The organism is Vibrio sp. RC2502 (assembly GCF_054850435.1).
This window is the reverse complement of record NZ_CM141453.1, coordinates 1,557,131-1,672,473: the sequence shown is the minus strand read 5'-3', so window position 1 is coordinate 1,672,473 and position 115,343 is coordinate 1,557,131. Positions and strand designations below refer to the sequence as shown.

The 115,343-nt window shown below is 44.4% G+C and carries 105 protein-coding genes and 2 pseudogenes (2 of these 107 running past the window's edge); 65 read left to right on the top strand and 42 right to left on the bottom strand.

What is annotated here, in order from left to right:
* Positions 1-809 carry the 5' portion of a TolC family outer membrane protein gene (locus ACYJZR_RS07925; protein WP_005464216.1) on the bottom strand. 502 nt of this gene lie to the left of the window's left edge, so 809 of the gene's 1,311 nt are visible here — the first part of the coding sequence; the start codon lies at positions 807-809; its stop codon lies off the left edge, out of view.
* 400 nt (positions 810-1,209) lie between these two features.
* Between ACYJZR_RS07925 and ACYJZR_RS07920 the strand changes: the two genes are divergently transcribed.
* On the top strand, positions 1,210-12,054 hold the full coding sequence (locus tag ACYJZR_RS07920) for a tandem-95 repeat protein (protein ID WP_458309605.1): 10,845 nt from the start codon (positions 1,210-1,212) through the stop codon (positions 12,052-12,054).
* 65 nt (positions 12,055-12,119) lie between these two features.
* Here the strand turns inward: ACYJZR_RS07920 and ACYJZR_RS07915 are convergent, their stop codons facing one another.
* Both ACYJZR_RS07915 and ACYJZR_RS07910 read right to left on the bottom strand, forming a co-directional pair.
* Positions 12,120-12,737: an OmpA family protein gene (locus ACYJZR_RS07915; protein WP_274061698.1), complete on the bottom strand. Its 618-nt coding sequence runs from the start codon at positions 12,735-12,737 to the stop codon at positions 12,120-12,122.
* 2 nt (positions 12,738-12,739) lie between these two features.
* On the bottom strand, positions 12,740-14,056 hold the full coding sequence (locus ACYJZR_RS07910; RefSeq protein WP_024103885.1) for a TolC family outer membrane protein: 1,317 nt from the start codon (positions 14,054-14,056) through the stop codon (positions 12,740-12,742).
* Positions 14,057-14,458: 402 nt separating this feature from the next.
* Between ACYJZR_RS07910 and ACYJZR_RS07905 the strand changes: the two genes are divergently transcribed.
* The gene (locus tag ACYJZR_RS07905; RefSeq protein ID WP_461715868.1) at positions 14,459-21,127 is read left to right on the top strand and encodes a calcium-binding protein; all 6,669 of its coding nucleotides are present in this window, start codon (positions 14,459-14,461) and stop codon (positions 21,125-21,127) included.
* Positions 21,128-21,184: 57 nt separating this feature from the next.
* Here ACYJZR_RS07905 and ACYJZR_RS07900 read toward each other — a convergent pair whose 3' ends face one another.
* Together ACYJZR_RS07900 and ACYJZR_RS07895 are read right to left on the bottom strand one after the other, a co-directional pair.
* Positions 21,185-22,378 carry a class I SAM-dependent methyltransferase gene (locus ACYJZR_RS07900; RefSeq protein WP_017448569.1) on the bottom strand — a complete coding sequence of 398 codons (1,194 nt, stop codon included), beginning with the start codon at positions 22,376-22,378 and terminating at the stop codon, positions 21,185-21,187.
* Between the two features lie 183 nt (positions 22,379-22,561).
* Positions 22,562-23,965 carry a methyl-accepting chemotaxis protein gene (locus ACYJZR_RS07895; protein WP_025526782.1) on the bottom strand — a complete coding sequence of 468 codons (1,404 nt, stop codon included), beginning with the start codon at positions 23,963-23,965 and terminating at the stop codon, positions 22,562-22,564.
* 91 nt (positions 23,966-24,056) lie between these two features.
* Here ACYJZR_RS07895 and yccX point away from each other — a divergent pair, with 91 nt between their 5' ends.
* Positions 24,057-24,329 (top strand): acylphosphatase, encoded by a 273-nt coding sequence (yccX, locus tag ACYJZR_RS07890; protein WP_005486991.1) that lies wholly within the window; start codon positions 24,057-24,059, stop codon positions 24,327-24,329.
* Between the two features lie 2 nt (positions 24,330-24,331).
* On the opposite strand, the gene ACYJZR_RS07885 is transcribed toward yccX, so the two are convergent.
* Positions 24,332-24,661, bottom strand: coding sequence for a TusE/DsrC/DsvC family sulfur relay protein (locus ACYJZR_RS07885; protein ID WP_031816391.1), 330 nt, complete (start codon positions 24,659-24,661; stop codon positions 24,332-24,334).
* A 408-nt stretch (positions 24,662-25,069) separates the two neighbouring features.
* Between ACYJZR_RS07885 and ACYJZR_RS07880 the strand changes: the two genes are divergently transcribed.
* Positions 25,070-25,444: a hypothetical protein gene (locus ACYJZR_RS07880; RefSeq protein ID WP_015296770.1), complete on the top strand. Its 375-nt coding sequence runs from the start codon at positions 25,070-25,072 to the stop codon at positions 25,442-25,444.
* 76 nt (positions 25,445-25,520) lie between these two features.
* Here ACYJZR_RS07880 and ACYJZR_RS07875 read toward each other — a convergent pair whose 3' ends face one another.
* From ACYJZR_RS07875 to ACYJZR_RS07855, 5 genes are all read right to left on the bottom strand, one after another.
* Complete coding sequence (locus ACYJZR_RS07875) at positions 25,521-26,189, bottom strand: Bax inhibitor-1/YccA family protein (protein WP_005494926.1); 669 nt, start codon at positions 26,187-26,189, stop codon at positions 25,521-25,523.
* A 251-nt stretch (positions 26,190-26,440) separates the two neighbouring features.
* A complete protein-coding gene (locus ACYJZR_RS07870; protein ID WP_406966439.1) occupies positions 26,441-27,190 on the bottom strand; it encodes an amino acid ABC transporter ATP-binding protein in 750 nt (249 codons plus the stop codon).
* 23 nt (positions 27,191-27,213) lie between these two features.
* Complete coding sequence (locus ACYJZR_RS07865) at positions 27,214-28,311, bottom strand: amino acid ABC transporter permease (RefSeq protein ID WP_029823495.1); 1,098 nt, start codon at positions 28,309-28,311, stop codon at positions 27,214-27,216.
* Position 28,312: 1 nt separating this feature from the next.
* Positions 28,313-29,518 carry an amino acid ABC transporter permease gene (locus tag ACYJZR_RS07860; RefSeq protein ID WP_015296767.1) on the bottom strand — a complete coding sequence of 402 codons (1,206 nt, stop codon included), beginning with the start codon at positions 29,516-29,518 and terminating at the stop codon, positions 28,313-28,315.
* Between the two features lie 228 nt (positions 29,519-29,746).
* Complete coding sequence (locus ACYJZR_RS07855) at positions 29,747-30,775, bottom strand: amino acid ABC transporter substrate-binding protein (protein ID WP_005457119.1); 1,029 nt, start codon at positions 30,773-30,775, stop codon at positions 29,747-29,749.
* Positions 30,776-31,236: 461 nt separating this feature from the next.
* On the opposite strand from ACYJZR_RS07855, the gene ACYJZR_RS07850 reads away from it, so the two are divergent.
* Entirely contained in the window at positions 31,237-32,157 is a 921-nt protein-coding gene (locus tag ACYJZR_RS07850; protein WP_015296766.1) for a precorrin-2 dehydrogenase/sirohydrochlorin ferrochelatase family protein, read from the top strand.
* A 127-nt stretch (positions 32,158-32,284) separates the two neighbouring features.
* Here ACYJZR_RS07850 and ACYJZR_RS07845 read toward each other — a convergent pair whose 3' ends face one another.
* Positions 32,285-32,767, bottom strand: coding sequence for a YajQ family cyclic di-GMP-binding protein (locus ACYJZR_RS07845; protein WP_005457116.1), 483 nt, complete (start codon positions 32,765-32,767; stop codon positions 32,285-32,287).
* 34 nt (positions 32,768-32,801) lie between these two features.
* Positions 32,802-33,854: a 3-deoxy-7-phosphoheptulonate synthase gene (locus tag ACYJZR_RS07840; protein WP_005457114.1), complete on the bottom strand. Its 1,053-nt coding sequence runs from the start codon at positions 33,852-33,854 to the stop codon at positions 32,802-32,804.
* Between the two features lie 382 nt (positions 33,855-34,236).
* Here ACYJZR_RS07840 and ACYJZR_RS07835 point away from each other — a divergent pair, with 382 nt between their 5' ends.
* Positions 34,237-34,734 carry a DUF4442 domain-containing protein gene (locus tag ACYJZR_RS07835; protein WP_005457113.1) on the top strand — a complete coding sequence of 166 codons (498 nt, stop codon included), beginning with the start codon at positions 34,237-34,239 and terminating at the stop codon, positions 34,732-34,734.
* Positions 34,735-34,751: 17 nt separating this feature from the next.
* On the opposite strand, the gene ACYJZR_RS07830 is transcribed toward ACYJZR_RS07835, so the two are convergent.
* Complete coding sequence (locus ACYJZR_RS07830; RefSeq protein WP_005457111.1) at positions 34,752-36,104, bottom strand: hypothetical protein; 1,353 nt, start codon at positions 36,102-36,104, stop codon at positions 34,752-34,754.
* A 191-nt stretch (positions 36,105-36,295) separates the two neighbouring features.
* Between ACYJZR_RS07830 and ACYJZR_RS07825 the strand changes: the two genes are divergently transcribed.
* A complete protein-coding gene (locus tag ACYJZR_RS07825; RefSeq protein ID WP_005457108.1) occupies positions 36,296-37,129 on the top strand; it encodes a CvfB family protein in 834 nt (277 codons plus the stop codon).
* Between the two features lie 282 nt (positions 37,130-37,411).
* Here ACYJZR_RS07825 and rsmF read toward each other — a convergent pair whose 3' ends face one another.
* From rsmF to ACYJZR_RS07805, 4 genes are all read right to left on the bottom strand, one after another.
* Positions 37,412-38,848, bottom strand: a complete 1,437-nt coding sequence (gene rsmF, locus ACYJZR_RS07820; RefSeq protein ID WP_069498388.1) for a 16S rRNA (cytosine(1407)-C(5))-methyltransferase RsmF — start codon at positions 38,846-38,848, stop codon at positions 37,412-37,414.
* Positions 38,849-38,978: 130 nt separating this feature from the next.
* On the bottom strand, positions 38,979-41,627 hold the full coding sequence (gene mam7 / locus ACYJZR_RS07815) for an MCE family putative adhesion factor MAM7 (RefSeq protein ID WP_029843901.1): 2,649 nt from the start codon (positions 41,625-41,627) through the stop codon (positions 38,979-38,981).
* Positions 41,620-42,867 carry a paraquat-inducible protein A gene (locus ACYJZR_RS07810; protein ID WP_274017744.1) on the bottom strand — a complete coding sequence of 416 codons (1,248 nt, stop codon included), beginning with the start codon at positions 42,865-42,867 and terminating at the stop codon, positions 41,620-41,622. The genes mam7 and ACYJZR_RS07810 overlap by 8 nt, the downstream gene beginning before the upstream one ends.
* Before the next feature lie 24 nt (positions 42,868-42,891).
* Complete coding sequence (locus ACYJZR_RS07805; RefSeq protein WP_025500461.1) at positions 42,892-44,688, bottom strand: ABC transporter ATP-binding protein; 1,797 nt, start codon at positions 44,686-44,688, stop codon at positions 42,892-42,894.
* Positions 44,689-44,781: 93 nt separating this feature from the next.
* Here ACYJZR_RS07805 and ACYJZR_RS07800 point away from each other — a divergent pair, with 93 nt between their 5' ends.
* From ACYJZR_RS07800 to rmf, 14 genes are all read left to right on the top strand, one after another.
* On the top strand, positions 44,782-45,255 hold the full coding sequence (locus tag ACYJZR_RS07800; RefSeq protein ID WP_005480795.1) for a GAF domain-containing protein: 474 nt from the start codon (positions 44,782-44,784) through the stop codon (positions 45,253-45,255).
* A 97-nt stretch (positions 45,256-45,352) separates the two neighbouring features.
* Entirely contained in the window at positions 45,353-45,982 is a 630-nt protein-coding gene (gene proQ, locus ACYJZR_RS07795; protein WP_005458274.1) for an RNA chaperone ProQ, read from the top strand.
* 17 nt (positions 45,983-45,999) lie between these two features.
* A complete protein-coding gene (prc, locus tag ACYJZR_RS07790) occupies positions 46,000-48,006 on the top strand; it encodes a carboxy terminal-processing peptidase (protein ID WP_005494952.1) in 2,007 nt (668 codons plus the stop codon).
* A gap of 194 nt (positions 48,007-48,200) precedes the next feature.
* Complete coding sequence (locus ACYJZR_RS07785; protein WP_021448557.1) at positions 48,201-48,866, top strand: hypothetical protein; 666 nt, start codon at positions 48,201-48,203, stop codon at positions 48,864-48,866.
* A 231-nt stretch (positions 48,867-49,097) separates the two neighbouring features.
* Positions 49,098-51,704 carry an aminopeptidase N gene (gene pepN / locus ACYJZR_RS07780; RefSeq protein ID WP_406966440.1) on the top strand — a complete coding sequence of 869 codons (2,607 nt, stop codon included), beginning with the start codon at positions 49,098-49,100 and terminating at the stop codon, positions 51,702-51,704.
* A gap of 65 nt (positions 51,705-51,769) precedes the next feature.
* Positions 51,770-51,988, top strand: coding sequence for a DUF2835 domain-containing protein (locus ACYJZR_RS07775; RefSeq protein ID WP_005494961.1), 219 nt, complete (start codon positions 51,770-51,772; stop codon positions 51,986-51,988).
* Positions 51,989-52,189: 201 nt separating this feature from the next.
* A complete protein-coding gene (locus ACYJZR_RS07770) occupies positions 52,190-57,031 on the top strand; it encodes an NAD-glutamate dehydrogenase (protein ID WP_406966441.1) in 4,842 nt (1,613 codons plus the stop codon).
* Positions 57,032-57,328: 297 nt separating this feature from the next.
* The gene (pyrD, locus tag ACYJZR_RS07765; RefSeq protein ID WP_406966442.1) at positions 57,329-58,339 is read left to right on the top strand and encodes a quinone-dependent dihydroorotate dehydrogenase; all 1,011 of its coding nucleotides are present in this window, start codon (positions 57,329-57,331) and stop codon (positions 58,337-58,339) included.
* A 168-nt stretch (positions 58,340-58,507) separates the two neighbouring features.
* Positions 58,508-59,050: a cell division protein ZapC gene (locus tag ACYJZR_RS07760; protein WP_005494967.1), complete on the top strand. Its 543-nt coding sequence runs from the start codon at positions 58,508-58,510 to the stop codon at positions 59,048-59,050.
* A 496-nt stretch (positions 59,051-59,546) separates the two neighbouring features.
* A complete protein-coding gene (gene rlmKL, locus ACYJZR_RS07755) occupies positions 59,547-61,670 on the top strand; it encodes a bifunctional 23S rRNA (guanine(2069)-N(7))-methyltransferase RlmK/23S rRNA (guanine(2445)-N(2))-methyltransferase RlmL (protein WP_025441885.1) in 2,124 nt (707 codons plus the stop codon).
* Positions 61,671-61,740: 70 nt separating this feature from the next.
* Entirely contained in the window at positions 61,741-61,941 is a 201-nt protein-coding gene (locus ACYJZR_RS07750) for a glutaredoxin family protein (RefSeq protein ID WP_005488198.1), read from the top strand.
* On the top strand, positions 61,919-63,838 hold the full coding sequence (locus ACYJZR_RS07745) for an ABC transporter ATP-binding protein (RefSeq protein WP_406966443.1): 1,920 nt from the start codon (positions 61,919-61,921) through the stop codon (positions 63,836-63,838). The genes ACYJZR_RS07750 and ACYJZR_RS07745 overlap by 23 nt, the downstream gene beginning before the upstream one ends.
* A gap of 7 nt (positions 63,839-63,845) precedes the next feature.
* Positions 63,846-65,570, top strand: coding sequence for a DUF3466 family protein (locus ACYJZR_RS07740; RefSeq protein WP_029830334.1), 1,725 nt, complete (start codon positions 63,846-63,848; stop codon positions 65,568-65,570).
* Between the two features lie 171 nt (positions 65,571-65,741).
* Positions 65,742-65,915 (top strand): ribosome modulation factor, encoded by a 174-nt coding sequence (rmf, locus tag ACYJZR_RS07735; protein ID WP_005494976.1) that lies wholly within the window; start codon positions 65,742-65,744, stop codon positions 65,913-65,915.
* A 113-nt stretch (positions 65,916-66,028) separates the two neighbouring features.
* Here rmf and fabA read toward each other — a convergent pair whose 3' ends face one another.
* Together fabA and ACYJZR_RS07725 are read right to left on the bottom strand one after the other, a co-directional pair.
* The gene (gene fabA, locus ACYJZR_RS07730) at positions 66,029-66,547 is read right to left on the bottom strand and encodes a bifunctional 3-hydroxydecanoyl-ACP dehydratase/trans-2-decenoyl-ACP isomerase (RefSeq protein WP_005390081.1); all 519 of its coding nucleotides are present in this window, start codon (positions 66,545-66,547) and stop codon (positions 66,029-66,031) included.
* Positions 66,548-66,617: 70 nt separating this feature from the next.
* A complete protein-coding gene (locus ACYJZR_RS07725) occupies positions 66,618-68,255 on the bottom strand; it encodes an AAA family ATPase (protein WP_025796350.1) in 1,638 nt (545 codons plus the stop codon).
* 210 nt (positions 68,256-68,465) lie between these two features.
* Here ACYJZR_RS07725 and matP point away from each other — a divergent pair, with 210 nt between their 5' ends.
* From matP to ACYJZR_RS07705, 4 genes and pseudogenes are all read left to right on the top strand, one after another.
* Positions 68,466-68,915, top strand: a complete 450-nt coding sequence (gene matP / locus ACYJZR_RS07720) for a macrodomain Ter protein MatP (RefSeq protein ID WP_025503614.1) — start codon at positions 68,466-68,468, stop codon at positions 68,913-68,915.
* Between the two features lie 10 nt (positions 68,916-68,925).
* Positions 68,926-69,237, top strand: a complete 312-nt coding sequence (locus tag ACYJZR_RS07715; protein ID WP_102600760.1) for a DUF3634 family protein — start codon at positions 68,926-68,928, stop codon at positions 69,235-69,237.
* A gap of 112 nt (positions 69,238-69,349) precedes the next feature.
* Positions 69,350-69,673: a hypothetical protein gene (locus ACYJZR_RS07710; RefSeq protein ID WP_169052835.1), complete on the top strand. Its 324-nt coding sequence runs from the start codon at positions 69,350-69,352 to the stop codon at positions 69,671-69,673.
* 85 nt (positions 69,674-69,758) lie between these two features.
* Positions 69,759-69,881: pseudogene (locus ACYJZR_RS07705) on the top strand (DUF3693 domain-containing protein); the annotation flags it as partial.
* Positions 69,882-69,889: 8 nt separating this feature from the next.
* On the opposite strand, the gene ACYJZR_RS07700 reads toward ACYJZR_RS07705, so the two are convergent.
* On the bottom strand, positions 69,890-70,156 hold the full coding sequence (locus ACYJZR_RS07700; RefSeq protein WP_021448543.1) for a helix-turn-helix domain-containing protein: 267 nt from the start codon (positions 70,154-70,156) through the stop codon (positions 69,890-69,892).
* 142 nt (positions 70,157-70,298) lie between these two features.
* Here ACYJZR_RS07700 and ACYJZR_RS07695 point away from each other — a divergent pair, with 142 nt between their 5' ends.
* From ACYJZR_RS07695 to ACYJZR_RS07590, 22 genes and pseudogenes are all read left to right on the top strand, one after another.
* On the top strand, positions 70,299-70,490 hold the full coding sequence (locus tag ACYJZR_RS07695) for a hypothetical protein (protein WP_072847759.1): 192 nt from the start codon (positions 70,299-70,301) through the stop codon (positions 70,488-70,490).
* Entirely contained in the window at positions 70,487-70,864 is a 378-nt protein-coding gene (locus ACYJZR_RS07690; protein ID WP_029796754.1) for a hypothetical protein, read from the top strand. Before ACYJZR_RS07695 ends, ACYJZR_RS07690 begins: the two co-directional genes overlap by 4 nt.
* A 2-nt stretch (positions 70,865-70,866) precedes the next feature.
* A complete protein-coding gene (locus ACYJZR_RS07685) occupies positions 70,867-71,055 on the top strand; it encodes a hypothetical protein (RefSeq protein ID WP_025543256.1) in 189 nt (62 codons plus the stop codon).
* Positions 71,052-72,908, top strand: coding sequence for a hypothetical protein (locus ACYJZR_RS07680; protein ID WP_072847760.1), 1,857 nt, complete (start codon positions 71,052-71,054; stop codon positions 72,906-72,908). The genes ACYJZR_RS07685 and ACYJZR_RS07680 overlap by 4 nt, the downstream gene beginning before the upstream one ends.
* A 58-nt stretch (positions 72,909-72,966) precedes the next feature.
* Positions 72,967-73,122: a hypothetical protein gene (locus ACYJZR_RS07675; RefSeq protein ID WP_162833715.1), complete on the top strand. Its 156-nt coding sequence runs from the start codon at positions 72,967-72,969 to the stop codon at positions 73,120-73,122.
* A 3-nt stretch (positions 73,123-73,125) separates the two neighbouring features.
* Positions 73,126-73,437, top strand: a complete 312-nt coding sequence (locus ACYJZR_RS07670) for a hypothetical protein (protein ID WP_005479386.1) — start codon at positions 73,126-73,128, stop codon at positions 73,435-73,437.
* Positions 73,430-73,963, top strand: coding sequence for a hypothetical protein (locus ACYJZR_RS07665; RefSeq protein ID WP_175547329.1), 534 nt, complete (start codon positions 73,430-73,432; stop codon positions 73,961-73,963). The genes ACYJZR_RS07670 and ACYJZR_RS07665 overlap by 8 nt, the downstream gene beginning before the upstream one ends.
* Positions 73,953-74,405, top strand: coding sequence for a hypothetical protein (locus ACYJZR_RS07660; RefSeq protein ID WP_025537008.1), 453 nt, complete (start codon positions 73,953-73,955; stop codon positions 74,403-74,405). Before ACYJZR_RS07665 ends, ACYJZR_RS07660 begins: the two co-directional genes overlap by 11 nt.
* Positions 74,377-75,149: pseudogene (locus ACYJZR_RS07655) on the top strand (hypothetical protein). Before ACYJZR_RS07660 ends, ACYJZR_RS07655 begins: the two are co-directional and overlap by 29 nt.
* Before the next feature lie 720 nt (positions 75,150-75,869).
* Positions 75,870-75,998 carry a hypothetical protein gene (locus ACYJZR_RS07650; protein WP_005455307.1) on the top strand — a complete coding sequence of 43 codons (129 nt, stop codon included), beginning with the start codon at positions 75,870-75,872 and terminating at the stop codon, positions 75,996-75,998.
* Positions 75,998-76,741, top strand: a complete 744-nt coding sequence (locus ACYJZR_RS07645; RefSeq protein ID WP_406966445.1) for a major capsid protein P2 — start codon at positions 75,998-76,000, stop codon at positions 76,739-76,741. The genes ACYJZR_RS07650 and ACYJZR_RS07645 overlap by 1 nt, the downstream gene beginning before the upstream one ends.
* A gap of 9 nt (positions 76,742-76,750) precedes the next feature.
* Entirely contained in the window at positions 76,751-77,062 is a 312-nt protein-coding gene (locus tag ACYJZR_RS07640; RefSeq protein WP_005455318.1) for a hypothetical protein, read from the top strand.
* Complete coding sequence (locus ACYJZR_RS07635; RefSeq protein ID WP_005455316.1) at positions 77,062-77,205, top strand: hypothetical protein; 144 nt, start codon at positions 77,062-77,064, stop codon at positions 77,203-77,205. The genes ACYJZR_RS07640 and ACYJZR_RS07635 overlap by 1 nt, the downstream gene beginning before the upstream one ends.
* Entirely contained in the window at positions 77,202-77,408 is a 207-nt protein-coding gene (locus tag ACYJZR_RS07630) for a hypothetical protein (RefSeq protein WP_005455329.1), read from the top strand. Before ACYJZR_RS07635 ends, ACYJZR_RS07630 begins: the two co-directional genes overlap by 4 nt.
* Positions 77,393-77,779 carry a hypothetical protein gene (locus ACYJZR_RS07625; RefSeq protein WP_029849778.1) on the top strand — a complete coding sequence of 129 codons (387 nt, stop codon included), beginning with the start codon at positions 77,393-77,395 and terminating at the stop codon, positions 77,777-77,779. The genes ACYJZR_RS07630 and ACYJZR_RS07625 overlap by 16 nt, the downstream gene beginning before the upstream one ends.
* Positions 77,780-78,274, top strand: coding sequence for a hypothetical protein (locus ACYJZR_RS07620; protein ID WP_005389725.1), 495 nt, complete (start codon positions 77,780-77,782; stop codon positions 78,272-78,274).
* Positions 78,271-78,987 (top strand): hypothetical protein, encoded by a 717-nt coding sequence (locus tag ACYJZR_RS07615; RefSeq protein WP_072847768.1) that lies wholly within the window; start codon positions 78,271-78,273, stop codon positions 78,985-78,987. The genes ACYJZR_RS07620 and ACYJZR_RS07615 overlap by 4 nt, the downstream gene beginning before the upstream one ends.
* A gap of 3 nt (positions 78,988-78,990) precedes the next feature.
* On the top strand, positions 78,991-80,064 hold the full coding sequence (locus ACYJZR_RS07610) for a hypothetical protein (RefSeq protein ID WP_461715867.1): 1,074 nt from the start codon (positions 78,991-78,993) through the stop codon (positions 80,062-80,064).
* 4 nt (positions 80,065-80,068) lie between these two features.
* Positions 80,069-80,539: a hypothetical protein gene (locus tag ACYJZR_RS07605; RefSeq protein WP_029865452.1), complete on the top strand. Its 471-nt coding sequence runs from the start codon at positions 80,069-80,071 to the stop codon at positions 80,537-80,539.
* Between the two features lie 13 nt (positions 80,540-80,552).
* Positions 80,553-80,780 carry a hypothetical protein gene (locus tag ACYJZR_RS07600; protein WP_072847770.1) on the top strand — a complete coding sequence of 76 codons (228 nt, stop codon included), beginning with the start codon at positions 80,553-80,555 and terminating at the stop codon, positions 80,778-80,780.
* A complete protein-coding gene (locus ACYJZR_RS07595; RefSeq protein WP_031854420.1) occupies positions 80,761-80,946 on the top strand; it encodes a hypothetical protein in 186 nt (61 codons plus the stop codon). Before ACYJZR_RS07600 ends, ACYJZR_RS07595 begins: the two co-directional genes overlap by 20 nt.
* Positions 80,947-81,173: 227 nt before the next feature.
* Positions 81,174-82,514 (top strand): PIN-like domain-containing protein, encoded by a 1,341-nt coding sequence (locus ACYJZR_RS07590; protein ID WP_072847771.1) that lies wholly within the window; start codon positions 81,174-81,176, stop codon positions 82,512-82,514.
* A gap of 36 nt (positions 82,515-82,550) precedes the next feature.
* On the opposite strand, the gene ACYJZR_RS07585 is transcribed toward ACYJZR_RS07590, so the two are convergent.
* Positions 82,551-82,982, bottom strand: coding sequence for a phage protein (locus ACYJZR_RS07585; RefSeq protein WP_072847772.1), 432 nt, complete (start codon positions 82,980-82,982; stop codon positions 82,551-82,553).
* A gap of 328 nt (positions 82,983-83,310) precedes the next feature.
* Here ACYJZR_RS07585 and ACYJZR_RS07580 point away from each other — a divergent pair, with 328 nt between their 5' ends.
* Positions 83,311-83,676 carry a phage protein gene (locus tag ACYJZR_RS07580; RefSeq protein ID WP_083110769.1) on the top strand — a complete coding sequence of 122 codons (366 nt, stop codon included), beginning with the start codon at positions 83,311-83,313 and terminating at the stop codon, positions 83,674-83,676.
* Positions 83,677-83,707: 31 nt separating this feature from the next.
* Here the strand turns inward: ACYJZR_RS07580 and ACYJZR_RS07575 are convergent, their stop codons facing one another.
* The 12 genes from ACYJZR_RS07575 to ACYJZR_RS07520 form a co-directional block, all read right to left on the bottom strand.
* Complete coding sequence (locus ACYJZR_RS07575; protein ID WP_042772892.1) at positions 83,708-83,923, bottom strand: hypothetical protein; 216 nt, start codon at positions 83,921-83,923, stop codon at positions 83,708-83,710.
* Between the two features lie 226 nt (positions 83,924-84,149).
* Complete coding sequence (locus tag ACYJZR_RS07570; RefSeq protein ID WP_083110768.1) at positions 84,150-84,848, bottom strand: phospholipase D family protein; 699 nt, start codon at positions 84,846-84,848, stop codon at positions 84,150-84,152.
* 167 nt (positions 84,849-85,015) lie between these two features.
* The gene (locus ACYJZR_RS07565; RefSeq protein ID WP_083110767.1) at positions 85,016-85,852 is read right to left on the bottom strand and encodes a hypothetical protein; all 837 of its coding nucleotides are present in this window, start codon (positions 85,850-85,852) and stop codon (positions 85,016-85,018) included.
* Positions 85,853-86,311: 459 nt separating this feature from the next.
* Positions 86,312-86,455, bottom strand: a complete 144-nt coding sequence (locus ACYJZR_RS07560; protein ID WP_005477649.1) for a hypothetical protein — start codon at positions 86,453-86,455, stop codon at positions 86,312-86,314.
* Entirely contained in the window at positions 86,455-87,840 is a 1,386-nt protein-coding gene (locus tag ACYJZR_RS07555) for a zonular occludens toxin domain-containing protein (protein ID WP_042772888.1), read from the bottom strand. Before ACYJZR_RS07555 ends, ACYJZR_RS07560 begins: the two co-directional genes overlap by 1 nt.
* Positions 87,841-87,844: 4 nt before the next feature.
* Complete coding sequence (locus ACYJZR_RS07550; protein ID WP_005477634.1) at positions 87,845-88,189, bottom strand: DUF2523 family protein; 345 nt, start codon at positions 88,187-88,189, stop codon at positions 87,845-87,847.
* A 1-nt stretch (position 88,190) separates the two neighbouring features.
* On the bottom strand, positions 88,191-89,651 hold the full coding sequence (locus ACYJZR_RS07545; protein WP_223304356.1) for a hypothetical protein: 1,461 nt from the start codon (positions 89,649-89,651) through the stop codon (positions 88,191-88,193).
* 171 nt (positions 89,652-89,822) lie between these two features.
* Positions 89,823-90,068, bottom strand: coding sequence for a hypothetical protein (locus tag ACYJZR_RS07540; RefSeq protein WP_005495000.1), 246 nt, complete (start codon positions 90,066-90,068; stop codon positions 89,823-89,825).
* A gap of 5 nt (positions 90,069-90,073) precedes the next feature.
* Complete coding sequence (locus tag ACYJZR_RS07535; RefSeq protein ID WP_005477619.1) at positions 90,074-90,304, bottom strand: hypothetical protein; 231 nt, start codon at positions 90,302-90,304, stop codon at positions 90,074-90,076.
* A 3-nt stretch (positions 90,305-90,307) separates the two neighbouring features.
* Positions 90,308-90,667 carry a DUF1293 family protein gene (locus ACYJZR_RS07530; RefSeq protein ID WP_005477647.1) on the bottom strand — a complete coding sequence of 120 codons (360 nt, stop codon included), beginning with the start codon at positions 90,665-90,667 and terminating at the stop codon, positions 90,308-90,310.
* 3 nt (positions 90,668-90,670) lie between these two features.
* Positions 90,671-91,819: a replication initiation factor domain-containing protein gene (locus ACYJZR_RS07525; RefSeq protein WP_043046110.1), complete on the bottom strand. Its 1,149-nt coding sequence runs from the start codon at positions 91,817-91,819 to the stop codon at positions 90,671-90,673.
* Positions 91,803-92,018 carry a hypothetical protein gene (locus ACYJZR_RS07520; protein ID WP_029826510.1) on the bottom strand — a complete coding sequence of 72 codons (216 nt, stop codon included), beginning with the start codon at positions 92,016-92,018 and terminating at the stop codon, positions 91,803-91,805. Before ACYJZR_RS07520 ends, ACYJZR_RS07525 begins: the two co-directional genes overlap by 17 nt.
* A 156-nt stretch (positions 92,019-92,174) precedes the next feature.
* Between ACYJZR_RS07520 and ACYJZR_RS07515 the strand changes: the two genes are divergently transcribed.
* On the top strand, positions 92,175-92,543 hold the full coding sequence (locus ACYJZR_RS07515; RefSeq protein ID WP_069522566.1) for a DUF3693 domain-containing protein: 369 nt from the start codon (positions 92,175-92,177) through the stop codon (positions 92,541-92,543).
* A gap of 168 nt (positions 92,544-92,711) precedes the next feature.
* Here ACYJZR_RS07515 and ACYJZR_RS07510 read toward each other — a convergent pair whose 3' ends face one another.
* The 3 genes from ACYJZR_RS07510 to ACYJZR_RS07500 form a co-directional block, all read right to left on the bottom strand.
* Entirely contained in the window at positions 92,712-94,442 is a 1,731-nt protein-coding gene (locus ACYJZR_RS07510; protein WP_025526575.1) for an ATP-binding protein, read from the bottom strand.
* Entirely contained in the window at positions 94,432-95,613 is a 1,182-nt protein-coding gene (locus tag ACYJZR_RS07505; protein WP_024700058.1) for an FIST signal transduction protein, read from the bottom strand. The genes ACYJZR_RS07510 and ACYJZR_RS07505 overlap by 11 nt, the downstream gene beginning before the upstream one ends.
* A gap of 113 nt (positions 95,614-95,726) precedes the next feature.
* Positions 95,727-96,083 (bottom strand): hypothetical protein, encoded by a 357-nt coding sequence (locus ACYJZR_RS07500; protein ID WP_406966347.1) that lies wholly within the window; start codon positions 96,081-96,083, stop codon positions 95,727-95,729.
* Positions 96,084-96,339: 256 nt separating this feature from the next.
* On the opposite strand from ACYJZR_RS07500, the gene ccoN reads away from it, so the two are divergent.
* The 10 genes from ccoN (at position 96,340) to uspE (ending at position 105,320) form a co-directional block, all read left to right on the top strand.
* Complete coding sequence (gene ccoN, locus ACYJZR_RS07495; protein WP_005477654.1) at positions 96,340-97,767, top strand: cytochrome-c oxidase, cbb3-type subunit I; 1,428 nt, start codon at positions 96,340-96,342, stop codon at positions 97,765-97,767.
* A gap of 12 nt (positions 97,768-97,779) precedes the next feature.
* Positions 97,780-98,400 (top strand): cytochrome-c oxidase, cbb3-type subunit II, encoded by a 621-nt coding sequence (gene ccoO / locus ACYJZR_RS07490; protein WP_005457377.1) that lies wholly within the window; start codon positions 97,780-97,782, stop codon positions 98,398-98,400.
* A 9-nt stretch (positions 98,401-98,409) separates the two neighbouring features.
* Positions 98,410-98,583 carry a cbb3-type cytochrome oxidase subunit 3 gene (locus tag ACYJZR_RS07485; protein ID WP_005396487.1) on the top strand — a complete coding sequence of 58 codons (174 nt, stop codon included), beginning with the start codon at positions 98,410-98,412 and terminating at the stop codon, positions 98,581-98,583.
* Positions 98,583-99,557, top strand: a complete 975-nt coding sequence (ccoP, locus tag ACYJZR_RS07480) for a cytochrome-c oxidase, cbb3-type subunit III (RefSeq protein WP_005477628.1) — start codon at positions 98,583-98,585, stop codon at positions 99,555-99,557. Before ACYJZR_RS07485 ends, ccoP begins: the two co-directional genes overlap by 1 nt.
* An 89-nt stretch (positions 99,558-99,646) precedes the next feature.
* Positions 99,647-100,123 carry a FixH family protein gene (locus ACYJZR_RS07475; RefSeq protein ID WP_005457371.1) on the top strand — a complete coding sequence of 159 codons (477 nt, stop codon included), beginning with the start codon at positions 99,647-99,649 and terminating at the stop codon, positions 100,121-100,123.
* A gap of 4 nt (positions 100,124-100,127) precedes the next feature.
* The gene (locus tag ACYJZR_RS07470; RefSeq protein ID WP_406966346.1) at positions 100,128-102,491 is read left to right on the top strand and encodes a heavy metal translocating P-type ATPase; all 2,364 of its coding nucleotides are present in this window, start codon (positions 100,128-100,130) and stop codon (positions 102,489-102,491) included.
* A 14-nt stretch (positions 102,492-102,505) separates the two neighbouring features.
* A complete protein-coding gene (gene ccoS, locus ACYJZR_RS07465) occupies positions 102,506-102,670 on the top strand; it encodes a cbb3-type cytochrome oxidase assembly protein CcoS (protein WP_005457379.1) in 165 nt (54 codons plus the stop codon).
* 8 nt (positions 102,671-102,678) lie between these two features.
* Positions 102,679-103,356, top strand: coding sequence for a sulfite exporter TauE/SafE family protein (locus tag ACYJZR_RS07460; RefSeq protein ID WP_406966345.1), 678 nt, complete (start codon positions 102,679-102,681; stop codon positions 103,354-103,356).
* A 90-nt stretch (positions 103,357-103,446) separates the two neighbouring features.
* Positions 103,447-104,193 carry an FNR family transcription factor gene (locus ACYJZR_RS07455; RefSeq protein WP_005477663.1) on the top strand — a complete coding sequence of 249 codons (747 nt, stop codon included), beginning with the start codon at positions 103,447-103,449 and terminating at the stop codon, positions 104,191-104,193.
* Between the two features lie 179 nt (positions 104,194-104,372).
* Positions 104,373-105,320, top strand: coding sequence for a universal stress protein UspE (uspE, locus tag ACYJZR_RS07450; protein WP_005495023.1), 948 nt, complete (start codon positions 104,373-104,375; stop codon positions 105,318-105,320).
* A 95-nt stretch (positions 105,321-105,415) separates the two neighbouring features.
* Here the strand turns inward: uspE and ttcA are convergent, their stop codons facing one another.
* The 4 genes from ttcA to ACYJZR_RS07430 form a co-directional block, all read right to left on the bottom strand.
* Complete coding sequence (gene ttcA / locus ACYJZR_RS07445) at positions 105,416-106,309, bottom strand: tRNA 2-thiocytidine(32) synthetase TtcA (RefSeq protein ID WP_005477636.1); 894 nt, start codon at positions 106,307-106,309, stop codon at positions 105,416-105,418.
* A 190-nt stretch (positions 106,310-106,499) separates the two neighbouring features.
* Positions 106,500-107,159, bottom strand: coding sequence for a DUF2987 domain-containing protein (locus ACYJZR_RS07440; protein WP_406966344.1), 660 nt, complete (start codon positions 107,157-107,159; stop codon positions 106,500-106,502).
* A gap of 12 nt (positions 107,160-107,171) precedes the next feature.
* Positions 107,172-108,008, bottom strand: coding sequence for a glucosaminidase domain-containing protein (locus tag ACYJZR_RS07435; protein WP_005495027.1), 837 nt, complete (start codon positions 108,006-108,008; stop codon positions 107,172-107,174).
* On the bottom strand, positions 108,001-108,798 hold the full coding sequence (locus tag ACYJZR_RS07430; RefSeq protein ID WP_005457395.1) for a hypothetical protein: 798 nt from the start codon (positions 108,796-108,798) through the stop codon (positions 108,001-108,003). Before ACYJZR_RS07430 ends, ACYJZR_RS07435 begins: the two co-directional genes overlap by 8 nt.
* Positions 108,799-109,121: 323 nt before the next feature.
* Between ACYJZR_RS07430 and potA the strand changes: the two genes are divergently transcribed.
* From potA to ACYJZR_RS07405, 5 genes are all read left to right on the top strand, one after another.
* The gene (potA, locus tag ACYJZR_RS07425) at positions 109,122-110,315 is read left to right on the top strand and encodes a spermidine/putrescine ABC transporter ATP-binding protein PotA (protein ID WP_005477641.1); all 1,194 of its coding nucleotides are present in this window, start codon (positions 109,122-109,124) and stop codon (positions 110,313-110,315) included.
* The gene (potB, locus tag ACYJZR_RS07420) at positions 110,296-111,156 is read left to right on the top strand and encodes a spermidine/putrescine ABC transporter permease PotB (RefSeq protein ID WP_005457403.1); all 861 of its coding nucleotides are present in this window, start codon (positions 110,296-110,298) and stop codon (positions 111,154-111,156) included. The genes potA and potB overlap by 20 nt, the downstream gene beginning before the upstream one ends.
* A complete protein-coding gene (potC, locus tag ACYJZR_RS07415) occupies positions 111,156-111,926 on the top strand; it encodes a spermidine/putrescine ABC transporter permease PotC (RefSeq protein ID WP_005389180.1) in 771 nt (256 codons plus the stop codon). The genes potB and potC overlap by 1 nt, the downstream gene beginning before the upstream one ends.
* A 106-nt stretch (positions 111,927-112,032) precedes the next feature.
* Positions 112,033-113,064, top strand: a complete 1,032-nt coding sequence (locus ACYJZR_RS07410) for an extracellular solute-binding protein (protein WP_017448550.1) — start codon at positions 112,033-112,035, stop codon at positions 113,062-113,064.
* A 250-nt stretch (positions 113,065-113,314) separates the two neighbouring features.
* Positions 113,315-114,352 carry an extracellular solute-binding protein gene (locus ACYJZR_RS07405; protein ID WP_005453907.1) on the top strand — a complete coding sequence of 346 codons (1,038 nt, stop codon included), beginning with the start codon at positions 113,315-113,317 and terminating at the stop codon, positions 114,350-114,352.
* A 75-nt stretch (positions 114,353-114,427) separates the two neighbouring features.
* Here the strand turns inward: ACYJZR_RS07405 and cobB are convergent, their stop codons facing one another.
* Positions 114,428-115,153 (bottom strand): Sir2 family NAD+-dependent deacetylase, encoded by a 726-nt coding sequence (cobB, locus tag ACYJZR_RS07400; RefSeq protein WP_062852418.1) that lies wholly within the window; start codon positions 115,151-115,153, stop codon positions 114,428-114,430.
* Positions 115,154-115,273: 120 nt separating this feature from the next.
* Here cobB and ACYJZR_RS07395 point away from each other — a divergent pair, with 120 nt between their 5' ends.
* A protein-coding gene (locus ACYJZR_RS07395) for a hypothetical protein (protein ID WP_005453881.1) crosses the window boundary here: on the top strand, positions 115,274-115,343 show its 5' portion. 110 nt of this gene lie beyond the right edge of the window; 70 of the gene's 180 nt are visible here — the first part of the coding sequence; the start codon lies at positions 115,274-115,276; the stop codon falls past the right edge of the window.

Genomic DNA, 115,343 nt, shown 5'->3' with positions numbered 1-115,343 from the left:
GTCGGGTAGTAAGTTCCTTTCGATTGTTTGTACTGGAACTTAGCTGAATCCACATCTGCAACCGAGATTTTGATGACAGGGTGAGATTCAAATGCCAAGTCAATCGCTTCATCGATTGTGTATGGGATGAAGTTTTGATCCGCGCGTGGGAAGATCAATCCTTGTGGCGATTGTCCGACAAGACGCGTAAACATCGTTTGGCTATCAAACAGGTTATTTTGAGCCGCAACTAAGTTACCGTGCGCTTTTGCTAAACGCGCCTCAACTTGAGTCAGGTCTGCGGTCGAGCCGATACCTGAGTTGACACGTTTTTTAATGTCTTCATAAATTTTCTTATGAACTTTCAGGTTGTTCTCTGAAAGAGAAAGAATTTCATACGCTTTAACAGAATCTAAGTACACCTTAGTCACTTCCAACGCAGTGTCTTGCGCATCCGCAAGTAGTTGGTATCGCACAGATTCTGCATCTGCAGCAGTACGGTCCATATCATTAAGAGTGGCAGAGCCATCCCAAATCAATTGCGTTAAAGTGATAGTGGCTTCTTTACGAGTCAGATCGGTTGAGTCTCGTCCTGATTCTGCAGGATTTATACCTTCGTAACCGATACCTGCGTCAAGATCGACGGAAGGGAGGTAAGCACCGCCAGATGCTTCATTCACATACTGCTTGCTAACGAATTCATTGAACGCGCTTTTAATATCGGGATTTGTTTTTAGCGTATTTTCTACGGCTTGCTCTAGTGTTTGCCCAAAAGCATGACTAGCGGCGAATACACCAATACAAAAGGCGTTGGCACGAGTCCACTTCACTGTGATTCTCCTAGATGGTTATGTAATTTCTCGAGGCGAGAGGGCTTATAAGTGGAATACCTATAAGGGCGTCAATAATTTAGCGCACAATACCACTAATAATCGACGATGTAACCAATCGCTTTGTTTAGAATGTGTTTCAAAAGTGATACGAAAATATGCCTACTAGGGGTTTAACTTCGAACTAATATCACCTTTATTTGGTTTTGTTACATTTTATAGTTGCTTATACAGAGATCTCAATCACCCACCAACTGACAATCGACAATATGGAAAAATTGTGACTTATAAGTTGAAAATAGGCATCAAATTACTGTTATTGCAGTATATATTCGGGCAATATATAGCAAATTAGTATCGTTAGTCAAAAAGTTGACAGTAATTTGGGGTGAAGTTTTATATGGATCGTACAGCGTTAGTTTCACTCGGCAATCAAGTCGTTGTAATAGGATTAGATGGGAAGCTGAGAGTACTAACGGAGGGACAACAGCCACTACCAGGAGAAGTGGTTGTGACATCAACAGATGTTGGCCCTCTGGATTTAAACGTGCAATTGACTCAAGAGCAGGGTTCTAAAGATGTCACTGATGATGTTTTACAAATTATTAGTGCAATCGAACAAGGACAAGACCCTTCTGCTGTAGATGAAGAGTTTGCGCCAGCAGCTGGTGAGAACGGCGGCTCTAGTCTGCAAACCAGTGCGACAATTGTTCGCGATGGTACTGAACTCTTGGCATCCACCAGTTTTGAAACCATTGGTATTGAGTCTCTAGGACTATCGCAAACACAAGTTCTAGCACTGAACGATCTATTCCGAAGTAATCTTCAAACGAGTGTTGACAGCACTGATAAACCTTTGGCAACAACGCCAGTTACTCTTGATGCGATTGAAGAGGACGGTGGTTCAATCATCATTACGACGGAAGAGTTACTGTCAAATGTTGATGATGAAGACAAAGACACATTATCTGTTGAGAACCTCATTATCGATAAAGGGAATGGCACTCTTGTCGACAATGGTGATGGCACGTGGACTTTCACTCCGCAAATCGATGATGACACAGAAGTCTCTTTCACTTTCGACATTATTGATGACGAAGACCTAGTGGTATCTGGTTCTGCAAATCTCGATATTCTGCCTATCAATGATGCGCCAAACGCAGAAAACGATGTAATTACGACAGAAGAAGACACCGCTGTTACGATTGATGTTTTAGTCAATGATAGTGATGTTGAAGGTGACGTACTCAGTATTCAATCAGCATCAGTTCCTTCAGAGCAAGGCTCAGTTGACATTGTCGACGGCAAACTGGTGTTCACGCCAGCTGAGAACTTCAACGGTGAAGCAACCATCACTTACATCGTAACTGATGGCGATTTGACGGACGAAGCGAAAGTGACTGTTACGGTTACGCCTGTAAATGACAGTCCTGTTGCCGTTGATGACACCACATCTATACAAGAAGACACCGCAGTTACCATTGATGTACTGACTAACGACACCGACGTGGATGGCGATAAGCTGAGTATTGAATCAGCCTCTGTTCCTAAAGAGCAGGGTACGGTTGAAGTGGTGGATGGCAAACTTGTTTTCACACCGGCAGAAAACTTCAATGGTGATGCTGAAATTACTTACACTGTAACGGACGGTGAATTGACCGACGAAGCGAAAGTAACTGTTACAGTAAATCCAGTGAACGATGCACCAACCATCAAGGTTGAAGCCGTAGAAAGCATCACTGAAGATGCAGTGAGCACTGATACGGTAGTCGCAACCTTAACGGTTCGCGATACTGACACGCCTGAAGACCAATTAACCGTATCTTTAGAAAATAACTCAAACGGCTACTTCGTGTTGGTTGGCAATGAAGTCAAGTTGACTCAAGTAGGCGTCGATGCAGTTAACAATGATGAACTTAACCTTAAAGATCTGACTATCAGCGCGTCAGTATCGGATGGTGTTAATCCAACGGCTAGTGACAGTGATAGTTTGATTGTGAATCGTGTTAACGATGCACCGACTGTTGAAAATGCCATTGCAGACCAAGTGTTATCGGAAGATTTCGATGCATACACGATCGACTTGAATGAAGTATTCAAAGATACTGATTCCTCGCTAGAATTCTCAGCCTCTGGCAACAACAGCATCCAAATTTCTATTGTGAATGGCGTCGCCACAATCACTCCGACCGCGGATTGGAATGGCAAAGAGACAATTACATTCACAGCTAAAGACCCAAGTAATGAAAGCATCAGCCAAACCGTAAACTTCACAGTTGCGCCTGTGGCAGACATCGTGGCAGACAGCGTGACGGTTGTGGAAGACACGCCAACCATCATAAAGGTCTTAGGTAATGACACGTTCGAAGGCGACGATAAAGTGGTGTCGCTAGATACCAATAACGGCCCAGCCAACGGCACGGTCTCGGTCAATCCTGACGGCAGCGTGACTTACACGCCAAACGACAACTACCACGGTACAGACAGCTTCATCTACATTGTCACGTCAGGCGGGGTATCGGAATCCACCACGGTGAACGTCGATGTGACGCCAGTCAATGACGCACCAGTGGCGAAAGATGATATTGCTACGACACAAGAAGACACAGCGGTTACTATTGATGTTCTGCCAAACGATACTGATGTGGATGGCGATAAGTTGTCTATCCAATCGGCGTCCGTACCTGAAACACAAGGTACAGTTGAGATCGTTGATGGAAAACTGGTGTTCACACCGGCAGAAAACTTCAATGGCCACGCTGAAATCATCTACACCGTAACGGACGGTGAATTGACCGACGAAGCGAAAGTGAGCGTTACCGTTAACCCAGTGAACGATGTGCCAACCATCAAGGTTGATGCCGTAGAAAGCATCACTGAAAACGCAGTGAGCACTGATACGGTAGTCGCAACCTTAACGGTTCGCGATACTGACACGCCTGAAGACCGATTAACCGTTTCTCTAGAAAACAACTCAAACAGCTACTTCGTGTTGGTTGGCAATGAAGTCAAGTTGACTCAAGCAGGCGTTGATGCAGTTAATAATGATGAACTTAACCTTAAAGACCTAACTATTAGCGCGTCAGTGTCGGATGGTGTTAATCCAACGGCTAGTGACAGTGATAGTTTGGTTGTGAATCGTGTTAACGATGCACCGACTGTTGAAAATGCCATTGCAGACCAAGTGTTATCGGAAGATTTCGATGCATACACGATCGACTTGAATGAAGTATTCAAAGATACTGATTCCTCGCTAGAATTCTCAGCCTCTGGCAACAACAGCATCCAAATTTCTATTGTGAATGGCGTCGCCACAATCACTCCGACCGCGGATTGGAATGGCAAAGAGACAATTACATTCACAGCTAAAGACCCAAGTAATGAAAGCATCAGCCAAACAGTGAACTTCACGGTTGCGCCTGTGGTAGACATTGTGGCAGACAAAGCGACGGTTGTGGAAGACACGCCAACCATCATCAAGGTCTTAGGTAACGACACGTTCGAAGGCGACGACAAAGTGGTGTCGCTAGATACCAATAACGGCCCGGCCAACGGTACGGTCTCGGTCAACCCTGATGGCAGCGTAACTTACACGCCAAACGACAACTACCACGGTACAGACAGCTTCACCTACATTGTCACGTCAGGCGGGGTATCGGAATCCACCACGGTGAGCGTCGATGTGACGCCAGTCAATGATGCGCCAGTGGCAAAAGATGACACGGCGATTACTGACGAAGACACGCCAGTGACGATTGATGTCCTGCCAAACGACACCGATATTGATGGCGATAAGCTGTCTATCCAATCGGCGTCCGTACCTGAAACACAAGGTAAGGTTGAAATTGTTGACGGCAAATTGGTCTTCACACCGGCCGAGAACTTTCATGGTGACGCCGAAATTACTTACACCATCACCGACGGCGCACTGACCGACCAAGCCACGGTCAACGTCACCGTGAATGCGGTGAACGACACGCCTGTGGTTGAAAGCAGCATCGCAGACCAAACCTTGGCGGAAGATTTCACCCCATACACCATCGATCTGAATACCGCCTTCAGTGATGTGGATAATGTTGATGGCGAGTTAACGTTTAGCGTCTCAGGTAATAGCAACATTCAAGTGGCGATCGTCAACGGTATTGCTACGTTCACTCCAACCGCAGACTGGAACGGCTCAGAAGCGTTGACCTTTACTGCTACCGATCCAAGCGGCGAAAGCGTTAGCCAAACGGTGAACTTCACGGTTGCGCCTGTGGCAGACATCGTGGCAGACAGCGCGAGGGTCGTGGAAGATACTCCAACCATCATCAAGGTCTTAGGTAACGACACGTTCGAAGGCGACGATAAAGTGGTGTCGCTAGATACCAATAACGGCCCAGCCAACGGCACGGTCTCGGTCAACCCTGACGGCAGCGTGACTTACACGCCAAACGACAACTATCATGGTGAAGATACTTTCACCTACATCGTCACCTCTGGCGGTGTGTCTGAATCCGCTATCGTTGAAGTCAATGTAACACCGGTCAACGATGCGCCAGTGGCGAAAGATGACATCGCTACGACACAAGAAGACACCGCAGTTACTATTGATGTTCTGTCAAACGATACTGACATCGATGGTGATACGTTACGCATTGACTCGGCGTCTGTGCCGAGTGACCAAGGTACAGTTGAGATTGTTGATGGCAAGTTGGTGTTCACACCGGCCGAAAACTTCAATGGTGACGCTGAAATCACTTATACCGTAACGGACGGCCAATTGACCGACGAAGCGAAAGTAACTGTTACAGTAAATCCAGTGAACGATGCGCCAACCATCAAGGTTGATGCAGTAGAAAGTATCACTGAAGATGCAGTGAGCACTGATACGGTAGTCGCAACCTTAACGGTTCGCGATACTGACACGCCTGAAGACCAATTAACCGTTTCTTTAGAAAATAACTCAAACGGTTACTTCGTGTTGGTTGGCAATGAAGTCAAGTTGACTCAAGCGGGTGTTGACGCGGTTAACAACGATGAGTTCAACCTTAAAGACCTGACTATCAGCGCGTCAGTGTCGGATGGTGTAAATCCAACGGCTAGCGACAGTGATAGTTTGATTGTGAATCGTGTTAACGATGCACCGACTGTTGAAAATGCCATTGCAGATCAAGAGTTATCGGAAGACTTTGCGACCTACACGATTGATTTAAATGACGCATTTAAAGATCGCGACTCAGCGCTAAACTTCTCAGTGTCTGGCAATAGCAACGTGTTGGTTTCGATTGAAAATGGCATCGCGACCATTTCACCAACAGCAGACTGGAACGGCTCAGAAACCCTAACGTTTACTGCTACTGATCCAAGCGGTGAAAGCATTAGCCAAACCGTAAACTTCACAGTTGCGCCTGTAGCGGACATTGTGGCAGACAAAGCGACGGTTGTTGAAGACACGCCAACCATCATCAAGGTCTTAGGTAACGACACGTTCGAAGGCGACGGTAAAGTGGTGTCGCTCGATGCCAATAACGGCCCAGCCAACGGCACGGTCTCGGTCAATCCTGACGGCAGCGTGACTTACACACCAAATGATAACTACGTCGGTAAAGATACTTTCACCTACATCGTCACCTCTGGCGGTGTGTCTGAATCCGCTATCGTTGAAGTCAATGTGACACCGGTCAACGATGCTCCAGTGGCGAAAGATGACATCGCTACGACACAAGAAGACACTGCAGTTACTATTGATGTTCTGCCAAACGATACTGATGTGGATGGCGATAAGCTGAGTATTGAATCAGTCTCTGTGCCTAAAGAGCAGGGTACGGTTGAAGTGGTGAATGGCAAACTTGTTTTCACTCCGGCCGAGAACTTCAATGGCGACGCCGAAATCACTTACACCGTAACGGACGGCCAATTGACCGACGAAGCGAAAGTAACTGTTACAGTAAATCCAGTGAACGATGCGCCAACCATCAAGGTTGATGCAGTAGAAAGCATCACTGAAGATGCAGTGAGCACTGATACGGTAGTCGCAACCTTAACGGTTCGCGATACTGACACGCCAGAAGACCAATTAACCGTTTCTTTAGAAAATAACTCAAACGGTTACTTCGTGTTGGTTGGCAATGAAGTCAAGTTGACTCAAGCGGGTGTTGACGCAGTTAACAACGATGAACTCAACCTTAAAGACCTGACTATCAGCGCGTCAGTGTCGGATGGTGTAAATCCAACGGCTAACGATAGTGACAGTTTGATTGTGAATCGTGTTAACGATGCGCCAACCATCAAGGTTGATGCAGTAGAAAGCATCACTGAAGATGCAGTGAACACTGATACGGTAGTCGCAACCTTAACGGTTCGCGATACTGACACGCCTGAAGACCAATTAACCGTTTCTTTAGAAAACAACTCAAACGGCTACTTCGTGTTGGTTGGCAATGAAGTCAAGCTGACTCAAGCAGGCGTTGATGCAGTTAATAATGATGAACTTAACCTTAAAGACCTAACTATCAGCGCGTCAGTATCGGATGGTGTAAATCCAACAGCTAACGACAGTGACAGTTTGATTGTGAATCGTGTTAACGATGCACCGACTGTTGAAAATGCCATTGCAGATCAAGAGTTATCGGAAGACTTTGCGACCTACACGATTGATTTAAACGATGCATTTAAAGATAGCGACTCAGCGCTAAACTTCTCAGTGTCTGGCAATAGCAACGTGTTGGTTTCGATTGAAAATGGCATCGCGACCATTTCACCAACAGCAGACTGGAACGGCTCAGAAACCTTAACGTTTACTGCTACCGACCCAAATGGTGAAAGTGTTAGCCAAACGGTGGACTTTACGGTTGCACCAGTAGTCGACATCGAGGCTGACAGCACGAATGTAGTCGAAGACACACCAACTATCATTAACGTCTTAGGTAACGACACGTTTGAAGGCAAAGATAAAGTGGTGTCTCTGGACGCTGAGAATGGTCCTAAAAATGGTACCGTCATCGTAAACAACGATGGTACGGTGACCTACACACCAGATGATAACTACGTCGGTAAAGATACTTTCACTTATGTCGTGACATCAGGCGGTGTGTCTGAATCCACCACCGTCACGGTCAATGTGACACCAGTAAACGACAAGCCTGAAAGTGAAGACTTTACGCATGTCGCCGATGATCAGCTTACGCAAGTTGTGTTTGATACCGATACGAAACCTCTGGGTAGCGGTGACTCTAAGGATCATATCGCGGATGTTGAAGACGACTTAAAAGGCAATGATCTACATGTCCGGATTACTGAACTGCCAACATCAGGTACGTTGTTCTTTAAAGATAGTGACGGTGAGTTGCACGAAATTAAAGAAGTAAGCGATACGCTTTATGACAAAGACAGTCTTTACTATGAAGCTGATAATGTTGGCTTCTTATTAGGTATCAAAGATCGTCCAAATACGCCTAATGGCTCAGAATCTACATCAGATTTCAATAACTGGGGATTAAGTGAGGATGGTGGACCATCACATTCCCGTACTGAGCATTTAGCAAATGGAGCCTCTATCACTATTTCTTCTGATAGCGGTGAACTTGCGCAATACAACCGTCAGGTGTCACACATCGGCAATGGTATCGCTGACAATGACGGGCAGGGTATTGAGAAGGGTGAAACGATTACGATCGATTTGTCTAATAATCCTGTTGGCTCCGTAAACCTTGGTCTAGATGGATTAGGTGGATTGTTTGATTACGGTGATGACAACGCAGCGCTTATTACGGTTACATACTTAGATTCAAATAATGTCCAACAGACTCAAACGTTCGAGTTTTTGAAGCCTGAAGGCAACTTCATGCTATTCCAAGAAACAAGCGTTGGTTATGGGAAAGATCTAGCTCTTCCTGAAGGTTCGGTCATTACTCAGTTAGATTTTTCTACGAAAAATGAAGGTAACTGGGAGTTACGTTATGTAGAAGGTGTTCCTACCGAAGACAGCTTTGGATATGTGGCAGTCGACTCTGAAAGTGGCGTTAGCGATCCATCTACAGTCAATATCGTTAACGAAATGCTAGATGGTAATGTTGCGGAAAATGGACCTGCTGTGCAGAGCATTACAGGTGTTACGGTTATTGAAGGTGACGATGTCACGTTTTCTGTTTCTCTAAATAATGCAACAGATCAGACCGTTAAGTATCAAGTGGATTTCTCTGCAGAGGGGTCTAGTACGAGCTCTCAAGATATTGATTTGTCGAACGCAACTTTTACTAATGGCGTGAAGTATTTGGGCGGATACCTTATTGTTCCAGCCGGTGTGAATGGCTTTGATATTACCATTCCAAGCATTGATGATCAGTTGGTTGAATCAACAGAAAGCCTTGTGATTAAAGTCGGAGATGTATCTGGCGTTGGCTATATTGATGATAATGATGTTCCGCCAACGGTTCAAAGCAACGAAATTTCCGGATTAGAAGACGAAGCGATTGTTATCACACTAGAACATTTAGGCGTCGTTGACAGTGAGGTAAGTGTTGAGTTTGACACTTCTGCTCTAAATGGCTCACTACAAGTGAAAGGTTCTGATGGTTGGGAAGTGGTTTCTGGCAGTGTACTCGCTTCTGATATCGAAAGTGGTCTTGTTCGCTATGTTCCTGCTGAACATGAATCTGGTGCAGATGTTTTCGATAAAGACGGTGTTGGGAACGGCTTGGATACTTACGAGCAGATTCATTTCACTGTTAGTGATGGCAATTCTTCTGCTTCAGGTACGTTGAGTATCGACATAGAGCCTGTAGCGGACTCAATTAAGATTGACCTTACTTTCGGTCCAGTAACGTCTGTACCTGTGACATTAGGCGGAAGCTGGTCTACAGACGAAGAACTTAAAGATCTGCTTGAGGCAAGCAATTTACCAGGGCTCGATTTTGAACATGTGGTGACACAAGCGTTTAATAATGGTCATGCTGGTAACGACTTAATGCTAAGCGGAGACACTGAATCACCACTGAGTTTTGTAGGTGATCAACAAGCAGGTGCCAACGTTGATGCTCAAGGCAGTGATATCTTTGTGACTGGAGGAGGTAATGATTCTATCTATGGCGGTATTGGTTCATTAGACGATCAAGCTGAGACTGACACAGTTGTTTACTCTGGTAAGTTGTCTGATTACGACTTCAGCTATTACCCAGCATCTGACCACTCAGAAGTCCCGTATTGGATTGTCGAAGATAGTCGATTTATTGATACAAAAGATGTTGTTTCGAGCACTGATAAAGAGTCGGGTGACCACCTTTATGAAATTGAACAACTTATCTTCCAAGATGCCATTATCAAGCTAGATAACAACACAGGAGAGTATGTTGTACTTACAGAGCAGCAAGTCTCTTTTGAGCTGAACCTTGATCTTATCGATGTGGATGGCAGTGAGTCATTCATTAACGATAGCGTCACCTTAACGGGAATCCCTTCAGGGCTAACATTAGAGGTGAATGGCAAAACGGTTACTGAAAACAGCGATGGTTCTTACACGGTTGACCTTTCAAGTGAACCAAATCAAACCAGTCATCAACTAAGCGGTACGATTACTGTACCAGCAGATTACAATGGCTCGTTAGATTTTGATGTAACAGCGACGGCAGGAAGTGTTGAAGTTAATAACAATACTCAAATGGGAGCGGACACGGCTACTGTTTCAGTCCGTGATTATGAGTTTGTTTCTGGTACGCATGGTGATAACAACATAGTTGGGTCCGATGATAACGACGTGATCGTTGGTGATGTTCAAGGGTTACAAATTGTCGAAGGTCAGGATTACAACATTGCCTTTATGCTCGATACGTCTGGCAGTATGGGTTACGACGTTGGCCGTGCGGTAACTGAACTAAAAACAGTGCTGAATACTCTGATCGAAAGTGCAAGTGGACCTCATTCGGGCAAAGTGAACGTTTTATTAACCACTTTTTCCACTGAGAGCAAACAGGTGCTCGAATTGGATTTGAGCTCTGACAATGCTAAGTCTCAAGTAGAATCAATATTGGACGCAATTGTGAAGCTCGGTGACGGTAACACAAACTATGAAGCAGGCTTCCAATCAGCATTGAACTGGTTTGAGAATGCTGATAGTGGCGCAACGAATTTAAGCTATTTCATTTCTGATGGTCGTCCAAACCAAGCTACAGACAACAATGTGAATTGGTATAGCAGTAAAGAGAGTGTTGTACTTGGCGTATCAGAGCAGCAGTTAGTGACCTTGGCTGATGTCTTGCCAAGTGATTATAGATTTGGCGATACAGTTACATACAACAATAAAACAGTCATAGATTTCCGTGGAACAGTATATTCCCTTTCTACTGGTGAAGAGATGGGTAGGATGCTGAATTCTTACGAATATGACGACTTTGGGAACAACGTTCTTGAGCAAGCAAATAACGCATATAGCGCATTGGCAGAATTTAGCGAAGTACGCTCAATAGGTATTGGCGGTCATCTGAATGAAGATTCGTTGAAACACTTTGACTCTGATGGTGTTGTAAGAACTAACATCGATGTTAATCAACTTGCAGAAGTGATTCTTGGCAAAGAAGTGTCATTAATGCAAGGCAAGGATGAGATTAGTAGCCTTGATGGAAACGACATCATTTTTGGTGATGCGATTCGTTTTGATATCAATGGAGAGCAAGGTGTTTCTGCGCTACAAAACTATGTAGCTTCTCAACTGGGGAAAGATGTTGCTCTGGTAACGAAGGAGGAAGTTCATCACTACATTACTGAAAACCAAGCTGAGTTTGAGCAATCTCGTTATTATGACCAAGCGGACACCATTTATGGTGGTGCAGGAAATGACATCTTGTTTGGGCAAGGTGGACACGACAAGCTGTTCGGTGGCGTAGATAATGACATTTTGATTGGTGGTTTAGGCAGCGACATTCTGACTGGCGGTGATGGTGAGGACATCTTCAAATGGATCGATGTGGCCAACGAACGCGACACTGTCACAGATTTTTCTAGCAGTGAAGACTCGCTAGACTTCTCCGATCTGTTTGAGGATTTATCGAAAGATGAAGTAGGCGATCTGTTAAGTGATTTACAATCAGGTAGTCATACAGGAGACGCTGGCGGCTATCATGTTGAAGTAAGTCAAGATGGCAGCGCAGATACGAATTTGAGTATTACTAAAGGTAGCTCAACATTAGATATCCACTTCAATAGCGCAAGCGTGGATGATATCACACAGCATTTGATTGCAAGTCTCGATTCTCAATACAAAGACATGTAGTGACAAATCAGCCTCTAATAAAAAGGTCTAGCAATTGCTAGACCTTTTTTGATGTTCTTGAATAGTTAGCTTTTTGGAAGTGTGGTGAAAATGGTCCATTCTTTTTTCACTTCACCTTTGTGTCCTACTACTGTTGCGGTCACACGTCGGTTCAAAGCATGGCTTACTTCGTCTGTTCCGGTTGTTGCTAAAACCGTATCGCCGTAGCCAACAATAGTAACTCGATCAGGAGTAATACCGTTCTGTAGCAGTGCCTTTCTTACGTTCTCTGCTCGGCGTTTGGAGAGTTCTAAATTGTGCTCAGATCCACCTGTGCGGCTCGCGTAACCTTGCAACTCAATGGATGTGCTTGGGTATTCTTTCAAGAAATCTGAGAGTTCTCGAATCTGCTTCGCGAAAACCGGGTTAATTTCATCTGAATCATTTGCAAATAACACTCGAATTTGCATTTGTTGTGATGAGTTTGCGTAAGATCCGCAGCCATCATTATCAATTTCCGCACCTAATGGTGTGCCCGGGCATAAATCGCGCTGGTTAATGACGCCGTCGCTGTCGTCATCTTGGTGGTCGGCCCATTGATCTGCAATAGGAGTGTCGATGTAATCGTATTCGTCGCCTCGATCACTCGAAGAGCTACATGCAGCAACAACTAATGACAGTGCAATAATAGTTATGTTTTTCATAATTAATACTCCACTTTTTCTAGCCATTCTTTCGGCATTTCGACTCTTAACGCACTCAACAATTGGCCAGTTGCGTTCATCACACGATATTTGGCATATTGCTCTGCATATTTTGAATCAAGGTAATCTTTACGCGCTTCAAACAACTCGTTTTCAGTGTTTAGAACGTCTAGTAAGGTTCGTTTACCGATTCGATATTGCTTTTCATACGCGATGACCGTCTCAGCTGCCGAATCAACGTGGTCTGCTAAAAATTCTTTTTGTTGCAGCGTTAAGTCCAGAGCACTCCAAGATAAGCGAAGCCCTTCCTCAACATTACGGTACGCGCCTTCACGTAAGTCTTTCGCTTTGTTGAGTTGGTATGCGAAGTTTTCTGAATTTGCCGCATCGCTACCGCCGTTGAACAAGTTATAGCGTAAACGCAACATGGCGAGAGTTTCATCGCTTCGACCTTTTAAGCCATCCGCATCGTCTTTCCAAGTTTGAGAAGCTTCAATCGAGATCGTCGGGTAGTTAACGCCTTTCGATTGTTTGTATTGGAACTTGGCAGAGTCCACATCCGCCAATGCGATTTGAATCACCGGGTGTAATTCAAATGCCAAACCAACCGCTTCATCAACGGTGTAGGGGATAAAGTTCTGATCAGCTCTTGGAAAAATTAACCCTTGTGGCGTTTGCCCCACCAAGCGAGTAAACATTGTGTGGGAGTCGTACAGGTTGTTTTGTGCAGCTGCCAGATTACCATGCGCTTTCGCTAAACGAGCTTCAACCTGTGTTAAGTCCGCAGTCGAGCCTATGCCGGAAGTGACTCGTTTTTTGATGTCCGTGTAGATGTCCTTGTGAACGGCAAGATTGTTCTCAGACAGCTTTAAGACTTCATAAGCCTTTACCGCATCTAAGTAGACTTTAGTGACTTCTAATGCCTTGTCTGAAGCATCAGCTAACAGTTGGAATCGCACCGATTCTGCATCAGCAGCGGTACGGTCAATATCGTTTAATGTCGCGCTTCCATCCCAAATTAATTGGGTTAGGGTGATAGACGCTTCTTTTCTCGTATAGTCAGTGTTGCCTCGTCCGACTTCATCAGATGGGTCGAGGCCTTCGTAACCAATGCCCGCATCAAGATCGAGAGAAGGCAAATAGGCGCCTGTTGACGCCTCATTGATGTACCTTCGGCTCTCAAATTCATTAAATGCGCTTTTGATATCTGGGTTATTTTTTAACGTTAATGCCACGGCTTGCTCTAAAGTTTGACCGAAAACGGGTATAGACACTATTAAGCTACAGCAGCAAGCAATACTTAGTCGGTTCCATTTCACGGTGTTTCTCCTAAAAAATCGTGTTGCTTTTTGCTGTTTCATCTCACATTTGAGATAAAACATCACAAATAACAGTGTTTGAGTAAGTAAATTATCAACCTACTGTTAAACCTAGGCTTTTGTTTCGAATATCCAGAAGTTCGCCTGATTAAACCTTAGCACATGTGCAAAATGTTGCTTGGCAACCGTTTGTGTTTAAGCAAGAGAAAAGCTTGATTTCTTAATATCATAGCGTTCCACGACCTGTGCAATTCCCTGCTGCACCTGTAACCCCGCCCCTTGAGTTAATCAGCACATCGCCCCTTGCACATACAACGAAAATATGAAGATTTTGACTAAACTATAGACGTAAATATTGGGGTGACAAACTTTTGACTTAGTTCAAAGTGGGGCGAGGTAGATATGGAACGAGTAACTTTTGGCTCATTGATGAGTAATATTGTAGTTATCGGTCTCGATGGGGAAATTAGAACCCTCGAACAAGGACAGTTGCCTAAACCAGGGGAACTAATTATTAACGAAGTTTCAGACACTTCAGAACTGGTCATTGAGCAAGTGACACCGCAAGGCAGTTCCATCAATGTAACTGGTGATATTACTGCGTTGATAGAAGCTATTGCAGCGGGACAAGACCCGACCCAACTAGGTCAAGAGTTTGAAACCGCAGCGGGCGAAGCAAATGGGTCTAGTCCTCAGACAACAGGGAATGTTGCACGAACAGGGACAGAATTGCTCGCTAGTACCAACTTTGAGACAGTTGGCACTGAAGGCGCGGGATTCTCAACCACTCAGATTCTAACTTTATTGGACATTCTCCCTCCAACTCAGGCACCAGCTCCGACAGGAATTCCGATTCCAGTAACAATTACGGTGCAAGATATTTCTAGCCCTGCAGTAGATGAAGGGCAGCAAGTCTCTTTCGACGTTACCCTTAATCAACCAACGGAAGAAGAAACTACCATAGAGTTTACCCTTAATGATGGTTCTGCTGTAGGCGGGGCGGCGAGCGATGTTGGTGCAGATTATGTAAATACAACGGTTTTAATTACATTATCCAACGGAACCACCCAAGAAATTCAGGTGAATGATGATGGATCGTTCACTGTTTCTCTTCCGATTGGGGAAGAGTCTTTTACGGTTAGCTTGGATACCATTGATGATAATTTAGCGGAAGGATCGGAAACATTCAGTTTGTCCGGTTCAACGCCAGATCAGCCTACTCCAGTTACGGGTGTTGCAACGATTACAGATGAGGCAGAGCAAGGGCCAGAAGATACTGTAACCGTTAATATGACCGGCCCGAATAGCGTTTCGGAAGGTGAAACTACTTCCGAATACACCGTAACACTGAGCGATCCGGCGCCCGTCGGTAGCATCGTCACGCTCGCTTACAGCTACACCACTGCATCGGGTGATGACATCACTGAAACCACTCAAGCAGTGATTGGTGGGGATGGTGTGACCGCCACATTCACCATAGATACCGTGGATGACGTTTACGCGGAAGGCGATGAAGTGTTCCGCGTCAGCGTATCAGGCATTGTCGATAGCGACAGCAATCCAATTTTCGAAGCACTGAATCTAGACAATGCGTTCGTCGATACCACCATTAGCGATGAAACCGACCCAGGTCCAGAAGATACGGTCACCGTGACCATGACAGGTCCAGCGAATGTCGTAGAAGGTGACACCACCACAGAGTACACCGTAACGCTGAGCGATCCAGCGCCAGTCGGTAGCATCGTCACGCTCGCTTACAGCTACACCACTGCATCCGGTGATGACATCACTGAAACCACTCAAGCAGTGATTGGTGCCGATGGTGTGACGGCTACGTTTACCATCGATACCGTGGACGATGTTTATACCGAAGGCGATGAAGTGTTTCGTGTCAGCGTGTCGGGCATTGTCGATAGCGACAGCAATCCAATCTTCGAAGCGTTGAACCTCGATAATGCGTTCGTCGACACCACCATCAGTGATGAGACGGATCCAGGTCCGGAAGATACGGTTACCGTGACCATGACTGGTCCAGCGAATGTCGTGGAAGGTGACACCACCACAGAGTACACCGTGACACTAAGCGATCCGGCGCCAGTCGGTAGCATCGTCACGCTCGTTTATAGCTACGCCACCGCGTCCGGTGACGACATCACTGAAACCACTCAAGCGATTATTGGTGCTGACGGCGTAACCGCCACGTTTACCATCGATACGGTGGACGATGTGTACGCCGAAGGCGATGAAGTGTTCCGTGTCAGCGTGTCAGGCATTGTCGATAGCGATAGCAATCCGATTTTTGAGGCATTAGATGTTTCAAATGCCTTTGTTGACACCACCATCAGCGATGAAACCGATCCGGGTCCAGAAGATACGGTTACGGTCACCATGACCGGTCCAGCGAATGTCGTGGAAGGTGACACCACCACAGACTACACCGTGACACTAAGCGATCCGGCGCCAGTCGGTAGCATCGTCACGCTCGTTTATAGCTACGCCACCGCGTCCGGTGACGACATCACTGAAACCACTCAAGCGATTATTGGTGCTGACGGCGTAACCGCCACGTTTACCATCGATACGGTGGACGATGTGTACGCCGAAGGCGATGAAGTGTTCCGTGTCAGCGTGTCAGGCATTGTCGATAGCGATAGCAATCCGATTTTTGAGGCATTAGATGTTTCAAATGCCTTTGTTGACACCACCATCAGCGATGAAACCGATCCGGGTCCAGAAGATACGGTTACGGTAACCATGACCGGTCCAGCGAATGTCGTGGAAGGTGACACCACCACAGACTACACCGTGACGCTGAGCGATCCGGCGCCAGTCGGTAGCATTGTCACGTTAGCTTATAGCTACACCACTGCGTCAGGTGATGACATCACTGAAACCACTCAAGCAGTGATTGGAGCGGATGGTGTGACGGCTATGTTTACCATCGACACCGTGGACGATGTGTATGCAGAAGGCGATGAAGTATTCCGCGTTAGCGTGTCAGGCATTGTCGATAGCGATAGCAATCCGATTTTTGAGGCATTAGATGTTTCAAATGCCTTTGTTGACACCACCATCAGCGATGAAACCGATCCGGGGCCAGAAGATACGGTTACGGTCACCATGACCGGTCCAGCGAATGTCGTGGAAGGTGACACCACCACAGACTACACCGTGACACTAAGCGATCCGGCGCCAGTCGGTAGCATCGTCACGCTCGTTTATAGCTACGCCACCGCGTCCGGTGACGACATCACTGAAACCACTCAAGCGATTATTGGTGCTGACGGCGTAACCGCCACGTTTACCATCGATACGGTGGACGATGTGTACGCCGAAGGCGATGAAGTGTTCCGTGTCAGCGTGTCAGGCATTGTCGATAGCGATAGCAATCCGATTTTTGAGGCATTAGATGTTTCAAATGCCTTTGTTGACACCACCATCAGCGATGAAACCGATCCGGGTCCAGAAGATACGGTTACGGTAACCATGACCGGTCCAGCGAATGTCGTGGAAGGTGACACCACCACAGACTACACCGTGACGCTGAGCGATCCGGCGCCAGTCGGTAGCATTGTCACGTTAGCTTATAGCTACACCACTGCGTCAGGTGATGACATCACTGAAACCACTCAAGCAGTGATTGGAGCGGATGGTGTGACGGCTATGTTTACCATCGACACCGTGGACGATGTGTATGCAGAAGGCGATGAAGTATTCCGCGTTAGCGTGTCAGGCATTGTCGATAGCGATAGCAATCCGATTTTTGAGGCATTAGATGTTTCAAATGCCTTTGTTGACACCACCATCAGCGATGAAACCGATCCGGGGCCAGAAGATACGGTTACGGTCACCATGACCGGTCCAGCGAATGTCGTGGAAGGTGACACCACCACAGACTACACCGTGACGCTGAGCGATCCGGCGCCAGTCGGTAGCATTGTCACGTTAGCTTATAGCTACACCACTGCGTCAGGTGATGACATCACTGAAACCACTCAAGCAGTGATTGGAGCGGATGGTGTGACGGCTACGTTTACCATCGACACCGTGGACGATGTGTATGCAGAAGGCGATGAAGTATTCCGCGTTAGCGTATCAGGCATTGTCGATAGCGACAGTAATCCAATCTTTGAAGCACTGAATTTAGACAATGCGTTTGTCGATACCACCATAAGTGATGAAACCGATCCTGGTCCAGAAGATACGGTTACGGTCACCATGACAGGTCCAGCGAATGTCGTGGAAGGTGACACCACCACAGACTACACAGTGACACTGAGCGATCCGGCGCCAGTCGGTAGCGTCGTCACGTTAGCTTACAGCTACACCACCGCGTCGGGTGATGACATCACTGAAACCACTCAAGCAGTGATTGGAGCGGATGGTGTGACGGCTACGTTTACCATCGACACCGTGGACGATGTGTATGCAGAAGGCGATGAAGTATTCCGCGTTAGCGTATCAGGCATTGTCGATAGCGACAGTAATCCAATCTTTGAAGCACTGAATTTAGACAATGCGTTTGTCGATACCACCATAAGTGATGAAACCGATCCTGGTCCAGAAGATACGGTTACGGTCACCATGACAGGTCCAGCGAATGTCGTGGAAGGTGACACCACCACAGACTACACAGTGACACTGAGCGATCCGGCGCCAGTCGGTAGCGTCGTCACGTTAGCTTACAGCTACACCACCGCGTCGGGTGATGACATCACTGAAACCACTCAAGCGATTATCGGTGCCGACGGTGTGACCGCCACGTTTACGATTGATACGGTGGACGATGTGTATGCAGAAGGCGATGAAGTGTTCCGCGTCAGCGTGTCAGGCATTGTCGATAGCGACAGCAATCCTATCTTCGAAGCGTTGAACCTCGATAATGCGTTCGTTGACACCACCATTAGCGATGAAACCGACCCAGGTCCAGAAGATACGGTTACCGTAACCATGACCGGTCCAGCGAATGTGGTGGAAGGCGACACCACCACGGAATACACCGTGACACTAAGCGATCCGGCGCCAGTCGGTAGCATCGTGACCTTAGCTTACAGCTACACCACTGCGTCAGGTGATGACATCACTGAAACCACTCAAGCAGTGATTGGAGCGGATGGTGTGACCGCTACGTTTACCATCGATACGGTGGACGATGTGTACGCCGAAGGCGATGAAGTGTTCCGCGTCAGCGTGTCGGGCATCGTCGATAGCGACAGCAATCCAATCTTTGAGGCATTAGATGTATCAAATGCCTTTGTTGATACCACCATTAGCGATGAAACCGATCCGGGTCCGGAAGATACGGTCACCGTCACCATGACAGGTCCAGCGAATGTGGTGGAAGGTGACACCACCACGGAATACACCGTGACACTAAGCGATCCGGCGCCAGTCGGTAGCATCGTGACCTTAGCTTACAGCTACACCACTGCGTCAGGTGACGATATCACTGAAACCACCCAAGCGATTATTGGGGCGGATGGTCTTAGTGCGACGTTTACCATTGGCACTGTCGATGATTCCGATGACGAGCCGGATGAAGTCTATCGAGTTAGTGTGGCTGGTATTGTCGATGGTGACGACAATCCTATTTTCGAGGCGCTTGACCTCACTAATGCGTATGTTAATACGACCATCATCGATAATGATGAGCCGAATACGCCACCAATCGCTCGTGATTTCATCATTTCCCTCAATGTCCAAGAAGGCATTTTCCCTGTTCAGGATGTAGAGTTCGATGGGCTAACTAGCACCAATGAACAACGAGTTGAAGACATTGAAGATGATACAGTTGCGGCCAATGATGGTGATATTCTAATACAGGTTGTTGACCTCCCTGAACACGGAGAGTTGTATTATGTGGATGGTAATGGTCAGGAAGTCATTATAGATGAAACCACTCAGTTCCCTGAAAACACAGAGGTTAAGTACCGTTTGACTGAAGACTTCTTTGAGGAGCAGAGCTTTGATTCAACTGATTTACTTGAAGAGCAAGGGAAAGATATCTTGGTTGGATCCTATACTCCTCCTAATTCGAACTTAACGTTCACTGGAGGTCAGATAATTACTGTTGGTAACAGTATCATCTTTGATTCCGACGCTCAGATCTCAGTCGATTTTGCGAATCAACAAGTAGGGTTAGTTGTTGTTTCTCCGAATGAAACGGGACAGGGTGATGAAATCAGTACTGGTGAATATATTACGTTAGAGTTAGATGAAGATTTATCTGCAAACGAAGCGAAACTGAATTTGGCCAGTCTGAATGACCGTTTCAACAATGGTGGTGCATGGTTAACAGCATACATCTTCCTGAATGGTGCTCTTGTTGATGTTCAGCAGTTTTACTCAACGGATATTAACTATACCAGTAACCATGAAGGCTTTATCACAGTTGCGATGGCAAATGGTAGCTTTGATGAAATTCGACTTACTCCAGAAACCAATAGTTCAAGTGATAAAGCAGGCTTCACTTTGGTTGGGACTGAAATTACCAGTTTTACTGACGTTAACGATGACTTTACCTATCAAGCTATCGACACTGATGGTGCAATTAGTAACGAAGCAACGGTAGCGGTTGATTTCGAGAACGTCACTGTAGATGCTGTCACGGCGCTTGGTTATCAAACCATGGCATTAAATTCTGAGCTGAATCTCATCATGGGTACGGATGGAGACGATATCCTGGTTGGTACCGACGGTAATGACATGATCATCGGTGGTTTAGGCAATGATATCTTAACGGGCGGTGAAGGTGATGACGTCTTCAAATGGACAGAAATGCAGTCCGCAACTGATACCGTGACGGATTTCAGTGATGGTGATCAGCTTGATTTTACCGATGTATTTGATGATATGACGGGTACTGACATTTCCGCATTGCTTGATGATCTTGGTTCTGGAGACTACCGAGGACGCGTAGATGATATAACCGTAGAAGTGACTGAAAGTGGAGGTAACTCGACGTTGACGATTAATAAAGATGGTCAACAGTTAGAAGTTAATTTCGATGGCGCATCGGCCGCAGATATCGCCAACAGCTTAATCAGTAATCTCGAACAGTTGAGAGAATAAGAAAAACGGAGCGAAAGCTCCGTTTTTTATGTCGTTCCGATAATCGCCAAAGAGCGATTAAAGTACTTTACAAGCAAAGCCTTTTAGGTAGAAACCTTCTGGGTATGCCGTATCGGTTGGGTGGTCTGCGGCTTGTTCAAAGCGCTCAACAAATTTCACTTGGCGGTTTGCGTCTACCGCTGCGTCAGCAATGATTTTTTGGAATAAAACTTGGTCCATTAAGCCAGAGCAAGAGTAGGTCAGTAGCGTGCCGCCAGGTTTTAGAATTTGCATCGCCAACATATTGATGTCTTTATAACCACGACATGCGCCATTTAGTTGCGCTTTGCTTTCTGCAAACTTAGGTGGATCCATGATAACCACATCAAACTGAGTACCTTGGTCACGGTATTCACGAAGCAGTTTAAATACATCTGCATTTAAGAAAACAGCGCGTTTTTTCGAGATATCAAACTCGTTCAGCTCTGCATTGTATTTTGCTGTGTCCAATGCTGGCTGAGATACATCCGCATTAATTACGCGTTTTGCGCCGCCTTTCAGTGCGTAAAGACCAAAGCCACCCGTGTAAGAGAAGCAGTTAAGAACTTCTTTATCTTTAACGTACTTCATTGCTTGTTGACGACTGTCACGCTGGTCTAGGTAGAAGCCCGTTTTATGTCCACCTACAATGTCGACACTGATTTTCACGCCGTTTTCTTCGATGACGACAGATTTTGGAGGCACTTCACCGTGCAATACGCCAGTGGTCTCTTTCAAACCTTCTTTCTTACGTACTGCTACGTCAGAGCGTTCGTAGACATTGCAATCAGGGAAGCATTCAACCAATGCATCTACAATCGCTTGCTTGTTGTATTCTGCGCCTGCGCTGAGCAATTGACATACGAAGAAGTTTTGGTAGCGGTCAATCGTCACGCCCGGCAAGCCGTCAGATTCAGCGGCGATGAGTCGGTAACCCGTTAAACCATCACGTTCAATCACGTCTTCACGAAGAAGTTGAGCATTTTGAAAACGCTTCACGAAAAACGCTTTGTTGATTTCTTCTTTTTCAAAACTCCAAATACGAGCGCGGATTTGAGATTCTGGAGAATATGCCGCTTTTGCTAGCCATTTACCGTCGTGAGTGAACACATCAACTGTTTCGCCAAGAGCGGGTTCGCCCTCAACTTTACCGATGCCTCGAGAGAAGATCCAAGGGTGCTTGCGCTTAACCGATTTCTCACGACCTTTAACCAAATAGATAGCAGCTGTCATTTCATTTGCTCTTGTTGAATTTTGAAAGGGGCGTATTGTCCGGGATGTTGAGGGCAAAAGCAATATCCCTCAACAATCCAGTCATTTGCTAAACGGTCGGTATCGTTAGTCATTATCGTTGGCACAGCTGTTAGCAGGCATAAAAAAGGGCCACTTGCGTGACCCTGATTAACTGATATTTGGTTATGCTCTCAAACCAGTGAGGAGAGATTCCATCGTATCGCTTTGCTTACGCAACTGTTCGACGTTTTGCGAGGTCGTACTGATCATATTGCACACATTATCTGCTTGAACTCTGATTTCTTCGACGCTTGCGGCGATGTTATCTGCAACGACACCTTGTTCCTCAGCCGCAGTCGCAATTTGAATACTGCTGTCTGAGATGGTTTGGTTTTTATCGGCAAGCGAGCCAATCTCTTGGTTTACTTCTGCCATCAGGTTTTGACCTTCGTTGGCATTGTTTACCGTAACTTCCATAAGTTTGGTAAGGGATTGACTGTTACGTTGTAATGATTCAATCATCGCTTGAATCTCAACGGTTGCTTGCTGAGTACGCCCCGCAAGAGCACGAACCTCATCCGCAACCACGGCAAAACCGCGACCTTGCTCGCCAGCACGCGCGGCCTCAATAGCGGCATTCAATGCCAGTAGGTTGGTTTGTTCTGAGATACCGTTGATTGTTGTCACGACTTCATCAATTTGCGCTGCGTTTGCATCTAGCTCTTCAACCGCTTGAGAAGCAGATTGAATCTCATTCGACAGATTTGAAATCGAGTGAAGCGTATTTTCGACTTTCACTTGGCCTGATTGAGCCACACTACGTGCATCATCCGTCTGTGTGCTTGAGTCGTGAGCCAGTGTCGCAACTTCACGAATCGTTGAAGCCATCTGCTCCGTTGCACTTGCAAGAGAGTTGAGGTGTTCTTGTTGCGTCGCAGAAATTTCAGAACTGTGGTGAATCGATTGATTCAAGTCCGAGCTGATTTGCTGCATAAGAGCGACAGACTCTTGGATAGATTGAACCATTTTTTGTTCACGCTCCGCGACTTTATCAATCGTGATGGCGATTTCACTGAACTCATCACGAACAGGGAAGAAATTCATCCGCGCGGTTAGGTCGCCATCAGCAAGCGTGTTTAGCGCCTTGTTCATGGTGAACATTGCGCCACCGATGAACGTCATGATGTAGTAAACACCCAGCGCGAGAACAAACAAGCTCACGCAGATGATACTCACTTGGGTCATTGATAGGGCAGTCCACAGAGAAAGCTCATGATTTGCAACCAAACTGAATGCGCCATTCAATACCGATACAGATTGTGGTCCTGTACCAATAGAGACCGTCTCTGAACCCGCAATAAGATTTGCTACTTGAGCTTGAGAAAGATTGCCAGCCTCTATTAGCCCTTTCATGAGCATCAACTCTTCCTGATACATACCTGAGATCAGAGCATTAGCCGCGCTATTGAGGACGAGAGTAAGAATGACTAGAGCAAGAAGAGGAAGAATGAAGAGCAAGTAGAACTTTTCTTGAATCTTTAAGTGAATGAGATACTTATCAATCCAGCGGAAAGGAATTTCTTTCATAATTATTATAACCATACGAAAACCCACTATCCTTAGTGGGGTGAATAAGACAAAACGAATATATCACTCAATAATCAGATGCGGTACAAAGATGAACGTAAAGTGTGAGAGATTTATAGTTAAAGGTCACGTTCAAGGGGTTGGCTTTCGTTACCATACTTCTCACCAAGGTTTAAAGCTTGGTTTAACGGGCTACGCGAAGAACTTGAACAATGGCGATGTAGAAGTGATGGCTTGTGGGCCTAAAGAGAAAATTGACCAGTTTTGTGAATGGTTACAAGAAGGTCCGCGGACGGCAACAGTAGAAAGCGTTACGCGAGAGAGCGTATCGTACAAACCATTCCGCGGATTTAAAATTCTATAATATTACAGGCACTTAGCTGGTTTAGGTAAACCTGCTAGCTTTGTGGCTTGTTTTGCTGGGCCTTTTTTGAACAGCTTGAACAAATATTTGCTGTTGCCTTTTTCTGGGCCGTGTGCCTTTTCCATTGCCTTGACAAGCATTCGCACTGCTGGAGAGGTATTAAACTCTTCATAAAACTCGCGCACAAAATGCACAACTTCTAAATGAGCTTCAGTAAGTTCGATGTCTTCTTCTTTTGCTAAAAGCTCAATCATGCCTTCTTCCCACTGAGTATGATCCAGTAGATAGCCTTGAGCATCAGTTTCAATTTCTTTGCCGTTGTAAACGAACATAACGTCTTATCCGTTAAGTGAACATGGATGTTTATAGATTAGCGCACACGTTAGGAAGTTCTCAACAAAAGAATCCTGAAGTCGTACTGAGCGAAGCAAAAGCATACAAAGTAGCAGAGCTTTAATGGATGCTGATGATGTGTCTAAAACTCACTACTATGCAGAAAAATAATAAATTATTCAGCTTGTTAAAAAATTTACCGGGGTAATACCAAGACATTTGCATTTGTATTCGGGTTTATTCATTTCCATTGTCGTTTTTTGATAGTCAGCTGTCTAATTAATGAAATTTTGTTTAAGGATGAGTCGGTTACGACGTTGTGTTTATTCCTTTGGGTCGATATTCTCTGGGTTTGATAACCGACCTGTGCTCAGGTTAGAAACAAAACTCATGACAAGGAGTCAGTCATGTCGACACAACGTTACATTGAGATTAATGACAACGTAAAATCCACTTGGTCTATTGAGCGTATTTGGAAGCTTGCAGAATCCTTACCCGTAGAAGAAATTTCCATTGATGACATTAAAGGTCCGAATGAGGTGACCTGGTTTAGTGATGAAGGGCCGCAGCCAACCTGTCGTGAAATCGCGAAACATTGCCAACGCATTAACAATGCCGATGTATCGTATCCCGTGATCTTAACTAGTGACTACCGAGTCTTTGATGGTATGCACCGAATCGCCAAGCAAATCATGTTAGGAGAGGAAACGATCAAAGTGAGACGCTTTAGAGAAAATCCAGAAGCAGACGAAGTTATCGAGTTGTCTGTAGAGCAGGTGTAATACACTGAATTGCACACAAAGAAAAAGCCCGAAGGAATTACCTTCGGGCTTTTTGATTTTACTTAACGAGAAACGATTAATCGTCGTTCATGATGCCTAGAATGCTTAGTAGGCTAGTGAACAAGTTAAGGATGTTTAGGTACATCGAAATTGTTGCACTGATGTAGTTTGTTTCTTCGCCACGAACGATACGACTTGTATCGAATAGGATGAAACCAGAGAACACGAGTGCAGAAACACTGCTGATTACTAGGTGAGCCATTGTTGAACCAACGAAGATGTTAATCAGCGCTGCAACGATCACAATGATCAAACCTGCCATCAGGAAGTTGCGCATGAAAGAGAAATCTTTCTTGCTTGAAATGGTGTAAGCCGATAGGCCAAGGAACACCATACCAGTCAAACCTAGAGCTTGAGCAATGATAGTAGGACCGTTTGGAATTGATGCGTAGTAGTTAAGCATTGGACCTAAAGCACCGCCCATTAGAGTCGTGAAAACGAATGTCCAAACGATACCAGATGATGAGTTGATTGCCTTTGGCATAACAAAGAACAAAATACCAATCGCGGCAAGCTGCATCACAATCGCCATGATTGGTGAAATTTGCATTGCCATAGTCGCGACTGCTGCGATAGCACTGGTCATCAGTGTCATCGACAGTAGGAAGTAAGTGTTTTTCAGTACTTTGTTCGTTTCTAGTGTATTAGGAACACTTGTTGAACGAGTAAACATTGGACTGTTCATAATTATCCTCAATAAGGGAGTTTACTATTGGTACATTTATGGGGCTGAAAGTTCAAAAAATCAAGCCCTTTCCATGCATATCCTAGATAAAATGATAATGGAAATAAGATGTTATGTATGTGGCAACTTGTAACACAATATTACCACCAAGAATTTTTGCGTTGGTGCTCACAACGATTGGTGATGTAAATGACAAAAAGCACTGACTTCATTCGAAATCAGTGCTTTTAAAGCGTTATCTGCGTTGATGATTAATGATGCAGGATTTGCGCTAAGAAGTTTTTCGTGCGATCCGATTGAGGATTCTCAAAGAAGTCGACCGGGTTGTTCTCTTCTATGATTTCTCCTGCGTCCATAAATATCACGCGATCGGCGACTTCTTTAGCAAAGCCCATTTCATGAGTTACACACAGCATGGTCATGCCTTCTTCCGCTAATTCGACCATAACGTCCAACACTTCACGCACCATTTCAGGGTCGAGCGCGGAGGTTGGCTCATCAAACAGCATGACTTTAGGACTCATACACAATGAACGGGCAATCGCTACACGCTGTTGCTGACCTCCAGATAACTGACCTGGGTATTTATCGGCTTGGTCTGGGATTTTAACGCGTTTGAGATATTTCATCGCAACCGCTTCCGCTTCCTCTTTCGGCATCTTTTTCACCCAAATAGGCGCAAGTGTACAGTTTTCCAAGACCGTTAAGTGTGGAAAGAGGTTAAAGTGTTGGAAGCACATTCCAACTTCACGTCGCACGGCTTCGATGTTTTTCAAGTCTTCCGTAAGCTCTGTCCCAGAAACAAAAATGCTGCCTGCTTGATGTTCTTCAAGGCGATTGATACAGCGAATCATGGTCGATTTCCCTGAACCTGAAGGGCCACAGATAACGATTTTTTCGCCTTTCTTTACATTTAAGTTGATGTTTTTTAGTACGTGAAACTCACCATACCATTTGTTCATGTCCTTCAACTGGATCATATAGTCTTGTTGTTGCGTCATAATACGTCCTTGATCTTGATGAGTTATCGTTTGTGACCGGTATGAAGTTTGTTTTCGAGCCATATTGAGTAACGTGACATACCAAAACAAAATACCCAGAACACTAACGCGACAAATACATAACTTTCGGTAGCAAAGCCGAGCCATTCGGGGTCGGTGTTTGCTGCTTGTCCAATACCGAGCACATCGAACATACCGATGATCAGTACCAGACTGGTGTCTTTAAATAGGCCAATGAATGTGTTTACGATGGAAGGAATGGTGATCTTAAGTGCCTGTGGCAAAATGATCAGGCCTGTTTTCTTCCAGTAACTCAAACCTAACGCATCGGCAGCTTCATATTGTCCTTTTGGAATGGCTTGCAAACCACCACGTACCACTTCTGCCATGTAAGCCGCGCTGAACATGACCACACCAATTAAGGCACGAATAAGTTTGTCCGTTTCGGAACCTTCAGCTAAGAACAGCGGTAACATAACGGACGCCATGAATAGTACGGTAATCAGTGGAACGCCACGCCATACTTCAATGTAAATCGTACAGATGCTGCGTATGATGGGCATATCAGAGCGTCGACCTAGAGCCAGTGCGACACCGATCGGTAATGAAACCACAATACCAACAAGCGCGATGATCAGTGTGACCAGCAAGCCGCCCCATTTGTGCGTTTCAACCACTTCCAAGCCAAACACACCACCGTAGAGAAGCGCAGCAACGATAAACGGATAGATGTTGACAAAGAACAGCCAAATCCATAAGCGTTTTGGTGTTTTTTCATAGGCAAGAAGCACAGTGAAAATCGCGAGCGTGATGTAAAACAGGCGAGGGCGCCAAAGTTCTGATTCTGGATAGAAGCCGTACATGAACTGCTCCCAGCGAACACTGATGAACACCCAGCATGCACCTTCTCGGCTACAGTCATCACGCGTTGAGCCTATCCAGTCAGCATTAATGAATGCCCAATCGACAATGTGCCAAAGCGCATTAAAAACGATATAAGCAAGAATAAGCGTGACAATGGAGTTGACTGGGCCATTAAACAAATTCTTGCGTAACCACCCAACCACGCCGACGGTATTTGATGGTGGCGGGAGATCGGGCTGAAATTGATGTGTACTCATATTATCTCTCCACCAGCGCAACTTTGCGGTTGTACAAGTTCATCAACGCAGACGTGAGCAAGCTCAACGTTAGATAAACGCCCATTGTCATCGCGATGATCTCAATGGCTTGTCCTGTCTGATTCAAGGTTGTACCAGCAAACACAGAAACCAGATCCGGATAACCAATTGCCATTGCCAACGAAGAGTTCTTCGTTAAGTTCAAGTATTGGCTTGTGAGTGGAGGAATGATGATTCTCAAAGCTTGAGGGATAACAACCAGCTTGAGCGTTTTAGCACGAGGCAAACCAAGTGACATCGCGGCCTCTGTTTGACCATGACTCACCGCGTTGATACCGGAGCGTACGATTTCCGCAATAAAGGCGGCGGTGTAAACACTTAACGCCAATAGCAAAGCTGCTAGCTCAGGAATAATGCTGATCCCACCTTTGAAGTTGAAACCTTTCAGCTGTGGGTATTCCAAAGAGATTGGCATACCGGAAACGAAGTAAACCAGCAGAGGCAAGCCAACAAGAAGCCCTAAACCAATTCGTCCCATCGGGGTTTGTTGGCCTGTTAGGCGTTGTTTGTTTCTAGCCCAAATAGAGATAGAGATCGTAGCGATAAGCCCGATAACAAACGCAGCAATTACAACACCACTGCCTTCATTAAACACAGGCGCAGGAAAATAAAGCCCACGCACGTTTAAGAAGATAGCTTCGCCAAGGCTCAAACTTTGTCTTGCCGATGGTAATGCTTGCAGTACTGCGAAATACCAGAAAAAGATTTGCAGAAGAAGGGGGATATTTCGAAACGTCTCAATGTAAACCGCAGCTAAACGGCTAACCAACCAGTTTGTTGAGAGACGCGCTACACCCATCGTAAAACCAATCGCGGTGGCGAGAATAATACCCAGCACAGAGACTAATGCTGTATTCAAAAGACCCACGATAAACGTTCTGCCGTAAGAATACGTTTCGTTATACTCAATGAGAGTTAACCCGATACCAAAACCAGCTTCTTGGTTCAGGAAACCAAAGCCTGTCGCGATGCCCCGAGCATCGAGGTTATTTAACGCATTGTTGATGATGGTATAAAAGAAAAATACCAGTGCAGCTATAGCAATGATCTGGAAAATAGCAGAACGAAAGGCAGGATTATAAATCAAGCTCTTGCTTCCGCTCGGTTTGGACATCGTACTTGGCGATGTATCTTTAGTCGGTTTCATACAGCGATAACCTCAAACCTTAGTTATAGATATCACTCTGTATAAATAAGTGGTTGTCCCTAAAGGCTTAACCTAGTGTTAGCTTGCAATAGATTTGTAGCGCGAGTTACTCGCCCAAACCCATATCATACTGACCAAGGCTTATTCCAGCCAATGAGCGATCCTTACTCATCCAGATTGATATATTCAAGAAAAAGGGCGGCATGAACCGCCCTGATTAACTCGTTTCTAACGGATTGGTGGCGCGTACATGAAGCCGCCGGCATTCCAAAGTGCGTTAACACCACGAGCGATCTCTAAAGGCGAACCTTTACCGACTGTGCGCTCAAAGCTTTCGCCGTAGTTACCCACTTGTTTGACGACTTGGTAACCCCAATCATCACGAATACCTAGGCCTTTACCTTTCGGACCATCAACACCCAAAATACGTTTGATGTTTGGATCTTGAGATTTCAACATCTCATCCGCATTCTTAGAGGTAATGCCGTATTCTTCCGCATTCACCATTGCTGCTAACGTCCACTTAGCGATGTTGAACCACTGATCGTCGCCTTGACGAACCACAGGGCCAAGTGGCTCTTTAGAAATGATTTCAGGTAGAACCGCCGCAGAAGAAGGATCTTTCAGATTCAAACGAAGTGCGTACAGACCAGATTGGTCAGTAGTTAGCACGTCACAGCGTCCGGCATCGAAACCTTTTGAGGTTTGCGCCGCCGTATCAAACACCACAGGTTTGTACGACATGCCACTGTTTCGGAAGTAATCCGCTAAGTTGAGTTCGGTTGTTGTACCTGACTGTACGCAAACTGACGCACCATCAAGCTCTTTAGCGCTAGAAATGCCAAGATCTTTCTTGACCATGAAACCTTGACCGTCATAGTAGTTAACGCCTACAAAGTTTAGACCAAGCGCAGTATCTCGGTGTAGTGTCCAGGTAGTGTTACGAGAAAGCACATCGATTTCACCCGACTGAAGTGCAGTGAAACGTTCTTTCGCGGTTAGGGGTACATATTTAACTTTCGTTTTATCCCCAAGAACGGCTGCAGCCAGTGCTTGGCAATATTCTACGTCGATACCTTCCCATTCGCCTTTTGAGTTAGGGTTTGAGAAACCAGGTAGACCGGTACTTACGCCACAAGTAAGGAAACCTTGTTTTGTGACTTTGTCCAGAGTCGTGTCTGCTGCTTGTGCTGATGTCGCCATCATGGCAGTAGAAGCCGCTACGACGGAAGCAAGAATTGTTAGTTTGTTTGCCATTTGTATCCTTCCTGTATGATCCATGTTTAATCAGGAGTGACCTGAAATAACTTGTCCAATTTATTAGTATTTATTGTCCTACGTGGTTGATTTTCGAAGAAACGGCAATCGATAAATCAACCAGTTATAAGCGTAGGAAAGGATCTGTTAATTCTCAAATATATAATTTAAATAGAGTTTTGAGAGAACTTCCAAAGCTCCTTGAGAATTAGAATGACGAAATGTTAATTGTTTGTAAATAGTGCAAAACTCGGTCAATTTGGTGCATCAGAACAATCAATAGAAGAGTGAATAAAATGAGAGAATAAAAAGTTGTTATTAAATCTATCATTAGCCTAGCTCGACTGAGTTACGCAAAAATTTGAACAAAAATTATTTGTGATGTCGAAACAGGGTGATGTGTTTGCCCCATTTTTGGTAGCATGAGTAGCAATAGCAAATAAGAGTAATCATGGATTGAAATGCGATATTTTCCTCTGTTCTTAGATTTAGTGAATAAACCAGTACTTGTTGTTGGTGGTGGAGAAGTGGCGAGCCGTAAAGTGGAAGCGCTACTCAAGGCTGGGGCGAATGTCACCATTGTTTCTCCAACTTTGGTTGAGTTCTTATCAAGGCTTGCCGATGAGCACCAAATCCATTGGGTACAGCGCTTTTATTCAAGTGACCTTGTCACAAAACGTTTTGTGCAAGTGTGGGCCACCACTGATAACCCAGAGTTGAATCACCAGGTGTATAAAAATGCCAAAGAGCTTGGCATTTTGGTCAACGTCGTAGACGACAAACCGTACTGTGACTTCATCACACCTTCAATGATCAACCGTGGCAGAATCCAGATTGCAATTTCAAGTGGCGGAGCGTCTCCGGTACTGATTCGCAATATTCGTGAAAAGCTTGAAGCGATTCTTCCTCAGAACATGGGCTTGATGGCTGAGTTTGCCAACTCGAAACGTAATTCGATCAAAGAAGCGTTACCAAGTGTCGATTTACGCCGTAAGTTCTGGGAGCAATTTTTCTCTAACCCTGATGTTGAAAACGCGCGTAATAACCGCGAGCTTGAAACCATCTATCAGGCAACGATGGCAAACCCATTGGATGAGAAGGGCAGCTGTACTTGGATTCATCTCGGAAAAGACGTCGAAATGCTGCCAATCAAAGCTGTTCGCTACATGCAGCAAGCTGAACTCGCGCTGTATTCGACTAAGTGTGAATCAGACGCAATGGAGCTGGTAAGAAGAGATGCCGAACGTGAGGCCTTTTCAAATGCGGCAGAACTGTCTGATAAGTTAGCCAAAGCGAAAAAAGACAACTTACGCGTGTGCGTGTTCATTCCTCAAGGCACAAGCGAATTCATGTTGCTGCAAGGGCAAGATCTTGTGATTTAGTTTGTGAAGCTTTAGCAAAAACAACTCTCTCCCAAATACTGACAATAAAAAAGCGCCGACGAAAAATACGTCGGCGCTTTTATTTTGCTTCTTCTAACTGGTATCGAATACCAATTAGCAAAACATATTAATCACGGAAGTTGTTAAACTGGAACGGTTGGCCTAGCTCCGCTTCACGGATTGCAGCGATAGTTGCTTGCAGGTCATCACGTTTCTTACCAGTTACACGTACTTTGTCGCCCTGGATAGACGCTTGTACTTTTAGCTTCGCATCTTTGATTAGCTTAACCAGTTTTTTCGCTGTCGGTGTATCGATACCTTGGCGGAACAGGATGTTTTGATGCCAGTTTTTACCCGTTACTTCTGGGTTTTGAGCGTCCATTGCATTTGCATCAACGTTACGTTTTGCCAAGTGGCCACGTAGGATGTCACGCATTTGCTTAAGCTGGAAGTCACCTTCCGCAGACACTTTTACGTTTTCTTCTACTAGCTCAAAGCTCGCATTCACGTTGCGGAAATCGAAACGAGTAGACAGTTCACGGTTAGCGTTATCAACGGCGTTACGTAGTTCAACGGTATCGATTTCTGAAACAATATCAAACGATGGCATGAAGATTCCTTGATTATCTTGTTATATGGATGAATTACTTAGTGGATTTTACAGCTTCTGCCAGCATATCTAGCATAGTTACTGTATCGTCCCAACCTAAACAAGGGTCAGTAATAGATTGACCGTAAGTTAGGTTGTTAATGTCAGTCATTGGCTGGTTGCCTTCCATAATGAAGCTTTCCGCCATGATACCCGCAATGCGAGTGCTGCCTGACTTAATTTGAGTACAAATATCGCTTGCAACATCAAGCTGTTTTCGGTGCTGCTTCTGACAGTTTGCATGGCTGAAGTCTACAATAAGACGCTCAGGTAAACCAAACTCAGCAAGTGAATCACACGCTTGCTTCACAGACGCTTCGTCAAAGTTTGGACCTTTTTCGCCGCCACGCAAAATAATATGACCGAATGGGTTGCCACTTGTGCGGTACACCGTCATACGACCATTCTTATCTGGCGAGTAGAAGTAGTGTGAAGCTTGAGAAGCACGAATCGCATCAATCGCGATTTTCACATTACCGTTTGTGCCATTTTTAAAGCCAACAGGGCAAGATAGCGCTGATGCCATTTCACGGTGAATTTGAGATTCTGTCGTACGTGCGCCAATTGCGCCCCAAGTGATCAAATCCGCAATGTATTGGCCAGTGATCATATCAAGAAACTCAGTAGCAGTCGCAAGACCAAGCTTGTTGATATCCAGTAGCAGTTTACGAGCTTTGTGAAGGCCAGCTTCAAGCGCGTAAGAACCGTCTAGGTTAGGGTCGGTGATAAGACCTTTCCAACCAACTACTGTACGAGGCTTTTCAAAGTAAGTACGCATAACGATAAATAGCTCGTCTTTGTACTTATCTTGGATTTCACTCAGGCGTTTCGCGTAATCAATTGCGGCTTCAGTATCGTGAACAGAACATGGACCAACGATAGCAAGAAGGCGATCGTCTTCACCTGTTAAAATGTTTTCAATCTGACGACGAGATTGAGCGATGCGATCTGCAACGTCATCCGTGATCGGATGTACACTACCTAGCTCCGCTGGGGTAGGCATTGGACCCAAAGGTTGGGTTCTCAATTCATCTGTTTTTATAGGCATGTTATAGCTTTATTCTCTATTGCGAAGGGGTAAAGATAACGGAATTACAGGCAGGAATAAACCGTTTCACCGGAATCTTCCCCAGGAAATACCGAATTGTATACAAAGGTGTTGGTATTCATTTAAATGACTTATGTATAAATGACAAAACTTGATCATTAAATCAATATATATACATTTGAATTTATAACCTTTTCTTCTATCTCACCTTCGGTCAAGCGAGTTTAGTGCGACGAATCTCATGCTTCTCTATTCGAGCTAGGTGACACTGTCACTGAAAGTGTGCCCAATAACTGTCTAGATCTAGCTTTTGTTAACATTTCTTTGACATCCATTTCGTTCGTTGATTAACTGGTCAGAGTAGTTTGGTAAGGAGACCAACATGTTATCAGCAGTACGTCGCGCAAATTTGTATCTCAATCTCTTTGGCTTTTCGAAAGTGCCTCTGATTTGGCTGTGTCACCCAAAAATTATCGCCATTGATAGTAAGCACGTTGAAGTGCGCATTCCACTTCGACGACGAACAAAGAATCACCTAAACAGTATGTATTTTGGTGCATTAGCCGTTGGTGCTGATGTGGCTGGTGGTTTTCTTGCGATGAGCAAAGCTCAGGAAAAAGGCGAGGCGATTTCTTTAGCATTTAAAGGAGTGAAAGCGGAGTTTTTAAAACGTCCAGAAGCGGATGTTCATTTCGTTTGTAATGACGGCCATGTCATTGATGAGATGCTAGACCATACCATTGCCACTGGTGAACGTGTTAATCGTGATGTGAAGATCATTGCACTGTGTCCGAGCCTACATGGGCAGGAGCCGATGGCAGAGTTTGCGCTTACTCTATCCATAAAAAAAGCAGCTCAACATACAAAGAAGGCTGCTTAATAGTTTGAATCCGTTTTTTAATTGAGCTCGATTTTCTCGATAGAGACTATTTTCGAGCGGTTTAGCACGACTTTCCAACGGTAGTAAACGGGCGCATCAGTGTGGTTGTCTTCTTTGACGATCACATTGAGTAAATGACGTTTCTCTACAGACTCTTTGGTCACTTGCCCTTCATTTAGACGATAAACGCGGTTTGAGCTCTTATCCATTAGGCGGATGATCGGGCGCAAACTGATGTTCAACGTTTCTCGAGTCTGTTCGTAACCACTTAAAAAGAGCGACGTCGCCATTTCTGTTTTTTCATGGTAGTGAAGAATTTGTTCTTCTCTTTGAACGACGCGTTTTTTACGAATCTGTTGAATCTTGTCTGGCAAGCTCGATAGCGTTTTATAATCAAGCCATTCTAATTTTTTACCGACGACTTTCTTCGTCGTCGGGTCGATGTACTTTTTACGCCACTTAGGTTTGCCTTTACGAATCCAACGCCACATCGCATCACGAAGATCATCTTTAAAAATCTCGCGTAAAGCATAGATAAAAGACATCGCTATAATGAAAGATGCAGAAATCTCGCCAAGGTAGTCTCGGGCTAGAATAACGGTCGATGTCACTACGACCATAACCAAGCCCGTCGCAATCCCTTTAATCGCTCGCTTGATGTTGTTACCCATGGAGATAGTTTGCTCACGCAAAACAATAGGGTGTTCAATCAGACGTCTTAACAAACGCATTTTGTTTGAAAGACGCGTCACGTCTTCAACCACGCGTGGAGAGTTGTATTTGTTTAGCTTGCGATGCGCTTGTTCTTTCTCACACAGAGTAATCAAACGCTGTTTAATGGTGCTGTAATCGCCTTCTCGAGGAAGATGAGCGACGAGAGACAAAAACTTCTGCTCGGTATACCACGACAAATAGTTATCAATATTAACGTAGTAACGCTTTAAGTTTTCTTCATAAGGGATAGAGCGTCTCAAGCGTTTTAAGATCTCAAGCGTCAACTCAATGACTTCGTCCACTTCATCTTCTGTAACGGAGTTGCTCTCGTGCTTATTCAAACTCGCCACTGCTTTGTCTAGTGCGATAACGTACTGGTAGGCGAATAAACTCAAACTTACGCGGTATTGCTGATTAGAAAGACGTCCGCGCTTCGCTAATCGGCTGTGAACAAGCGGCAATAGAATTTCTGTACTGTAATAAGCACGTTGCTGAGTGATAGAAGTGTAATAAAATTCGGATTCACTGATGATATCGGCGTTTAAACCAAGCTCACCAGGCACAAAGAAGTAAATATCTAGGTCGACACTTTTGCTTTCTGCGAGCGCGTGGCTAATTTTTAATGTTACTGAGTCTTGTTTATCGACGGTGACCAAAGAAAGCTCCTGACTTTGCTAAAGCACTCTTGCCTTACGTAATGTAGTTGAGCGTGTAAGGTCGAGATTGCTAAGAGAGTGACTGGGGCAAATAGCCGAGCAGACAGCATAACAGAGAGGTTTGCTTTTCTCTCTGATTTTCTTGTTAGTTTAGGTATAATTCCGTGTAAATTTTAAGAGAGACAATATCAATGATTAAAATTGGTCAAATTAACAGCTTAGAAGTCATTAAAAAGGCTGATTTTGGCGTATTTCTGGATGGTGACGATTACGGCTCTGTTCTGCTGCCTAACAAACATGTACCTGAAGGCACTGAACTTGGCGATCACATCGAAGTATTTTTGTACTTTGACTCAGAAAGCCAACTTGCTGCGACCATTGACAAGCCAATCGCTCAAGTAGGCGAGTGGGGCTTGATGAAAATCGAAGGCATCAATCAAACGGGTGCATTCGTAAACTGGGGCATTAAAGAGAAAGACCTTCTTATCCCATTTAGTGAGCAACGAGCTCGCTTTACTGCGGGTCAAAACATTCTGGTTTATGTTTACACCGATAAAGCGTCGGGACGTATTGTTGGTACGACGAAGTTCAACAAGTGGCTTGATAAAACGCCAGCAAACTACGAAGTAAACGAAGAAGTTGATCTGATTATCGCAGAACGCAGCCAACTTGGTTACAAAGCGATTGTAAACGGCAAACACTGGGGCATGATTTTCCCTTCTGATGTATTTGGTAAGCTGTTTATCGGTAAAAAACTGAAAGGTTACATCAAGCAAGTCCGTGAAGATGGCAAAATTGACTTATCTCTACAAAAAGTCGGCGTGGCGAAGATGGATGATCTTTCAAGTAAGATTATTGATCTCTTGGAGAAGAAGGGCGGTTTCCTTCCTCTGAACGATAAGTCTTCGCCAGAAGCGATTTTTGATGCTTTCCGTACAAGTAAAGGCACGTACAAAAAGACCATCGGCGGTTTGTATAAGCAAGGTAAGATTGTTATTGAGAAAGACGGTATCCGTCTCGCTTAACTTATCTGCTTAAACGCTAGAAAGCAGCCAAAAAAACGGCCCAAACTCTTCCATTTTTTGGGCCTAGGGGAAACGGCTCTACAGAGCCTGCGCTAAACTTTCGTCAACCATTTATTGGGTGGTTAACGTAGAGAGAAATGCCGTATCAAAGCGTTACTTTGATATCTTCAGTTTAGTACAGCGAGCTTGAATCGCTAGCAGCCCTACGAGCTTTCATACTTACGAACTAAAAAGCCATCGCAAATACGATGGCTTTTCATTTATTTATGGTTCGTCATTTCTTTAAAATAAGTTCTTATCTCGTACTAACTCACGAGGAAGACCATTTTTAATGCGGTTACTGACCCACTTACCTAAACCGATAATCGCACCTTGGTACTTAACTAGCACTTCGCCTTTACCCATTTTTAATCCTTCTGGAATGATTTGAGGACGAACATCACGGCCCATGTACCATTCACGTGCTTCTTCAATCGTTAGCTCAATAGCGTTGCTTTCAGCACCCGTCGCTAGTGCGGTAGCGACTTGGTGTTGCCAACGGTAGCCATTTTTATGTGCTTCAGCGATTTTAATGCCCATGCGAGAAAAACGTAATTCGCCAATCATAGGTTCAAGCGCATCTGGGAATAGCCAAACGTCTTTATCTCGGAGCCAAACCGTACTTTCGGAAGGTAACTCAATATCCAATGCGTTGTGTAGTTGCTTTGAAATCTCTTCTGATTCTTTCTTCGACGCTTTTACGAACGGGAATTTGCCCATGCGCTTTTTCACTTGTGGTGCCTCTACAGAATGGTGTTTGCGAATACGCGCAACAAAGAAGCCTTCACAGTCATAAACCTGAGGGAAGATGTGTAAGAAACCTTCTTCTGTTAATGCGGCGTTTGCATTTTCAAATAATCCATCCAGACTCTCAAACTCAACCGCGTCACCAAAGGTTTCTTTTAAGTGATGGCAAACTTGCTGGTTTTCCTCGGTACTTAACGTACACGTTGAGTAAACTAACACGCCACCTGGCTTAAGTGCGTGGAATGCGCTTTCAATGAGATCTTTTTGCGTATCTGCGATTTCTAGAACGGACGCTTGTGTCCAGTTCTTCATGGCATCTTCATCTTTACGAACTGTGCCTTCGCCAGAACAAGGGGCATCAAGCAATACCGCATCAAATTGTTCAGGTAACCAACCACCAAAAACGCGGCCATCAAAGTTGCTCAAAGCGGCATTGCGCACACCACAGCGTTCGATGTTGGCATGCAGAACTTTTACGCGGCTTGCCGCGTACTCGTTCGCGACAAGTACACCTTCATTTTTCATTAGTGCGGCGATCTGTGTGGTTTTTGAACCTGGTGCAGCAGCGGTGTCTAGTACCGCATCGTAAGATTCGTCATTCATGAATAGGGCAGATACTGGCATCATCGAGCTGGCTTCTTGAATGTAGAATAAGCCAGACATGTGTTCTGCTGTGTTGCCTAATGGTACAACCGACTCGTCGGCTTCAATCCAAAAACCAGTGTCACACCAAGGGACGGGTGACAATGTCCATCCTTTGTCTTCCGCGCGCTTAACAAAGTCTTCCACACTCATTTTGAGCGTGTTTACGCGGATACTTTTGCGAAGAGGCCTTTGACATGCAGAGATGAAATCTTCCATGTTGAGGTTCGCAGGAAGGATAGTTTGGATTTTTTCCAGAAACGCGTCTGGGATGTAAACATTAGGATGCAATGTGGAATCTCGTTTGCAGAATTTGCCGCAAATAATATACGAAAGCGACGCAGAAACGAATAGTGACAAGGTTAACGACCATAAAAAAGAGCAGCGATTGCTGCTCTTTACATCGAATCAATATCCCGCCTTAGGGCTTAGGAATTGGCGTTCTCCATTGAACCCAGCTTTCATCGGCACGTGGGTAAAGATAGAAAGAATGACCACGTTTTGCTGCTGGTGGAATTTGTGATTGCTCTGGCGTTGAAAATGCAATGCCACCACGCACGAGGCTATCAATCGTACCTGCTTTGATGTTCGCACCAGTAATACCGATAGAAACATCCACACCAGACACATTCCAGAACACGCTGTTTTGACGCACTAAATACGCGTATTCAGGTTTGATCTTGATGGTGGAAACCACGCGATCAGCGAACTCGCCCAAGCGAACATCGGTAACTTGACCAACTTCCATTTGACGGTAGAGAACAGGAGTACCGACTTGAACCGAACCGCGTTGCTCACTTTGCAGGGTAAACATGACGCCTTCTACACGGTCAAAACCTTTTTCTAATGGGAAATCGAACTTCGCCTTGCCATTACCCGGTTCAACGCTGATAGATTTTGAAACTAGCGCACCTAAGTTCTTCACGCCGCCAAGGCCAATTTCAGGTTCAGTTAGCCAAAAATGCGTGCCTTCTACCGCGATATTTGCCACGTATTCCGGTAAAATTCGGGCGGTGACTTCAACCAGATTGCGACGGAAATTCGGTACGACAAGCGTCACTTCACCTACCTTCACGCCTTGGTATTCAATCGGCATACCTTTAAGCACTTCTTGCGTGCCGTCGGTTTCTAGCGAAATGACTCGACCAAATTTGCGCGCTTTTTGCTGATCAGCGTAAAGCTTCCAACGTTCTCCGACTTTGTTTTCCACGCCAGGCACGGAATCAAAGGCAATTCCACCTTCAATTAGAGATTTTAGTGGATGTGCTTTAACGCTAACGCCAGAAAGTGAGGCATCAATTTCGATACCTGAACGATTCCAAAAAACGGTTTGTGGGGTGACAAGATAAGAAAAGCGATTTTCAATGGTCGCTTTAATCAATACGCCACCATCGACGAGATGAAAGTCCGAGACGTTACCTACAGGCAGATTTCGATAGAGTAGAGGGCTGCCTTTCGAAATTGGTGGTAGCTCTGAAGCAAACAGCATTAATGTTTTCGAGCCAGTTTTGTTGTATTGCGCGAGTTCTGCTAACGATTCGTTCTGGAACAGTTGGTATTCTTTCTGAATCGACTCAGAACCTTCACTGACGAAACTGATAGAACCGGTCAGTAGTTGTTTTGCTGGCGGAACAGTGACGCTCAACCCAGACTCAGTAAGCTCTGCAGAAGCGCTACCAGTCACGTAAAAACGGTTATTTGATTTAATAAGATGCTTGTATTCGTGATCAATAAGCACATCCATAAAGACTTCGTGCTTCGCTTGTTTTTTCTCATCAACTAAACCAACGTTGATGATGGAACCGACCACAATACCTTTATAGAGCACGTTCGCTCCGCTATCTAAACCAAATGAATTGTCAGAAATTAGGCGAATCGCGATAGACTTTTCTTGCTGTTGATTAAATACGTTTTTGCGAATTGCAGTGAAGCGGCGAGAGCGTTCGCCGTCGCCAGGAACGATAGTGAGGAAGTTTCCTCTAACTAGGTTTGCAATGTTTTCGACACCAGACAACGACACTTTCGCTTCTTCCAAAACAAAGCGAGTGCCAGTGGTAAGCATGTCACTGAAAGCAGGCTGAATTGCTGCAGACGCCAAAATGACTTCTCGTCCTTCAGAAAGGCTTAAGTCAGTGACCTGACCAATTTCAATGCCACGGTACATGATTGGTGCGCCTTCGCTGCTGACTTTATTGTCGTCAGGTAGAGCAATTTTGATCGCAATGCCTCGACCTGCTGTTTTTAAGTCTTTGTATAAGCGGAACTCGGTATTTTCTTCCACTGGTTCGCCATCGTCCGGAGAGTCAACGGCGATAGCGCCACCAAGTAGGGCGCTCATGCTTTCTAAGCGTACGTCAACGCCTTCAAAACCAATACTTGCGCCAATGCCACTGACATTCCAAAAACGGCTGCGGTCATTGATGATGTGTCGATATTGCTCTTGGATATTGGCTTGAATAGTAATGGATTTTGCATCTTCATCCAGTTGGTAGCTGTAAACCGCACCGATAGGAATTTTCTTGTAGACAATCTGAGAGCCAATCGACACGCCGCCTAAGTCTCGGCTTTTAAGCTTGATGTTCAAACCCTGTGAAACACGTAGGTCCGTTGGCGCCGAATCGAGAGCGTGGAATGTGGTCTCAAATTCTTGACCGTCCCCCGGTTGGATAGAGATGTAGTTACCAGAAACAAGCGCATCCAAGCCCGACACACCAGTTAAACTCGCGGTTGGTTTAACAAGCCAAAAACGCGTTTTATCGTTTAGTAACTTCGTTGCTTCAGGGTAGATGTCTGCATCCACGTAAATGCTGCCGAGATCTTCGGACAAATTAATGTCACGGACCATACCGACTTCCAAACCTTGGTAACGGATAGTTGTACGTCCCGCCACCAAACCAGCAGCGTCGGAGAAGTAAATCTGTACTCGTTGCCCCGCATCATGGATGGACTTCACCACAAGCCAGCCGGCGAGCACCATCGTCAAAATTGGCAGTAGCCAAAGTGGAGATATGCCTTTGCTCCTCTTAACATCAGGCACATACGATGTTTGAGAATTGTTCTGATCACTCATTAATTGACTCTTTTTCTGATTGTTTTGGGGCTTCATCCCAGATTAGCCTTGGGTCAATACTCTCTGCGGCTAACATTGTCAGCACAACGACTAAACCAAACGCGACCGCGCCGTAACCTGGCGTAAAGTCGAGTATTTGACCGCGATCGACCAAGGTCATCATGATAGAAATAACAAACAAGTCCATGACAGACCATTTACCGATCCACTTTACTGCAAAGTAAACCATCATTCGTTGTCTTCGAAACACCGAACGCTTGAATTTGATGCACAGCATAATATAGGCAAGGCCGAGGATCTTAACGACTGGCACAACGATACTGGCAACAAAAATAATAATGGCGATACCATACATTCCGCTTCTGACCAAAGACGCAACACCAGAGAAAATCGTATCTTCAAGGCGTTGACCGTTGGTTATCAAAATCGAAATAGGAATAAGGTTAGCAGGAAAAATCGCGATAGTAGCCGCGACTAGGTAAGCCCACGTTTTTTGAATCGAGTTTGGCTTACGATGATAGAGCTCATGCTGACAACGTCGGCAACGCTCACCTTCAGGTTGAGAGAGATGACACTCGTGACAATGCACATCTTTGTGTTCGAAAGAGTACGTGTTTTCTGGTTTCCAAGCTTCCCAATAACGACGAACGCTGATGCGTGATACCAGAAGAACAGTAAATATTTGCAGCAAGACCAAGCCAATCAATCCGGGGCCAACAAAAATATCTGAATAGTCTTGAAGCTTAAAACAAGAGATCGCAATGCTGACCAAAAACACATCCAGCATTACCCAATGTTTCAAATGTTGAATCAGCCACAGTGAGACGCGCAGCCCCTTAAACCATCTTTGATGCAATGAGATATGTGCAGTCACAACCGAGACACATACGGTCAATGGGGCAAGTGAGCTACAAAATAGAATTAACAATGAAAGAAGAACGAAGCCTTCTTCCATCAAGGTGATCATCCCTGAGGGTAAGGTCGCGGGAATCATCACACCAAAAAGCCTGATGCTAATGAAGTTAAAGAAGTGCGACGGAATAAATAGCAGGATACAGGTTATCGCGACCGCTAAATTACCAGAAAGGCTAGGACTGCCTCCGCGATATAATTGCGTGCCACAGCGTGGGCAATGTGCATTTTTACCGTTAGGTAAATCGACAATATCGACAGGGAGTTCGCAACCTTGGCATAAACGCACACTATTGGGTTGCATGGCATGCTTAGACAGAGAGGTCATAAAGACCTCTCTAATAAGAAGGGTTTAAGCTTGGGACTGAATGCCCCCGTACAAGGTTTGATATAAGCCTTCTTGCTCAACGAGCTCACCATGGGTTCCTGTTTGTGTCACTTTCCCATCTTCAAGCACATAGATCAAATCTGCTTGTTTTACTGCCGATAGACGGTGCGCGACGATTAAGGTTGTTCGACCACGTAGGAATTCTGTTAGCGCTTTATGTAGTGCAGCTTCTGTTGCAGTATCGAGCGCAGACGTGGCTTCATCTAAAATAACAAATTGAGGATTGCTTAACACCATACGTGCAATCGCAAGGCGTTGGCGTTGTCCGCCGGATAAACGAATCCCGTTGCGGCCAATTTGCGTATCCAAACCGTGGTTAAGTTGAGAAATCACATCTTGTAATTGAGCAACTTCGAGCGCTCTCCACAAGGACATTTCATCAAAGTGACCACCGAGCGTCAGATTATGCCTCAAGGTGTCGTTAAATAGTATAGGTTGCTGTAATACCACGGCAATTTTGTCGCGGATCACTTCAAAACCAATATCTTCTGTTAACTCATCATTAAAACGAATGCTACCTGCGTTCTGTCGGTAAACACCAATTAGCAGTTGAATCAGTGTTGATTTACCACCGCCGCTCGCGCCCACTAACGCAACTTTTTTGCCCGCTGGAATATGTAACGACAGGTCATCCAACACTTTGTTCTCATTATTATATGAGAAATCCACATGCTCGATTTTTACATCGACTTCGCGTGTTTCGTTGAAAGGATTCACCTTAGAGACAGGTCTATCTTCTTCTTCCAACTCTAGAAGGTCGTTAATACGTTTCAATGCGGCTTTTGCGCTATACCAAGAGAATTGTATTCCAAGAAGCTCTTGAACAGGGGACAACATAAACCATAGATAGCCAAATACAGCGAAAATTTGACCAATTGTTAGGTCACTAAACATCACCATTAACATGGCAACCGCACGGAATAATTCAAAACCGATTAAGAAGAGCAAGAAAGAAACTCGACCAGCCGCTTCTGATTGCCAGGCGTATTTGTCAGCATCGACGCGGACTTGATTGGCGCTCTCTTTTAGCTGCTGAAGAAATTCGCGCTCTTTATTGGCAGCGCGCAGCTGGTAAATACCATCCAACGTTTCTACCAGTCGGTTTTGGAAAATTTCGAACGAGTGGTTTTCTTTACGCTTGAGATGCTTGACCATACTGCCAAGTTTGCGAGAGAAATAAATGACAATAGGGTTTACGAGCAGAATAAATAAGCCCAGACGCCAATCTAGCCAAAGCAGAACGATAGCGGTGCCGATGACGGTCAAAAAGCTGATAACAAACTTTGCGAGTGTCGAACCAACAAATTGATCGATGGTTTCTATATCAGTAATAAGGTGGGCGTTAATTCCTCCACTGCCTTTGGTTTCGTACTGACGAATACTGATTCGACCCAATTTGTCGATCATTTTACTGCGCATCTCAAACGTAATGGTTTTCGATACCAGTGTGAATTGACGACTTTGAACAATGTTCAACGCTTGGCTGGCTGCGCGCATGAGCACAACTAAAAAAAGCGTAAAAAAGATATATCCAGTTGGGGTATGCCACGCTTCAGGAAGCACAGCGTTCATGGCAGCAAGACCAGAGGCAGGTTTGTCCAATAGCACTTCATCAACCATTAATGGCATAAGAAGAGGGATTGGAACACTAATCAAGGTCGCCACAATAGCAATTAAGTTCGCTAAAATCAGCTTGGACTTGTGCTTTTTAACTTGTGTTATCAACCAAGAACGGCTAATAGTGTCATTTTTCGGAATCATTGTAATTGAGAATAAGTCCTATTTTAAAGTAGGTCAGCATTTTAGCGCCATACGAAGAGAATGGAAGCTTTAATAATTAAGTAGGAAGTTAATATGAACATAGAACAATACCAACGACTCACCAAACAAGCAGTAGCCCTAATTGAATCTGAGCCAGACTTTATCGCTAACTTGGCGAACCTGAGCTCTTTACTATTTATGGAGCTTGAAGACCTCAACTGGGCAGGCTTCTACCTAACAAAAGGGGATGAGCTTGTATTAGGCCCATTCCAAGGTAAACCAGCTTGCGTTCGTATCCCAATGGGACGAGGCGTTTGTGGAACAGCTGCAAAAACAAATACTACTCAAAGAGTATACGACGTTCACGAATTTGAAGGTCATATCGCATGTGATGCCGCGAGTAATTCTGAAATTGTGATTCCGTTTTCAATCAAAGGAAAAGTTGCTGGCGTATTGGATATCGATAGCCCAAGTATCGGTCGATTCAATGAAACAGACGAGGAAGGTCTCACTCATTTTATGTCAGAAGTAGAAAAGCTGCTTAATTCACACGCGAACGACGCATAAATTAGCCCACGAGTGTGGTTTTTCCTTGGCATGTCACTATAATACGAGAATATTTTTCTTAATGCTTCGCGGAAATCCGCTCAAATCAGGAACCCTCATGACTGAAAAGTTAAAAAACAGCAAAGAAGTTATCGCATATATTGCTGAATGTTTCCCTAAGTGCTTTACTTTAGAAGGTGAAGCAAAACCTCTGAAAATTGGTATTTTTCAAGATCTTGCGGAACGTCTAAATGAAGACGAAAAAGTAAGCAAAACTCAGCTTCGTGCAGCGTTAAGACAGTACACTTCATCATGGCGTTACCTACACGGTGTAAAACCAGGTGCGGTACGTGTTGACCTAGATGGCAACCCTTGTGGTGAACTAGAAGAAGAACACGTAGAACACGCTAAAGCGACACTTGCTGAAAGCAAAGCGAAAGTTCAAGCTCGTCGTAAAGAACAAGCACAGAAAGCTCGTGAAGAGGGTAAGGCGAAAGCAAAACCAGCGGCTAATAAAAAGCCTCAACAGCCTCGCCGTACTAACAAACCAAAAGTACAAAAACCAACTAAGCCTGTAGAAACGCGCGCTCTAAATGCTGATGAAATCACAGTAGGCAATGCAGTAAACGTGAACATGGGCAAAGGAAACATGGCAGCGACCATTGTTGAGATCAATAAGGATGATGTACGTGTTCAACTTGCTAACGGCCTACAAATGGTTGTAAAAGCGGAGCACTTGCGCGCATAAGGGAGATACTCCTACGCATGAATTGCCGTTCAAAAGTGACCCTGATTGCTGCTAGCTTATGGCTAGCAGCATCAGCTCAGGCTCTCGAAGCCAAACTACATAAAGATGACTTGCCGGTTCTCGCTCCTGAAGTTCAGCACGAAACAGCCAGCAAACGAGTCACCTCTCGATTTACCCGCTCTCATTATAAGCATTTCAATCTAAACGATGATTTCTCTAAAGCGATCTTTGAACGCTATGTAGAAATGCTTGATTACAATAGAAATATTTTCACTCAAGCGGATATCGATTCCTTCAAAGATTGGTCAATTGAACTTGATGATCAGCTTAAAGCTGGTAACAACAAGATTGCTTTTGATGTTTACAATCTTTCTATGCAAAAACGTTTTGAACGTTTCGCCTACGCGATGACTTTGCTCGACAAAGAGATCAAGTTTGATAACGCAGACGAGATTGAATTAGATCGATCAGAAGCCGCATGGCCAAAGGATGAAGCTGAGCTTAATGAGTTGTGGCGTAAACGCGTGAAATATGACGCTTTGAATCTAAAACTGACGGGCAAAGAATGGCCTGAAATTAAAGAAGTTTTAGAGAAGCGTTATAACAACGCGATGAAGCGTATCACACAGACCAACAATGAAGACGCGTTCCAGCTTTATATGAACGCCTTCGCAAGACAGGTCGATCCTCATACTAGTTACCTTTCTCCTCGCAACGCCGAGCAATTCCAATCAGAAATGAACCTGTCTCTTGAAGGGATTGGTGCCGTTTTGCAAATGACAGATGACTACACTGTTATTCGTTCATTGGTAGTTGGTGGCCCTGCGTCTAAGAGTAAGCAACTTGGTGAAGGGGACCGCATCATTGGTGTTGGTCAAGACGGTGAAGAAATTGTCGATGTGATTGGCTGGCGTCTGGATGATGTAGTTCAATTAATCAAAGGTCCTAAAGGAACAAAGGTTAATCTACAAATCTTACCAGAAGGTAATGACGCAAAGAGTTACATTGTCACAATTGTGCGCGACAAAGTTCGTTTAGAAGACCGAGCGGTTAAGTCAGAGATCATTGAGAAAGACGGCAAGAAGATTGGTGTTCTTGAAGTACCAAGTTTCTACGTCGGTCTTTCACAAGACACAGACAAGCTACTTAATGACCTAAAAGCGAAAAACGTTGACGGTATCATCGTTGATTTACGTAACAACGGTGGTGGTGCTCTTACTGAAGCAACAGCACTTACTGGCCTCTTCATTAAAGAAGGCCCAGTCGTACAAGTGCGCGACAGCTATGGCCGCATCAAAGTTAATGCTGATACCGACGGACTGGTAAGTTACGATGGTCCTTTGACGGTATTAATCAACCGCTACAGTGCATCGGCATCTGAAATTTTCGCAGCTGCAATGCAAGACTACAACCGCGCCGTCATTCTTGGCGAAAACTCGTTTGGTAAAGGTACGGTTCAGCAGCACCGTTCATTGAATCATATCTACGATCTTTTCGATAAAGAGCTCGGCTATGTTCAATATACGATTCAAAAGTTCTACCGCATCGATGGCGGCAGTACTCAGAACCGTGGTGTAGCGCCAGACATTGCGTACCCAACACCAATTGATCCGAGTGAAACCGGTGAAAGTGTTGAAGACAATGCTCTGCCTTGGGATAGCATCGATAAGGCGACTTATCAGACATTTCCAGATAACGACAAGTTGATTGCAAACTTGACAGAACTTCACAATAAGCGAATCGCTGATGAGATGGAATTCCGCTTCATTAACGAAGACATTGAGAAGTATCGTAAAGAAAAAGACGACAACATGTTGTCTCTAAACGAGAAAGTCCGCAAAGACGAGTCAGATAAAGCAGAAGCATTACGTTTGAAACGTATTAATGAACGTCAAACGGCTTTGGGTAAGAAAACATTCAAATCTTTGGATGATGTGCCGAAAGACTACGAAGCACCTGATGTTTATTTAGATGAATCTGTTGCGATTATGGTTGATATGCTTAAAGCACCAAAACAGTCATAAGCACTGGCAATTCAGTACAAAAAGGGCGAGTCCTAAGGGTTCGCTCTTTTTTTATGCCTTTTAACCTGCAAAGTTGACGGCACAAAGTCGGTTGTGCGCTTATTTTACTGCAATAATTTACGTGATATAGATCAAATATTTCGCGAAATAGAGCACCAATGCCTAAGCTAAAAGAAAACGATAAGGATGCCGATATGAAATGGTTCTTTATTTTGCTTAGCTTTTGCTGCTTAAGCGTGTTCGCTGGAGAAAACACAAAGGAAGACGATCTTAGTCACTTTGATACGCCGTTTCTGATTGGGGATTGGTATTTAATGAATCCGAGGCCTGACGAATCGGCTGAAAACTTCCGAGCGATCAAACTTTCTTTAGGCTCTGATTACACATTCTCTATTGATATTCAGAAAAAAGATTATTCTGTCGATCATTGGGAAGGTATGTATAACGCCAATGAAGACACAATTGTTCTTGGATTGAATACCGATGAGCCCCAAATTTACGCTTACCGAAACAATCACAATACCTTGGATTTAAACGGTGTCACTTTTACTAAAGGGCTATCGAACGCTCTAGCCGGCATCTGGTCAAGCTCTCATGTCTCTGGCGATGGATTGATGGCAAATAACATTAACCACATGGATCTGATTTTGCAGCCTGACTTCGTGTTCTTGTTCCGTGTCTCAAACGAAGCAGGTGAAGAGTCCGTTAAACAAGGCGTGTTTTACACTGAAGACGAGTATTTAGTTCTTTTGTATGAAAACGGCGAGCAGGGCACAACGTACAAACTTAAAGAAAATGAACTCACCATCCAAGATAGTAGTGGTGATATGTATGCCGTACTCAACCGAGTCACACAATGAGTCATTCATATTGTTGATTCTATAAATGAGTATTCATACGGTAAACTTCTAATGTTGAGTAAATGTTAATCAGAAAGCGGAGCTAACCATCAAAAAGCTCCGTTTTTTTATAGAAAGACTTGTATTCTGATACCACAACCCATACAAATAGCTTATATCGTGATACCAGTTAAAGGGTTTGAGACCTGTAAACTGGTATTTTTGTAGTTCGACATACAAGGATTTATGGACATGTCTCAAGCTCCCCAGGCGAAATATCGTAAAGATTATCAAGCGCCATCCCACACAATTACTGAGATTGATCTTACGTTTGATCTTTACGACAACGACACCATCGTTACTGCACTATCAAAAGTAGTTCAAAAGGGTGAATCAACGACTCTAGAACTGGATGGTGAAGGGTTAGAGCTTCGTTCAGTTAAGGTGAACGGCGAAGATTGGGCGCATCATGAAGTAAAAGAGGCGTCCCTAGTACTGTCTGACTTACCTGCTGAGTTCGAACTTGAAATCATCACTAAAATTGATCCTGAAGCCAACACCGCACTTGAAGGTCTGTACAAATCTGGTGGTGCATTCTGTACACAGTGTGAAGCAGAAGGCTTCCGCCGCATCACGTATTACTTAGATCGCCCAGACGTACTGGCAAAATACACAACCAAAGTCATTGCAGATAAAGCAACATATCCATACTTGCTCAGCAATGGTAACCGTATTGCACAAGGCGAAGCAGAGAACGGTCGTCATTGGGTGCAATGGCAAGATCCACATCCAAAACCAGCTTATCTATTTGCGCTTGTCGCTGGTGACTTTGATGTTCTTCGCGATAAATACACCACAATGTCTGGTCGCAACGTTGACCTAGAAATCTTTGTCGATAAAGGCAACTTAGACCGAGCGGGTCACGCGATGACATCGCTAATCAACTCAATGAAGTGGGACGAAGAGCGCTTTGGTCTAGAATACGACCTCGATATTTACATGATCGTGGCGGTTGATTTCTTCAACATGGGCGCTATGGAGAACAAAGGCCTAAATATCTTTAACTCTAAGTTTGTTCTGGCGAATGACCAAACGGCGACAGACCGAGATTACTTGGGTATTGAAGCTGTGATTGGCCATGAATACTTCCATAACTGGACAGGCAACCGCGTGACTTGCCGTGATTGGTTCCAGCTGAGCCTAAAAGAAGGTTTGACGGTGTTCCGTGATCAAGAGTTTTCTTCTGACTTAGGTTCACGTGCGGTAAATCGAATCGACAACGTGCGCATTATTCGTGGCCCTCAGTTTGCTGAAGATGCAAGCCCAATGTCACACCCAATTCGTCCTGACAAAGTTATTGAAATGAATAACTTTTATACGCTGACCGTTTATGAAAAGGGCAGTGAAGTGATTCGTATGTACCACACTTTGCTTGGCGAGGAAGGCTTCCAAAAAGGTATGAAGCTTTACTTTGAGCGTCACGACGGTACAGCGGCAACATGTGAAGACTTCGTTTCTGCAATGGAAGACGCAACTGGTGTTGACCTTAAGCAATTCCGTCTATGGTATAGCCAATCTGGTACACCAACACTTCGTGTAAACAGCGAATACAACGCTGAAGCCAAAACTTACGCGCTAACAGTTGAGCAATTTACTGAAGCAACGCAAGACCAAGCAGAAAAACAAGCACTGCACATTCCATTCGATATCGAGCTTTATGATTCGAAAGGTCAGGTTATCCCACTGATCATTAACGGAGAATCAGTTCACAATGTTTTGGACATCAAGCAAGATAAACAAACATTTGTGTTCGAGAATGTCGCGGAGCAACCAGTGCCTTCATTGTTACGCGAGTTCTCTGCGCCAGTTAAATTGGAATACGATTACAGCGACGCTGAACTGATCTTCCTAATGAAGCACGCAACCAACGATTTTGCTCGTTGGGATGCAAGCCAAATGCTATTAGCGAAGTACATTCGACAAAATGTCACCAATGTCCAAACGGGCAGTGAGGTTCAACTTTCAGAAGATCTTATCGATGCATTCCGCGGCGTATTATTGGATGAAAACTTAGAGCCTGCATTTATCGCTCAAGTCTTCTCATTGCCATCTATCAATGAAATCACAGGCTGGTACAAACAGATTGATGTAGATGCAGTTGATACGGTTTTAAATAGCATTACAGTGTCACTTTCTGCCGCATTGGAAGATGAACTAAGTGCCACTTACCACACGCTAAAACAAGCCAAATACACCATCGACCATGCAGCAATCGGCAAACGTGCGTTGCGTAATCAATGTCTTCAGTTCTTAGCTCATACAGACAAAGGTAACACGTTAGTTAAAGCGCAGTATGAAGCTGCCAATAACATGACCGATACCATTGCAGCTATGAGTGCAGCGAATAGTGCTCAACTGGAATGTCGTGAAGAGCTGATGGCTGATTACAGCGATAAGTGGAAACATGACGGTTTAGTTATGGATAAATGGTTTGCACTGCAGGGGAGTAACCCAGCAGAAGATGCACTTGAAAAAGTGAAAGCAACCATGAATCACGAAGCGTTCAGCTTGAAGAACCCGAACCGCACGCGCAGCTTAATTGGCTCGTTCTTGGCTGCAAACCCAGTTCGTTTCCACGACAAATCGGGTTCTGGTTACCAATTTGCCGGTGAAATTCTTCGTCAGTTGAATGACTCCAACCCTCAAGTTGCATCTCGCATGATTGATCCTCTGCTGAAGTTCCGTAAATACGATGAAGCTCGCCAAGCGATGATTCGTGCAGAACTTGAAAAACTAAAAGCAATGGACAACCTTGCCAAAGACCTGTTTGAAAAAGTGACTAAAGCACTAGACGAATAGTCGCCAAAATAATAGGGTGGTCGCAATGACCACCCTAATTGTATCTACTGCAACGTTTCTAGTTCATGAAGCACTATTACTTTACACTGAATATTCCTTATCAAACATTTCTGTCCCATTACTCGGGAGCCGCAAGTTCCGTTCAAGTCATAACAAACAACGGCTTAAGGCTACAACTTCCTGCAGCTAAATTTAGACCATTTCTTAGCCAATTAGGAGTGAGAGGGCGATTTAGGCTAACAACTGACCAAAATAACAAGTTTCTAAAGTTAGAAACTCTGTGATGCTTTGTATTTGCAGAGAGTTAAATAGGAATCTTAGTCACAGAATCAGACATTTCACCTCCTACCACAGCGAATAGTTGTTAAACATTTGTAATTATGCTTTTACAATGAGTGCATGCATTACCTATGCTTAGTTTCTAGGGTAACAACCCTGTTACTAAGTCCCCCTACAAAACAACAATTCTAATGTGGAGTGTGAATATGACCGCGCGTGAAAATGTAGTGCCGGTTCTGCTTGAAAAGGTTTACCAACTGATTCAAGACAAACTCGAGCTTTCTCACCAAACGCTTGTAACCAAACTTGCTCAACACTTATTTAGTAACATTGCTGATGATGACTTGATTCAGCGAAACGAATCCGACCTCTATGGTGCTGTTGTCAGCCTCTGGCACCACATAAACGAAAAAAAACCAGAAGATATCTCGGTCCGCGTGTTTAACCCGACCGTAAGTCGTCAAGGCTGGCAATCCACACACACAATCGTAGAAGTTGTTGTTCCAGATAGTCCATTCTTAGTGGATTCAATCAAGATGGCGCTAGCGCGCTTAGATCTTGTTTGCCATTTAATGCTCAATAATCCAACTCAGCTAGAGCGTGATAAAAAAGGTCAAGTAACAGAAGTGAACGGTGAGGGTGGTGTTCTTCAATCACTATTCCACATCGAAGTTGACCGCCTAACAAGTAAAGAAGAGATGCAAGCTCTTAAAGAAGAGTTATTGAACATCCTGTCTGATACACGCCTAGTTGTTAATGACTGGCAGCCAATGGTCGACAAACTCAAGATCGTTACAGATGATCTTGAAAAAAACAAAGATCGTGTTTCGATGAAAACCGATCGTTTGGACGAAACCATCGCATTTTTACGTTGGCTTGGTGATCATAACTTTACCTTTATGGGTTACAAAGATTATGACTTAGCGGAAATAAATGGTGATACGGAACTACGACCAGCAAAAGAAAAAGGCCTAGGTCTGTTTGCTGATGAAAAGCGCATTCGCAGCGTTAAATTGTCTGAATTGTCTGATTCAGCAAGACTAGAAGCGAAAAAACCTTACGCTTTGATCATTACGAAAGGCAATCAAGCGTCTCGTATTCACCGTCCTGCCTACACTGACTACATCGGCATCAAAAAGTTTGATGAAAATGGCAAAGTAATTGGCGAGCACCGCTTCACTGGTTTGTATACATCCGCGGTATACAACCAAGCTGTTCACAGCATTCCTCTAATTCGAGAAAAAGTAGATCGTATCTTAGAAGCAAGTGGTTACCGCCGCGGCTCATACTCCTACAAAGCGCTGCATAATATTCTTGAAAACTACCCACGTGATGAACTGCTACAAGCGAACGAAGAAGATTTGCTTGAAGTCGGCATGGGCGTAGTACAAATGCAAGACCGCGACTTGCTGCGTTTGTTCGTACGTAAAGACCCGTTCGGTCGTTTCTTCAGCTGCATGGTGTACGTAACGAAAGACCGTTACAACACAGAACTCCGCCGCCAAACTCAACGCATTCTTAAGCAGTATTTTGGCTGTGAACAAGAAGTTGAATTTACGACGTTCTTCTCTGAAAGCCCATTGGCAAGAACGCATTACATTGTTCGTGTAGACAATAACAACATTGATGTAGACGTGAAAAAAATCGAGCAGAATTTAATGGAAGTTTCTACCTCTTGGGACGACAGATTAAAAGAGTCGATCATTGCTAACTTTGGTGAAAGCAAAGGTCTACCACTATCGAAAGAGTACATGAGCGCGTTCCCTCGTTCATACAAAGAAGACATGATGCCTGGTTCTGCAGTGGCAGACATTGAGCGCCTTGAAGCACTGAGTGACGACAACAAACTTGGCATGCTTTTCTACCGTCCGCAGGAAGTTGCAACGGATTCGAAAGCGGTTCGCTTAAAACTTTACCATCGTGACGAGCCAATCCATCTATCAGACGTAATGCCAATGTTGGAAAACTTGGGTCTACGCGTGATTGGTGAATCTCCTTACGAGATCGAGAAAAACAATGGCCAGACATTCTGGATCCTAGATTTCTCAATGCTGCATAAGAGTGAAAAAACCGTTGATCTTCGCGAAGCTCGTGATCGTTTCCAACAAGCATTTGCAGCGATTTGGGCGGGGGATCTAGAAAGTGACGGTTTCAACCGTTTGGTACTGGGTGCTTCGTTATCTGGTCGTGAAATCTCGATTCTACGTGCTTACGCGCGCTACATGCGTCAAGTTGGTTTCCCATTCAGCCAACAATACATTGAAGATACACTAAGTCATTACCCTGATTTAGCTACTGGCTTGGTTAACCTATTTGCTAAACGTTTCGATCCAAAACATAAAGGCAGTGAAAAAGGCCAAAGTGATCTGATTAAGAAGCTGACTGAACAACTGGATCGCGTAGAAAGCTTAGATGATGATCGTATTATTCGTCGTTACATGGATATGATCATGGCAACGCTGCGTACTAACTACTACCAGTTGGACGAAAACAAGCAGTCGAAGCCTTGGCTATCTTTGAAGATGAAACCAAGCGAAATCCCAGAGATTCCTCAGCCAGTTCCTGCTTTTGAGATCTTCGTCTACGCACCAGACATTGAGGGTGTTCACCTTCGTGGCGGTAAAGTTGCACGTGGTGGCTTACGTTGGTCAGATCGTCAAGAAGATTTCCGTACAGAAATTCTTGGTCTTGTAAAAGCTCAGCAAGTTAAGAACACCGTTATTGTTCCAGTTGGGGCGAAAGGTGGTTTCGTTTGTAAGCGTCAGCCGTCTCTGACCACTCGTGATGAAATCTTTGCAGAAGGTCAACGCTGCTATAAACAGTTCATTCGCGCATTGCTTGATGTTTCTGACAACATCATTGAAGGCGAGGTGATTCCACCACAAAACGTAATTCGTCACGATGAAGATGACCCATATCTAGTGGTTGCTGCCGACAAAGGCACGGCGACATTCTCTGATTTGGCGAACTCAGTCTCAGCAGAATACAACTTCTGGCTTGGCGATGCGTTTGCGTCAGGTGGTTCAAACGGTTACGACCACAAAGCAATGGGTATCACTGCAAAAGGTGGTTGGGAATCAGTTAAACGTCATTTCCGTGAAATGGGCATCAACTGTCAAACGACTGACTTTACCGCAATCGGCGTAGGCGATATGGCTGGTGATGTGTTTGGTAACGGTATGCTGCTATCTAAGCACATTCGTTTGCAAGCTGCGTTTAACCACATGCACATCTTTATTGATCCGAACCCAGATTCAGCCACCAGCTGGGAAGAGCGTAACCGCTTGTTTAATTTACCAAGATCAAGTTGGGAAGATTACAACGCCGAGTTGATCTCGCAAGGTGGTGGCGTGTTCTCACGTCGCGCCAAATCGATCCAACTAACGCCTGAAATCCAAAAAATGTTGGGCACCAAGAAGGCATCCGTAGCACCAAACGATCTGATTAAGATGATCCTAAAAATGAAAGTGGATCTACTTTGGAACGGTGGTATCGGTACTTACGTTAAAGCTTCGACTGAAACGCATACAGACGTTGGTGACCGAGCAAATGACCTGCTTCGTATTGATGGTCGTGAGCTGCGCGCAAAAGTGGTTGGTGAAGGTGGTAACTTAGGTATGACTCAACTTGGTCGTATCGAGTATGCGCTAAACGGTGGTCGAGTTAACACCGACTTTGTTGACAATGTTGGCGGTGTAGACTGCTCGGATAACGAAGTAAACATTAAGATCTTCTTGAACGGACTGGTTTCAAATGGCGATCTTACCGTTAAACAACGCAACCAAATTCTTGAATCTATGGAAGAAGAGGTCGGTGAAATCGTTCTGGATGACGCATACCGTCAATCTGAGTCCATTTCAGTGACAGAGCAACAAGGCGTTGGCATCGTTAAAGAACAGATTCGTTTCATCCATACAATGGAAAAAGCAGGGTACTTGGACCGTGCACTTGAGTACATTCCTGATGATGAAACGTTGCTGGAACGCGAAAAGCAGGGCCTAGGTCTTACTCGTCCTGAGCTATCGGTACTTGTCGCTTACGGCAAAATGGTTTTGAAACAGCAGCTCGTGACGGATGACATTGCAAATGATGAATTCCATGCTAAACAACTGGTTGAGTACTTCCCAAGTGAGTTACGCCGTAACTATAAAGATCAAATGGTTAACCATCCGCTACGTGCAGAAATTATCGCGACGGCGCTAGCAAACCAAATGGTTAACGAAATGGGCTGTAACTTCGTCACTCGTCTTCAAGAAGAGACGGGCGCAAGTGTTGTTGATATTGCAAATGCTTACAGTGCAGCTCGTGAAATATTTGATCTTGCTGAAATTCTTAAGCAAACTCGCGCGTTAGACAACGTTGCAACGGCAGATGCACAGTACGAGATCATGTTCTACGTACGTCGCGCACTACGTCGTATTGCTCGTTGGTTACTGCGTAATCGCAGCGGTAAATCTACCGTTGGTGAGTTGATTGCAATCTACAAACAAGATGTGAATGTTATTGCTGAAACTCTTGATAGCATGCTGGTTGAATCTGAAGTGGAAGAGCACAATGAGTTGGCTCAAACATGGATGGAGCGTGGGGTAGAAGAAAAACTTGCCCATCAAGTAGCACGTCTATCGAGCCTTCAATCGGCACTGGATATTTCATCGGTTGCAGGTGAAACAGGCAAAACGGTTGAACAAGCATCGAAGCTATACTTCAACCTTGGCGATCGCTTGTCGTTGCACTGGTTCTTGAAACAAATCAATAGCCAAGCTGTCGACAACAACTGGCAAGCTCTAGCTCGCGCGGCATTCCGTGAAGACCTAGATTGGCAACAACGTCAGTTGACAGCGCAAGTTCTCAACTGTGCGTGTGCAAGCGAAGATCTTGATGTAATGCAAGCGCTTGAAGAGTGGATGGAAGCAAACGAACAATCACTTCATCGTTGGGAAAGCATCCTTAATGAGTTCAAAGTCGGTTCTGTACATGAATTTGCCAAATTCTCGGTAGCTCTTCGTGAACTGGTACTGCTTAATTTGAATTGCTCTTCAAACGAGTAGGTGAGTTAACTTATTAGAAAAAGCCTCGTAAATGCGAGGCTTTTTTGTATCCGCAATCACCAATTCCGTGACATTGTAACTGGATTTTAAAACTTAACTTCTGTTGAAATCGATTGCTTTTCCATTAGATACTGGATATTTCAATGCGGCAAAAAATCGCTAATTCTTTGTTTTTATGAAAAAACTTCTAACTCAATATGCAATTTTACTTAATTCGTTCATTTTCATTGAATTACAATAAAAAACAGTAAATAATATTGACCCGTTTACACGGGGCTTTTTTCTTTCGGAGGCACAATGCTTTACCGTCTAGCCAGAACTGGCTTTTTCCAACTTGATGCCGAAAAGGCACATGATCTTGCAATCAAGAACTTCCAACGCTTTAACGGCACACCACTCGATCTTTTCTATCGTCAGCAATTACCTAACCGTCCAGTAGAATGCATGGGGTTAACATTCCGTAACCCAGTGGGTCTTGCTGCTGGTTTGGATAAAAACGGGGAATGTATTGAAGCATTCGATGCGATGGGATTTGGCTTTGTTGAAGTTGGCACAGTGACTCCTCGTCCTCAGCCAGGTAATGACAAACCGCGTTTGTTCCGCTTGGTTGAAGCCGAAGGCATCATCAACCGAATGGGCTTTAACAACTTAGGTGTGGATCATCTGGTTGAGAATGTGAAAAAAGCAAAGTTCAACTGTGTTCTTGGTATCAACATTGGTAAAAACAAAGATACACCAATCGAGAACGGGGCAGAGGACTATTTGATTTGTATGGAGAAAGTGTACGAATATGCTGGTTACATCGCTGTAAACATTTCTTCTCCAAACACTCCGGGGCTTCGCTCTCTACAATACGGTGAAGCACTCGACGAGTTACTATCAGAGCTTAAAGCGAAACAATCAGAGCTTGCAGAAAAACACGGCAAGTACGTTCCACTAGCACTTAAGATTGCCCCTGATTTGAGCGATGAAGAAATCACTCAGATTTGTGAATCACTACTGAAAAACAATATCGATGGTGTTATTGCAACAAACACTACACTGGATCGAACAGTAGTTGAAGGTATGAAACACGCAAATGAAGCGGGTGGTTTAAGCGGTCGTCCGGTGCAATCTCGTTCAACAGAAGTTGTTCGCAAATTGCACGAAGCATTGGGTGACAAACTTCCTATCATCGGTGTTGGCGGCATTGACTCTTATGTTGCTGCAAAAGAGAAAATGATGGCAGGCGCTCAACTCGTACAAGTTTACACTGGCTTTATCTACCATGGTCCTGGCCTAGTACGCGATATTGTTAAAAATCTGTAGCACTCATCAAATAAATCGCTGAGAATTCAACGCTTATTTCAGAAAAAAGAGGAACTCGTTTCCTCTTTTTTTTTGTCCGTTCGTTTGTAAAATTTAGAAAATCATGAGTAGGTAATTAAGCGTCTTACCTCTTTACCATTGATTCACTAGTCAAGAGAGAACGGAATAATGCTTAAACCCAGCGACAAATGGAATTGGTATTTTGACGAGCACAAAGCTTGCTTAATGCTGGATCTGGGGGAGGAAATGATTTTCCAAACCAATCTATCCCGTAAGCTGTTGGTCAACTGTGCCTTCTCAAAAAACGAATTTACAGTCGACGATGCTAGTGCGTTTCAAACGTTTAATGAACGCATTCGTTGTCTCGATATCAATGAGTACCGTCAGGCCGAGCTAACACTTTACTGTGTAGCTGCGAAACGCTTCCATAAACCAGTCCAGCCTAAGAGTTGGTTCTTCGATGCTCAATCAACAGGGCACGAACCAGAAGAAGGGGACATGGTATTTCTATCTAACCGCTATTCTGAAGGCGTTTTCATCGTTTTAGAACCTGGCGAAGCTTCAAGCTTATGCGCGTATGTCGGTCAAGAAGAGTTCATTCTTGATGGCCATAAAACGCTGCAGTTTGGACAACCAATAAAAGTTATGCACGACAGAATGGTTTGTGCGAATCATTTATTTGTCATGGCTCCAATGGCTATGGTGGGTTAAACCTCTTTAAGTTTTCTTTATTTCGTTCCTTTGTTTGCCTTAATCGACCGCCTCAGGTCGATTTTTTTTATCCTTCTCCTTTCAAATACCTTTATTAATCGGCTGAAATCACTGCGTTGTTAAGCACATAACTATGAAGCTGGTCACTTTTATTCCACTTTTTTAATCTTAGCGATCACTAATATTAGGCAACTTATCGCCTAACATTCCCCCATTTCTTCCCCAATACATGCAATTGGTAAGTAAATTACAACATAATTTTACTGTTGGTATATACCAATTTTAAGGTAAATAAGTATTCACTTCTTCTTTAAGGTAAGGTTTTTGGTTAGCTAAAAGAATGGGAAAAGAAATGCTCAGCTCGAAATGTAGGAAGTTTCAGATCAAGTGATTGGTGATTGTTTGCTCTGGTGAAACTAAAAACGCCTTTAAAAACGAGGCATTGATCGTAAAGTCAGGTATAATTAAGGCCATTTTTTATTAACGAAAGAACACTATGAATCAATATCTCGCGGTAACTTCAAACGGCATGGAAAACCTGCTTGTTGAAGAACTGACTAAACTAGGCATTGAAAACGCGAAACCAGTACAGGCGGGCGTAAAATTTAAAGCCACGAATGAGCAAATCTATCGTTGTTGTTTGTGGAGCCGCTTGGCATCACGATTTGTACGTGTTTTATCTGAATTCACTTGTAACGACGACATGGATCTATACCTATCTACTTCGTCAATTAACTGGGTGAATCAATTCCACAGTTCTAAGCGTTTCGTTGTGGACTTTAACGGTACCAACCGCGAGATCCGCAACAGTCAGTACGGCGCGATGAAAGTAAAAGATGGCATCGTTGATTGCTTTGAGAAGAAAGGCTTACCTCGACCAAACATCAGCAAAGAACGTCCTGATATTCGCGTTCATGTTCGCCTTCACAAAGATAAAGCTATCTTAGGTGTTGATATGGTAGGCAGTGGCCTTCATCAACGTGGCTACCGTCCGGAATCTGGCCGTGCACCACTTCGTGAAACATTAGCAGCGGCGATCATTATGCGTTGTGGTTGGGACAGTCATCAGCCACTTCTCGATCCAATGTGTGGTTCTGGTACGTTACTGATTGAAGCGGCAATGATGGCTGCAAATATGGCTCCTGGTGTAAAACGAAAGCAATGGTGCTTTGAATCACTTGAAGACTTTGAGCCAGATACATGGGCTGAAATCAAATCAGAAGCAAACGTTCAGGCTAGACGCGGCGTCAAGAAAGTTGACGCTAAGTTTTTTGGCTTCGATAACGACCCGAAAGTTCTGAAAGTTGCACAAGAGAACGCTCGCAGAGCAGGGGTTGAGGAACTGATTGAGTTTGCTCAAGGCGATGCGGCAACTATTACGCGACCTGCAGGTTTTGAAAATGGTGTGATTGTATCTAACCCACCTTACGGCGAACGTTTGGGTACAGAGCCAGGTCTGATTGCGCTTTACACCGCGTTTGGTGGCCAATTGAAAGCAGAATTTGGTGGCTGCAAAGCGTCTATTTTCTCTAGTTCAGATGAGTTGCTGAGCTGTCTTCGCATGCGTGCAGATAAGCAATTCAAATTAAACAATGGTGCGTTACCGTGTCACCAAAAAAACTACAGCATCGCAGAACGTAGTGCCGATGAAGTAAAAGGTGCAGATACCAATACTCAAATCGCTCCTGATTTTTCAAACCGTTTGAAGAAAAACATTGGCAAAATTGGCAAATGGGCTCGTAAAGAGAAATTAGATTGCTACCGCATCTATGACGCAGACCTTCCTGAATATAACGTAGCGATTGACGTATATGGCGATCAAATCGTGATTCAAGAATACGCAGCACCTAAAAATATCCCTGAAGAGAAAGCGAAACGCCGTTTGACGGATATCATTCGCGCAACGATTCAAGTGACAGGCGTAGAAGCGAACAAAGTTGTCCTTAAAGTTCGTGAAAAGCAGAAAGGTCGCAGCCAATATCAAAAGTTGGGTCAGGTATCTGAAACGTTAGAGGTGAACGAGTACGGCGTGAAGCTGATCGTGAATTTGCACGACTATCTTGATACGGGACTATTCCTAGATCATAAGATCACACGTCGTCGCTTAGGCGAAATGGCTCAAGGCAAAGATTTCTTGAACCTATTTGCTTACACAGGTAGTGCAACAGTACACGCGGCAGTTGGCGGAGCTCGTTCAACAACGACAGTAGACATGTCAAACACTTACCTGAACTGGGCAAAAGACAATATGCAGTTGAATGGTTGTATTGGACGCCAACATCGCTTTGAGCAAGCTGATTGTCTGCAGTGGCTTGAAAATGCAAAAGGCGAATACGACCTTATCTTTATTGATCCACCGACGTTTTCAAACTCAAAACGTATGGAAACGTCATTCGACGTGCAACGTGACCATATCAAGCTAATGACGAACTTGAAACGTTTGTTACGAGCAGGCGGTACGATTGTGTTCTCGAACAATAAACGTCACTTTAAGATGGATGAAGAAGGGTTGGCTGAGCTAGGACTAAAAGCTCAGAATATTTCATCGCAAACTTTGCCTTTGGATTTTTCTCGAAACAAACACATCCATAACTGCTGGTTAGTGACACACGCAGAGTAAAGAAACGATTGAGTATAAGGACGTATAAGTGCTGACATTGTATAGCACAGAGGGGTGCCATCTTTGTGAGATGGCATTTGCTCTAGTAAGCCAGGTCGGCCTGGCGGAACAAACAGATATTATCGATATCGCATTCGATGATGAACTGTTTTCTCGTTACGGCGTAACGATTCCCGTATTAAAATATCAAGATTCTGAGTTGAACTGGCCGTTCGATTTAGATGAACTCAAAAATTGGTTGGAAAATAATGGCATTACTTACCATTCATAACGCGCAACTTGCTTTCGGTGATCATCCGCTATTAGACCGCGCAGAGTTTGCTTTGCAGGAAAATGAGCGTGTTTGTTTAGTAGGGCGAAACGGTGCTGGTAAGTCAACGTTGATGAAAGTACTTGCTGGCGACATCTTACTGGACGACGGCAAAATTCAAATAACACAAGACGTTGTTGTTTCTCGTTTGGAGCAAGATCCACCGCGCAACCAAGAAGGTACTGTTTATGAGTATGTCTCTGGTGGCTTAGCGGAAATTGGCGAACAGCTTAAGATCTACCATGATCTTCTTGATCTTGTTGCGCAAGACCCAAGCGAAAAGAACATCAACCGCTTAGCAAAAATTCAAGAACAATTGGATCATTCAAATGCGTGGCGTTTTGATGACCGAGTTAAAAACGTACTTAGTGCCCTAAAGTTAAGTCCAGACACATTACTTCGTGATTTATCTGGCGGCTGGCAACGCAAGGCGGCATTAGCTCGAGCTCTAGTTTGTGACCCTGATGTATTACTACTTGACGAACCAACCAACCATTTGGACGTCACAACCATCGAATGGCTAGAGAACTTCCTGAAAGATTTCAAAGGCTCGATTATCTTCATTTCCCACGACCGCGCATTCATTAAATCTATGGCGACACGTATTGTCGACTTAGACCGCGGGCAACTTTCCTCTTTCCCTGGTGATTACGACAATTACTTGCTTGAGAAAGAAGAGATGCTTCGTGTTGAAGAGATGCAAAACGCTGAGTTCGACAAGAAACTGGCTCAAGAAGAAGTGTGGATTCGCCAAGGTATTAAAGCGCGTCGTACTCGTAATGAAGGACGAGTGCGTGCACTTAAGAAACTTCGTGAAGAGCGTCGCGACCGCAGAGAAGTGCAGGGTAAAGTTAATCTCAATATCGATGATGCGTCACGCTCAGGCAAAATCGTCTTTGAAGCGGAGAATGTGTCTTTTGCTTACGACAGTAAGCAAATTGTTGATAACTTCAGCTTCAACATCATGCGCGGCGATCGTATTGCCCTTATTGGTCCAAATGGTTGTGGTAAAAGTACCGTACTGAAGTTATTGCTTGGGCAACTAGAAGCTCAATCGGGTCGCTTACATTGTGGTACCAAGCTTGAAGTCGCTTACTTCGATCAATACCGTGAGATCCTCGATCCTGAGAAAACTGTTATCGACAACTTAGCGGACGGTAAGCAGGAAGTAATGGTAGGTGGTCGTCAGCGTCACGCTTTAAGCTATCTTCAAGATTTTCTGTTTGCACCAAAGCGCGCTCGCACGCCAGTTAAAGCCTTATCTGGCGGAGAAAAAAACCGATTGTTGCTCGCTCGTATCTTACTGAAACCTAATAACTTACTTATTCTTGATGAGCCAACCAACGATTTGGATATAGAAACGTTGGAACTTTTAGAAGAAATGCTTGCCAATTATCAGGGTACGTTGCTGTTAGTAAGTCACGACCGTGAGTTTGTTGATAATACAGTAACGACTAGCTGGATTTTTGAAGGTGACGGTGTAATCGAAGAGTTCGTGGGTGGTTATCACGATGCGAAGCAGCAACGTGATCAAGCACTTGCAGTTCGTTTTTCGACGGAAAAACCAGCGAAAAAAGAGAAAGTGGTTGAGGAAACTCCCAAAACAACTCAACCTAAGAACAACTCTAAGAAGTTATCGTATAAGCTGCAAAGAGAATTAGAAGCTCTTCCAGCTAAGCTAGAACAGTTAGAATCGGATATTGAAACTCTGCAAGAACAAGTGAATGACCCTGAGTTTTTCGCTAAGCCAGTCGAGCAGACTCAACCGGTATTGGAACAACTTGCTGCTTTAGAGCAGGAGTTAGAAATCGCATTCGAGAGATGGGAAGAACTCGAAGCAATGCAACAGGATAGTTAAGAATTCAATGAATTGTAGTAACAAATTCAAGTTAACCGCTGTCGCTTTGATAGTGGGTACCGCAATGAACGCAAACGCAGCATTGTATCAAGTCATCGAAGTATCGCCAGAAGTGAACGGCGATGTTGTTGATTATCAGACCGCTTATGGTGTTGCCATTCAACAGGGTGATGTAATCGATGCGTCAACAGACTCTCCATTTGCCCTAGGTTGCTTTGATGCGACGGCAAACTGCACTCCAGAGCAATTTAAGCTTGCTATTGAAACTCGTACGACACCAATATCTGCAAGCCAAGAAGTTGATGGTAATAGCTACCGCGAAGAAATCCCTTTTGCGATGGATGCAGGGTTTTACTACATCCAAGAGTATAAGGACTTTGAGCGCTACTGTTTTAACCAACTTCGCTATTCTACCTGTGAATCATGGGCTTCAGTAAACTGGACTCCATGGAGTAAAGAGCTAAGTAGAGATTTCACCCCAAATGCTAAAGCATTTGTCGAAAATGACGGTAGCGCTTACGTAAACGAATACAACAATATCATCAATAGCCTAACAGCTGACGGTAAGGCTGTCGGTAACCAGAGTATCAAAGAAGACTCATCTTCTTTAAAAACGCGCAATACCATCGTAGCTCCCGTTCTTCCAAATATTGTTACTGGAGATGGCGAAGCGAGTGTAGTAGAAAGCCACGCATGGAATACGGATGGTGTATTTACGGTTGGAAGCGTATCCAGAACTGCAAGTAATACTAATGGCACTCACCATACCTCCAAAGCCGCTATTTGGGATCAAACTAAAGTTATCAGTGAAGTTCCTTGGCAAAGTGGGACGTCAAAAGACGGCGAAAGACTTGCTCAAGGGAGCATGCGTGATCTCGTAGTAGATGGTACGACCGTGTATGGTGTTGGTTACAACACATATGCCAATGATAATTATCTAAACGCGACCGTATTTGTTGGCAAGTTAGAATCGGAAACCTCCATTGCCAACGTCACCTGGGAAAGCAAAGTGGTTGCAGGAGCGAGACAAAAAGAGGGCGATGAAACAGTTCACCTCAACTCCAGACTTACTGATGTAAACTCAAACTTCGTAGCTATCGGTGAAGCAAAACGTTCCGGTGGGTATTTGATGCCAACGGGTTCTGCGCCAAATCGTTTGTTTATTGTTGATGATGTTCGTTCTGCATCTCTCAGTGCTATTTACCCAACGACGGGCATCTTCTTCAACGGTGCGGGCGGTAAAATGGGTGGTATCAACGCTTACAACGAAATTGTGGGTCAGTTAGATGCGGAATCTACCCGTGAAGATGATGGCAAACCTCGTCGTAAGCGTGGTTTCATTTATCCATACATCCAAGATGATGCAAACAATGTGAGAGCTGAAACACTGTTTGATGGTAAAGCGTGGTTCCTAGATACATTGACAAACGGTGGCGAATATTCAGAGGCAAATAACGCATTCCGTATTATTGATGCAACAGATATTAATGATGCCGGTGTAATATCGGCTACTGCCATGAAATGTGCAGGCGGGTATAACTCTACAGCGCATAACGCTTCTTGTAATGGTACTGAAGAAATTGTTGCAGTGAAATTAATGCCAATTCCTAACCAAACGAAAGAAGATATCGTAGCGCGAAGCGTGGAATCAGACAGCGCTGAACGTCAAGGCGCAGGCCTTGGTTGGTTAGCTTTGACCATGCTTGGTTTGTTTGGGTTCCGTAGAAAATAGTCAGTAATTTTTAATTCAAGCAGAGGCTCACAGAATTGAGTCTCTGCTTTTTTTATGCCTTGAGAAATCGCGCAATTTGATCGATTCTTATAAGTGGAGTCATAAAAACTCCACCAAAGTTTCACAATAACAGCTGTACGTTAGTAAATGGACCTGTATGAGGAATTAACTATGAAGAGACAAAAGCGTGATCGCCTAGAACGAGCTCAATCTCAAGGCTATAAAGCTGGGTTGAATGGAAGGTCTCAAGAGGCTTGCCCGTATCAACAAGTAGACGCTCGGTCGTATTGGTTAGGTGGTTGGCGTGATGCCAGAGATGAAAAACAATCTGGTCTCTATAAATAACTCTCCACATACAACAGAAGGATTCGAAAGGGCTCGTAGAGAGCCTTTTCTCGTAATGACTAAGCATAAAAAAGCCCCAGATAGGGGCCTTAAAAATTTATAGAGAAGGGTAACTAGAAGCTCGAAGTATCTTGGAACAAGCCAACTTTAAGATCCTTCGCAACATAAATTTCTTTGCCGTCAACACATACGCGGCCGTCTGCTAGACCCATCACTAGTTTACGGTTCACAACGCGCTTCATATGAATTTCGTACGTTACTTTCTTAGCAGTTGGTAGAATTTGGCCAGTAAACTTCACTTCACCAACGCCAAGAGCTCGACCTTTGCCTTTGCCGCCGACCCAACCTAAGAAGAAGCCCACTAGCTGCCACATGGCATCTAGACCGAGACAGCCTGGCATTACTGGGTCACCAGGGAAGTGACAATCGAAGAACCAAAGATCTGGAGTAATATCCAACTCTGCAAGAATTAAACCTTTACCAAAATCACCTTCTGTTTCAGACATTTTAGTAACTCGGTCCATCATTAGCATGTTTGGTGCAGGAAGTTGTGGGTAACCCGGACCAAAAAGCTCGCCTTGGCTAGAAGCAAGAAGATCATCACGGTTGTAAGAATCACGTTTGTTTTGCATTATCAATTACTCCAATTTTTGACAGATGCATGTTAGTGAACACGTGTACGCTAAACAACTCCGATCAGTACTAGACAAACCAGTTTTTGATGCGCTGCACAATTCCTTCTGGATGCTCATGTCTTTCAAAATTTTCAATACGTTCGGCGATCTTGCCGATGACGCTATCATCTTCGCCTCTGAATGATTTGCCCATTAGAATTGGTATTGCTTCATCAACGGTAGAAACCGACCAAATATGGAACTCACCATTCTTAATGCTTTCTATGACATCTTTATGTAAAGCAAGGTGCTTCAAGTTCGATTTAGGCATAATAACGCCTTGATGACCAGTGAAGCCTTGGTGTTTACAAACTTGATAAAAACCTTCGATCTTCTCATTTAAGCCGCCTACCGCTTGTACTCGGCCAAATTGGTCCACCGCGCCAGTCACCGCGATTTGTTGATTAACCGGGGATTCAGACAGTGCACTTACCAAACAACATAACTCTGCCAATGAAGCACTATCACCATCCACTTCACTATAGGACTGCTCGAAAACAATAGACGCAGAGTAAGGCAGTGGCTCATCCAAATTCAAAGCAGAGCTTAGAAATGCTTGCATGATCATCATGCCTTTCGCATGAAGATTTCCTCCAAGTTCAGCTTTGCGCTCAACATCGGAAATGTCACCATCTCCAAAGTGAATAACACATGAAATTCGCGCTGGCTCGCCATAAGAGACAGGATGCCCGGCCATATCAATAACCGTGAGTCCGTTAATTTGGCCGACTTGTTCGCCAGTAGTCTCAATGATGACCTGGCCGTCAAGAATGTCATAAACTGCACGTTGAGGAAGGTAAGACTCTCGATAATATTTATCGTCGATGGCTTTATCTATCGCCACATAATCAATGATATTTTGATCGCTAAACTGAGCAGCTAGGCTAAGTAGTTGGCAATGCCACATCACACCTAAAGGCAAATAATGTTGGTCCTCAGTTAAACGCATGCCTGCTAATAGTAACCGTTGAAAAGCACCTTCATCCAACGATGGGAAGCCGTACTCCGAACAAATCCAATTCACCAAACCTACATACAACTCTAAGTTACTTGCAGATAAGTGGATATCTTCTTCAACCTCGGTATACATCGTTAGGCCGGTTGAAAAATCTTCGTCAACATACTCAAGGTCGGCCAATTGATTACGATCGCCAGTAACAATAATCTTAACGTCAAAATCTTTTTCATCGGCCGTTAAAATAGGTAGTCGAGTAGGGCTTACATTCAAGGGTTTTACTGGCTTTCCTTGAATGGCAGACTTAATGCTCGGCCAATATCCGGGATTCGCCAAAATGAGGTTCGCTGGTAAAATCAAATACCCGCCGTTAGCCTTGGAAAGTAATCCAGCTTCAACTACAACATCGCCTTTTAAATCGACACTGTAGCGATCAAACAAGAGCTTTGCGTCCAAAGACTCTGTCATTATTGCAGGCTCTGAATCATCAGTGACCACGTCACAAATAAACTTACGATAAACCGTATTATCTGCACAGTTTATTACCAAAACTCGAGTCAAGCCTTTGATTTTCTTAAATCGTTCAACAGTAGCGAGGAGTCTTGGTTGAAGTTCTACGAACTTCTTCTTAGGTAGAGAGGAGGCAGATTTTAATATGTCTTCGTACTGTTCGAACGAAGGAGTCACGTCTTTCCAATTAAGTTGATTCATTTAATTTCATCATTATTCAATATTGCGGTCATTATAACGAAAGGGCTCTAAACTCCCTAGTGCCAATTGGTGTAGTTGTAAATGCAAATAACTCGTTGAGTATCATTTGGACAAATGAGTGATCAACATCGATACTTCAAAGAGTTTTCATTGATGAATAACTATAACTGGGTTACGCTGTCACCAGGTTAGCTTTATGAGTCAGAAAGAATGAAATATCAGCAACTTGAAAATTTAGAATGTGGATGGAAGTGGAAGTATCTAATCAAAAAATGGAAAGATGGTGAAGCGATTACTAGACATATTGATACAAGTGAAACTGATGCAGCTGTCGCCGAGTTACGACGCATAGAGCACGAACCTACATTAGTGCTAGCTTGGATTGAAAAACACATGTCTGAAGAGCTAGAGAACAAACTCAAGCAGGCAATTCGCGCAAAACGAAAGCGCCACTTCAACGCAGAACAAGTTCATACCAAAAAGAAATCGATCGATCTTGATTACCGTGTTTGGGAAAAATTATCTAATCGAGCCAATGAACTGGGGTGTACGCTGTCTGATGCCATTGAATATCTACTTTCAGAAGCCTCAAGAAGTGAAAAAGCAAGCCAGAAAGTTACGTCCATCAAAGAAGACTTGAGTAAGCTACTATCCAGCTAAGGAGTGTTAGATGCTATATGTGATATTAATTGCTGCAATCGTCATATTCTGGTTGATCGCCGTGGATAGACCCGTGTTAAAAGTGAATTTTGATGACGGCCACTTGAGCAAGGTAAAAGGGCATATACCTCCATCTTTTAAACATAACTTACAAGATATTGGCGAACATGACCCGTTTACTGGTGAACTCAAAGTGTACAACCAACGCTCCGGAATGAGGCTGGTCTTTTCTAAAGACGTACCAAAGAAAGTTCAACAACGAATTCGAAATGTTTTTCCTCATCAAGGTTTCAAAGCTAATAAAGGCAAGAAACAAGCTTAGCCGACATATCAATTACTTATCTACGTTAAACGGGACGCAAAATTGTGTCCCGTTTTAGCATTTGACGCATAAAAAATTACAATCAGTCCATTTATCAAAAATGGATTTACGAATGCGATACGTTGTCACTTTATTTTTATTATTGTTACCCACAACATCAACATTGGCCGATGATTCAGAAACAAATCCAGTGGCTAAGAAAATCAAATCGACGCTACAAAAGAAAGTCGATAAGCAGTTCGACCAATATGATGGTTATTGCGATTTAATGATTGAAATGGAACATAAAGGAAAAGTAGCAATAGTAAAACGAGTTACTGGAAGCGGAGATACAACAGTTTGCCGTTTTGCTCGTTCAAACTTAAAAACCGGTAAGCGATATCGTTACAAACATCCTGAAAAATATATCCGCATACATATAACAACTGGTTCGTGAACCTTCAGTTTAAAGTAAGCAATACCGAGTTACCGCAAATCAATTGGTTTTCTATAATCCGTAGATAGAAGTAGCATGGGAATGAATTGCAAAAAAGTTTAATGGGCTTGGATCGTCAGGAATCTCAATGGCTTGTGCCGGATTTGCTGTAGTGTTTACAAGCCCATTAGAACCACTACATCAGTACGCATTATGTATAAGCTGGTAAATGAGGAGTTAGGCTGGCGCCCCTGCTTGTAAGGCATTGATTAAGCGGGGGTTTATAGACTTATCTTCGAGTAAACCGTATACCACATCCTGATCATCCAACCCTAATAAGTCGGCGATTTTAAAGGCAATTTCCCAATCAAGAACACTGCGACCATTGCGGTAATTGCTAATTCTACTTGTGCCAACGTCCAAAACCTTAGCTAACTGATAGTCAGAGGTAAGTTCCAACTGGTTTTTCAGTTTATCTAAAAGCACATTTGTGTAGTTAGTCATGTTCCCGCATCCTTTCGCAATGTTGTTAAATTTTAGTGGATAGTCTGGCTTCTTTCACTACCGCAAGCCACTTGCGTGCTTAAAAAGATTTCCTTAACGTTGTTTTTGAGACAGGAAATCAATAGCTTGCGGAGGCTACAACATGGAACGTATCGTTACCGACCCAATTCACTTACCTTGCCCAGATATGGTAGGGTGCATCAATCCAGACCCAGCTAAAACAGCAAACTCACTTCATAAGATTGCACAATTACGCGAAAAGTTCGCTGAGCAATTCCCTAAGAAGAAACAAACCTACATTCCTACACGTTTTCGTCAGGGGGTTGTAGCATGAATTTGAGTATCTGGAAAACGCGCCGCAATCAGCGCCAACTTGTTGCATCGCAATGCAATGGAACTCATATTTACTTCGACAGTTTTGAACTGGAAACCGTTGAAGCCTCTCTTTGGCTTTATCAAGGAATGACGCTTGTTGCTTGTGTCAAAGCACAAAATGCCACGTTAGCCGATATTATTAACGCCGCTCATCGTATGGCGACACTTGGCGCTCAAAACAACGGCGAACCATTACACCAAATCCGCAAGCAAGATGAAGCGCCCCAAGTGGGCGCGGATTCTTCCACCGAGCTTTGTGACGGTTGTAAAAACACGTTCAAACAAGACCACGTTATTTGCCCTGATTGCTCTCAGTTGGCTGAGGGGATTTAATCGTGAATCTGCATGTACTTGGTGTGTTTATTGTTGGTTTGCTGTGTTTCTGCATGGGTAAAGACCATTCCGAAAAGGCGTTCAACTGGTCAGATTTAAGCGACGGTGAAATTATCATTTTAGTTTGGGCGGTTGTGGGCTGCGTGTTTTACCTGCTTGATTACTCGCAAGTAATAAGAGAGGTGTTATGAAGCACCTATACCAACCGCAACCAGAGCGAAAGATCACCAATTTACTTAGCCCGCACGATGTGGGCTTTATTACGGCGTTAGCGCAAGACGTTACCGTTACCGAGAAAAATATCGCCGCTATCGAAAGCGGTTTTTTTAGTGCTCCAAACCGTGATTGGATGGAAAGTGAACTGCAAAAGTTCAAGTCATTGGATCAAATCCACCATTTACGCACCTTAAAAAGTGCCGAACTTGGGCGCGAAGCGCTGGACGAAGTCCAGAAAAGACTAGGCTCGTCAAAGGGCGCAAAAGTCGGACACGGAAAACGTAAGCAGATAGACCGCTTAATCACCCGTTCTCGACGTCTGCCGCCGCGCCATAAAACGGAATCGTTTTGTGGCGATAACGTGACCGATGAATATCGAGCACGCGCACAAGCGCAAACAGGCTGGATTCGCAACGAACACAATCGCCTTGAATGGCAACCCATTGGCACTAGCCGAGCCTATTTAATGTCTCGCGGTTGGGCACAACAACTGAAAATGCAGGTGAAATACCACCCAAGCCCGTCCGATGCACCTGAACCACAAACGGGTGAGCGATTCACTGAGAAACTGACGCCTCGCGCTGTGAAGAAAATCTTTGAATCGGGCGCTTATGTCGCGGCGTGTCATGGTGGGTTTAGCACCTTTCTCACGCTGACTTTTACGCAAAAGCAACGCGAGCGCATTTTTGGTGGCGAAGCGGTCACCGATGAGGGGCTGCCATATTGCCCAATCCAAACCACGATTGGCGCCGAGGTGTCACGCTTTCTTAACGCTCTCAAGAAAATGTACCAACGCGGGTTTGAGTATTCCGCAAGCGAAGCGGGCTCACTTGGGCTTGACGGTGACAAGGTCAAAGTTGCGGGCAGAATCGGACGCCCACTCAAAGCGGCATGGAAAGACGACCAAGAGATTAAACACGTTAAAGAAATTCATGGACCAACCGCCAACCCGTTTGATTTTCATTACATTTGGGTCGCAGAGTCACCGGCTAACGAAGATGGTGAACCCAATCCCCACGTGCATGTGCTGCTGAACTGGCGAGTGGAATCACACCATTTTGCAGGATGGGCAAACCGCATCGAGCAACTTTGGGGCAATGGCATGGCGCACCTGGAGAAAATCAAATTCAGCGAAGCGGCGGCGGGCTATCTCATCAAAGCGGTGGGTTACGCAGCCAAGGGCGACAACGCCGACCAAGGACTGATAAAAGGCAACCGCTACAACATCGCACGCTGTAGCCGCGCACCCGATTGGGATGTGTTGGCATCGTTCGAAGTGGACAACATGACGGGCATCATTAAAGAGTGCGGTTACATGTTGGAGCAATGGCGCAAGCCGATGCAACGTGAAATCCGACGTAAAGAGACCAAAAAGCAAGACGCGATTCGCGCTATCGACATTAACCGTAAGCAGGGCAATCTCGATGCGGTGCAAAAGCTTAACCATCTGATTAAGAAGCTTGAGCACGAAGCCCGCCAAATTCGCAACCAAATCAAGAGCCGCGGCACGTTCGCCAGTAGCCTAAACCAATTTTCTATCGTGTTTGAGGGTGAAAAAGCCCAACGCAAAGCGGGCGCGTTTCTCTATTGGGCACGCGGTGCGCGTGGTTGGTCGATGAAGTGCACCGCCGAGCGCAAAGGTAATGACTTAGCACTAATTCGCGACGATGCCAGCGACATTTACGCCGAACAGTTTGAACGATTTCAACTGCGCCAAGCCAACTGGAAAAGCCAGCTGGCACAAGTGCAACCGCCAGAACCGGACATCAACATAATTAAGAGCAATGACATGGCGATTTACCATGATTATTGCCACTCAGTTCATTAGCCCCTTTGGGCAATTGCTTGCGACAACGATTTCAGCAACTAGGTAAAAGGACAACCCAATGAGCACCATCGACAAAATCACCCAAGAAATGGAAGCCGAAGTGAAGCGCAGCAAGGGCGGCGTGTTTTGGCGTCTATTGCTGGTCTGGATGAAAGAAGTCAACAAACAGATTCAGAACAAACCGAATACCGACGACGAACTAGCCGAGGCTTAAACAATGGAAATGCTATCTCTTAAAGAATGTCAGCAAGCAATGGCCGCGCTTGATGCCGCCGACAAACTCAACGCCAGCGTGGAAAACGAACTGAGTCAGTTCAAAAACATGGACACCAATGCGATTATCAAGCGTGCAAGCAAGATGCTCATGACGGGCAACTTGTCGCTTGAAGCGTTTGGGTTAAATCCGACGCTATTTCAGCAAATCGAGCAGTTAACCAAGCTCAATAACAAGGTGCGTGCAAAGTATCGCGGTTGTGTGCAAGACAACATTCAGCAATTGGAAAGTGTCGAGGCCACCGCCGATGAGTAAACATCCAAACCCAATTCGTGGGCACGTTTCGTGCCCCGTTTGTCATACCGCTTCAACCGTGCATCGTGTCGGTGAGGGCAAGTTGATTGCCGAGGGCGAGCCAACCAAAAACGGGCGCAACTTAGGGCTGCTGTATTACAAGTGCCCAAACTGTGGCAACAGCCCAATGAGTAAGAGCATTAACGCCTTTGTGGAATCCAACATGGTTGACTCGGTTGAACAACTGGAAGTGAGTGACGCGGTCACAATTGACGCCGAATTACCAACGGTTGAGCCAGTGGTTGAAACCGTTGCAAGTATTGATATACCTAGCGTTGAAGCAATTGAACAGGTTAACGCGCCAAGCGTTGAAACCGAACCGCCAACCGAACCTGAGCCCGTTAAAAACCCGCCGTTTCCGGTGAAAAAAGTCTTAGCGGGGATTGCGTTTGTCGCCTTGTTGATTTGGGCAATCCGTCAACTGATGCCAACCAAGCAGCCAACCGAACCAGAAAGCGAACAAGGGGAAACCGTCAATGCAGGGTGAAATTGAAAACCAACCAGATATGGACGATTGGGGCGACTTCTCCGCGGTTATCAGCGGATTGGAACAAACTGAAGTCAGCGAGTTAACCGACTTACCAACCGAAGCCGCCAACGACGACAGCAAACCCGCGGGTGAGATGTTTCAAGGCGCATTGTCGGTGTTGTTCACCATTGCCGAGCAAGCCACGACGATTATTTCCGGTGTGGATTTTGAGTTTGACGAAAAAGGCAAAGCGGCGGTGATTGATGCGGCGTTGCCAGTGCTTGAAAAGCATGGTGACACGGTCACGTCAATGTTCGGTAATTACATGGAAGAAGCGGTGCTTGGCTTGGCGGTGTTGTCGCTGGTCTACAGTGCCAAGAAAACCATGGCATACCAAAAAGAACTATTAGTGATAGAGGAGAAAAAACAGCGTGAGCAAAAAGAAAAAGACGCCGCTTAAATTCCCCAATCCGGTCAACTCCAATCCGTCACACGATGCCGAGCATGTCATCTATGTGGCGGGCACGGGCGGGGGAAAAACCTCCGCCGTTAAGCACTTGGGGTTAGTGCCAAAAGCCGCGCAAGCAGTTTTTTTTGACCCTTATCGCAACTACGCGGGGGCGAAATTCCGCGGCCAACAATGCCTTGAAACCAGTTCTCGCGTGGCGTTTGTCAAAGCGTTGGTGATGGCACGTAAGCGCGGCAAGTCGTTCAAGTTGGCGTATATCCCCAAAGATGGGGCTTGCTCAGAAGAATTGGAGTTCTTCAGTGCCGCGGTGTGGGCAGTGGGTAATGGCGACGCCAAACAACTGCATGTGATCATCGAAGAGCTTGCAAGCTGCGTGGAGACGTCCGGCAAACTCAAAGGCAAGACGGGCGAATTGTGGCGCGGTGGGCGTCAATATGGGATTGTGCTGCATTCGATTTTCCAACGCGGCAGGAAGTGCCCAAGACCGTGACCGAGCAATCGCCTGTATGGTGGATTGGTGCGGTCAACTCGATGGCCGATGCACGATGGCTCGCGGATAAAAAAGGGTTGTGCGTCGATACCTTGGCGGGCTTGAAATCAGCCAAGAACAACAAAGCCGCAATTGGTAAGCCGGTTGCCGAATATATGCTCGTTCGTGACGGTATCGGCAACGTCGAAAAAGGCGCGTTCAATTGCCTGACAGGTACATTAAGCGATGCTAAGTCGCTGTTCTAATTGTAATTATAGAATAAATGATATGCTGCTGGTATTATTGACGTGAAAAATCAAACCCAACAACCATTAGGCTTAAAAAATAAACCGTATGACTATGAAAATTATTAGATTAATACCATATTTAGTTCAGGCGCTGATTCTATACTTGACTTACGCACTTAGTAAGTTTGGCATATCCGCGCTGTTTGCTTTAATCATCATAATAACATCTTCAATCATGACATCATATTACAGGCGCAAACTATTAACGATAGATGGCTCGGGAGTGGGGATACTTGCACTGATGAGCGCTTTCTCATTATTTGTGTCTTACCTAGTTTATTTCAATGGGATGCACTCCCTAAAAGAAGCCCTAGCGCTACAATCCTGGGGGAGTTTTTTAACTAGTGTGGAGGCTCGTGATTGGTACAATGGCTTTTACAATAGTCTCTTTTACTACGGCAGGTCGTTAGTCGATGCTGCAACTCCACCTATAGGGATTACCAGTGAGCCTTTTTCAGATATATTTGCATTAACAGTAATTTTATTCTGTGTTGAATTCCTATGCTTGCTTTTCTCCTCTAAATTCCTACGTACGTAACAATTCAAAAGGGTTAATTTTATTACCCATCCAACCTATAGGTTAACCACTTAACCTATAGGTTGCGCCCGCTTTCGCTTCCTCTCAAATCCCTGTTTCATGAAATCACTTTTTAACCGTGTACAACCGAAAGGAACACCATGAAACAGCAACATAAAAACCTTTTGATGGCACTGATTATCACGCTCATCGTGATTGCGGCTATCAACAACATCAGCGTACTGACGCCAGTGCGTGAAACCCTTAACGGCGACAAAGGATGGTTCTAATGGAAGCGTTAAAACAGCCTTTTAACCCACGTCCACGTGAGCTTGACCCAGTTGAAGGTGTGAACTGGGGCAACCAAGCCACATTGCGCTTGGTATCGGGCCCAACTTACCAAAACATCGAGCTAGTCACTGACATTCTTGACCCTGCGGACATTGAGCGCATTGCGGTCAAAGTGAACGGTCGTGAAATTGTCAACGTGACAGGTCAAGACCTTATCGACTTGCAAGAGCACAAGAAAGAGTACGTGCAAGCGGGTCGCTACGTGTTGAACTTCTCTGACATGACGATGCGTACAAAACTGGGTATCCGTACAGGTGAGCTTGTGACCCTACAGGGCGAAATCTGGTTTATGTACATCCAGCTAAAAGCCAAGACAGGGACAGCGGCGCCAATGATTCGTGCTCGCGCTCATACCACCGCGGCGCAAACTCAGCGTATCTACATGCCACGCCTTTACTCGCAAACGTGGTACGCCGCGGCGAGTGGTCGCACGCCGTTTGACTTTGCCGAGCGTAGCGCGGCGCTGTCTATCAAGCGTTTGCACCTAAAAGACAACACGATTGAACGCGTTCGTGTGCTGCGTGATGAACGTGAAGAGCTCAACGTCAACAAAGCCGATAACGCCTACGACTTAGCCGCGGCCATGAAACAACTGGCGTTTGAAGTGGAAAAAACGGCAGCGGGCAGTATTCCGGTACTGATTGAAGCCATCGAACAAGTGGCGGTGCCTACCGCGCAGTAAGGGGGCGTTATGGCGCAAGAGCAAAGCATGTGGGGCTCCATTTGGGATGGCGTGTTAGAAACGGGCGGCGAACTGCTGACTGACGTCACCGACTTGGGTAAAGACTGGCTCGGCGTAAAGATTGAGAACGAAGCTCAACGCGTCGAATCCAGTAATCCAGATGAACAGCGCAAGCACAATAACGACTACCAACAACCCACAGGTGAGCCTGTTTACACCTCCGCGTTTGCGGGGGTGACAACCACGCACCTTATGATGGGCGCGATGCTGTTCGTACTGTTGTTATTGGCGGTGTTCTACGTCGCTAAGGGGAAGAAGTAATGCCGTTTATTCCATACCTAATTGCAGGTGCGGTCGGCGTTTGGGCGGGCGTCAAAGTGTCGGGCGGGTTTGACCGCATCGGCTTGGTGCTCGCTCTGCTTCTGGTTTGTTACATCCTGTACAAGAAAGGATTCAAATTATGATTGGTGGGCTATTAGGTAACTCCGGTTCGATGCCAATTAGTGCCAACGGTGGCCCCGCAACCAGTGGCGCCAATGGTAAGTCGGGCGGCAGCCTGTCAGTGGGTAGCATCAACATGGGCGGCGCGAGTGTGTTTAACCCGTCCACGTTGATGATGATTGCAGTAATTGTGATTGTGGCGGTGTTGCTATGGAAAAAGAAGTGATTGAAGTGGTGACGCAATCGAAACGGGCGCTTGGGGAACTCAAGCCCGCGTTTCGTGCTTGCCCGCAGGCTTACACCGAATTGTGTAAAGCGGTGAATGAGGGGCGTGTGAGTCTGTATCGCCTCAAAAGCGCCGATTGTTCGTTAGTGATTGCGGGTGAGCGTGACGGTGACAACTACTTTTTGTGGGGCGTCGCGGGTCGCGGTCTGCGTTCGGGCATCAAACAACTGGTTAATGTCGTCAAAGCTGCGGGTATGTCATCCATGACCGCCGACACCGCCTTTAGTGGCGTGGCGCGTTTGGTGCGTTCGATTGGCGTCACTGCCAAGCAAGACGGTGACTTTATCCGCTTAGATTTGGGGGTGTTGTAGATGGGCAGTTCTAAATCCAAGTCGAGTAATACCAGTAACACCACTAACGTCAGCGGTCAGAACGCCATTAGTGGTGACAACCTCGGCGTTGCCATTTCGGGTGTGAACAACTCGACCATTAACACCACCATGACCGACCACGGCGCCGTGACTGCCGCCATGGAGCTTGGCGGGGAAATGCTCAACAGTAATGAGCGCATTTCGCTGGAAGCCATGGACACCACGCACGACATCGCCGAAACCGCGATTGATGAAGTGGTCGATTTTGCGGGCAGCTCATTGGCTACCTACGCCTCAACCAACAGCGAAAACCTCGATATGTTGGCGGGACTGGCGGGCAGCCAAGCGGCGCAAAACTCAAAGAACCTCGAAGCCATGATGGACTTGGCGAAATTCAAACAGGACGGCGGGCAAGTCGAAACAAGCAAAATGATGGTGGTATTAGCAATCGTGCTTGTGTTGGTGCTTGGCTACGTAATGGTGAAGAAACGATGAACACGCAACTATTAGCGGGTCAAGCCATCCCGCTGACGCCAGATGGTAATTGGCTGTATCTGAAAGCGGCGCAAGCTGAAATCGAAATCTATCGTGAATCGTCCGGTGAGCGCGTCACGCTCGGTAAGTCGTCGGTGTTTAACGTAGGCGAGGGTAAACACCTTGGGCGTTTGCTTATCTCTAGCCGCACCGACAACGAAATCGAAATTCAGTTTGGTTATGGATCATTTATGCCACCTGTTGAGGGTCAAAGTGTGGTGGTTCAAGCCTTGCCGAATGTGGTGATTGAACAACTGCCTGCGGTAGAAATCGCACCCAATCAACAACTGGCAGTGAATCAGCTTCCCGCGGTTGAATTGGCCGCGAATCAACAGCTTGGCGTCACGACGTTGCCGCCTGTTGAGTTCAAAGCGCCGCAACCCGTGAATGTTCAATCGTTGCCCGCGGTCACGCTCGAAGCTGCGCAAGTGGTCAAAGTGGATGAGCAAGTCAGTAGTAATCTCATCACCGAAGCGGTGAGCGTGTTCCCGCACAACATGGCACAAAACGCCACGCGCAAAGCCATCACGATTAAGGCAGCGAAAGCCAACACCGCCTCGGTGTTTATTGACGCATTTGAACTGGAAGCGGGCGAGCGCATCACCATCAAAAGCACCGCCGCCATGACATTAACAGGCACGGCGGGTGACGCCGTCACGATTATGGAGATTTAACGCATGGGACAAGTACGTGACAATCTGCCAAACGGCAACCCACGCAACAAAATCGAGTACCTTGCTGACTTGCTCGATTCAATGGAAACGGGGGGAACCGTCATTAACTTATTGGCGAATGGGGAAATCAACTTAAACACCCAGACCTCGCCGAACCCGCCACTCATCACCGTTGACACTAAACAAGCCATTGACCCAAATACCACGATTGAGTTTGGGCGTAATGCAGTAAGTGGCATTTATGGTTGGGGCTTAGAGGTAGGCACCGCGCAAAACAACACAGGTTACATCAAGCATGAAACCAGTGAAAAAAGTAAGTATCAGCACCCGTCGATTCCGGTTACGAATGGCGTGTTGAGTTGCAGCACTAACGGCGATGGCGTGGCTTATACCGTGTTCACCGCACCGCAAGGCGGCAAAGCGCACAACGCTTTGAAAGCTCGCGTGTTGGTTGGTGCATCTTCTGACGCCAATATCACGGTAGGCATTGCACGCGTGGAACTCAACGAAAACACGGGTGAGCTCAGTATTTCTAATTTGCTGGACAACCCATACCGCCGCGTAGCAACCCAAGGCAAAGCCGAACACTATTTAACGCCGACTTGGATTGAAACTCCGGAGTTAATTTATCAGTTCGATGGCGGTTCGGGTTTATACGTGGTGTATGTCCATGTGACCAATGACACGGCATTTATGGTTTATGGCGCTGAAGCCTGGCACGCGTCAGTGGGTAACGTGAGCGCAGGTGAAACAGTGACACTACCAAACGCAACGGCAATGACGGGCTATCACAACTACACGCGAATGCTGAAAAGCACCAACGCCGAGTACGTTTCGGGGCTGCGCTACAAATGGAAGTTTAGCCGCCATTATCACTTTGCGTTTCACCCAAAACACCACTTAACGCTTTGGCATGGCATCAGCTATCAAAACGGGTTTAGCGCCAACATCGTGGAATATGGCAGCAACTTTGTGGTCATTGAATACTCGCAAGCGATGTTTGATTGGCTCACTGACCACCAAACGCTGAGCGTGGCTTATAGCGCGATTCCGGTCTGCATTAACTTTTACGGTTAACGCCATGCCGCTGTTTATTTTTGTCATCATACTCTTAGGGATTGGAGCGTTTACCATGACAACCTCAACCACATCAAGCGTTCGCGGGATTCGCATTCATAACCCGCTTAACATTCGCATTGCCTCTAATGCGTGGAAAGGCAAGGTGACGCCGTCACGCGATAAAGCCTTTGAAACCTTTAAAGCGCCAGAATGGGGCTTTCGTGCGGGGGCGATTTTGCTGCGTAACTACCAACTACGCCACGAACTGCACACGCTAACTGAAATCATTCACCGCTTTGCGCCGCCAAACGAAAACCACACCGCCAATTACGCACGCTTTGTTGCGGGGCGCGTGGGCGTCGGTATGGATGAGCGCATCGACTTGGTGAACAACAAACCGCTGTTGGTCGAAGTGCTTCACGCCATGAGCATCATGGAAGTGGGTCGCCACTACAGCAAACACACGGTGCTGAAAGGCGTCAATCTGGTTTAAGGAGAAACACAACATGTTTGAACGTTCTACATTAAAAGGCTTGGCGCTACTGGGTTCCGTCGTCGCGGCGGTCACTGGCTACGGTCATTTATTCAGTGTCGAAATCACCGAAACGGGCGTCAACCTTGGCGGCGCTGTCGGCTTGGCCATTCCCGCCGTGATTGGTGTGTACGAAGCACTGCCGGACAGCTGGAAACCAACAAAAAGTGTAGGGGGCTTGGATGGAAACCGCGTTAGTTAACGCTTTATCGGGTCTGGGCTTTTCGTCTGAATCGCTTGTGCTGTTTGCGTTGATGGGCATAAATCTGAAATACCAGATTGCTATCAATAAGCAGCTTACTCAAGGGCTGCAAGAAGTACGAGAAAGTGTTTTGGTTCTAACGGCTACGCGCAACAATGAAAGCTAAGTCTTAAACCGTGCGAACTGGTTCGAAACGTCATTAATGACGATTTACACAGTGAGTAGGGAGCCGATACTTTTGGCGGGTCGATTGACCTCGACAGGCTTCAAATGAAAGCCACCAAAGCAGAAGCCTAAAAAAGCCGAACCCTTAGCGATGGGGTTCGGCTTTTTGTTTACTTGGTTAAATCACTTTTATATTATCAACCAAAGTTTTAAATGGAATATGCCTTAATGCGAACAATTTTTAAAAACTTTCACAACCCTAGTGAAGCTGAGATATCCGAGATATGGAAAAGCCAGAACACATTAATTGCCTTTGATACTAATGTATTCCTAAACCTATATAGTTATACGAAACAAACAAGAGAAGACTTTTTTAAAGTTCTTGATAAGGTCAAAGGGCAAATTTGGATTCCGTACCATGTAGGATTGGAGTACCAAAGAAGAAGACTAAATGTGGTTAGCACCGAAAAAGCAGTATTTGGAAAAATAGACAAAAACTTAGATAAGATTGGTAATGTATTTAAGAAGGACTTTAATGATCTGGCATTAAAACGTCGATTCCCAGACTTACAAAGCCAAACTGAAAAACTAGAAAAAGATATCGATAAACTTATCGAAAAATACAAGACGTCTGTCAAAGAATGGGATAAGCAGCAAGCTTGCGTTCGCTCGCATGATGAGATTAGAAACCAACTCAACCATTACTTTGATGAACGAGTTGGACCAGAACCTAAGTCGCAAGAGGATTTAGACAACACATTCGCTGAAGGAAAGCAAAGGTTTGAAAATAAAATCCCACCCGGTTTCGAAGATTCTGACAAAGAATACCAAGACGATGCGGTGTTTTACAATCAGGGATTGAAGTACGAAAGACAATATGGTGATTTATTAATTTGGCTTCAGCTAATTGAAAAAGCTAAAGATGAAAGTATTCATAACGTAATCTTTGTTACAGATGATAAAAAGCCCGATTGGTGGTTCTCGATTCAGTCTAATGGAAAGAAAATTGTCGGACCTTTAGCTGAACTTCAAGCTGAAATATATAAGAAATCAAATATAAATAAGTTTCATATGTATGACACGCCAACATTCATGAAAGATGGCACATCTGAATTGAATGTAAATATTGACAAACGCTCTATCCTAGATGCTGAGTCATCCAAGCCCATCGCAACGCTCACTCCCAAAGCTAAGTCAGTTAATTTCCATTTCGATGTAGACACTAACACGGTTATTAAAGAATTTTTGTATGAAGATGGCTCTACTAGAATTGATGTTAAACCGACGAATTCTTCAAAAAACTCAGATAATATAGCTAGTTACTACTATCCAAAGGGGCAATCTGATGACGACATTGGTGTTAGTGCATTAAGGGTGATTGGAAATACGATATCAAACGTAGAGCACGCACTTGAAACAATGTACAACAAGTCTACCTCAATAGATGACCCTCAAGAGAAACATGTATTAAATGAGAAAATCAATAAGCTAGAAAGCGAGCTCAAAATGCTTTACGCCAAAAAGCACTACCACTTAAATCTCTTTGGCCAGAAAAAATTTGACCTTTGATACCATAATAGACTCTCATTAGAGCCTATACGCGAGTTACTTATTAGCTCGAAGTTTGGTTGGTATCCATTCGGCGGCTTTCATTCGACGGCCGCCACGAAACGGCAAGACATTTTCTTTAGCCGGATAGACCTTGGGATACTCAAAGTGTCCATACATTTCCACAAACTGACGATGTTCGTCACGCCAGAACACAAAGCTTTCCAATTCCTTAGGGCTGAACTCACGACCGGACGGCGTGATAAACACAGCTCGTTTCTCACAGATACGAAACCCAGACCAACGCAAATCATTAGGCAAATAACCAAGCGCCTTAATCAACAATAGTTTTTCCGCCATTGGATTGATAGGAACCGTACCATCAAGCCAACGAGTAATCGTGGGTTTGGATACGTGAAAATATTCAGCGCCTTGCTTGATAGAGGTAAACTCACGCCAAAAGAGAGTACGGAATGATTCGTGAAACATGACAACGCTCGCATATTGAATAACTGACTAAAAATATTTTTCTTGTTGTTTTGGGCGTTACCGAACGCAACATTATGTGGCGGTCAGGCTTATAGTGGTTTTTCGTTGATTGCACAAAACGAACGTCACGAATAGTACAAGTAACTTGCGTTATGGAAATCGACAAAATAAAAAATTACGGCTTGGTTATCAGACACTTATGAAAGGCTTAATCAAAGAGTTAGCCTTTGTTAACAAACTACCCCTTGGTGCGCATTATGGGCGCTTATGTTGAATGCGATTGCATATGCGTATCCTATAAAATGTCCCTCTTTTGAGGGACAATTCAATGAAGTATCACGAAATGACTAAAAACTATATTTTTCGTGAATTTGAATGTGGTTTAACCATCGAAGAAGCTGCCAAACTTTGTTTGAAAACTGTGAGAACGGTCAAAGAATGGGACAAGGGAAAATCCATACCGCCAGAGTGTAAGCGCTTGATGAGGATGAATAAGGGTAGGGAATTGAGCTCTTGTGAAGATTGGGAAAACTTCGTAATGAGGCATGATCGATTAGAGCTTCCAACTGGTCAACTAGTTACTGCACAACAAGTGCTGATTGGTGTGGCTCTGTTAGAGTTAGGTGCTTCAAATGATATTAAGATTGCTCACCAACTATTGAAGTATGCAAGGGCATTAAAGAAAATAGTTTAATTGAAGGCTCCGGTTGGAGCCTTAATGGAAACTAAGCCGGATTATCTAAGTATGGTTTGTCTTGCTTAACATATGGCTTAAACTCAGCATGTGTTAAGAATGTCTTATCTAACTCTTTTTTAGCTCTTGGACCAGTATGTTCTCTTAAATACGCTCGGTTCTTAATAGACTTAGACTTTCCTACCAACTCAAGATGACGATCTAGCTCATAATCTTCTGAAAAATTTACATATTCTGAATCTTTCATAATAAAACCTATAAATAGAATGCAGTGCAACATTGCACCTATTTGGATATGTGGATAAAAATATACATTTCAAGGTGTTCATTATGACCATTAGCGCAAATCAGTTAGTTAACTCACAAAAATGTCCAGCTTTGAGTCAGGATCCCAACGGAACGTCTCTAGGATTTGATCATAAACTAATCATCAAAGCTGTGAGGTCGAGTACGATCTAATACACCTTAGTTTTCTATTCCACTTCTAATGATTCTGGCCAAATAAAGTAAGGGCCAAACCGCTTACTGTACTTGAACTCACCACCTAACGATTTCCCTTCTTCGGTTAAAGAATGTTTTCCATCATCGAAAGATAAGTAGCCCTTGCTTACACACATCTGAAGGAAATCATCTGTTTTAATCTTGAGCTTCTTGGCTAGTTTGGATGAAGTAAGCTTGGCTTGTTCTGGTTCTTCACTTTTAGCAGGGTCATTGACAGATGATGTAATCTTCTCTAACGAAATACGAACTTCATCGCTAATACGAATAATGCGTTGCGCTTCCTCATAAGAATCTTTGTAGACATCGGGGTCTTGGTCACGATCAATGAAGATGCCCATTTCGTTATTGTTTACTTGGCTGAACTCATAGAGGTTTAAACTTGTAATGATACAAGCACTTTCGTTCATGTAGCACTTTGCATGGAGATTTTTGCAAAAACTAGTACGGACAAAGGAGAGACCTTTAAGCCAGTTAATCTCATCAGGTTGTAGTTCGCTTTTGCCATAGACAATTCTAATGTCGATTTTTAATCGATCTTTGTCTTCCAAAAGCTCTCGAATACGATCATTAAGTTTAAGAAAAGGGCTGATAAGAATCAGCCTTTCCGATGCGTTCTTGATAAGCTCTTCGAGATAGTAGTTTGTAGCACTTGTATTTAAAAACTTAGCCATTTCATATCCTTGACATATAAAACCTAGCACAAAGAGGCTACGACTAAGTACTAGCTAGATCAAGAGTCACAAATACAAAACGCGAAGCAGGAGTCTAAAACAGAGCGAATCACTCTCTTAAGTTCTATTCCGTAAGGTAGTAGACCATAACGCCATAAAATAGACTGTTATTCGAGTCCTTTCTCTAACAAATCTATAGAATATGGTGTGAGCACAAAAGTTTTATGCGTTCTGCCAAAAACTTCACTTAAGTATCCATCATTATTCATACGGTCTATGTATCGCTTTGCTATAAACTCTTTGATGCTAAGCGGTTCTCTTATTTGTTCAGCGAGATGTTGCTGAGGCAACTCTTTATTATCGTTTTCAAAAAACATACGTAAGACCAAACGTATAGCTTTATGGTAATCATTTTGGTCGGTAAGGGACTGCCCCTCCGATGGTTTAGCTGTATTGTTATTACTTTTCTCAATTAATTCGTTTAATCTATCCACCTCTCTGACCAACTCATTTTTCTCTTCGATTAAAGAGCTGTTCTCTTCAGTTAAAGTCATAATTCTATGTTCATGAGACTTAACTTTTTCGATTAAATCTTCAATCGAAGAAGCGTGATCTCTTTTTAAAGCCTCAACTTCTGCCCTAATTTCAAGAGAGCGTTCCAATGATAATAACTGCTGATTTTCTTTTTCCTGCTTTATCTCGTTTAGCCTTTTCTGATGGCTTAACGAGTGGCTATAAACGAATTTTGAGGGGTACGGAAAGATGAATAAATAAAACAAACTCGTCAATAAGGGGAATAGTAGTCCAGTCACATACAAGTCATAATGATCGCTGTATAAGATAGAAATCATTCTTAACTTATCTTGATACTTCAAACTAGAAAAGATTAATAAGATAAACTTATAGTTCCAAATACACCATGAGATGGCTAAAGAGCCCAGCAGAGGGCTTGCAATTCGCTCATTCAAATACATTCGTAGCGAGCTATAACTATCAGCAAGCATCTTCATTCCTCTTAACAAAAATTAAACTGTCAAATTATACACACTATGTTGAATATGTCTTAGTGAAAGAGCACAACGCTAGTACTGAGTGGGAATTTACCCCCGTAATACAGATTCGGGGGTTTGACCTCCCGCCGCACGTCGCGCAATCGTCCTAGCCCGTCCTCACTTGCTCCGCGCGTCCGTCGGAGAGAACCCAGAAAAGAAGAATAAGCATTGCTCGACACTCGCAAAGCTTTGACGTTGTGAGTATGCAGCGTTCCGGTAGGTTAACGCGCCTTTGGTGTGGATAGTCTCTGCAAGGCTGGTCTAGCAGGAAGGAGGGCGGCAGCATCCAAGTCGCTTTGGGCTGCTAACCGCGCCGATTAAGTGATGAGGCTAGGTTTTGCTATGGTGGGCGGCTTGGTGCCTCGTCGTCGCTCCGCAACTCCTTATCCCTGCGGGGCTGGCACCTTGCCTTTAATTGAAGTAGTCGACCAGTTTGCCTAGGAGGTATCTCGCAAGGTCATAGGCGAGTACCACAATGACTGCGTTCACTATCGAGAGATGATCAAACAGCTCGATGATTTCAACCAGCTGTCCATGCGTTACGTATTCATTCATTAGGTTTCGTCTCCACTAAACAAACCGCCAACGGGTTTTAGTTCAATATCTTGCTCTTGCCGTTGTGCATATTGCTCATACGGCGAACACGTGACATAGAAATTGGATGCGCCGCGAGACAGCTGGACGAGGCAATCGTCCAGATATTCCATCTTGACGCCCAACTTATTTAGGAATCCGTCATCGAGGTAAGTCACACCGCGCGGTGTGACAACCTCAAAATGCACGTTGACGTGTATCGAGGTGGCTTTGTGCCAACGTTCCACGGCAGAGACATAGATGCTTTCTGAGTTCGCCAGTGGGAACCAAGCCGGAACAGTGCCTACGTCATGATAAGACTCATTCCCGCAACCAGCACCCGTACAGCCAGAACCACTAGAACCCATGACAGAACCAGGCGAACCACTTTGACCAGGACGTGCTTGACCTTGCGAAGTCGAAACGCCACTTTGCTGCGAAGTTTGATGAAGCTGCGTTCCTTCCGAAGTTGTCGTCTCAGAATCAGAAACCATACCAATAAGCGCATAAACTAAGTACCCAAATGAAAGCACGACCAGTGCCATAGCTGCTAAGAATTTCGGGTTAAGAAAGATGTTCTTTCCAAGCCCCGACTTGGTGATTTGCCCCGTGACGGTCGAGGCGTAGAGTAGGTGGACGTCAAGCGGCACCTTGAGGTTATAAACCACATCGTCTTTGCTTGGTTTGGTGACCGTTCGAGTCGGGTCATGCTCCAAGATGCGCGGTTTACGGTTGGAAAAGAAGATCCCATCTTTCCCCTTATGTTGCTTGGCCAACTCCGCAACACCTTTTAACTCTTTCGGAATTTGAGCAAAGTCAGGCGTGAGCAACACAATGTCCCAGTTGTAGTGCCGGTGCTCCATAAAGGCGTTGTTAAAGTTCTCGGGATAGATGATGCGTCCTTGCTCATCAAAGCGTGTGCGTTGGCAATCGTCTATCTCGCCATTGTCCAAACTGGATGTATCAATCGTTAGCCAACGAGAGTGAAACAGCTCGGAGAATCCTTCCGGTAAGTGAGGCTCAAAGTCAGTAAAAGGGCGCTTGTGTATGTTCGCCATTTTAAAACCTGCATTGACCGAGAAGATTTGCTGACACTCATCAATGAGGATGAACGCCCCAATGGGCGCCCAACAGAAAAAGTATTTCCAAAGCTCGAAGCCTTCAGGATTGCGAGAGCTAATGCGAATGAGCCGAGCTGTATCAGGAAACTTTTCACCAAGGCGTTGTTCAATCACTTCAAGTGGCTGCATGCCATGAATGTTCGTAATGCAAATTCGACCTTCACGCAGTGCAGGCAGTAAGTCAAACCACACGGCGCAAGCCGATTTGTAAGAGCCACCGTGACCGTATCGAAATGAAGTAGCCATTCAATCACCAGTTAAAGAAACGCATAACTAAAGACGTAGCGAACGCATCAAAGATGACACGTAGCCCAGAGGTGACGCCGTATTCGGTCAAGATATAACGGACGTCAGAGGGAAGCGCATTAAAGCGGTCTTCGACAAGCGTATAGACGCCATATTCTTCGAGCAGCAGCTGCGCAATCTTGAGCGCGATTTGTATCGAGGCAATCTTGATATCGAGCCATACTGAGATAAGCCACATCGCGCCGTATTCAAACGCGTTCTTTATCCATTCAATCGCCACATCAAAGAAGTCGAGAAAGGTTTGCCCAATGTTGGCAATAAACTCTAATGCTGAGTAGATGTATTCCATGTTATTTACTCCGATTACCAAACAGAACCCAAAGGGCGATTAAGGCACAAATGAACAGCACGACAGGGCGCACATAACCCGATACCGCATCAAAACGCTGTAGTCCTGATTCAACGGTTGCGCCTTTGATATTGAAAGACTTGTCGCTTAATGTGCCGTTGTTGAAGTTGGTGCCGATAGTGATTAAGCCTTTAATGTCGTCCACATAGCCTTGGATGGATTCGGCTTTTTCATCTATCGTGGTTTGCAGGTTGGCAAAGTCTTCTGCCGTAAAGATTTCGCCAGTGATAGCGGTGCCTGTAGGTGTGCCAAACTCTGAGCCAGTCAATAGACCCTCAATCGCATTTAAGCTGCTATCGAGTTCGCCCATTGAATCACCAAGCCCTTTTAAATCGTTACGAATACCAATGGTGGCGTTGGTATTGTTGTTCACCGCTGTAGTGATATCGCCGTTGGCCTGTTGGATGAGTGCCTTGGTGTTGTTATAAATCTTGTTGTCATTGATTTGCTGTTCTTGAATGGCTTGGGTGTTATCGACCAAAGAGCCTTTCACATCAATCACCGCGTTGGTGATATCCGCGTGTGACTGGTTGATATCGACGTTAAGATCATGAATGCCTTTGTTCACATCCACGTTAAGCCCTTTAATAGCAGAAAGGACTGCCGTGTCTGTCGATTCATCCGTGTCAGGGTCTTCTACATCCGGTTTATCATCAACGACACCGGGATTAACCGTGTTGGTTGAATCGTCGGGTAGGACAGTTGGGTCTTCAATCTCATCGGTTGGGTCATCGGGGTCATGGGTTGGGTCTTCTGGCGTATCCGGTGGAATGATGGGTTCATCAGGCCCATTCACACCCCAGAAAAGTGTGCCACCGTCACACTGACGTCCAGTGTAAGCAAAGCGCAGAGAGCATTGAGAGTCGGGCGTGTACTGTCCATCAGGAACGCCAGTACAAATAATGGTGGATTCGTTCTTAGTCACTTCACATCGAGTGGCACCATAGTCACCGTAACAAGCGCCCGTCACCAATTCGCCGTATATGGCAGGGTGCCAATGCAATTTCACCGTATCACCAATGGACTGTTTGAACTGGCAAGCATCCATGCAGGTGCCGTCAGGGTTCTTGCCATATTCACAAACCGATTTACAACGTAAGGTTGAAGGGTCAAATTCGCTATTTTCTGGACAACGAACCTCAGAATAAGAAAGACCGAGCCCATTATCACAAACTGTTTGATAGGGATCGCGAGCATTAGCATATGATGTCTTCTCAAATGTGCATGAGTCGAAATACCCAGTATCCAAAAAACAAGTATTCACCTTGTAAGGGTCAACCCAATCACCTTGAGAGCCACAACCCCTCATTTGCATATGACTAATACGCGCTTCTAAAGCATACGTATGATGACTAGCGCATAGAATAACAAGGGCAATAAAAAAACGGAGATAGTGATTCATTGTATAAAACCAATAAAAAAGGGAGCCGAAGCCCCCTTTATCCGTTGATTAGTGAGTATTGATGCCACTCACAAAGCCGTGGAGGAATGCCCCCGCAAAGGCAACACCTAGAACGATAGCGAGAACATCTCCAAGTAAATTACCCGATAAAGGAGGCATAGAGGTGAACCGTTAGCGACGTAAGAAGCCAACAACCATGGTCACACCAAAGCCCAGTGCAGCCATACCAATCAGCCCCGCCACAACCAGTGATACGTTAGCTTGACCACCGGATACCGCAGAGTTGATTGCGCCCGTGATATCGACTTCAGCGAACGCCGGAGAGACAGACGCGACCATAAGAGCAGCGCCAGCTGCGGTCTTTTTGTTTACTACTGCGTGTTTTACGTTATTTACAACAAGTTCTAGTTTTTTCATAAGATTTACCTTTTACTCATAAGGCGAACAACACGACCCACCCAGTGACCAACGACCATGTTGATCAAGAGCACGCCACTGACATACAGGAACAAGTCACCGTTGAAGAGGACTGGCTCCTTATATTCTTGGTAGTCCACCGCCGAAATCAGCACGTATTCTTGGCAATCCGCAACAGGCGTTTTCGTTGCTTTCAAATTGCCATACTGGTTAACGACGGTGACGCATACAGACATTTTTTAGCCTTGAACGGGTTTCATTGAAGCTTCGAAGTGCTTCTTAATTTCTTGGTCGACTGGAATAAGCTCAGTCACGATAGCGCCTGCCAATGGGTCTTCTGGGTTAATCTCCAAGCGCAATTGGTATTCACGGCGAGGAACGAGAGCGCCAGTGCGCTCAAGAAGCAGGGCATATTCATGGTCAATCATCAAAGGTTGATCCCATTGGGGATTTACATCACCCGATTCACCGATAGTACGGCGTTTGAACTTCTCTGAGTTGATTTCACGTAGAGGTCGTGACACGTTCAGTTGAGCACTGTCACCACGTGCTGAGTTCCAAGTGATATCCATGCCAAGTACAAAAACGGATTTAGCCATTTGTTAAGTCTCCAATATGTGAGTCACCAACTTGCCGTAGGTATCGGGGAAGGTGAATTTAGTTCCATCACGGACAAGGGAACCGACCACGGTTTCAATGTCGCCCTCATGGAATTCGATTAAAGAGTTCAGAATTTTCCCGTACTGGCGACGCATCCAGTGCGCAGAGGCCAACAGGTCTAACGCCGCGCGTTTAGTCGGGACAGGTTTGGTATTGAATTTCTTTGCAGTAGAAATTGACGCAGCAAAATCATTGAGCGCGGCATACGCGCCAGCTGGATTCAGCAACACATCAACATTCCATTTTTTAAGCTCGACTTCAGAGCGGTACCAGACAAGACCCGTGTTCGCGAGTTTCTGCTCAAGAGCCTTGTTGTAGATACGCCAGTAAATGCGCGAGGTACGCGAACCAATCGAGTATTGCTCTTTGGTGTAAATCGGTTTTCCATCTTTGCCGATACTGGCAATGGTCATGTCTTCATGAAGCACAGGACCACGACCACGTTCAGCGGTGCGGAAACAGTCGTCACGCCACGCCTTGTAAGCGTATTCGCAATCAAAAATCCCGTCGTAATCGTCATAGGCCAAGTCAACACGCGCCAAAGTTTGTACACCAAGCACATTGGTCAGCCAGTCATGCAGCGACCACGTAGGACGACGGGCAAATACATGCTTGCATCCCGTTCCGTTGATTTGGAAATGCACCGTGTCATTGTTACCGCCGATACCAACGAAGCCGCAGAAGTCCTCACCATCTGGCGAAGTCAGTTTCATGGATTCGGTGTAGAACTGGAAACCCAAACCGCGAGGCGCAGACAGCGACAAACCAAGCACTTGGTTGGTGAAGATGCGCAAGCAGTCTTCCAAGTAATTGCGATAACAGATATCAAACGCTTTGTTGTACGCATCAATCTCGTCGGAAGTCTGAGCGACCGTCGGATTAAACACAGGTGGAGCAGGGAACTTAGGTGCACGACAGTGACGCTGTAACAGTCCAGATTTGGCAAAGCCTTTGTATTCCTCATGCTTGTGCAATCGACGAACCGCATCATGACAATGACGTAAGTCTTTCACAGCAAACGTAAAACACAGGTAATCAATATGAACGCTTTGCTCATCGAACTTCTTGAGGATGTTAGTTGCAGTAGTCATCGAACACCCCCAAATTGATACGTTGTTCAACAGTCGTGTTGGTGATGGACACCAACTCATAAGAAGCGAACTGAGACGAAGCCCAAGACTCAAGATGAGACATGGATTTAAGCAAATCCCATTCGTCGCAACCTTTGACCAACACAGACACCGTGTAATCAGGTAGCAAGTCGTAATAGATGATTTGAGCTTCGTTCATGAAATCGCCTTGACCAGTTCCGAACGACCATCCAAGAGGTCGAATACATTAAATTCTGTAGCGATTAAATACAGAATCTTATGTATCGTCAATACAGCAAATTATGTGTTAAAAGACTAAAATCGGTTTAATGACGTGAATTGAGGATGCTACAAAATGTATACAAACAAGCTGCTCGACGCTTATAAAGACAAGATGAACTACGTTCAATACAAACAAATAGCTCATGACTTGGGTGTAAGCCCGCAAATGATCACTGAAGTTAGAAAAGGTCGAACATTTCTTAACGAGAATCAGATACTTATGCTTGCAGACGCTGTAGGCGAAGACAAAGAAAAGGCTCTGATTGGCTTAGCGATGGATAAAGCAAAAACGCACGAAGCGCAGACACTATGGCAGAACATAGGAAAAAAGTTTAACGGACTTGGATTATCAAGCATTTCAATGGCTTGTGCTGGATTGGCCTTAGTGATTGCAAGTCCACAGGAACCACTATTACAGTGCGCATTATGTATATTATGTTAAATTAAGTGTAACCATACGTCAGATTCTTTCTACTTTGCTCTCCTATCTCTTTCAGATTTTAAATTTGAGCTAACTTTTAGATAGCTGATTAAACATAATCAGTATTTACCATAAAATACTTAATATAGATCTTAATAATCTATCGATTGTTAAGATCTATATTAATGACTACGCCGTTTCTATTAATGATTGTATAGCTTCATAGATATCTTGCCTGCGAACTGGCTTTGATACAAAACTATCCATGCCAGCGTCTAAGCACTTATCTTTATCACTTTCTAGCGCGTGCGCTGTTAAAGCGACGATTGGAATTGTGATTCCTTTCTTTCTAATCAGCCTAGTTGCCGTTATTCCATCCATTACTGGCATCGAGACATCCATCAAGATCATATCAATTTGAGTATCGTTTTCTTCAAGAAATGTAAGCGCCTCTGCGCCATGGCTTGCAATATGCACATTATGGCCAAGCTTGTTGAGAATCAATTTAATGACAAGTTGATTTGATTGAGTGTCTTCGACGATAAGCAAGTTTAGAGCTTTGTTTGGTCTATTATGCTCAATTTTTACAGGACGGCTTTGGTTGTAACGTGTTAGAACTGGAATTCGAATGGTGAAGTCAGAACCCTCATTCTCGCGGCTTTTTACAGAGATTTCACCTCTCATCATTTCAACTAAGTGCTTGGTAATAGCAAGCCCTAAGCCTGTACCACCAAACCGTCGAGTAATTGAGCGATCACCTTGATGGAATGCCGTAAATAAATGGGCTTGTTTTGCTCTCGAGATTCCAATTCCGGTGTCAGATATAGAAACTACAACTTCGTCATTTTCTTCAGCGACAGAAACAGACACACTTCCTGAGTCCGTAAACTTGATGGCATTCCCAATCAAGTTAAAGAGAATCTGTGACAGCCTCGTCGAATCAATCCAATACTGTTTGTCTGATGAGATCTGACAATCAAAGTTAAAAGAAAGATTCTTAGTTATAGCCACTTGTTTTTGCTGAGAAATTACAAAAGTTACAGTGTCATTTAAATGTATCCACTGTTCGTTTAATTGGAAGCTACCGGATTCAATTTTTGAAAGATCGAGAATGTCGCTAATGATGGCTAGAAGAAGCTCAGCGGAGCATTCCATTTGATTGAGGGCATCAAATTGTTCATCTGATAAGGTAGATTGTCTCAGGATGTCTAGCATTCCTAAAACTGAGTTAAGAGGCGTTCTGATCTCGTGGCTCATCATTGCCAAAAACTCAGATTTTGACTGGTTGGCTAGTTCTGCTTCTTCACGAGCTCTTGCAAGTTGAGTCGTTCTTACCTCAACAATACGTTGTAACTTTTCCTTTGTTTCTATGTCGATAACAGCACGTTCTATAAGGGGTCTAAAGCGCCTTAGAGTCTCTTTGTTTTCAATACTAAAATGCCCTTTTTGAGCTCCAATTAATAGTATGATGCTTTGTGTTACTTCCGAACGAATGCCCGTTAAAATTACGGAGTTAACATGTGTTTTAACAAAGCTATTTAAGTTCTCAAACTCTAACAATTTCGCTGGCTCGAATAATAGAATACACTCGCCGTTTAATGCGCGATCCATTGTGTTACCGTGTAACCACTCTACCTTATCAAACACGCTATTGGTTGAGATTAACGTCTTGAACGGATAACGGCTGTCATCGCGGGTGATGACAATAAAGTCTTCAAAACTGATGTACTTTTTTAGAACGCTGTTTAGCCCCGAAAAAATTTCATTACGATTTTTTGCCTCGCTCATTGCAGAGATTGCTGAAAGAATCGCTTTGTTTTCATCGGCAAGCAATTTTTCCCGTTGTTTGGTCTGCTTTAGCTCAACTAACGCTTCTTGTAATGCTTCTTGTTGGTATGTGTCTAAATATTTATCTTTCATAAGGTTTATGGAAAATCGCTGATGAGATCATCAAGTTTCCATGTCCATTTTCGCCGCCGATAAATCTTCCCTGCTCACCAAAGGTAAATGGGCATATAAATGGCAAGTGTTCCAGTTCCTGATTAATTTGTTCGCAAACGCTATTCATGTCTTGCATTAAGTGCAACATCGGTCCTGCACAAAATATATTTATGACACCAATTTTTCGAGATTCTTCTAATTTTTGGTTAAATGCAGCATTCACGACTTTTGCCGCTCGAGCGATTAAATGCTCCCTACTCCCTTTCATCAAAGTAAGCTCTTCCCCTACCGAAATCTGGGTAAATAGCTCAATCCCCCCATCTTCGGTCTCACGTATTGGATGGGAAAGCTTGTAATAAGGTCTATCGTACAAATGTCCGGCAACTCTTCCCAAGGGATAAGCGCTGGAGTTGGTAAAGAGTAGGTTTTCTTTGCTAGTTAGGTTTTCTTGATGACGAGTCCACTTTCGATAAGTATCTAGTGCTGATTCACCATCTATTTCCAGTAAACACCGTCCTTTTGCTTTGGAAACAATGCCTTTGATGTTGGTTGGTGTGTGACCTGCACTAAAAGCAATATCAACGGGATTAGAGGAGTAAAATAGTGTGAGGCTAATCCCTTGCTTTTCATGGCCTTGTGCTGTAATCACTGACCATTTTCCCTCAATGTGGTTATCTGCTGCAGAACCGCCAATGATAGGAACAAGTGTGCCGAAGCGTTCGTCGATCGATTCGATAATCTTTTCTTCTTTCCCAGGAGTTGCATGAAGAAGAATTAAGTTCGGTACTTCGCCAATTCGATTAGCATTTTGAAGAGCCATATCTAGAGCGACGGAGACACACTCATTTTCTTCACAATTAGAAATACCAGTTCCATAAGCATGTGGGCCTGAGTCATAGATAGCCATAGCCGCTATGACTGGCCCAACGTGAAAACCCTGATCAGTCATAATGGCTTGGCATGAACTTGAACCGTGGAATGGAACACCAGGGAAATATCTAAGAAAGGCAGAGCGAATGGCTCTGAAGTCGTATTCTTCTGTGTAATAACAGATGATGTAAGACAAGTGTTCTTGGCTCAGATCTGAACGAAGCCTCTCTACTGCTAAATATTCGTCGGTAATATGGGTAAATACTGATTGGCACTGCATACGCTTTTATTATTGTTTGTCACGTTACTGTTATACCATTACGACAAATTATCGTTAGGCTAGAAGGTTCGAATTTCACAAAGAAGATGCCATTATCTCGTGTCAGATCTAATTTATAAATGCACTAAGACAATATTTTGGTTTATTTTGAGCTTAATCGTTTTGGTTGCAGATACAGCATTCCATTCAGCTCTATAATGATTGTCGCTTATACTATCAAACACACCAGATTGATTCAGATCAATTTTTAGACCTGTACTTTCAGTTGTTTCAATCAAAATCCCACTCGAATCACGATTAATCGTGATTTTATCTTCACCAATTGTTACATCGCATCGCTCTTTTTGTGAACAATCAACGCTTGTGCTGGTCTCGTGCGTAAAGGTTCTCCAGAAAAACGCACCAACTAAAAGACTGAGCATGATTAAGATTTGTGCAAGTCTCGCCTTTGTTAACTTTTGTGCAGGCATAATTACTAATATCCTTGTTACAAACTTCAAACTTTTTAAATAAAAAATGATTTCCAGAGCTCCAGTAAGGTTACTACTCTGTCATTGAATTGTTAATTCAAGTATAGTGTCACGCTGAAAATGCCACTTTTTATTAAAGTCAGCAATAGAAATAAGGTGATGATAACACTTGAGTTCTAGAGTTTACTTGGGTGGTGTTACGACGCAAGTCGTGTTGGAAGTAAAGTGTAGTTAATTAGAAATTGGAAGCATGCAAATGAGCCAAGTAAAGCAGCTTGAACAAAACTACAACTATACAGTCGTTCGCCAATTTACCCTTGTGACCATTTTATGGGGCATAGTTGGTATGGCTGTTGGTGTTTTGATTGCCGCTCAATTAGTTTGGCCACAGCTAAACTTTGATACGCCGTGGTTGACGTACAGTCGTTTACGTCCACTGCATACTAATGCGGTAATTTTTGCGTTTGGTACTAGTGCCCTGTTTGCAACATCTTATTATGTTGTTCAGCGTACATGTCAAACACGTCTTTTTGGTGGCCCACTCGTTGCCTTCACCTTCTGGGGTTGGCAAGCAATTATCCTAGCCGCAGCGATTTCTCTACCTCTAGGTTTTACCTCAGGTAAAGAGTATGCTGAACTAGAATGGCCTATTGATATCGCTATTGCGATTGTATGGGTTTCATATGCAGTGGTGTTCTTTGGAACGTTAGTGAAACGAAACACTTCCCACATTTATGTGGCGAACTGGTTTTTCGGTGCATTTATCATCACAGTAGCAGTACTTCACATCGTGAACAGCATGGCTATCCCTGTATCACTGGGTAAATCTTACTCGATTTATTCCGGTGCGGTGGATGCAATGGTGCAATGGTGGTACGGACACAACGCGGTAGGTTTCCTACTCACCGCTGGTTTCCTAGGTATGATGTACTACTTTGTACCTAAACAAGCTGAACGTCCTGTTTATTCTTACCGTCTGTCTATCGTTCACTTCTGGGCATTGATCTCTCTATATATTTGGGCAGGTCCTCACCACCTTCACTATACTGCGCTACCAGACTGGACACAGTCTCTGGGTATGGTGATGTCTCTTGTTCTATTTGCTCCTTCATGGGGTGGTATGATCAACGGTATTATGACGTTGTCTGGTGCTTGGCATAAGCTTCGTTACGACCCTATTCTACGATTCCTAATCGTTTCATTGTCTTTCTATGGTATGTCTACTTTCGAAGGTCCGATGATGTCGATTAAGACAGTAAACGCACTATCTCACTACACAGACTGGACCATTGGTCACGTTCACTCTGGTGCGCTAGGTTGGGTTGCAATGGTTTCAATCGGCTCAGTTTACCACTTAGTCCCTCGCCTGTTTGGCCAAGAGCGCATGTACTCTGTGGGTCTGGTCAACGTCCACTTCTGGTTAGCAACAATTGGTACGGTTCTTTATATCGTAGCAATGTGGATCTCTGGCGTGATGCAAGGCTTGATGTGGCGTGCAGTTAACTCTGACGGCACCCTGACTTACAGCTTCGTAGAGTCAGTTGAAGCATCTTACCCGTTCTACTTTGTACGTTTCCTAGGAGGTTTCATCTTCCTATCAGGTATGTTCTTAATGGCATACAACACGTACAAAACGGTAAGTGCGCCAAAAGAAAGCCTCAAGGCTATCCCTCATCCGGCATAAGGAGATTTAAGAATGAGTAATAATTCTAATAATCGCCATGAAATTCTAGAACGTAATGTCGGTTTGTTGGCTATTTTTATTGTTTTTGCAATCAGTTGGGGTGCTCTTGTTGAAATCACTCCTTTGATTTTCCAAAAGCAAACCACAGAAAGTGTAGAAAACTTACGAGTCTACACTCCTCTGGAAATGGAAGGTCGTGACATCTATATCCGTGAAGGTTGTAACGTTTGTCACAGTCAAATGGTTCGTCCTTTCCGCTCTGAAACGGAACGCTACGGCCACTACTCTGTAGCAGGTGAAAGTGTGTGGGAACATCCATTCCTTTGGGGTTCTAAGCGTACAGGTCCTGATTTGGCTCGTGTCGGTGGTCGTTATTCTGATGAGTGGCACCGCGTACACCTACTTGACCCTCGCGAACTAGTACCTGAATCAAACATGCCTGGTTTCCCTTGGCTTGCTGAGAACGTATTAGATGGCAAGCTGACTCAGAAGAAACTTGAAGTGTTCCGAGATCAGTTTGGTGTTCCATACGAAGATGAAACAATCGCGAATGCGGCTAAAGAAGTAGAAGGTAAAACAGAGATGGATGCAATCATCGCTTACCTTCAGTCTCTTGGTCATGCAATGAAGTAAGGGGATCATATGGATTTCGGTACAATTCATAGTATTTATACCGTAGTGCTCTTCGCGAGTTTTATCGGCATCGTATGGTGGGCATTTAGTAAGAAGCGTAAAGCACGCTTCGAAGAAGATGCCAACTTGGTGTTTGCTGACGAAGAACAAACGACCCCAAATAACCAAGGAGTGAAGAAGTAATGACTACATTCTGGAGTCTCTGGATTATCGTGATTACTATCGGTACGCTAGTAGGCTGTGCGATCCTCCTGACTTGGTGCGCCAAAGATAAAATGGGCGTCGAGGAAGGGGAAGACATGGGCCACGAGTACGATGGTATTCGCGAGCTAAACAACCCTCTACCGAAATGGTGGACTTACCTTTTCGTAAGCACTTTTGTGTTTGCAGCAGTATATCTAGCCCTGTTCCCAGGTCTAGGTAGCTTTAAAGGCTTTTTAAACTGGCAAAGTTCGGCTCAAACCGTTCGTTCGCTTGAAGAGTCAAAAGAAGCTATTGCACAGGCACAAGAAAATAAACAACTCAACCAATACGCAAAAGAACTGGATGATGCGGATGCCTACTTCGGCGAAGCATTCCGTAAACTTGCTCATAATGCGAATGGTCTACGCCCTGTTCCTGAGATCGCGCAAGACCCAGAAGCATTAAAAGTTGGTCAACGTTTATTCTTGCAAAACTGTTCACAATGTCACGGCTCAGATGCTCGCGGTCAAAAAGGTTTCCCTAACCTAACTGATGACGCATGGCTATATGGCGGTGAGCCAGCAGCAATCGTAACAACTATCATGCATGGCCGTATTGGTCAAATGCCAGCATGGAAAGATGCGCTTGGTGAGCAAGGTGTCCAAGAAGTAGTAAGTTACACATTAAGTCTATCGGGTCGTAAAGTTAACGCTCGTGAAGCTGCAGCAGGTAAAGCTCGCTTTGTTGTGTGTGCAGCGTGTCATGGTACAGATGGTAAAGGTAACCCAGCAGTTGGTGCCCCTGACCTAACTGACCAAGACTGGCTATTTGGTGACTCGCGTGCTGCCGTAACTGAAACCGTAATGAATGGCCGCTCTGGTGTTATGCCAGCATGGAAGGACATTCTAGGTGAGGATAAGGTTCAACTTGTTGCCTCTTATGTCTGGAGTTTAAGCAACTCAGACAATAAGTAACATTTCAATAACAGCCCCTTTCACAGGGGCTGTCTTTCCTTTAAATTTAATGCCTTACATTTTTTCATTTAGCTGTTGAGAACTTTTTTATGGTAAAGCCTTGGTATAAACAATTCTGGCCGTGGTTCCTAATCATCCTTCCTCTTACGGTAGTCGTTTGGACAATCGCCACGGTAGTCGTCTTTTCAAACAACTCTGTTTCTCTTGTTGCTGAGGATTACTATAAAAAAGGCAAAGGCATAAATATCGACATCAGTAAAATGAACGTCGCTCGTGATCTTGGTCTTAATGCGAACATTTCTTCTCTAGATAACAATATCGTAATTGGCTTTACGAAAGGAGCGCTAACGCACTACCCAGCGCTTACAGCAACGTTTACTCACCGTACATTACCCGATCGTGATTTTACGAAGCTAGTTACCGCAGATGCATCTGGCAACTATCGTTTTACCACTGAAGACGCTATACAAGGCCCGTGGTTTGTTGAACTTCAACCACACGATAAGCAATGGATGATTCAAGGCAAAGTCGAATTTCCAGCAGTTTCTGTCTCATTAATGAAGTAATTTTATGTGCAAATCCTGTTACCACTGTGGTGAAGATGTACCAGCAAACACGGATTTTAAAGTAGAAATACTTGGCGAAGTTCGTGAGATGTGCTGCCCGGGGTGTGAAACTGTCGCACAAACTATCGTAGATAGCGGTCTTGTTTCTTACTACCAGTACCGAACCGCGCCCGCTGAAAAAGCGGACCTCGTTCCAGAACAACTTCAAGCCCTGATCCACTATGACAATGAAGATGTTCAATCAGAATTTGTACGTAACCATGACAATGTATCTGAAGTAACATTATCTCTCGAAGGTGTATCCTGCGCCGCTTGTGCATGGCTTATTGAAAAGCAAGTATCCAGCGCTAAAGGTTTAGTCTCCATACGGGTAAATACGACAACAAACCGAGCTTTGCTTGCGTGGGACAAAACTCAAGTTAAGTTAAGTGAACTGCTTTCAGTTATTCATAAGCTTGGTTATAAAGCCGCGCCATTTGAAGCAGACAAACAAGAAGCATCTTATCACCGAATGATGAAGCAGTACCTTTACCGATTGGGTATTGCTGGCTTAGCGACGATGCAAGTAATGATGCTTGCTGTGGCGTTGTATTTAGAAGTGTTTGGCGATTTGGAACCCGAATTTAAAAACTACTTCCGATGGGTAAGTTTGATTTTCGCTACACCAGTTCTTCTTTACTCTGCCCTACCATTTTACCTTAATGCTTGGCGAAGCATTAAAGGGCGAACTCTAGGCATGGACGTCCCAGTTTCGATCGCTTTGATTTTCGCTTATGTTGCGAGTTTAGTTGCGACAGTAACTGAGCAAGGCGAAGTATTCTTTGAATCTATCTCGATGTTTACCTTTTTTTTGTTAGTGGGTCGATTCTTAGAAATGCGCGCTCGCCGCAAAGCTGCTGCTGCTAGCGGTAACTTGCTCAAGCTTATCCCTGCCATTGCAACAACACTAGACGGCGAACAAATTCCAGTTAAAACGCTGAAGATTGGTGATCGCATTCGCGTTCTCCCTGGCGAACATATCCCTGCTGATGGCAAAGTGATTTCTGGCCGTATTCATATTGATGAATCAATGCTGACTGGTGAGTCTGTTCATGTCGTAAAAAAAGAAGGTGATGCTGTTTATGCAGGTACATTAAACGGAGATGAATCATTTGAGTTGGAAGTCACCAATTCAAAAGCAGACTCGATGATTTCAAATATTGTGCGCCTTCAAGATGAAGCACAGCATTCAAAGCCAAAAATTGCAGAAGTTGCTGACGTCGTAGCACGCTACTTTGTTGGTGTAATTCTTATCATCTCAGCTGGAACCTGGTTTTATTGGCACCAAACCAAACCAGATGATGCTTTTTGGATTATGCTTTCGGTTCTCGTCGCTACATGCCCTTGTGCATTATCCCTTGCTACACCGACCGCACTAACTTGTGCGACTTCACGAATGGGCAATTTTGGCATTCTGTTGCGAAAAGGCCATGTATTCGAAACGCTTTGCAAAGTTAATCATCTCGTCGTCGACAAGACGGGAACATTAACGAAAGGTGACATCGAGATTAGCCGTACGAGCACATTCAAAGAGCTTTCTGAAGCGGAAAGTCTGGCCCTTGCATCTGCTCTTGAAGCTCATGCAAACCACCCTATTGCGCGTTCATTTACCGGTTTCAGTAATGACGAGATTATTGTAACAGATGTTAAAAACGTGATTGGCTCAGGAATCGAAGGGATTTGGAATGGTAAGGCGGTAAAAATTGGCAGCTCCTCGTTTGTGCTAGATTCGAGCACTAAAGAAAGCAATGCCATTTACTTATCAATAAACAACGAACACGCTGCAACTTTTTATTATCACGACCCTATTCGCAAAGAAAGTCAGGCGTTTATTCAACGTTTTGCTGAAGCTGGCATCAAAACAACCTTACTTACTGGTGACTCTATTCAAAACGCACAGCCTGTTGCTGACGAAATTGGTATCGAGCATGTGATCGCATCTGCAAAACCAGAAGACAAACTCGCGTATCTTAAGAGCCTTGATAGCAGTGATATCACCATGATGGTTGGTGATGGCATAAACGACGCGCCTACTCTAGCCGGAGCCCATTTATCCGTGGCTATGGGCGGTGGTACTGACGTTGCAAAGGCATCAGCAGATATGACGCTTCTTGGAGATAACTTAGAAAAGCTATTGGAAGCTCGCCTATTGGCTCTTCGTACAAGAAAGATTATCCGTGAAAACTTAGCTTGGTCATTAGGCTACAACTTGTTAATTTTGCCGTTAGCGGTTGCAGGATTAGTTGCGCCTTATATCGCAGTTGTTGGGATGTCAGCAAGTTCAATCATTGTTGTATCTAACTCACTGCGACTTCTAAAAGAGAAGTAAACAAGAGAACACTTATGGAAAGCCTTTATATTTTAATTCCAATCGCGATTGTTCTTGTTTGCGTTGCTGTCGCTATTTTTCTTTGGGCGGTTCGAAGCGACCAGTTTGAAGATCTTGAGCGACAAGGACACAACATTTTATTAGATGAAGAAGAACAATCAGACAATAAGAAACCGTAGTATGTTTTATGAATCCTGATTTTTTAGGTGCTTTGCTTATCGGCCTTGTCGGGGCCGGCCATTGTATGGGGATGTGTGGTGGTATCGCATCCCTACTTTCCTTAGGTAGTTCAAGCTCAAAATCCTCCCCAACCATACCTTTATTCTACAACCTTGGACGACTCAGCAGTTACGCCTTAATAGGCGCACTTGTCGGAGGTGCAATATCAGGGTTATCGGAACTCAGCGGCTTAGCTCAATCTCTTGCGTGGCTGCGTTTTGTTGCCGCAATCTTCATGATTTTGGTTGCGTTATATATTGCGAAATGGTGGCAAGGTTTACTCATCGTAGAAAAGATGGGCCAGCACCTTTGGAAGTTTATCTCTCCAGCTGGAAAAAGCCTTTTACCACTTAAAAAGCCATTACACGCACTGCCCTTTGGTTTTGTCTGGGGGTGGTTACCATGCGGGTTAGTTTATTCGGCATTAACATGGTCGGCGGTGTCCGGTAGCGCAGTAAATGGCGGCCTAATCATGCTAGCTTTTGGTTTGGGAACGCTGCCATCCATGCTCGCTGTTGGTTACGGAGCTAGCCATTTTCAGAAACTGCAAAAATCATTAATATTTAGAAACATCTCAGCATTAATCTTAATTGTCTATGGCGCGTATACTGCCGCGGGTGCCATGCAGATGCTTGGTTTCATATAACGCAAAACTCTATACCACCGATATTTTTGCTATCCTTTAGGATTAAGCGGTGCTAAAATATTGATGTATATCAAATAGTGAAAGGTTGTTATGATTTCTGAAAAACCTGCAACAAAGCGTATCCAATCAGGCGGTTGCGCGATTCATTGCCAAGATTGTAGCATTAGCCAACTGTGTATCCCATTCACTCTGAATGAATCTGAACTTGACCAGTTGGACCAAATCATCGAGCGTAAAAAGCCTATCCAAAAAGGACAAGAGCTATTTAAAGCAGGTGATGAGCTTAAATCTTTGTACGCTATCCGTTCTGGTACGATTAAGAGCTACACAATCACAGAACAAGGTGATGAGCAAATCACAGCATTTCACTTAGCTGGTGACTTAGTTGGTTTTGACGCTATTACTGGTGACTGCCACCCTAGTTTCGCTCAAGCTCTTGAAACATCAATGGTTTGTGAAATCCCTTACGAGATCCTTGACGACCTATCAGGCAAAATGCCTAAACTTCGTCAGCAAATCATGCGTTTAATGAGTAACGAAATTAAAGGCGACCAGGAAATGATTCTTCTGCTTTCTAAGAAGAATGCTGAGGAGCGTCTAGCTGCTTTCTTGTACAACCTGTCAACTCGCTTCTCTCAACGTGGCTTCAGCCCAAGAGAATTTCGTTTGACCATGACTCGTGGCGATATTGGTAACTACTTAGGCCTAACGGTTGAAACCATCAGCCGCCTATTAGGTCGTTTCCAAAAATCTGAAATTCTGAGTGTTAAAGGTAAGTACATCACCATCTTAGATCATGATGCGCTAATGGAACTTGCCGGTGTAACAAAAGAGTAATCTCGCTTACTTATTGATGTAGCTCGAAAATGAGCTACATCATGTTTCTCATAAAATCCCTTCGAAAGTCCTCAAAAAGTTCCCCAAACTAAGCTACAGTAAAAATATACGAAGAGTCTCCAATTTACTGATTTAACTTGTTTTCAGTATTTGGTTTCGCAACATAAGTGGGCTTAGTTATGAGTATATACAGTAAGATTCTTGTTGTTGCTGACATCAATAATGATGAACAGCCTGCACTCGCTAGAGCGGTTCAATTAGCTCAAAAGAGTGTATCCAGAAGCCGAATCACCTTCTTCTTATCCATCTACGATTTTTCCTATGACATGACCTCAATGCTGTCAGTCGATGAAAGAGATGCGATGCGTCGCGGCGTTATCCATCAACGTGAGCAGTGGATGCGTAAGATTGCTCAACCGTACTTAAACGATAGCTTCGATTTTGATGTTTGCGTTGTGTGGCACAACCGTCCTTACGAAGCAATCATTGCTGAAGTATATGCTGGTGGGCACGATCTTCTAATCAAAGGGACACGTAAACACGATGTTTTAGAGTCTGTGATTTTCACGCCAACAGACTGGCATTTATTACGTAAATGCCCTATCCCTGTACTTTTGATCAAGAACTCGGATTGGCCGGAGCAAGCTAATATTCTCGCTTCTGTACACGTGGGGTCAGAAAACCCAACTCACATTGATTTGAACGACGCGATGGTTGAACGCCTCAAAGAGATGTCAAACCGTCTCGATGCTGAACCGTATCTCGTCAACGCTTATCCTGTTACACCGGCTAACATTACGATTGAGTTGCCTGAATTTGACCCAACGACCTACACGGATGCGGTTCGTGGCCACCATCTCACCGCAATGAAAGCATTGAGACAAAAACATGGCATCGACGAAGAACAAACCATCGTAGAACAAGGTTTACCAGAAGACGTCATTCCTGCAGCAGCGGAGCGATTAAATGCAGCAATGGTGATTTTGGGTACGACTGGTCGTACGGGTCTTTCAGCGGTCTTTATCGGCAACACAGCAGAGCATGTGATCGATAAGATTAACTGTGATGTACTGGCATTAAAACCAAAAGGTTATATCAGCCCTCTCGATCCAAATACCGCAACGTAGAGCAAATAATCAAATATAAAAACGCCCCTCTTTTGGGCCGTTTTATTTTCGGTTTCAGCAAGTACAAAATAGGAGGCATTGTTGCCTCCTATTTACTAGATGTTCGTTACATCGATGAATAGAGATTCATCGATGTTAGTTGAAGAAACGACTGCTTCACTAAACTCATACTCTTCGCGGCTACCGTCACGATCTAGCGGCAAGTTTACAAAATCAAACAACTCACGGTCTGCCAATTGGCTTGGGCTTACGTTTTGGATTGATTTGAAAATCGCTTCTACGCGTCCTGGCGTCTTCTTATCCCAATCAATCAGCATTGCTTTGATTGCTTGGCGCTGCAAGTTCTCTTGAGAACCACATAGGTTACAAGGAATAATTGGGAAATCTTTGTGCTCTGCGTATTTGATCAGGTCTTTTTCGCGGCAGTAAGTCAGCGGACGAATAACCACGTTACGACCATCATCAGAGCGTAGCTTTGGTGGCATTGCCTTCAAACGAGAACCATGGAACATGTTCAAGAACATCGTTTCTACGATGTCATCCATATGATGACCAAGTGCAAGTTTTGTTGCGCCGATTTTCTCAGCAAATGAATAAAGCGTACCACGACGTAGACGAGAACATAGACCACACGTTGTCTTACCTTCTGGCACTTTTTCTTTAACTACTGAGTATGTGTCTTTATCTACGATGTAGTAAGGAATATTCAGCGTCTCAAAATACTCAGGCAAAATATGCTCTGGGAAACCAGGTTGTTTTTGGTCTAGGTTAACAGCAACCACTTCAAATTTGATTGGTGCCGCTTTTTGTAGATTCAACAGGATATCGAGCATCGCAAATGAGTCTTTACCACCGCTTATACATGCCATGACAACATCGCCTTCTTCGATCATGTTGTAATCTGTAATGGCATTTCCAACATTTCTTCTCAAACGTTTTTGAAGCTTGTTGAATTCAAGGGTTTCTTTTCTTGTATCTTTCTGGTTCATTGCGGGCTCTCACATCGCCGATAAAATCGACAGTAGGACTTCCTAACATGGGTTTCTTTGGGGCGTGGATTATACGGGCTTTTGCAGCAGGATTAAATGTTTGTATTGAAGGATAAGAAAATAAGTACGCTGATTTATCATCATGGAATAGAAAAAGAACCGCGAATGCGGCTCTTTCGTGGAGATAGTGCTATTTCTTTGCTTGGGGCAAATAAGGAAGTACTCTCATCGTTGGTTCCGGTAACGTTATTGTTCCACCTTCGCCAATTTCACTCAAAGCAACCTGCACTTTACCGTTAACAATCGCCTTCTCTTGTCCATTTGAAAAAACGATCTTACCGTTCAGTTCGTTGGCAAACTCCATTGTGACGCCCTGTACTTCAGGTGTGAACCATCCAGCAAACATCCCCCCTAAATCCTCTAACATGCTTTGCATTTGAGGCATTAATGGCTTCAGTTGCTCGTAAGGAACGCTACCCTGTAACGGTTCTTTCGTCATAACAACTAAAGAATAATCACATCGGCTATCTTTAGGGGTATGTACGAATACCAAAGGATTTGCGGATTTTAGATTTTTGTCGATCGGTAATGGTAGTTCTTTCGATGCTGGAATCACAAACTCTTCGTAGTGTTCTTCCTTTTCCATCCACGCTTTTTCGATCGCACACAGCTGCTTAGTTCTGGCATCGACGAAGAACACACCGACTTTAACGTCATCATGCCCTTCTTTAGTGTTATTTTTTAACTGAGTATACAGTTTGGAATACGTAAACATATACTCTTGAGCATGCGTTATCGGTGACGAGAGCAAGAGTGCTGCACTTCCTAAAATTAAGCTTAACTTTTTCATTCGATTATTATTTTATTGAGTCCAGTAGGCGTTATTGTGACGAATCATCGAGCGTAAGTCATTAACGTATGCAATGCCCCTCTCTGAGTAAGACAACAGTCCATGAGTGAGTTCTGATGCTGTCGCCACGGATAACAAGTTTTTGTGCTTATCTGCCAACATAGCTCGAATATCACGTAAGTCAGCGTAAGCTGGATTGCGATTCACATTCATAAAGTAGCCATGAATTGACTGCTGAACTGAATCGAATTTTTGAACTTCGTGAGTTTTTCCTGCAGCACGCTGAGCAGGCACAATTCCGCAACCCTGTTTATAACACCATTGGCCGAACAAGTTGTTTGCTTGAGTAGCAAAACGAGAAGTACCCCACGCGGATTCATTGGCAGCTTGAGTTAGCACTAATGCTTCTGGTAAAACATTGACTCGCTTTAACATTTCAGTCAGCCAAGCTTCATCAACATGACCATCATGAAGAGGAAACCCATATAACTGCGCTAATCTTTCTGCGTAAGCTTCTTCGTCCGGCGACACTTCTCCAATCTCAAGAGAGCTTAGAAAAGCACGTTCTTTTTCAATCCTGTGATTTTCTAGTGCGATTTTAGGCCGTAAGAAATCGAAAAATGCCGCCTTTTTTTCTTTGGCGTCTTTGATAGAGTTAAAGTCTGGAATGTCCCCAATGTAGGGCAAGTGCGACAAATCAGGATGTTTCACCGGACCTTGAACAACATTAGGATCATTCGCGCTTTTGAACTGGCGGTCGTAATGCAAATATGGACCTACCGAAATAAAAGTGGCGGCTATACAGGCAGCCGCCACTCGTAAAGTCATTAATTTTAAAGATTTAGGCATTAAACACCTGAGATTTACCATCGTGATCGTTATCATTTTTTTGTGTTGCTACGATCTTAAGTTTGATGCCAAACATTTCTCGATAAAGGATGCCCTTCAAATGGAAGAAGAATGGCAAGACAAAAATAAAGCCAATACCGTAGAACATAGCCGCAACAATAAACATCAACATAACGCCCATGTAAAGCCCAGCCACAACAAAAATCTTCTTATTGATCGCACGTAGTGATAATAATAACGATTGCATAGGTGGCACTCTTTTCTCGCAAATCAGTAAGATAGAGTGACTAAACGCCATTGCTAAATATAATGAAAGCGGTGGAAGGATCATTCCCGCGACACCTTGCAACGTTAAACTGAACAGCGTTGCAATAATAACAGGAACGGTAAATTGCAGACCTTTACCGACATGACGAACTTTGGTTTTTAGCCCTGCTACGTGACTCATTGCCATCAAACTGATCCCAGCATAAATGGGGGCGCTGATCACTTCATAACTAAAGTTAGCGATATAAATAGCAGAAACGATATTAGCGGTGAATGCTTCCGGATTTTCTATCGCATCGAGAATGACACTTGGGTCGCCCAATTGAAGTTGAAGTGCAATGTAGAAAATCCCCAACTGGACAAAAAGCAAAAGAATAATCGCTGGCGAGAACGATAAAAAGTGTTGAATGGTTGCGCGCCAAGCTTCACTAAATACAGCACTCGCTTTTAGTTCGTAGTCGCCAGACAAAGCTCGCTCTACACTCCCCCCAAGATTGAAATCTTTTTCAAAATCGTTATTCATATATTATCCAAGATTAACTTGTGAATTTTTTACTGGTATACCAGTCAATTAAAGTGGCCAACATTATAAAGAAATCTTTCCATGTCTAAAATCAGAACTGACGTTCTATCCTTGCAATATCTACTATTTGGTTGATAATTAACCACTCACAAAACTATGAAATTGAAAGCAATTGTTGCTAATGACAAAGCCCTACCGAACTGTGTTTAAAAGGCAAATAACCTCTTAAAAACAGTATGGTAAGGAATGATTACTTTTGCCTGCAAAATTTTTTCTGTTTCAAGATAAGAAAATGCTTTAATTTCACAATTTTGGTGATTATGATGCGCGCCTCAAAAGTGAATGACTTATGTCACACTAATTGGCGTAAACCCAATTTTAACGTGGGAGAAATACAGACGTTGAACGCTAAACAGCAAGCAGGAAAGCCAGTTATTCGTTTATCTGGTATCAGCAAAAGTTTCGATGGAAAGGAAATCATCGGTAATTTAAATCTTGATGTTAATCATGGTGAGTTTCTGACGATTCTTGGTCCATCTGGTTGTGGTAAAACGACGGTTTTACGCATGATCGCTGGTTTTGAAACGGCAGATAACGGTCAAATCGTATTAGATGACCAAGATGTAACGCAAGTTCCTGCAGAGCATAGGCACGTCAACACGGTATTTCAGAGTTACGCATTATTCCCTCACATGACCGTATTCGATAATGTGGCATTTGGCCTACGCATGCAAAAAACGCCTGCGGCAGAAATCGAACCACGCGTAATGGAAGCGCTACGTATGGTTCGCCTAGAAAAAATGGCGCAGCGTAAGCCGCACCAACTTTCTGGTGGTCAGCAACAACGTATCGCGATCGCGCGTGCGGTTGTAAATAAGCCAAAAGTACTGCTACTTGATGAATCGCTTTCTGCTCTTGATTACAAACTTCGTAAACAAATGCAGATTGAGTTGAAACAACTTCAGCGTCAACTTGGTATTACCTTTATCTTTGTTACTCACGATCAGGAAGAAGCTCTATCGATGTCTGACCGCATTATCGTTATGCGCGATGGTGTTATCGAACAAGATGGCTCACCACGTGAAATTTACGAAGAACCTAAAAACTTGTTTGTTGCTCGCTTTATCGGCGAGATTAATGTCTTCAACGCAACAATGCTTGAACGCATTGATGAAAAACGCATCCGTGCGGAAATCGAAGGTGTTGAGTCTGTCGTTTACTACGACAAAGAAGCACAAGCAGGTGACAAACTACAAGTGCTGCTTCGCCCTGAAGACTTACGTATCGAAGAGATCAAAGAGTCTGAAGAAAAAGGCATTGTTGGTCACGTCACTGAACGTACCTATAAGGGTATGACGCTAGACTCTGTTGTCCAACTGGACTCAGGCATGCGCGTGATGGTTAGCGAGTTCTTTAACGAAGATGATCCAGATGTGGACCACTCTCTCGGCCAAAAAGTCGCTATCACTTGGGTTGAGAGCTGGGAGGTAGTACTCAATGATAAGCAAGAAGATTAATCTTCAGAACGCAATCATTACCCTAATTGTTGGTTGGCTAACACTTTTCGTGTTGGTTCCAAACCTAATGATTATCGGTACAAGTTTTTTAACGCGTGATGAAGCGAACTTAATTGAACTGACTTTTACTTTCGACAACTACCTTCGTTTACTAGATCCATTGTACGCAAAAGTGCTGATGCACTCTTTCTACATGGCAATCATTGCGACGTTGTTGTGTTTAATCATCGGCTACCCATTTGCTTACATCGTGGCAAAAATGCCTGAGAAATGGCGCCCGTTTATGCTGTTTCTTGTGATTGTACCGTTTTGGACAAACTCACTTATCCGTACTTACGGTTTGAAGATTGTTCTTGGCACACAGGGCATCTTGAACAAGTCATTAATGGCAATGGATATTATCGATAAGCCATTGCGTCTTATGTATACAGAAACAGCGGTAATGATTGGTCTTGTCTACATTTTGCTGCCGTTTATGATTCTGCCTCTGTATTCGGCAATTGAGAAGCTAGACAACACCTACATTGAGGCTGCAAAAGACTTAGGCGCAAGCAAACTGCAAACCATCACAAAAGTGATCTTGCCGTTAACGATGCCTGGCATTATTGGTGGATGTTTGTTGGTACTTCTTCCTGCGTTAGGTATGTTCTACATCTCCGACCTTCTGGGCGGAGCGAAGAACCTATTAATTGGTAACGTAATTAAGAGCCAAGTATTAAACGCTCGTGATTGGCCATTCGGTGCGGCAACCAGTATCGCACTTACTATTGCAATGGCAATCATGCTGTACGCCTACTACAGAGCAGGCAAACTATTGAATAAGAAGGTGGAGCTAGACTAATGGGACGTACAGTTAGATTTAGCTTTATGGCGCTGGTATATGCATTTTTGTATCTACCAATCATCGTATTGATCGTAAACTCATTTAATGCCAACAAATTTGGTATGAAATGGGGCGGGTTTACAACCAAATGGTACGAAACCCTAGTTAACAATGACAGCCTTATGCAAGCAGCGTGGCATTCACTTAATGTCGCGGTGTTTTCTGCAACAGCTGCTACTATTATTGGTAGTTTGACGGCCGTTGCCCTATTCCGTTACTCCTTTAAAGGTAAAGGTGCGGTAAACGGCATGCTGTTTGTTGTAATGATGTCACCAGACATCGTGATGGCAATTTCATTGTTGGCGCTGTTTTTAGTTTTAGGCGCGCAGCTTGGTTTCTTTACTCTATTGATTGCGCACATCACATTCTGTTTACCGTTTGTCGTGGTAACCGTTTACAGCCGCTTGAACGGCTTTGATGTGAAAATGTTGGAAGCAGCAAAAGACCTTGGTGCAAGTGAATGGGTTATCTTAAAACAGATCATCCTTCCTCTTGCGAAGCCAGCGGTTGCTGCAGGTTGGTTACTAAGCTTTACTCTGTCTTTAGACGACGTAATTATCAGCTCGTTTGTAACAGGCCCAACATACGAAATCCTACCATTGAAAATTTACTCGATGGTTAAGGTGGGTATTTCACCGGAAGTGAATGCCCTAGCAACGGTCATGTTGATTGTATCTTTGGTTCTTGTAGTAATTTCTCAGTTGCTAGCAAGAGAAAAAGTAAAGTAAAATCCGCATCCGTTAACATCACGAAACAGAATGGTTACATGCCATTCTGTTTTTCTATCTACCGTCCAAAATGATTTGGACAACGTTTGGTTTGGAGCTAACGTCAATGAAAAAATGGGCTACTCTATTAGCTGGTAGTGCATGTGCGCTTTCTCTGTTCTCAGGTTCAGCGGCAGCGGACGATAAAGAATTGGTATTTATGAACTGGGGTCCTTACATCAACAGTAATATCCTAGAGCAATTTACTAAAGAAACAGGTATCAAAGTGATCTACTCGACTTACGAGTCGAACGAAACTTTGTACGCAAAGCTAAAAACTCATAACCAAGGTTATGACCTAGTCGTACCTTCAACTTACTTCGTAGCAAAAATGCGCGATGAAGGTATGCTACAAAAGATCGATAAGACTAAGCTGAAAAACTTCGGCAACCTAGATAAGAACTACCTAGATAAGCCTTACGATCCAAATAACGACTACTCTATTCCACACGTTGTTGCGATTACAGGTCTAGCAGTTAACGCTGATATGTACGATCCAAACGACTTCCAAAGCTGGGCAGACCTATGGAAGCCTGAGCTTGAAGGTCAAGTAATGCTAATGGACGATACTCGTGAAGTATTCCACATTGCCCTACGTAAATTGGGTTACTCAGGTAACTCTACAGATCCAAAGCAAATCGACGAAGCATACGCTGAATTGCAAAAGCTGATGCCAAACGTTTTAGTATTTAACTCTGATAACCCGGGTGCACCATACATGTCTGGCGAAGTTGGCGTTGGTATGCTTTGGAACGGCAGTGCGGCTGCGGCGCAAAACGAAGGCCTAAACCTTAAGCTAGTCTTCCCTAAAGAAGGCGGTATTGGCTGGGTTGATAACTTCGCAATCTCTTCTGGCGCGAAAAACGTAGAAGCAGCGCACAAAATGATCGACTTCCTACTACGCCCTGAAATCGCAGAGCAAATTTCTCGTGACACTGGCTACCTAACCGCCGTTACAGAATCAAACTCGAAGTTTAAAGACGTAGCACCGCTGTTCCCTTCTCAAGAAGATCTTGACCGTGTTGAATGGCAAGACTCGGTTGGTGATATGACAGTGAAATATGAAGACTACTTCTTGAAACTGAAAGCGGGTCAATAATCTGATCTTGCCTACTAAGGCATCGACTAACTGAAAATAGGCAGCGATACGCTGCCTATTTTTGTAATTGACTGATATAATTATGCGTTGCTAGGTTTATTTAGCTCAGTTTCACAGAATTATCGCTTCTCTAAAAAGGCTCGGTATAAATTGATTTAAATAAACGGGATTGTGCTTATTGCGATTTGGCTCAACTTAATAACTGCGACTAGTATTGATTTGTCCAATCGCTAAACAAAACGGAAAACAAATGAAAAGTAAATTCTACGCAAGCGCTCTATGTGCAGCGACGCTAATCGCTACCCCTGCAATGGCGGCTGATCAAGAACTGTATTTCTACAACTGGTCGGAATACATTCCAAACGAAGTTCTTGAAGACTTTACAAAAGAAACTGGCATCAAAGTTATCTACTCTACATACGAATCTAACGAAAGTATGTACGCGAAGCTAAAAACGCAAGGTTCTGGTTACGATTTGGTAGTACCGTCTACCTACTTCGTTTCTAAAATGCGTAAAGAAGGTATGCTGCAAGAGATCGACAAAAAGAAACTTTCTCACTTTAGCGATCTTGACACCAACTTCCTAGATAAACCATTTGATCCAAACAACAACTACTCTATCCCTTACATTTGGGGTGCGACGGGCATTGGTATCAACGCAGATATGCTAGATAAATCGTCTGTTTCTAAATGGGACGATTTCTGGGATAGCAAGTGGGAAGGCCAACTAATGCTGATGGATGACTCTCGTGAAGTATTCCACATTGCATTAACAAAACTTGGTTACTCGCCAAATACAACGAACCCAGATGAAATCAAAGCAGCTTATGAAGAGCTGAAAAAGCTAATGCCAAACGTATTGGTATTCAACTCTGATTTCCCTGCAAACCCTTACCTTGCAGGTGAAGTGTCTCTTGGTATGCTTTGGAACGGCTCTGCTTACATGGCTCGTCAAGAAGGTGCGAATATCGACATCATCTGGCCTGAAAAAGGCACCATTTTCTGGATGGACAGTTTAGCAATTCCAGCTGGCGCGAAAAACGTAGATGCTGCTCATAAGATGATCGACTTCCTACTACGCCCTGAGAACGCAGCTAAGATTGCACTAGAGATTGGTTACCCTACTCCAGTTAAGACGGCACATGAGCTGCTACCAAAAGAGTTTGCTAACGACCCAAGCATCTTCCCTCCGCAAGAAGTAATGGACAGCGGTACATGGCAAGATGAAGTTGGCGAAGCGAGCGTAATGTACGATGAGTACTTCCAAAAGCTAAAAGTAAACAACTAATTCGTTAATTTTAAAGATGTGAAAAAGCGGCTCATGAGCCGCTTTTTTTTGTATCTGATAGTTGGGTTTAAGTTTTTATGCTTTCGTTTCCAAAGCAAGGATTTCATCAACAAGCTTCGGTACTTCAACGCTTGCTTTACCATAGCGTTTTTCTTCAAATTCACTTTCAACCGCACTTGGCTCAAGGTTAATTTCTATAGTATGAGCGCCATGCATTTTAGCATCATGCACAAAGCCTGCGGCCGGATAGACGACGCCCGAAGTGCCGATAGAGACAAACAAATCAGCTTCTTCCAGTGCTGCGTATATCTCTCCCATTCTCAGTGGCATTTCACCAAACCACACAATATGTGGGCGCATTTGTGATGGGATCTGACAACAATGGCAAAGCTCACCAGTTTTTATATCTTCGGTATGTTCAATAACTTGGTTAGATTCACTACATCGCGCCTTAAGTAACTCACCATGCATGTGAATCACATTTTGGCTGCCACCTCTTTCATGCAAGTTATCAATATTCTGCGTAATAACCGTCACCTTTCCCTTTAATTCCGCTTCAAGACGGCCAAGAGCAAGATGCGCAGCATTCGGTATGATCGCTTCATCTTGAAGCTTTTGACGGCGTTGATTATAAAAACTCTGAACAAGGTCTGGATCTCGAGCAAAACCTTCAGGTGTTGCTACATCTTCAATTCGGTGATTCTCCCACAGGCCATCTTGGGCTCGAAATGTTTGAATACCAGATTCAGCCGAGATACCTGCTCCAGTAAGTACTACAATATTTCTATAAGGGAAATTCATAACTTATCCTTGTCGTTCTTTTTCATTAGCTTAACACTGAAAGAATAGCAACTGTAGTAGTATGGATTAGACCATGGTCGTAATGGTCACTATTAGAATTACATTTTGAGAGGAATCGCAATGAGACAAGTATCTCTGGCGCTTATATTACTTACGACTTTAGCAGGCTGTCAGCTGACAAATGTGGAAG

Bases quoted from the DNA above. Each gene is read 5' to 3' on its own strand.
- ACYJZR_RS07920 (WP_458309605.1), top strand. From the start codon at position 1,210: ATGGATCGTACAGCGTTAGTTTCACTCGGCAATCAAGTCGTTGTAATA.
- matP (WP_025503614.1), top strand. From the start codon at position 68,466: ATGAAATATCAGCAACTTGAAAATTTAGAATGTGGATGGAAGTGGAAG.
- cobB (WP_062852418.1), bottom strand. From the start codon at position 115,153: ATGAATTTCCCTTATAGAAATATTGTAGTACTTACTGGAGCAGGTATC.
- ACYJZR_RS07650 (WP_005455307.1), top strand. From the start codon at position 75,870: ATGAAACAGCAACATAAAAACCTTTTGATGGCACTGATTATCACGCTC.
- ccoP (WP_005477628.1), top strand. From the start codon at position 98,583: ATGACTACATTCTGGAGTCTCTGGATTATCGTGATTACTATCGGTACG.
- ACYJZR_RS07565 (WP_083110767.1), bottom strand. From the start codon at position 85,852: ATGCTTGCTGATAGTTATAGCTCGCTACGAATGTATTTGAATGAGCGA.
- ACYJZR_RS07710 (WP_169052835.1), top strand. From the start codon at position 69,350: ATGCGATACGTTGTCACTTTATTTTTATTATTGTTACCCACAACATCA.
- potB (WP_005457403.1), top strand. From the start codon at position 110,296: ATGATAAGCAAGAAGATTAATCTTCAGAACGCAATCATTACCCTAATT.
- ACYJZR_RS07640 (WP_005455318.1), top strand. From the start codon at position 76,751: ATGGCGCAAGAGCAAAGCATGTGGGGCTCCATTTGGGATGGCGTGTTA.
- ACYJZR_RS07545 (WP_223304356.1), bottom strand. From the start codon at position 89,651: ATGAATCACTATCTCCGTTTTTTTATTGCCCTTGTTATTCTATGCGCT.
- ttcA (WP_005477636.1), bottom strand. From the start codon at position 106,309: ATGAACCAGAAAGATACAAGAAAAGAAACCCTTGAATTCAACAAGCTT.
- ACYJZR_RS07440 (WP_406966344.1), bottom strand. From the start codon at position 107,159: ATGAAAAAGTTAAGCTTAATTTTAGGAAGTGCAGCACTCTTGCTCTCG.
- ACYJZR_RS07845 (WP_005457116.1), bottom strand. From the start codon at position 32,767: ATGCCATCGTTTGATATTGTTTCAGAAATCGATACCGTTGAACTACGT.
- ACYJZR_RS07885 (WP_031816391.1), bottom strand. From the start codon at position 24,661: ATGTTCGTTTACAACGGCAAAGAAATTGAAACTGATGCTCAAGGCTAT.
- ACYJZR_RS07595 (WP_031854420.1), top strand. From the start codon at position 80,761: ATGGAAACCGCGTTAGTTAACGCTTTATCGGGTCTGGGCTTTTCGTCT.
- ACYJZR_RS07475 (WP_005457371.1), top strand. From the start codon at position 99,647: ATGGTAAAGCCTTGGTATAAACAATTCTGGCCGTGGTTCCTAATCATC.
- ACYJZR_RS07870 (WP_406966439.1), bottom strand. From the start codon at position 27,190: ATGACGCAACAACAAGACTATATGATCCAGTTGAAGGACATGAACAAA.
- ACYJZR_RS07435 (WP_005495027.1), bottom strand. From the start codon at position 108,008: ATGCCTAAATCTTTAAAATTAATGACTTTACGAGTGGCGGCTGCCTGT.
- proQ (WP_005458274.1), top strand. From the start codon at position 45,353: ATGACTGAAAAGTTAAAAAACAGCAAAGAAGTTATCGCATATATTGCT.
- ACYJZR_RS07410 (WP_017448550.1), top strand. From the start codon at position 112,033: ATGAAAAAATGGGCTACTCTATTAGCTGGTAGTGCATGTGCGCTTTCT.
- ACYJZR_RS07770 (WP_406966441.1), top strand. From the start codon at position 52,190: ATGACCGCGCGTGAAAATGTAGTGCCGGTTCTGCTTGAAAAGGTTTAC.
- ACYJZR_RS07600 (WP_072847770.1), top strand. From the start codon at position 80,553: ATGTTTGAACGTTCTACATTAAAAGGCTTGGCGCTACTGGGTTCCGTC.
- fabA (WP_005390081.1), bottom strand. From the start codon at position 66,547: ATGCAAAACAAACGTGATTCTTACAACCGTGATGATCTTCTTGCTTCT.
- ACYJZR_RS07605 (WP_029865452.1), top strand. From the start codon at position 80,069: ATGCCGCTGTTTATTTTTGTCATCATACTCTTAGGGATTGGAGCGTTT.
- ACYJZR_RS07525 (WP_043046110.1), bottom strand. From the start codon at position 91,819: ATGACTACTGCAACTAACATCCTCAAGAAGTTCGATGAGCAAAGCGTT.
- ACYJZR_RS07860 (WP_015296767.1), bottom strand. From the start codon at position 29,518: ATGAAACCGACTAAAGATACATCGCCAAGTACGATGTCCAAACCGAGC.
- prc (WP_005494952.1), top strand. From the start codon at position 46,000: ATGAATTGCCGTTCAAAAGTGACCCTGATTGCTGCTAGCTTATGGCTA.
- ACYJZR_RS07515 (WP_069522566.1), top strand. From the start codon at position 92,175: ATGTATACAAACAAGCTGCTCGACGCTTATAAAGACAAGATGAACTAC.
- rmf (WP_005494976.1), top strand. From the start codon at position 65,742: ATGAAGAGACAAAAGCGTGATCGCCTAGAACGAGCTCAATCTCAAGGC.
- ACYJZR_RS07855 (WP_005457119.1), bottom strand. From the start codon at position 30,775: ATGGCAAACAAACTAACAATTCTTGCTTCCGTCGTAGCGGCTTCTACT.
- ACYJZR_RS07880 (WP_015296770.1), top strand. From the start codon at position 25,070: ATGTCGACACAACGTTACATTGAGATTAATGACAACGTAAAATCCACT.
- ACYJZR_RS07715 (WP_102600760.1), top strand. From the start codon at position 68,926: ATGCTATATGTGATATTAATTGCTGCAATCGTCATATTCTGGTTGATC.
- ACYJZR_RS07590 (WP_072847771.1), top strand. From the start codon at position 81,174: ATGCGAACAATTTTTAAAAACTTTCACAACCCTAGTGAAGCTGAGATA.
- ACYJZR_RS07535 (WP_005477619.1), bottom strand. From the start codon at position 90,304: ATGTCTGTATGCGTCACCGTCGTTAACCAGTATGGCAATTTGAAAGCA.
- ACYJZR_RS07895 (WP_025526782.1), bottom strand. From the start codon at position 23,965: ATGAAAGAAATTCCTTTCCGCTGGATTGATAAGTATCTCATTCACTTA.
- ACYJZR_RS07800 (WP_005480795.1), top strand. From the start codon at position 44,782: ATGAACATAGAACAATACCAACGACTCACCAAACAAGCAGTAGCCCTA.
- ACYJZR_RS07675 (WP_162833715.1), top strand. From the start codon at position 72,967: ATGAGCACCATCGACAAAATCACCCAAGAAATGGAAGCCGAAGTGAAG.
- ACYJZR_RS07850 (WP_015296766.1), top strand. From the start codon at position 31,237: ATGCGATATTTTCCTCTGTTCTTAGATTTAGTGAATAAACCAGTACTT.
- pepN (WP_406966440.1), top strand. From the start codon at position 49,098: ATGTCTCAAGCTCCCCAGGCGAAATATCGTAAAGATTATCAAGCGCCA.
- ACYJZR_RS07805 (WP_025500461.1), bottom strand. From the start codon at position 44,688: ATGATTCCGAAAAATGACACTATTAGCCGTTCTTGGTTGATAACACAA.
- ACYJZR_RS07485 (WP_005396487.1), top strand. From the start codon at position 98,410: ATGGATTTCGGTACAATTCATAGTATTTATACCGTAGTGCTCTTCGCG.
- ACYJZR_RS07740 (WP_029830334.1), top strand. From the start codon at position 63,846: ATGAATTGTAGTAACAAATTCAAGTTAACCGCTGTCGCTTTGATAGTG.
- potA (WP_005477641.1), top strand. From the start codon at position 109,122: ATGCGCGCCTCAAAAGTGAATGACTTATGTCACACTAATTGGCGTAAA.
- ACYJZR_RS07760 (WP_005494967.1), top strand. From the start codon at position 58,508: ATGCTTAAACCCAGCGACAAATGGAATTGGTATTTTGACGAGCACAAA.
- ACYJZR_RS07700 (WP_021448543.1), bottom strand. From the start codon at position 70,156: ATGACTAACTACACAAATGTGCTTTTAGATAAACTGAAAAACCAGTTG.
- ACYJZR_RS07665 (WP_175547329.1), top strand. From the start codon at position 73,430: ATGAGTAAACATCCAAACCCAATTCGTGGGCACGTTTCGTGCCCCGTT.
- ACYJZR_RS07575 (WP_042772892.1), bottom strand. From the start codon at position 83,923: ATGAAAGATTCAGAATATGTAAATTTTTCAGAAGATTATGAGCTAGAT.
- ACYJZR_RS07470 (WP_406966346.1), top strand. From the start codon at position 100,128: ATGTGCAAATCCTGTTACCACTGTGGTGAAGATGTACCAGCAAACACG.
- ccoS (WP_005457379.1), top strand. From the start codon at position 102,506: ATGGAAAGCCTTTATATTTTAATTCCAATCGCGATTGTTCTTGTTTGC.
- ACYJZR_RS07825 (WP_005457108.1), top strand. From the start codon at position 36,296: ATGATTAAAATTGGTCAAATTAACAGCTTAGAAGTCATTAAAAAGGCT.
- ACYJZR_RS07635 (WP_005455316.1), top strand. From the start codon at position 77,062: ATGCCGTTTATTCCATACCTAATTGCAGGTGCGGTCGGCGTTTGGGCG.
- ACYJZR_RS07560 (WP_005477649.1), bottom strand. From the start codon at position 86,455: ATGAATGAATACGTAACGCATGGACAGCTGGTTGAAATCATCGAGCTG.
- ACYJZR_RS07455 (WP_005477663.1), top strand. From the start codon at position 103,447: ATGATTTCTGAAAAACCTGCAACAAAGCGTATCCAATCAGGCGGTTGC.
- ACYJZR_RS07405 (WP_005453907.1), top strand. From the start codon at position 113,315: ATGAAAAGTAAATTCTACGCAAGCGCTCTATGTGCAGCGACGCTAATC.
- ACYJZR_RS07695 (WP_072847759.1), top strand. From the start codon at position 70,299: ATGGAACGTATCGTTACCGACCCAATTCACTTACCTTGCCCAGATATG.
- ACYJZR_RS07505 (WP_024700058.1), bottom strand. From the start codon at position 95,613: ATGCAGTGCCAATCAGTATTTACCCATATTACCGACGAATATTTAGCA.
- ACYJZR_RS07725 (WP_025796350.1), bottom strand. From the start codon at position 68,255: ATGAATCAACTTAATTGGAAAGACGTGACTCCTTCGTTCGAACAGTAC.
- ACYJZR_RS07555 (WP_042772888.1), bottom strand. From the start codon at position 87,840: ATGGCTACTTCATTTCGATACGGTCACGGTGGCTCTTACAAATCGGCT.
- mam7 (WP_029843901.1), bottom strand. From the start codon at position 41,627: ATGAGTGATCAGAACAATTCTCAAACATCGTATGTGCCTGATGTTAAG.
- ACYJZR_RS07510 (WP_025526575.1), bottom strand. From the start codon at position 94,442: ATGAAAGATAAATATTTAGACACATACCAACAAGAAGCATTACAAGAA.
- ACYJZR_RS07745 (WP_406966443.1), top strand. From the start codon at position 61,919: ATGGCATTACTTACCATTCATAACGCGCAACTTGCTTTCGGTGATCAT.
- ACYJZR_RS07875 (WP_005494926.1), bottom strand. From the start codon at position 26,189: ATGAACAGTCCAATGTTTACTCGTTCAACAAGTGTTCCTAATACACTA.
- ACYJZR_RS07915 (WP_274061698.1), bottom strand. From the start codon at position 12,737: ATGAAAAACATAACTATTATTGCACTGTCATTAGTTGTTGCTGCATGT.
- ACYJZR_RS07775 (WP_005494961.1), top strand. From the start codon at position 51,770: ATGAAGCACTATTACTTTACACTGAATATTCCTTATCAAACATTTCTG.
- ACYJZR_RS07810 (WP_274017744.1), bottom strand. From the start codon at position 42,867: ATGACCTCTCTGTCTAAGCATGCCATGCAACCCAATAGTGTGCGTTTA.
- pyrD (WP_406966442.1), top strand. From the start codon at position 57,329: ATGCTTTACCGTCTAGCCAGAACTGGCTTTTTCCAACTTGATGCCGAA.
- ACYJZR_RS07580 (WP_083110769.1), top strand. From the start codon at position 83,311: ATGAAGTATCACGAAATGACTAAAAACTATATTTTTCGTGAATTTGAA.
- ACYJZR_RS07785 (WP_021448557.1), top strand. From the start codon at position 48,201: ATGAAATGGTTCTTTATTTTGCTTAGCTTTTGCTGCTTAAGCGTGTTC.
- ACYJZR_RS07835 (WP_005457113.1), top strand. From the start codon at position 34,237: ATGTTATCAGCAGTACGTCGCGCAAATTTGTATCTCAATCTCTTTGGC.
- ACYJZR_RS07520 (WP_029826510.1), bottom strand. From the start codon at position 92,018: ATGAACGAAGCTCAAATCATCTATTACGACTTGCTACCTGATTACACG.
- ACYJZR_RS07430 (WP_005457395.1), bottom strand. From the start codon at position 108,798: ATGAATAACGATTTTGAAAAAGATTTCAATCTTGGGGGGAGTGTAGAG.
- ACYJZR_RS07550 (WP_005477634.1), bottom strand. From the start codon at position 88,189: ATGGAATACATCTACTCAGCATTAGAGTTTATTGCCAACATTGGGCAA.
- ACYJZR_RS07460 (WP_406966345.1), top strand. From the start codon at position 102,679: ATGAATCCTGATTTTTTAGGTGCTTTGCTTATCGGCCTTGTCGGGGCC.
- ACYJZR_RS07690 (WP_029796754.1), top strand. From the start codon at position 70,487: ATGAATTTGAGTATCTGGAAAACGCGCCGCAATCAGCGCCAACTTGTT.
- yccX (WP_005486991.1), top strand. From the start codon at position 24,057: ATGAACGTAAAGTGTGAGAGATTTATAGTTAAAGGTCACGTTCAAGGG.
- ACYJZR_RS07905 (WP_461715868.1), top strand. From the start codon at position 14,459: ATGGAACGAGTAACTTTTGGCTCATTGATGAGTAATATTGTAGTTATC.
- potC (WP_005389180.1), top strand. From the start codon at position 111,156: ATGGGACGTACAGTTAGATTTAGCTTTATGGCGCTGGTATATGCATTT.
- ACYJZR_RS07660 (WP_025537008.1), top strand. From the start codon at position 73,953: ATGCAGGGTGAAATTGAAAACCAACCAGATATGGACGATTGGGGCGAC.
- ACYJZR_RS07500 (WP_406966347.1), bottom strand. From the start codon at position 96,083: ATGCCTGCACAAAAGTTAACAAAGGCGAGACTTGCACAAATCTTAATC.
- ACYJZR_RS07865 (WP_029823495.1), bottom strand. From the start codon at position 28,311: ATGAGTACACATCAATTTCAGCCCGATCTCCCGCCACCATCAAATACC.
- ACYJZR_RS07570 (WP_083110768.1), bottom strand. From the start codon at position 84,848: ATGGCTAAGTTTTTAAATACAAGTGCTACAAACTACTATCTCGAAGAG.
- ACYJZR_RS07680 (WP_072847760.1), top strand. From the start codon at position 71,052: ATGAAGCACCTATACCAACCGCAACCAGAGCGAAAGATCACCAATTTA.
- ACYJZR_RS07540 (WP_005495000.1), bottom strand. From the start codon at position 90,068: ATGAAAAAACTAGAACTTGTTGTAAATAACGTAAAACACGCAGTAGTA.
- ccoN (WP_005477654.1), top strand. From the start codon at position 96,340: ATGAGCCAAGTAAAGCAGCTTGAACAAAACTACAACTATACAGTCGTT.
- ACYJZR_RS07625 (WP_029849778.1), top strand. From the start codon at position 77,393: ATGGAAAAAGAAGTGATTGAAGTGGTGACGCAATCGAAACGGGCGCTT.
- ACYJZR_RS07900 (WP_017448569.1), bottom strand. From the start codon at position 22,378: ATGACAGCTGCTATCTATTTGGTTAAAGGTCGTGAGAAATCGGTTAAG.
- ACYJZR_RS07840 (WP_005457114.1), bottom strand. From the start codon at position 33,854: ATGCCTATAAAAACAGATGAATTGAGAACCCAACCTTTGGGTCCAATG.
- ACYJZR_RS07585 (WP_072847772.1), bottom strand. From the start codon at position 82,982: ATGTTTCACGAATCATTCCGTACTCTCTTTTGGCGTGAGTTTACCTCT.
- ACYJZR_RS07670 (WP_005479386.1), top strand. From the start codon at position 73,126: ATGGAAATGCTATCTCTTAAAGAATGTCAGCAAGCAATGGCCGCGCTT.
- ACYJZR_RS07615 (WP_072847768.1), top strand. From the start codon at position 78,271: ATGAACACGCAACTATTAGCGGGTCAAGCCATCCCGCTGACGCCAGAT.
- ACYJZR_RS07630 (WP_005455329.1), top strand. From the start codon at position 77,202: ATGATTGGTGGGCTATTAGGTAACTCCGGTTCGATGCCAATTAGTGCC.
- ccoO (WP_005457377.1), top strand. From the start codon at position 97,780: ATGAGTAATAATTCTAATAATCGCCATGAAATTCTAGAACGTAATGTC.
- uspE (WP_005495023.1), top strand. From the start codon at position 104,373: ATGAGTATATACAGTAAGATTCTTGTTGTTGCTGACATCAATAATGAT.
- ACYJZR_RS07530 (WP_005477647.1), bottom strand. From the start codon at position 90,667: ATGGCTAAATCCGTTTTTGTACTTGGCATGGATATCACTTGGAACTCA.
- rlmKL (WP_025441885.1), top strand. From the start codon at position 59,547: ATGAATCAATATCTCGCGGTAACTTCAAACGGCATGGAAAACCTGCTT.
- ACYJZR_RS07750 (WP_005488198.1), top strand. From the start codon at position 61,741: ATGGCATTTGCTCTAGTAAGCCAGGTCGGCCTGGCGGAACAAACAGAT.
- ACYJZR_RS07610 (WP_461715867.1), top strand. From the start codon at position 78,991: ATGGGACAAGTACGTGACAATCTGCCAAACGGCAACCCACGCAACAAA.
- ACYJZR_RS07645 (WP_406966445.1), top strand. From the start codon at position 75,998: ATGGAAGCGTTAAAACAGCCTTTTAACCCACGTCCACGTGAGCTTGAC.
- ACYJZR_RS07620 (WP_005389725.1), top strand. From the start codon at position 77,780: ATGGGCAGTTCTAAATCCAAGTCGAGTAATACCAGTAACACCACTAAC.